Origin of the sequence: Marinomonas arctica, from assembly GCF_003259225.1 — a bacterium.
GTDB lineage: Bacteria > Pseudomonadota > Gammaproteobacteria > Pseudomonadales > Marinomonadaceae > Marinomonas > Marinomonas arctica.
In genome coordinates this window covers 1-115,343 of the sequence record NZ_QHJF01000003.1, presented here as the reverse complement: position 1 = coordinate 115,343, position 115,343 = coordinate 1, and the positions used below count along the sequence as shown (strand labels likewise).

Sequence of the window (115,343 nt, the reverse complement as noted above, 5' to 3'; positions counted from 1 at the left end):
CAAGGTATCACGCAGTTGATGGCGTGGGACTTTGGTGGCGAAGACGGAGACTATAAGCGGTGCGCCTATTAAAGAGGTGCCGCTGACGTAACCGCCGAGCATGAGGAAAACCGTATCGAGGAATTTGTTGTTGGTGTAAAAGGGTTTATTGAGAATATAAGACACGGCAAATACCGCGACGATGACGAAAATCACCCCAGTGACTATGTTGCCCGGTAAGGTTAATAAGCCAAATACGCCGATCAATTTCGGCACTATCATGATGCCAAGCGCTTTCTTTAAATAACCCCACGCGATGTTGCCCTGGGCTTCTTGCGGTGCTTCGCCTCGCTCTGCGGCGAGTTGAGCTTGTTGCTTGGTGGTTTTCGCCCCTTGCCATGCAATCCAGCTGGAAAATACCAAAAGGTGAATGGAAATAATCGGCAAAAATAACAGAGGGTCGTTTTTTACTAATAATAGAAAAGGTAACGCAAGGACTGCACCGCCGAATCCTAGGCCACTGCGAACAAAGCCGCTCCATATAAAAATGGCACCGATTAAGGCATATTGCCACCAGAATAAGTTTTCCATATTAATCCTTATTGATAAGTCGTCGGTCGTTATTCGTGCGTCAGTGTAACCAAATTTTGCTTTTTAGACTCTTGCTTTTGAGGTTAAGAACTTGGATGAAACCAGCTTTGTTGATGAAGGTATTGTGTGAGTTCGTCGCGTAATAGTTTCGCTCTAGCAGATAGGCTTCGACGATAGGGCCAGACTAAAAATATTTCTCTATTTTGGCCGCGCCATTCAGGCAAAACCCGAATAAGTTCGCCTGTCGCCAGCGCGCCGTGCACCATGCTCATGGGCATTAATGCTATGCCTGCGCCTGCTTTGGCAAGGTTGAGCGTAATGTTCATGTCGTTACTAATATGTTGGTGTTCTTTATTCATTGGATAGTATTCGCCTTGATGATTCATCAGTAACCAATCAGAAAACATGTTGGAGGCGATGCTTGGGGATTGCTGTAAGGCGTCTATCGAGCTAGGCAGCAAAAAGGATACTTTGGGCGATGCAACTAAAATGGGCTCGATATGACCGATGCGCTTCTGAATAAGAGACGAGCTGGGTTGTTGCCCAGAGCGTAATGCGATGTCGGCGCGCGTGTCTCTTATGTCTTGCACTGTGTTGCTCAGTTCGATGTTTAATTCAATCTCTGGGTGTTGTTGCACAAAGTCTCGCCAAAATTCATCCAGTGGTCCACTGCCTAAATTGACTGGTGCTAATATTTTTAAGTCGCCTTTTAAGCTGTTCAAGGTTTGATCGAGATTGGAAATACGTTGATCCAATGCATCGATGAATTCGGCGCATTCTTGGTAGTAGCTTTCCCCTATTGGCGTCAGTGTGAGGCCTTTTGTTGAGCGATGTAATAGCTCGCAGCCAAGTTTTTGTTCAAGCGCACTGATACGACGCGACACGGTAGCGATGGTCATATCAAGATGCTGAGCCGCAGCGGTCAGGCTATTTTTGTTGGCCGCGGTGATAAAAATCTTTAGATCATCAAGCATTTTGCATTTTCGTAAATTTGATTTTAAAAAATCAGTATATTTACAAATAAAGATGCTTGCTAGTATGTATCTAAGGTTTGAGTCGTTTACTTACTTTTCGTCTGGAGCACTCTTTGTTTAAGAGAAGACGATAAGTTCATCAGGAGAGAAAAATGAAACACAGAATTATTTTTGCAGTGCTTATGTCCTTTACCTTGTCGTTGATGATGTCGGCGTGGATTACCTACGTGAACATTGGATTACACCCTGATTTTGTGTCCTTTTGGATGCATGCTTGGGTATTAGCATGGCCCGCAGCAGGCATTATTTCTTTTATTGCTGGGCCGTTTTTGCATGGTTTAGCACATAAGATTGCCGCGAAAATGTAGTGCATTTACATCATGCTTTGTAGTGCTTGAATAGTAGAAATGAAAAACCCGCTGTACAGCGGGTTTTGTTTTTTTTAACCTTACTAAAGTCGTATTCGTTGTTTATTTACCGGGTTTTTCATCCCAAACACTGAGATCAATATCGTCACGAATTTCTGGATAGTCATCTGAGTTAAACACGGGAGTCTTTGTTTTCAACTGAGTGAAATAGTCTTTAGTGAGTTTTACCACCAATCCTGAGAGCATCATAATAGCGATTAGGTTAATGGTCGCCATGAGGCCCATTGCCGCGTCGGCGGCGTTAAATACCATAGCCACACTTTCATAAGCGCCCCATGGGATCATACCCAGAGCGAGGATACGTAAAATAAAAATCCCTGGTTTGTTTGCCCACTTTAGGTACGTCAGCGCATTTTCTGCATAGGTGTAGTTACCAATGATGGAAGTAAACGCGAAGAAGAAAATGGCGATTGCCACAAAGTAATGGCCTGCGCTACCAATGTGAGTGGTCAAGGCGGTTTGTGTCAACATGATGCCCGTTTCACCGTTACCCAACGCGCCGGATAGCAGAATCATTAAGGCGGTTGCCGTACAAATCAGCAATGTATCAATAAAAACACCTAAGGATTGCACCATGCCTTGAGACGCAGGGTGATGAGGGTTTGGTGTGGCTACCGCTGCGATATTGGGCGCAGAACCCATACCTGCTTCGTTAGAAAACAAGCCACGTTTTACACCGTTAAGCATGGCACCTAGTACACCGCCTGCCGCTTGCTCAATACCAAAGGCGCTTTTGACGATTAACGCGAATGCCGCTGGCACATCAGAAAGATTGGTAAAGATTACATATAGGGCGAGTAGCAGGTATAAAACCGCCATGAATGGCACCACAATTTCCGCAAAGCGCGCAATTTTCTTGATACCGCCAAAGATAACCACGGCTGCTAATAGCATGATGACGATGCCAGTGACGCTGGTGTCGATACCAAATGCGCCTTCCATGGCACCTGCAATTGAGTTGGCTTGAACGGCATTAAAGACCAAACCAAAGGCTAAGATAAGCGCCAGAGAAAAAATCGCGCCAGCCCAAGGGGCTTTTAAACCTTTGCTGATATAAAACGCTGGACCACCACGTAGTTGTCCATTTTGATCGCGCATTTTGTAGAGCTGAGCCAAGGTACTTTCCGCGTAGGCGGTTGCCATACCGATAATGGCCACCACCCACATCCAAAAAATGGCCCCAGGGCCACCTAAATATAACGCGACAGCCACACCTGTCATGTTGCCTGTTCCAACACGAGAAGCGAGACTAGTACAAAGGGCTTGGAAAGGAGAGATACCGCCACGATCAGATTGTGGGGCTTTAAGAACAGTACGGATGAATTCTGGAAAGCGTCGGACCTGAATGAAACCAAGGCGTAAGGTGAAATACACGCCGACGGCTAGTAGTCCATAGATGAGGATATACCCCCAGAAAATCGTGTTTAAAAAGTCTATGATTGCTGCCATGTAGGGCACTCCCGTTATTCGATAATATCGATTGTGTTATTGTTCGTGGGTTGAATGCTAGGAGTGCTTTTTTGTAAAAAGACACCCTAAGAAACGCGTAGAATCGTAAAAAAGGGTGCAAGATTAGCGATTTTATGGAAAACCGCAAGATAAAAGCTGCATAAATGTGCATTAATGGTGCATAAAAGATGGGTTTGTAGCATTTTTGAGCTAAAACTTAGCAATTCTCTCCCCGTACTATAATGCTTCGCATGTTTTTGATGCGTTAATACGCATTGGGTGGTGTTGGTTCAGGGTAAGGCTTGGTTTGTATTGGATCTTGTTCCATCTCTCCCCAAGATACGTTGGCCGGTATGACGCCTGCCCATATTGGCCAATCGTTATCGGCTGGATCATCGACTGGCGGTTCGGCACGCATTTTGACTGACGCTTCGTCGATTTTGATCCGCACAACGCCAGTGGCTTTGATTTCTTGATCGTTGACTGGGCGTAACGCCTCCCAGCGGCCTGGGCTGACTTTATCTAAGAAAATCTTAAATTGACGGATTTTCTCTTCTTTCTCTTCGACCCGCTCTGGCACGCCAAATAAGGTCACCGAGCGATAGTTTACTGAATGGTGGAAGGCGGAGCGTGCCATCACTAAACCATCGAGCTGGGAGATATTGATACAGACTTTCTCCTGTGCATCAATGGGCCCTTTGACATTTCGAGCCTTCGAGTGGCCGTGCCAATACAAATAGTCACCATCGCGCCAGTGACAAGTGGGAGTGACAAATACCTGTCCATCTTTGCTTTGTCCGACATGGCACATGAGTGATGAATCAATAATATTGAGTGCAATATCTTTGTCGTAGATTGCTCTGTTTGGCCCGCGTTTGACTTGATTTAATGCGGTTTCTTCTAGTGACTGGCTCATGCATTCTCTCCTTGTTTCTCAATGGGGGTTTGGCTATAACCAGACTGTAGAGAAAACTGGCTTCTATAAGAATAGCCAGAATGAAGATAAAAAAGCAGGCCAGATATGAAACACACCATGACGAGTTTACGTTTCTCTTTAGAGGACGGCGCGCCCTATTACCAACAATTAATGGATCAAATTCATCAGGGCATTGTGTCGGGTGAATTATCGGTTGGCGATAAGCTGCCCTCCTCACGATTTTTAGCCGCTTCCTTAGGGGTTTCCCGCAGTACCACATCGCGGGCCTACGACCAGTTAATTGCAGAAGGCATTTTAACCAGTGAAGAAAAACGCGGCGTTTTTGTGGCGGCTTTGCCTATGGTGGGTCATCGTATGGAGAAACGCCCTGCTTCTCTATCATCGGACAATAAAACGCAGCCGACACGAGCATTTGACGCAGGGGCTGATATGTCTGTTTTTCCTACCAAGAAATGGGCCGCAAGCATGCGACGTAGCTGGCTTCGACCTGACTTAATGGTATTGCAAGGAGGATATGCAACTGGCTATCCCGAGTTAAAAACCGCAATAGTCGATTATTTGTACCGTGTTCGTGGTCTTGACTGTTTGGCGGAGCAAATTGTTGTCACCGCAGGGAGCCGTGATTCGTTTCTTCTTTTGCAGCATGCTCTGATGTCGATCGACGGCTCTCATCATTCGTCAATCAAATGGTGGGTAGAAGAACCGACGTATCCACCCATTCGCGAGGCTGTCCCTTCCCACACAAACAGAGGCACACTGCTTGTCGATGAAGATGGCCCTTGTTTACCTGACAGTGAATGTGCTTCGAATGTGGCCATTGTGACGCCAAATCGACAATATCCGCTTGGTATGAGCCTCAGTGCGACGCGTCGACAACAATGGTTACAAGTGTTACAGAATGATTCACCAAGCTGGTGGCTAATAGAGGACGATTACGATAATGAATTTGTCTATCAGGGGCGAAGCAATGTGCCTTTTATGCAGACGGCGAATATTCATGATCAAGTTGGTGATCGTGTGTTCTTTGTGGGGAGCTTTTCTAAAGTGCTGTTTCGTGGTTTGCGGCTTGGTTTTATTGTGGCGCCCATGAAACACGTTGCGACGTTGCACCATAGTCAGCATGTGTTGGGGTCTTCGGTGTCTTTGCCTATTCAACCTGTGGTCGCCGATTTTATGCAACAAGGTCATTTTGATCGCCATGTGAACCGGATGCGTCGACATTACCGTTTTAAGCGTGATGCATTATTGCGTCTTTTGGAGGCGCATCTTACGCCTTGGTTTGACTGGAAAGCGCCTCGGGGAGGCATGCACATATTAATACACATAAAGGCAAATCTTGCGTCCTCAATAAGGGGCGAAGCGACGTTGGAACAGCGTATGGCACAAGATTTATCTTATGAAGGTATTGTGCTGTCCTCTTTATCGCGGCACTACGGTGATAAAAACAACCAAAAACAGGGTTTTTTATTGGGCTTTAGTGGTCCAAAAGAAGACGACATGGCGTATATGATAATAAGGATGCAATCTTGGATGGAAGCTGAAATGAGGACAAAATAAGACTTACATTTTGTAAGGAAATTGTATGGGAAGAATGTTAATCTTGGTGCCTTAGAAAGAAATGGGATTCGTTGGCTCAAGACAAGAATGTGAATTTTTATAAAAAGGCCGTGAAGCAAAGATGAACAAAGGCTAAACTACACTTTGTATGGTCGTATAAATTTTGCTATATTTCGCACTCTTAAATTCGTATGAAGCGGGTAAAAACGGCATTTTCACTTTTGTTTTTATGAATCGGATGGACAAATTGAAAAAATTTCAAGACATTCTGCATCATTATGTGAATTCGGTATCCAGCGTTTTGGCGAATTTTTTGCGCCCCGTTTTTGCCGTCCATTGCCTTGCGTTATTATTACTGCTGGTTACTATCTCCTCTTTGACTGATGGCCACATGGCTATCACGACCGACCCTATTTTTAATACGATGCCACTCTTTAGCATCGTGTTTATCTCCTTGTTATTGGTTAGTTATTGGTCCATTACGACCAATAACAACCTTGCTCGCCAAAAAATGGCCTTCTCTTTACTTCGTACTGACGTTCCGAAAGAACGCCTAAATCGTGCCGAGGCACGATGTGCGATGAGATGTAGAGCTCCCTTTTTCAGATTTAGGTGATCCAGAAGGATTATTACTGCGTTAATATTGTTGACACAGTAATGGTTCTTACACTGTTTTTACAGTGAGGTGATCTTACTGAAATACCCGGCTTTGCCGGATTTTCGTTCTGTTACCTGATCTTAGGTAGCAGTTTTGTGAACATAAGGGTTAGAGGATGATTCTCTTGTTAACTCGTATCCTAAATAAAGTCGCTTTGGCGCTAATGGTGGGCTTGCTCGCCGGTTGTCAGGGTGGTGTGCTCGATCCTAAAGGGCAAGTTGGTATTGAAGAGAAGCAACTAATTATTGTTGCGACTTTGCTGATGCTGCTTGTTGTGATTCCTGTCATTTTCATGACACTGTATTTCGCTTGGAAATACCGTGAAGGTCGTGACGAAATCTACGAACCTAAGTGGTCTCACTCCACAAAAATTGAAACTATCGTTTGGTCTGTGCCAATTATTATTGTCATTATTTTGGCTGTAATTACTTGGAAATCGACTCATGCTTTAGACCCTTATAAGCCTTTAGAACATGAGAAAGAGCACATCAACGTTCAGGTCATTTCGATGAACTGGAAGTGGTTGTTCGTCTATCCAGACCTTGGTATTGCGTCTGTGAACGAGCTGAGATTCCCAGCAAACGTTCCTGTTGCTTTCAATATTTCTTCTGAAGGCACAATGAACTCGTTCTTCATTCCTCAATTGGGTAGTCAAATTTACTCAATGGCAGGTATGGTGACTAAGCTACACTTGATTGCGAATGAGCCAGGTACATTTGATGGTATTTCGGCAAACTACAGTGGTGCTGGTTTCACTGGTATGAAGTTCAAAGCCATTGCGACAGAAACTGAAGCAGATTTTGACGCTTGGGTTGAAGGCGTGAAAGCACAATCCATAGAAGGTGCCATTAACAATGGCGTACTGGATCAGGCTTCCTATGAAGCGCTTGCTGAATTTGATCTAGATGCTCATCACGTTGAACCTACGCCAGTTCAATATTACAACTCTATTAAATCAAGCATTTTCATGGACAATGTTATGAAGTTTATGAAAGATCACGGCAAGGTTGAGTTGTTAGAGGGGACTGTTTTTGATTCTAAAATGATTCATGGCAATTCAGGCCATGGTGAAATGAGTCATGGTGACATGAACCACAGTGGCATGAATCATGAGGAGTCTCAACACTCATCGCATGATATGCATACGGAGGCTGAAAAATAATGTCTGCACTCTTAGGCAAACTATCCTGGGATGCGCTTCCATACGACCCGATTGTTATCACGACTTTGTGCGTGGTAGCGGTTGCGGCGTTTGTTGTTGCCTTCCTAGTGATAAAAAACAACTTACTTGGTGTACTCTGGAATGACTGGTTAACGTCTGTTGACCATAAACGTCTGGGTGTAATGTACATCGTATTGGCATTCGTAATGCTTATTCGTGGCTTCGCTGATGCCATCATGATGCGTTTGCAACTTGCGCTCGCCACGAACGGTGATCCTGGCTATTTGCCTCCAAGTCACTACGACCAAATCTTTACCGCTCACGGTGTGATCATGATCATCTTCATGGCTATGCCATTTATGATCGGTTTGATGAATATCGTGGTGCCTTTACAGATTGGTGCTCGTGACGTTGCCTTCCCGTTCTTGAACAACTTAAGCTTCTGGCTTGCTGTTTCTGGTGCGGTATTAGTCAACATTTCCCTAGGCCTTGGTGAATTTGCCATGACCGGTTGGGTAGCGTATCCACCATTGTCTGGTTTGGAATACAGTCCAGGCGTTGGGGTCGACTATTACATATGGGCATTGCAGATATCGGGTATCGGTACCACTTTAACCGCAGTTAACTTCTTGGTAACTGTATTTAAAATGCGTGCTCCTGGCATGAAATTGATGGATATGCCGATCTTTACTTGGACCTGTACTTGGGCCAACATTTTGATCGCTGCATCATTCCCAATTTTGACGGCTGTACTGGCTATGTTAACGCTTGACCGTTACCTAGACTTCCACTTCTTTACGAATGATGGCGGCGGTAACTCAATGATGTATATCAACTTGTTCTGGGCATGGGGTCACCCTGAGGTGTACATCCTTGTACTTCCAGCATTTGGTATCTTCTCTGAGATCGTGTCTACCTTTACTGGTAAGCGTTTGTTCGGCTACAAGTCTATGGTGTGGGCCACTGCGTCGATTTCCATTCTTGGTTTCATCGTGTGGTTGCATCACTTCTTTACCATGGGCTCCAGCGCGAACGTCAATGCCTTCTTCGGTATCATGACGATGATTATCGCAGTCCCAACGGGTGTGAAATTGTTTAACTGGTTGTTCACTATGTACCGCGGTCGTCTTCGTGTGACTGTGCCGGTTCTATGGACACTTGGTTTTATGGTGACCTTCACTATCGGTGGTATGACAGGTGTACTACTTGCCGTACCTGGTGCGGACTATGTATTGCATAACAGTTTATTCTTGATTGCCCATTTCCATAACACCATCATCGGTGGTGCGGTATTTGGTTATCTAGCTGGTTTTGCTTTCTGGTTCCCGAAAGTGATGGGCTTCCACCTTAACGTGAAGTTGGGTAAAGCGGCTTTCTGGTGCTGGTTAGTCGGCTTCTTCTTAGCCTTTATGCCTCTTTACGTATTGGGCTTCTTGGGTATGACTCGTCGTCTTAACCATACGGATAACCCAGACTGGAATATCTGGCTGTACATAGCTGTGGTTGGTGCATTTGTTATCCTTGCGGGTATCATCTGTCAATTCCTACAATTGTACGTTAGCTTCCGCGATCGTAAGCAGAACTTGGATACAACAGGTGATCCATGGAACGGCCATACGCTTGAGTGGGCGACGTCGTCTCCACCACAGTTCTATAACTTTGCCGAGCTTCCTGTTGTTTCTGATATCGATGCGTTTACTGATATGAAAGAAAAAGGCACAGCGTACGTTCGTAAAGAGAGCTATGCGCCAATTCATATGCCGAGAAACACCATGGCAGGTATTGTTATTGGTGGTCTTATCACAGCCTTTGGTTTCGCTATGATTTGGCATATTTGGTGGTTAGCTATTGTTGGTTTGGTTGGCTCGATTGTCACTTTTGTGGTGCGCGCTTATACCAAAGATGTGGATTACTATGTTCAGCCAGATGAAGTGGCTCGCATTGAGAATGCACATTTAGATAACGTGGCTAAGGGGTAATCATGAGCACAACACATATGAATACACACGGCGCTCACGACGCCGCTCATGACGAGCACCACGATACTGGTGGCAACACCGTATTTGGGTTCTGGTTGTACCTGATGACAGACTGTTTGCTTTTTGCATCAGTCTTCGCTACCTACGCTGTGCTCTTTATGAACACAGCCGGTGGCGTGTCCGGAAAAGAGATTTTTGAGCTTGAGTTGATTCTTGCTGGTACCGCCGCGCTACTTATTTCAAGTATCACGTTCGGTTTCGCCATGATCTGTGCTCATAGAAAGAATCGTGCCGGTACATTGATGTGGTTGGTGGCGACTTTCATTTTTGGTGGGATATTCATCGCGCTAGAATTGTATGAGTTTAACCATTTAATCCACAACGGTAATGGTCCTCAGGCCAGCGCCTTTTTATCTGCCTTTTTCAGCTTAGTTGGCTTGCATGGTTTGCATGTTACCGCTGGCTTAATTTGGATGATAATTTTGTTTGTTGAAATTGTGATGACAGGATTAACAGGCCGAGCGTTGACTCGTTTGGCTTGCCTAAGCTTGTTCTGGCACTTTTTGGATATTATCTGGATCTGTGTTTTCACCGTTGTTTATCTGATGGGGGCGATCTAATGAGCGATCATTCTTCTGAAGCGCATTCACACGGTAGCGTTAAATCATACGTAGTGGGCTTTATTTGGTCGGTTATTCTGACCGCTATCCCATTTTGGATGGTTATGACGGAAGCGTTTGATAAAGGACCAACTTACATAACAATCGTTGTGTTGGCCATTGTTCAGATTTTTGTACATTTGAAGTACTTCCTTCATTTGAACTTTTCTCAACAAGGTAAGTTGGATACTTATTCATTTATTTTTTCTGCTGTTATCATTGTTATGGTGGTGGGATTGTCCGTATGGATTATCTACGCTTCCAACGCGATGATGATGTAAGCAGAGTAATTTGATGATTATGCGGACTTTTTTCATGTTATGTGATACCTGTCCGGTGGGAGCCTATAAAGATGTTTAAGCGTTATCTTCAGGTGACTAAGCCTGGCATCATTATGGGCAACCTCATCTCTGTTGCGGGGGGCTTCTTTCTAGCCTCCCGTGGCGAGATTGATTGGATTCTTATGCTAGCGACGGTTATTGGCTTGTCGTTAGTGGTTGCTTCTGGCTGTGCCATTAACAACTATGTCGATAGAGATATTGATGCAAAAATGCAACGTACACGTAACCGCGTTACGGTCAATGGTGAAATGTCCGGTAAAGCGGCGTTTTTTCATGGTGTTGTGTTAGGTGTTATTGGCTTTGCTTTATTGGCGTATTTTACTAACTGGGTAGCGGTTGCTTTTGCCGCCTTTGGTTATGTTGTCTACGTTGGCTTGTATACCATGTATTTCAAGCGCAATTCCGTTTATGGAACCTTTGTTGGTAGTTTATCGGGTGCGGTTCCTCCAGTGGTGGGATATTGTGCCGCTGCAGGTCAGTTTGACGCTGGTGCTGCTATTCTTCTGACGATGTTTTGTATTTGGCAGATGCCACATTCTTATGCGATTGCTATTTTTCGCTATAAAGATTACGAAGCGGCAGGTATTCCTGTTTTGCCTGTGTCACAAGGTATTGCAAAAGCCAAGCGCCATATAGTCCTCCACATTGCTGCTTTTGCAGTGGTTGCAGCACTTTTACCACTGACTGGCTATGTTGGAATTGGCTTTATGGTTGTTGCTCTCGCGACGAGTCTGTGGTGGTTAGCCATGGCGTTGCGAGGTTACCGTTTAGGTATTGATGTGAATAAGTGGGCACGACAAGTGTTCTTCTTTTCCATTATTACGGTCACGGCGCTTAGTGTGACCATGGCATTGGATTTTAATGAAGTGTCGCCAAATTTATTGGTGTTTGCTGCTCATTAATTCAAGCTTTATAAAACGGGCTGTTTAGCCCGTTTTATATTTCCTTTCTGTGTACTTCTATCACTTTCTATTTCTATTAATATTCGTTATTTTGCATACTGCCTGTTGTCTATTATTCCGACAAGGAGCCTGTTTGTTTTCTCATTACAATAGGGTGGGAAAATGCTTCTTTCATGTGGCGCTTAGAAATCAGAAAGGACGATGTAATGAAAATGCTTTTAGCCCTGTTATCACTGATTTTGCCTTTCCTTGGTTTGGTTAGCAGTAACGCTTATGCTGACATCCTTCGTTGTCAGGCGCTAGTGACAAAGGCACCTCAAAATGTCGATATTAAAACCATGATGGTAGGGCGTGATAAAGACGTTCGAAGTCCATATTGTCTTGTTTCCGGTGTGATGGCTCAACGCATGGGCGTCAATAGCAAACTGTATGCAATCCAGTTTGAGTTGCGATTACCCAATTATTGGCAGGGCCGTTTTGCATATCAGTTCAACGGTGGTGTAGATGGGGAAGTGAAGCCAGCATTGGGTAAAATGACAGGGCTGACTGTGTCTCAATACGCCATTAATCAGGGTTTTGCGGTGGTTTCAAGCAATGGCGGTCACGATGCGAGGGCTTATCCTGAAGCGGGTCTTGCTGGTGTGGCAGCGTTTGGGCATGATCCAGAAGCACGTCGTGATTATGGTTATGATGCGGTACAAAAGCTCAATCCTGTCGCTCGTGCTTTGGTTGAAAGCTATTACGAATCACCCATTAAATATGCTTATGGCCTTGGCCAATCTAATGGCGGACGTATGGCGATGGTGGCGGCAACTCGCTTTCCTACTATGTTTGATGGCTTGTTGGTTGGTTATCCTGGTTTTAATTTACCAAAAGCCGCTTTGCAACAAGCTTGGGACACTCAGGCGTTACATCAAGTTAACGAAAACATTAGCCGAGCCTTGACGCGACGCGACTTGGTGGTGTTTGCAAAAAAAATCTTAGATCAGTGTGATGGGTTAGACGGGATTAATGACGACATGGTGTTTGCAACAGACGCCTGTCAAAACGCGTTTGATCCCAAAGCGCTGGTGTGTAAAAGCGATTTTGATAAGCACTGCTTACCTATGCTTAAAGTCGCGGCGTTAATGAAGATGCACGCAGGACCTCATAACTCGAAGGATCAGGCTTTATACGCGGATTGGGTGTATGACACAGGCATTCGGTCTAATAACTGGCGCATGTGGAAAGTTGAAAGCACGATTGCAGATTGGAGCCATAAGCCAATTAGTGTGGTAATGGGCGCGTCCGCCTTAGCCCATATTTTTACAACGCCTTATACGGATGTCGCGGGGGATATTTATTCATTAGAGAATTATTTGCTCAAGTTTGATTTTGATAAAGATGCGCCCAAAATCTACGCCACGAATAATCAATTTAAAGAATCCGCCATGGCGATGATGACGCCACCTGACGCAGCTAAGCCAAAGCTGACAGCCTTTCATCAAAATGGCGGGAAAATGATGATTTTCCATGGCAACAGTGACCCGGTTTTTTCTGTAAAAGACACGATGCGGTGGTATGATTTTCTCGATTTTGGTTTAGCAGGGCGAGCATCCGAGTTTGTGCGTTTTTACCGTGTGCCTGGTATGCCTCATGGAGAAGGTGGGCCATCGGCTGATCAATTTGATATGTTGCAACCTTTGATTGCTTGGGTTGAAAGGAAACAAGCGCCTCAAGAAATTGTGGCAGCCACGCGAGCGAAAAATCCAGAAATCACGGCTCGTATGGCGGGTATGACGCGTCCTCTTTGTCCATATCCTGCGTATGCTAAGTACAACAAAGGTGACTTTCTTAAAGCGAGCTCCTTTCAATGTGTCGTCGCTAAATAATGGGCTTAGCGACCACCGCCTACATCAATAAAGCCGCCTGTTGAGTAGCTGGATTTATCACTGAGTAGCCAAATAATCGCTTCCGCGACTTCTTCTGGCCGTCCGCCTCGTTGTAACGGCAAGTTGGGGCCAATGCGGTCAACGCGTCCAGCTTCGCCGCCATCGGCATGCATATCGGTATAGATCAAACCGGGGCGAACCACATTAACCCGAATACCCTCACTTGCCACCTCTAGTGCGAATCCTTTAGAAAAAGAGTCTACGGCGCCTTTGCTTGCCGCATAGTCTACGTACTCATTGGGTGAACCATAGACGGAGGCTAGGGAAGAAACATTAACGATGGCGCCGCCATTGCCGCCACGACTTTTCGCCATGTCTTGAAAGGCTTCTTGGCAGCAATGCATGGTGCCAAAAACATTGGTTTGAAAGATACGTTGCCAACGTTCTGGTGTGGTGTCCACAAACCGTGCCTGTTGATCTAAGACCCCAGCATTATTAACCAACGCCATGATTGGCCCCCACTGACGTCTAATCGTGGCAAACATATGAGAGACTTGATCAGTGTCGCTTATGTCAGCTTGTAAACAATGAGCTAGGCCACCTGACGAGACAATATCTGCGACGAGGTTTTCAGCGGAAGTCGCGTCTTTTTGATAGTTAATAATGACTCGATAACCTTGTTGAGCAGCAAGCTTAGCTGTTGCCGCGCCGATGCCTCTTCCGCCACCTGTAATTAACAGTATTGGTGCTTTCACGCGACTCTCCTTATTTTTAAAAGGGATTAACAATACCGTGCTTAATAGGGCAAAACCAGTGTTTCAATCATGTGATTTAAGGATTTTTAGTCGGCTATTTTATGGAAATTTAGGAAGTATTAGGCATATTTATTCGGTCATGTTGAATATAGTAAGCAATGTATATAATAATTGTAGTATATAAAAAATGAGTGGCTTACATGCAGACAAATAATATTGGCTTTCTTCTAACAGACATCATCCGTCTGATGCGCAGGGAGTACTCAAAAAGTGATTTATGTATGACCCCAATGCAAGCTCGGGCGTTGGTGTACGTGTCTCGCTATGAAGGGGTAAAACAGGTGCAATTGGCGGAAATGCTTGATATTCAACCCATCACATTAGCTCGATTGATAGATCAATTAGCGGAAGATCGTCTGATTGAGCGCCGTCCTGATCCAAAAGATCGTCGTGCCTATGGATTGTATCTCATGGAGAAATCGACACCTTTACTGGAAAAGATTGATATTGAAGTGACGCGTGTTCATGAAAAAGCACTGCAAGGTTTATCTGAAGAGCAAGTGGCTGTCCTTCGAGATGCGCTTGCTGTCATGCATACAAATTTATCAGCGGATTCGTCATTATAGAATTGACTTGGGGAAAGACCGGAAATGAGTGAACAAGAAACGATTTCATCTAGACCAAAGCAAGTGGAAAAGCGTACCACTCGCCGTATTTTTTTAATCGCATTGCCTGTGATCGTCGTATTAGCATCTGTTTTTGTTTATATGAAAGGCGGTCGTTATGTTGAAACCGACAATGCCTATATCCAGTCTGATATCACGGCAATTAATGCCGAAGTGTCTGGGGCGATCCAGTCTATTGCGGTGAGAGAAAACGAGAAAGTCGCAAAAGGTCAGTTGTTATTTCGCATTGATGCGACCCCATTTAAAGTGGCGGAAGCGAAAGCACAAGCACAATTACAGCAAGTTAGATTGAATATTTTGGAACAGAAAGCCGCTTATGAAGAGAAAAAAGCGGAGATCACACTCGCGGAAAATCAGTTTGCCTTTAATCAGCGTGAAGAAAAACGCCAAGCGAATTTATTAAAGCAGAAATTCATTTCCGACACGCAATTTGACCAAGCCAAACAAGCCGCTGAAGTGAGTGAACTGAATGTTGTGGCATTAAAAAAGGATTTGTTTCGTCTGAAAGAGGCGTTGGGCGGCGATCCAAGTGCCGCATTGGAAACGCATCCTAGTTATCAAGCCGCGCAGGCGGCGCTTGATCAAGCGCGTATTGATCTTGGCCATGTCGACGTGACAGCACCTGCGTCGGGTGTGGTGGCAAAAGTTCCTAATAGTGGCGAATACATCAGTGCCGGCGCAACCGCTATGGTATTGGTATCAGACGAAAAACAATGGATTGAAGCCAATTTCACGGAAAAAGATTTGACCTATGTGCAACCAGGTCAAGAGGTCGAGATCGACGTTGACGCTTATCCTGGCGTCACCTTACATGGCAAAGTAGAAAGCATCAGTCCTGCTACGGGGTCTGAGTTTTCTGTGATTCCCGCTGAAAACGCCACCGGTAATTGGGTAAAAATCGCGCAACGTCTTTCTGTCAAAATTCTTGTCGATACGGACCAAAATACACCGATTTTGCGTACTGGCTTTAGTTCAAATGTAACCATAGATACAGAGCATCAGCGCCGTTTATTCGGTCTAGCGTTGTGAGGCGATAGTTATGGCTACAACACAAGGCCTGCAGACGAAAGAAACTAACGTCGCGATGACTCGCATCATGATTACCATATCCGTGATGCTGGCAACCATCATGCAAGCGTTAGACACCACGATTGCCAACGTCGCCTTGCCACATATGAAAGGGGCGATGGGAACAACGCAAGATCAAATTTCTTGGGTGTTAACGTCTTACATTGTCGCGGCGGCGATTTGTATGCCTCTCACCGGTGTATTAGCCGCAAAAATTGGCCGTAAGCGTTTGTTTATGTGGTCAATTGTGGGCTTTACTGTCTCGTCTATTTTATGTGGTGCGGCACAATCGTTAGATCAGATTGTGCTGTTTCGTTTACTTCAAGGTGTCTTCGGCGCGAGCTTGGTGCCCTTGTCCCAGTCGGTATTATTGGACACTTACCCGAAAGAAAAGCATGGCTCTGCGATGGCTATGTGGGGTGTTGGCGTCATGGTTGGGCCAATTTTAGGGCCGTATTTAGGTGGCTTGCTGACGGAATATTACAGCTGGCGCTGGGTATTTTATATCAATGTGCCTTTTGGCATTCTTGCCTGGTTTGGCTTGGCGGGTTTTTTAGACGAATCCAAGCTGGATAAAAAACGCAGCTTTGATTTGTATGGTTTCGTTTTACTTGGTGTTGCTATCGGTAGCTTACAGATGATGCTGGATCGTGGCGAGTCGCAAAATTGGTTTGCGAGCTTAGAGGTGACGATTGAAGGTCTACTGACCATTGTGTGCGGAACCATGTTTTTGGCGCATATTTTTACCCACAGCCATCCGTTTATCGATCCAAAAATGTTTCGCGATAGAAATTTTAGTGTCGGCATGGTGTTCATTTTCATTGTCGGTATTATTTTGTTGTCCTCAATGGCGCTGTTACCGCCTTTTATGAGTTCATTAATGGGGTATCCTGTGGTTGATATTGGTGCCATTCTCGCGCCGAGGGGCTTTGGTACCATGGCGGCGATGATCATCGTTGGCCGCTTTGCAAATAGGATAGACGCGCGTTTATTTATTACATTGGGTTTGGTATTGATTACTTATTCGATGTGGGAAATGACCTTGTTTACCACCGAAGTGACAGCGTGGGACATTATCCGCACGGGGTTGGTTCAGGGAACGGGTTTAGGGTTTATCTTTGTGCCGTTATCCACCATTAGTTTTGCCACCTTGGATCCTAAATACCGTAATGAAGGCACGTCTATGTTTAGCTTATTAAGAAACATTGGCAGCAGCATCGGCATTTCAGTCGTGACGACGTATTTGGCGCAACGAACGCAGATCAATCACGCTGCCTTTGCGGATTACATTAATCCTTTTAATCTTGGCTTACAGATAGCACAAGAGCAGGGCGCGTATAATACAACAACGGCAGCGGGGCTTGCAGCACTGAACCAAGTTGTCACTGGGCAAGCGGCTACGTTGGCGTATTTACAAGATTTTCGTCTGATGATGTGGGTGACTGTCGCAGCACTGCCATTAGTATTTTTATTGAAGGGGAAGTCGAAACAAGCCACGGCATAGTAAATAGGCGTCGTTCTCGTTACGTCAAATAACTAGCTAAAAGCTCTGATTTTCAGGGCTTTTTTTGTTTCACTGAGCCTCTTTCTCTTTCTTCCGTCATCGATCAATGCAGACATAAGCTAGTACTGTCTAAAGCCACACGTTATCATGCAGGTTATCTGGGGGTTGATTTGATTAATTTTGTTGGGAGGCCGTTATGAGCGCAGTAGATCGACACTTTATTTTGGGCTATGGCAGCCTAATGAATGGCGAAAGCCGTGCTAAAACGGGCGAAACCGGTAGAGTGTGGCCGGTTAAACTGCATGGTTTCGAACGCCATTGGTCTGTGATGTCGGTTGAGTACGGCATGAGCTCCGTCGCGGTCGTCCTTGCCCCTGAGAAAGCCTGTAATGGGGTGTTGGTGGAAGTCCCTCACGATCAGTTCCCTTTGTTTGATGAACGGGAGCGGGGTTATCGACGATCCATGATTAAGTCGGAGCAACTCACACCTTATCAGCAGGATGCTCTGCCTGAAGGCACGTATTGGGTTTATCATACGGACGAAGTCACACAGCCTGATCATGATTGCCCTATTGCACTCAGTTACTTGGATGTGATCTTGTCTGGATGTTTAGAGCACGGTGATGAGTTCGCACAAGATTTTTTAACCCTAACCAAAGGATGGTCGTCGCCTTTACTGAATGACCGAAAAACACCGCGTTACCCAAGAGTGCAACCAGAACTGTCTACTGAGCGTTTGAATATTTTATTGGCGCCGGTAACCACCCTTTCTATTAAAGAGCTATCTGTTACTTATGAATCTTAATTTAACGAGCCAACTATTGGTACGCAACAATACGGAATTGTCGGGTAAAATTTTATTCGCAAACCCAGAAGACACTTATCCACTGGAGGTAAGTCGACAAGCGGATGTGTATGCTTGGTGCCAATCTAAAACGTCGTATGACGCTTTATTGCGCGTTGGCTTTGCGGATGAAAAACTGTTTTTATCCGAGCAATGGGTGCCAGAGAATGGTCGTGAGTTTGATTTGGTGGTTATTTATCAACCCAAAGCCAAAGAGCTACTGGATTATTTATTAGCGTCGGTTCTGCCTCTTTTAAAAGATGGCGGCCAAATCTGGCTGGTGGGCGATAACAAAAGCGGCGTCAAATCCTCTATGAAGCGACTGGAAGCAGGATTGGATGAAGTTGGTAAGAAGGATGGCGCTAAGCATTGTTTGTTGTATGCAGGTTACAAGCGTCGTCCAGCCAAGCCATTTGTATTTGAAGATTGGATCGTGACCTGGAAACAAGAAGTCGCAGGGCAAACATTGACGTTGTGCAGTCTCCCTGGTGTGTTTGGTCATGGGAAACTCGATAAAGGCACGGAGATTTTATTAAATCAACTGAATCAGCATCGCTTTATGAGTGATATTGGCAGCGCTCGCATACTCGACTTTGGTTGTGGCGACGGCATTATTGCCTTGTGGCTACACAATAAAACAGGCGCAAAAATTACCGCCTTGGATGACAGCGTGTTAGCTCTGAAAGCAACAGAGTTAACCTTCGCTGCGAACCAAATTAGTGACGCGGTGACTTTGGTCGCTTCTAATGGTTTAGATCAGGTAAAAGGTCGCTTTAACTACGTTGTCACCAATCCGCCTTTCCACAGCGGCGTGAATACGGATTACAGCATTGCTGAAAACTTTTTCATGACGGTGAAACAACACCTGACGTTGAACGGTGAGCTGTTTGTGGTCGCCAACGACTTCTTACGTTATCCGCCAATTCTAGACGCGGCACTGGGGTCTCATACTCGTTTGTATCGAGACAAAGGCTTCGCCATTTATCATGGCCGCCAGCCGAAGAAAAAATAACGTTATACGCTTTCGCATAACAAAAAACGCCCCTTTGTGAAATGGGCGTTTTTTGTTTTATCTATTGCTGTTTATTTTTTAGTGAAATTAATCTGCTGTGACTGACAGACGTATTTTCATTTTACGAAGGGTATAATAAAAGCCAAAGCGAGACTTATTAAGGAAGGATCATATGGAGGCAATTGAGTTGTTGATGACGCGTCGCTCTTATCCTAGGGGGAGTTTGATTCAGCCCGCACCGAATCGCACTGAATTAGAAAATATCTTACAAGCCGCGATGTCAGTACCAGACCATGGAAACTTAAAGCCTTGGCGCTTTGTGGTGATTCAGGGGCAAGGGATGAAAGATTTAGACGGTGTCCTGCGTGCTATGTATGAAGGGCAAGTTGAAGATGAAACCTACTTCAATCGATTTATTCAAGAAATCATTAATACACCTATGATGATCTGTGTGTACACCGCACTAAACACAGATCATAAAGTGTCTATATTAGATCAACAGCTAGCGGGCGGGGCCGCCTGTGAGCATATATTGCTGGCCGCCCAAGCGATGGGTTTTGGGGGGATTTGGCACACTCAAGACACAGAAGGCGCACTACGCCAAATGTTAAAAATGGGTGAAGAAGACCAGATATTGGGTGTCATTTCACTGGGTACGCCAAAACGAACGTCTGCCGCAAAGCGAAAATCTTTTGTTGATTATACCTTTGAATGGAGCCAAGAAAGTGGCCTACAGCCTTGGGCGTGATGAGAGTGGCATGGTTTCAGTCTCTAGATGTGTCTGATTTGGTATTTGATGGTTGGCGTACTGGTCAGCCCTCTAGTATCGAGTATGTCACTAAAGAAAAAACACCCTGATGACTCTCATTAGGGTGTTTTTTTGTGCTTTTCATTACGTTTTCTACCACTATACTTTTTACCACTAAAGAAGCGGTTTAAGCACTCATTTTCTCTGTACTGAGTAGTGCCTTATGCTCCAGTAGAGCATCCACTATCTCTTTTGAACGCACTGCTAATACGGACAAAAGTGTATCGCTCAAACCATGAGAGGATTCACAGCAGCCCTGAAGGAAAATGTTAACATGGCATTTATTTTTCATCGGCAAGCGATAACGGCGTTCGACAGAGGATTCTGACATCAGAGGTCTCATATTATTGAGCATTTGATTGAATTCATCATAGCGGTAGCCAGTAGCTAGGATGACCGCATCATAATCTTGCCAGCTCTGTTGGTTATTTATCCGATCGTTAAAGCGCAGTGAGACTTGTTGGCCTTTCTCACCAGCTTCTTGAATCTCATGACAACGAAGGTACTTATGACGACCTTTTCTAGTCACTTGTTGCAGATATAGTCTTCCGTAGATAGCATTTAGTTCTTCCATATCAACGACTGAATAGTTTGTTGCGCTGAAGTGGTTAAGTATCTCTTGGCGTTCGGGTTGTTCGCGAGAGTAAACGTGATCTGTAAATTCAGGATCAAAGATTTCATTAACAAAGGGGCTGTCATCGGCGGGATGAAGAGCAAAGCGACGATTTATCATGTGTACTTCGCCTTCTTCGTAGCGGTTACACATATCAACGAAAATTTCCGCCGCGCTTTGCCCTGCACCAATAACCGCAATTTTAGGTTTCACGGGTAGGTTGTTCGTGGATTCTTTCCATTGTTTATATTGTGAAGAATGTAAAACGTTTGTGTTAGTTAAACCTTCGAATTGCTTGGGTAGCTTAGGCATACCGCCCATTCCTAATATAAGGCTTTTAGCAATACGAACCGTCTTATCACCGTTGGCATTTGACGACGTGACTTTTACTTTAGTTACTTCGCCATCTTCTTCTATCGGCTGAATATCAATGACTCGTTGGTTATAATGAATGACGGAGTCAAATTGCTTAGCCACCCAAGTAAGATAATCATTGAACTCAATGCGTGACGGATGTTGGCTGCCTAAATTAATAAAAGTGTTTAGGCGATTGTGTGCGTGGAGATAATTAACAAAAGTGTACTGGCTCATGGGGTTTCGTAGCGTTACTAAATCTTTCAAACAGGATATTTGCATACGAGTTCCATCAAGCAACATACCTCCATGCCACTCAAATTGTGGTTTTTGTTCTAAAAAACAGTAGCTTAACGAATGCGTTTGAGCTTGCTCTTCTAAAGCGATGGCGATGGATAAGTTAGCAGGCCCTAAACCTATGCCAAGCACATCATATTCCCTGATTTTGTTTGTCATATACACCTCATTGTTTTGAGTGGAACGTTAGTTGTGTGTGCTGAAATATTTAGAAGCAGTCTGTAAAAAAGCTTTCTCGGAGTTGGCTCATTAAAGCGGATCTTTTGTGTGGAAAATCGAATTCTTTCAGTTTGGCAAACCCATGCTTTTGTAAGTAGTCGATCATTTTTTGGTTATCGGCTCTTGGCTCACTGACGACCTTGTCGGTTCTTGGGTCTGCTAAATACAAGTAGTGACACACCGATGGCAACCACGCGGCCACTTTGTGAGCGCCTCTGTGGTGTTCTTCTCCCACCAGCATATGAATACCGCGATCATAATCACCGACAGAATAGTAAGGCGCGATCCTATCTTCTTTTGCCCAATAAGCTTCAATGTAGGCAAAAGGCTCATCATCAAGACAGACAATGAGCAGCTGATTTTTGTTATCAGCTAGTTGTTCTTTTAAATAGGCCGTATGCTCTTCTAGGCTGCCTTTTTGATCCCAAAAAGCGGCAACACGATCGCTGTTCTGCCATTTGCTGAAGAGGTCGGCATGCTGCTCAATATCTAGCCCTACTAAGCTAATCTCTTGCCTAAGTGCTGGAATATGGCGTCGATATAGCTCGCCGCTTTGCGGCTGAGGGCGCATTGGATGATAGCCTGACTTGCTAAGCACAGCTTTGTGTGGAAGTAATGGGCGAGTGTGAGTGAGCCAAAACTGAGGGTATTGCATCAATGTTTCACGCCATACAATTTTTCGACCGTCTTCGTTCGCATAAACAATGTCATTAAGACTTTCATCAAACAAATCGTTTAGCGCAATGCTCCGAAGTTGAGGGCTGCTTTCGAACAGTAGTGCTAAACCCCTTAGTAGCTCGTCGCCTTTAAGGTCGCATATGTTTAAAATGCCTTGGCCATTAGGCTCTTTTTGAACACTCAGACTGCCAGATGAAAGCGTGACATGGTAAGTGTTTTCTTTAAGAGAAACACACTGCCCAACGGGCAGTGTGTGGTCTAGGCTGGTTGGATTACCAGTCATAAGAGACACTCGCCATAATGTTACGGCTGTCTCCGTAGTAACAGAAACCATAGCAAGTCGCTATATACTCCTTATCGAATAGGTTTTTGGCGACTAATTGGAATTTATAATTGTCGACTTGGTAGCTCGCCATGGCATCGACAAGGGCATAAGACGGCACTGTATTGGTTTCGGTATCATCAGCGTAGGTTTCACCGATATAACGTACACCAGCGCCGACTTTCACTCCGTCTAGTATGCCATCAATAAAGCTGTAGTTACCCCAGACAGAAGCCAGCTTACTGGCGATTTGAGCCGGTGTATTTCCGACATTTGCGCTATTGTTTTTATCTTCGATAATTTCTGAGTCAACATAGCTCAACGTGCCAACGACTGTGAAGGCTCTATTTAGATTAGCAACGGCTTCAAATTCAATGCCTCGATTACGTACTTCTCCTAGTTGACGGAAGTTGGCTGTACCACTGGATCCGCTGGTTAGGTTTTCTTTGGTGACTTGATAGGCGGCGATACCAAATTGTCCATCAAAGCTTTGTGGTTTGAATTTTACACCCACTTCGTAACTGTCTGCTTCTTCTGGTTTAGCCGGATTATTGTTCGCATCTAGAGCAAGAATAGGGGTGAAGGATTGAGCGTAATTAGCATAAGGCACCAAGCCGTTATCTAATTGATAGGAAGCGCCTAAGTTCCCTGTCCACTGCTGGAGGTCTATGTCTGTTTTGCTATTGGTCGACGTGTTGTTGGTTTCGTTGCTGGTATCATCATAACGTGCGCCAGCCATCACGGTGAATTTGTCTGTGATATTGGCTTTATCTTGAAGGTAGAAACCTAACTGGCGGTTTTTGGTCTTTGTGGTTTGCAGATCGGCATCTGTAAGGATTGCATTTGTGTCTGGGTTTAGCAGAGTAATGTTATTGCTATAGCTTGGGTTGTAAATATTGAAGTTTGGATTCGAACTATTTGCCACTATTGGATCTATCAAGCGATTGAAGCTAGGGTAGTCTTTGTTATTGATATCTATACTTTGATAATCGATGCCAGTTAGTAACGTGTGTTTGGTATTACCTGTGTTGAATTTATAGATAAAACGGTTATCAATATTGAACGCATCAGAATCGCCATCAGCTGTAGTTGCTCCACGTATTATACTATCTCTGGTCGTACTAAGGCCTAAATCTTGAGCATAAGCGGCAAAATACATCTGACGTAAATTAATATCCATATGACTAAAACGCGCTGACTGTTGGAAGCTTAAACTGTCATTGAACGCATGTTCTAACTCGTAGCCTACAGAGGTTTGTTCACGTTGGAAGGTTTCCCAATCAGCATTGCCTAAAGCAGTATCGTAGCCGATTTTGCCATTTGGGTTGGATGTGAGAGTGCCTTCCACAGGTAAGAATTGTAGATAAGGATCAGAGTCGTCTTTTTGGTAGCTTGCTAGCACAGTCAGTTTGGTATTGTCGCTTATTTTCCATGCTAAAGAGGGAGCAAGTAGTGTTCGGTTTGCTTCAATTTCATCGACCTTGGTACCATTTTCACGGGATAGTGCCACCATGCGAAAGGCCAACTTGTCATTGATGACCTTGTTCACATCAAGATTGATTTCTTTGCGATCATAAGATCCTATTGTGCCAGTAACTGAACCAAAATCTTCTTCGAGTTGAGCGCGTTTACTGATGACATTCACTACGCCACCTGGCGGTGTCTGGCCGTTCAGGGCTGAGGCGGGGCCGCGCAACACTTCAATACGTTCTAGCATGAAAGGGTCAATTTGCCAGCTATAAAAACCAGATGAATAAAGGCGCGTGCCGTCTTGGTATAAGCCGTTGTTAGCTTGTTTAAAGCCGCGAATAACAAACCAGTCTTGTTTGTTATCTTCACCATAGAAGTTGGTTTGAATGCTTGGAGTATATTGCAAAGCGTCAGAAATACTAATGGGAGCACGGTCATCCATTTGCTCTCGTGTTACCACAGAAACAGCGCGAGGAATCTTGGTGATCTGTTCGTCTGTTTTTGTCGCCGTTTGAGCCACTTTACTAACATAGTTGAAGTTATTAGAGGTAGAGCTTTGTTCTGTATCTCCTTCTACTACAAGAGTTCCCATTTCTTCAGCATGAGCAACATTTGTTGATAATGCCAAAGCGATTGCAAATGATAAAGGCGTCAAGTTGAAAGTGTGTTTCATGTGTTACCTATAATTTTAATGTTAGTGTTGATGATAATGGTTATCGATTATATCTAATACTAACTCTATCTTCATGAAATGAAAATACCTAGTTAATAGGCATTCTCATTTATATTTGTAAGCTAGTAAAAAACTACTTTTATTTCCGTTTTAAAGGGTTGCCAATAATGTGTGATCCGCCTTGATACCAAGCACGGTTATCAAGTTTTTAATGACTTGTGTATTTTGAACGATGCCTAAATGATCTGTGTTGTATACGTGACTCTCAGCAAGGGGATTGGTGTTAGCAAATTCAGCCGTCAGCCACACATGACGACCTTCTGGTAATCCTGCCCAGAATGAATGCGCAGATGTTTTGATTTTTGGTAGTTGATAGTCATGGCACAGTGCTCTCATGTGTTGTTCTACCGCCCAGCTGTAGAGCATTTGTCTTGCATTTTCAGCTTCGTGAAGTGAAAACTGATGCTTGGTTAACCAATTATCAAATACCTCTGGCCATTGATTTGGTGTGGCAGCGTCAAAACCCGCTAAACAGGAATGTCGTTGTGTGTCAGATAGATCGCCGAGTAACAGTTCTAGATGAGAAATGAGTTTGTGTTTTGCATTAGGAGATTGCCATTGGTCCTCGGCGACTTCCGTTCCAGGTACATAGCAATCTAATAAGCCTATAAAATCTATCTGTTCACCTGCCTGTTCAAGTCGAGCGGCAACTTCTTGGCATAACGCCCCACCTAACGACCATCCCACTAAGCTGTAAGGGCCATGAGGTTGAACGTCTCGTATGGTAGCAAGATACAAATCGGCCATGTCTGAGAACGAGGTATCGAACCGATTAGGATAGGCAAAGCTTTGAGACTTAATGCCATACACGCTTCGTTGACCTTCTAGGGCTTGAGCCAGTTTTTGATAGCCGACAACACGTCCTGTGACGGGATGAATACAAAAGACTGGATGTTGCTTGGTCTGTTCGCTATTAAGCCTTTCGACAAGGTTCAGATCGCCGCAAACTGGCTTTTGCTTGAGTTTGGCTAGGAATTGACAAAGTGCTTGCTGCCATTGATTTGCCAGTGTTTTGATGGCTGATTCGCTATAGTGCGTGGCAGCAAACTCCCAGCTGGACGACAGTTTACCCGCAACAACTTGCGTATTAATGGTCAAGGGTGTCAACATACTGTTGAGCCTAGATTGCGCGCTACCGCCACTTTCAAGCGGCTGGCACCAATGAGCAAAGCTGTTGTTTGAGTATTGCCCTAAATAGTTAAACGTGAGCACGGCTCGGGCTTGTTGGACATCTGGCTCTAAATACCGAGTGGCGAAGCTGATGCCGCCATCTTCTCGAATGATATTGAGCTGCTGTTGAATCTCATCACAGCTTTGACCTGAGTTAAGAATGACAGGGTATAAACTCGTCATCCAACCGACGAGCCTGCTTAAATCCATATCTCCAAATACAGATTCTTCTCGTCCATGGCCTTCTAAGAACAAGGTGATGGCTTGTTTGTTGTCGGCAAGAGAGTCTATGGGGAGAGCGGCTAGCATGATGCTGGTAATGTCTTTATTAGCCGTTAACAAGGCATTAGTGTCTTGCTCACTCAGCTCTATAGTGACGCTTTGCCTGTCAGCATATAAAGCGGGAGTTGTCGCTTTATGAAGCGTGTTTGACTGGTTCACAATGTCTTGCCAATAGGTTTGTTTTTGGCAGAAATAGTCAGACTCTCGCCAGTCATTGAGTTGCTCTACGGCAATGTCTAGGCTGGTGTAGTTGGTAGGCAAATTGATTTTTTGATCGCTGATAACTTGTTGATAGGCGGTCCATAAATCGTCGAGCAGCACCCGCCAAGAGACGCCATCGATTGCCATATGGTGAATGACCAATAAGAGACGGTTGGCTTGCCCAGATATCGTCGCCAATCCTGCTTGCAGGAGTTTTCCGTCGTGTAGATTTAGGCTGGTTTGTATGGAATGGGCGAACGAATCGAATTCGGCTTCATCTTGCGCTTGTATTTGCCATAGTAACTCGCTTTGCTCAAACGGCTGATAGGCTTGCTGCCAATGCTCTGCGTTTTTCGAAAACGCCAAACGAAGGCTAGGATGGTGCTCAACGAGTCCATTTAACGCCGTATTAAGCGCCGTAGCATCCATCTCTTGTTTTAACGTGACGCATACGTGCTGGTTCCAGTGATTAGGCTCGGCAAAATGCTGCGCCATGAAATGCGCTTGAATAGGCATTAAGCCAAAGGCATGGCTTGGTAGGGCTCTCTCTTTTGCTTGCTGGGCGCGTTTTAGATTGTTAGCAAGGTCACACAGCACAGGGTTCGCGAAAATGTCTTTAGGCGTGACGCTGAACCCCGTCAGCTTGAGTTTGCTGACCAGTTGTAAACAAAGAATCGAGTCGCCGCCAAGGGCAAAAAAATGGCTATTTCTGCTGATGTTATCGATGCCAAGTAAGTCTTGCCAAATGTCGGCGAGTAGCACTTCTTGCGGCGTTTGGGGGGCTTGATATGCGTCCGTTATTGTTGTGTTATCAGGAACTGGAAGTGCACTACGATCGATTTTTCCCGCAGGGGTGAGCGCCAGTGTATCGAGCACCATAAGTTGGGCGGGCACCATATAATCAGGCACTTGTTGAGCAAGAGCCTTTAATACAGAATTTTTGTCACATTGTGTTGAATTGCGACCATGAAGATAGCCAATTAGCTGGTTTTGATTGTTGTGTTTATGGAGTGCTACAAGACAGGTTTCGACACCGGATAATTGTTGTAGACGGTTTTCTATTTCACCTAATTCCACTCGGAAACCACGGATTTTCACTTGCTGGTCGATGCGGCCGAGGTATTCCATGACGCCATCTTCGCGCCATCGAACTAAATCGCCAGTGCGATACATGCGTTCCCCATTGGCTGTGTAGGGGTCGGGTAAAAAGCGTTCGCTGGTCTGCTCTGGTTTGTGCAAGTAGCCACGGGCGAGGCCTGATTCGTCGCCGATATATAGCTCACCCATGTCGCCAAACGGCACGCGATTCAGTTGTTCGTCCAAAATGTATAAACGACGGGACCCAACGGGCTGGCCAATAGGTGCATAGGCACTGTTTAGCTTATCCTCAGGGTAGGCTCGCCATATCATCGGCGTTACTACGGTTTCTGTAGGGCCATAGCCGTTGATGATTCTCGGCGGCTGTACCAAGGTTTGTAGCCTGTCGTAGGTCTCACGGGTAAAGGCTTCACCACCCAATGTCCAAGATCGAACGGCTAATGTCGGCTGAGTTTCTTCTATCCAGTCTAAGAGAGGTGCCACATAGCTAGGCGGAAAGCAGGCAATGGTGATGCCTTCTTTTTGTAAAACATGACAGGTGGTTTCAGCACTCCACAAGGCTTGATCACGGATGATTAACCGAGAGCCAAAGGCGAGCGGCACTGTCCAGCGCTCCACAGCGCCATCAAAACTGATAGACGCAAAGTGAAGCTCAATGTCATCTGGCGTCATACCGTACTGCTTGCCAATGGTTTGTACATGCATGCTCAAACCATCATGAGGGATAGCAACGCCTTTCGGTTTCCCCGTTGAGCCTGATGTATAAATAATATAGGCCAACTGTTTTGGAAGAATGGTCTGTGTAATCGGTGTTCGCTTTTGTGCCTCTACATTAAGGGAGGATAAAGGCAAGAATGCCACGTTATGACTTGTGATACGGCTTTCTATCTCTTGCCAACGAGGGGCTAAATTGTCACTAGAAAGCAGACGTTTCGCACCAGAATCTTCGATCATGTAAGCCAAGCGTTCAGTTGGGTAATCTGGGTCCAACGGCAGAAATGCGCCTCCTGCTTTCATGATGGCTATCATGGCGATAATCATGTCACAGCCACGTTCAAACAAGACGCCGATAGGTTCGTCAGTGTTGACCTTTTGCTTAATAAGATAGTGAGCCAACTGATTGGATTTTGCTTCTAACTCGGCAAAGGTGTATTGGCTTTGTGCGTGCTTAATAGCGATGGCATCAGGGCGCTCTTGTGCCTGTTTGGCGATCATCTTGGTGATCGGTGTAAAATGCCATGAGCCTTCCGGTCTAGAGAGTGTCGTTAATCGCTTTAGGTCGGCATCCGATAGGGTATTTATGCTCGCTAGCGGAAGCGACAGCGAATCTTCTAACGTGTCCGTTATATGTTGTAGTATTTGTGCTAGACGAGACATTGCCTGACGTTCAATTCGATCCTGAGCAAACGTCAGTACGATGCTCGTGCTGTCAGATTGTTCGCGAACATCCAAGGCAACATCAAACAAAGCCAAGCTACCTTGCTGCTTGACTGGTTTGATGGTCACGCCTTTGGCTAACTCCCCAAATGCTTGAGACGTTATTTGATGATTAAACAAGACTTGGAAATAAGGCGTTTCCCCAGCGACGCGCTCTTGAAGTAAAGACGCGACGATCTGGTCGAACGGCAACAGCTGGTGGTCTTGTGCTTGCAGTACTTTTTGGTGGGCCGTTTGTATTGTGTCGATAATAGTATGAGTTGCCGATACTTGTTGATTGATGACCAAGGTATTAACAAAAAAACCAATAACGTCAGCCACTTCCGCACGTTGGCGGTTGGCCAATGGAATGCCAATAGAGAGTGAATCCTGTTTGCTGCTCTTCGCTAGGGCGCTTTGCCACAGGCCTAACCATAGGCTGGAGGTGGTGACGGACAGTTGACGAGCCAATTGTTTCAGCTTCTGGTGCTGTTGTGGTGTAAGGGTAAATTGAAATGTGTCTGCAATACGTCGTTGGTTTGGGATCACCTCAGAGTGCCAAGGAAACAGTTTATTGGGTTGTTGAGTGCCTATTTCATTGCGCCAGAAATCCAAATGCGCTTGGTCTTTACCTGCTTTTAACAAGGCATTTTGCCAAATGGCATAGTCGACGTATTGAATTTCAAGAGGCTCAAGCTCAATAGACTGATAGGCCCTCACGAGGTCTCGCATAAAAACATCTACAGACCAGCCATCCGAAACAAGGTGATGCATGACCATGAGCAAACGATAACGATTTTTTTCTATAAGAATACTTTGTACTCGGATGGGAAGGTGGCGATAAAGGTCAAACGGCTTGCAGATAAAGTCCGCATTGGCTTGATTTAAGGCGTCCTTATCGTCAAAGAGTCGCTCTTGTTTGTCGATAGAAAAGCTTGGGTTTTCTTCGATAAACTGGAAAGTATGGCCAGACTCATCCTGAACAAAACGTGTTCGTAGCGCTTGATGTTTTTCAATCACTTTGAGCAGAGCCTGCTCAAGCTGATTCAGATCCAGTGGTCCAGATACCTCAAAGCAACCACTCATATGATAAGCACTGTTTCCTTCATCTAATTGATAGATATTCCACATTCTTTTTTGCGCTGGAGATAAAGGGATCAACTTGGGTTTCGTGCCCGCAACGATGGGGAGCTTTTCAAAATTTAACCCTTTGCTATCAATCAGCTTAATGAACGTAATTTGTTCTTGTTCACCAAGTTGTAGAAAACGTTTTGCTAAGGCGATTTTGTCATTTTTTGCGGTCATAACATCTCCAAGTCGTCCATCAATGCGGCCATCGCATCGAGTTCATCTTGCTCCGATTCATGTTGGTTTTGGTAATGGGACTCAAGGTTGTCCGTCAAAGCTTGCAAAGACGGTACTGTAAAGAAGTCTTTTAATTTAATTTCTATCCCGAGCTCTTTTTGCGCGAGTGAGACGATTTTCGTGGCCAATAGAGAATGTCCGCCTAAGGCAAAGAAGTTGTCATCCAACCCGATTTTGTCGACCCCTAAAACACGCTGCCAGGTATCAGCAAACCATTGTTCCAGTTCCGACTCTGGAGCTCGGTAGTGCACTTGATTCCACTCTGGTGATGGCAACGCTTTGCGGTCACGTTTACCACTAGGCGATAACGGCATCGACTCAAGATCGATAAAAATAGTGGGGACCATGTAATCGGGTAAATGCTCAGCAAGATGGTTTTTTACTTGTGCCTCTGTCTCAGTTGTCCATTGGCTGGACACCACATAGGCGACAAGTTGCGTACTGGTTTTCTCGTTCTGTGTGCCTATTTGGTAGTCGTAAGCAATCACCGCCGATTCATCGACGAACGCATGTTGATTGAGCACATTTTCAATTTCTTCCAGTTCAATGCGCAGGCCACGAATTTTGACTTGGTGGTCAAGCCGATCAAGATATTCAAGGCGTCCATCTGGCATTCGTAATACCTTGTCACCGGTACGATACATGCGAGAACCAGGTTGTCCCCAAGGGTTGGGGACAAATCGATCTGCTGTTAGGTCAGCACGGGATAAGTATTCCCGTGCTAGGCCGTCGCCAGCCAAATACAGTTCCCCTGGAATGCCAATAGGTAATGGGTTCCAGTATTCATCAAGAACATGCAGCTGTATGTTGTTAATAGGATGACCAATTGGCGTGCGTCTACCGACTGGCTGCTGGCATTGCCAGTAGCTCACATCAATAGCCGCTTCTGTTGGACCATATAAATTGTGAAGCTGGCAAGATGTCATGGTGGAAAGCACTTTATCGACCAGCTCCGCAGGCAGGGCTTCACCACTACAAATAATGCGTTTTAGGCTAGTGCAACGTGCCATATCGGTGTCGCTTTCAAACGCATGCAGCATAGATGGCACAAAATGTATGGTGGTGACGTTTTGTTCGACGATGGTTTTATGCAGCAGCTCTGGCTGACGATGATGTTCAGGCGGTGCGATAGCAAGTCGAGCACCAAACATTAAGGGCCAGAAGAACTCCCAGACAGAGACATCGAAGCTAAAGGGCGTTTTTTGTAAAACACAGTCATTGGTTGTGAGTTGATATTCGCTTTGCATCCACTGTAGGCGGTTTTGTAGCGCCGCTTGGGTATTAACGACACCTTTAGGTAGACCGGTGGAGCCAGAGGTGAAAATCACGTAGAGGGCCAGATCTTTTTGCCAATTGACTGTTGGCGGTACAAGGCTTTCGTGGCTGGTATCCAGTGTATCTATGGCAATATAACGACAGTGAGTACTCTCAGGCCAACTGTTCAGTGTTTGCTCGTCCGTGATGAGCAAAGAGACATCAGCCGATTCGAGAATATAGCTCAGGCGATCTTTTGGATAACTTGGGTCCAATGGCACATAAGCGCCACCCGCACGGGTGATGGCATGTAAACCTATCACCAGGCCGATAGAGCGAGGTAAGCCAAGCCCAACGCGGGTTTCCTCTTTCACCCCTTGTTTACGTAGCCAGTTAGCCAGTTGCGTTACTTTACGGTCAAAATCTCGGTAGCTTATGGTCTCTTGACCCATGGACAAAGCCGTTGACTCTGGGGTTAACGTCGCTTGCTGCATGATGCTCACCGGAGGCGGTAATAGTCCTCCCCAGTCTTTGTCTGTTGCGTTAAATGCGGCAATAGACTTATCCAATAAGGTAAGCGACGCGATGGTGTGCTGGTGGTTCTTTGAGACCCTGTCTAAAAGCTGGAACCAATGTTCAATGAGGGATGTGGCAAATGCTTCATCAAAGACGGGGGAAGCGTAGTTAACAAAGCCTGCCCATTTCTCGTTTGTTTCTGTTGAATCAGTGAACTGTTGGATATCGAGACTTAACTCTAGCTGAGCGCCCACAACGCCAGGGTCAAACAGTTCAATGTCCAGATCATCTATCGTTGGAAGCGCATTCAAATCCATTTGCTGGAAATTGAAGCTCGTTTGATAAAGAGGGTGGTGCTGCAAATTCCCCGTAATGCTCAATGCTTCTACAATGGACTCAAACGGCACCTCCTGACGGCTAATAGCTTGCTTAACAAAGGTTTTTACTTGGTTAAGTAGATCAGAGAAGGTGTCCGTAGCCGACAAGGTGGCTGGAACGGTGACACTGTTAATGAAGCAGCCTTGCATATGGAGTGTATCGGGTTGGTGTCGCCCTGCGACGGGAACGCCCACGCGGATCTCATTTTGGCTTGTGTATTTGTGCATTAACACATGCCAAAGGCTGAGCATCACATTAAATGCGGTTGTTTGGTGAGTGGAAGCAAGCGCTTGGATCTGTGTAACTTGTCGTTCAGTTAATTCAAAGTGATAACGTCTGCCGTGCATTTGCTGCGGATCTCTGGGCACTTCGCTGTGTAAGATAAGTGGTTCAATGTCTGTTTTAAGCGCCTGTTTCCACCAAATAAGGTCTTGTTTTGCTTGAGGTGTTTGTAGCCAATCCTGCTGCCAGTAGGCATAGTCGGCGTAATCTAACATCGCCTGATAGGCAAGGTCTGATTCAATTCCTTTTGCTTGATGCTGATAAAGAGTGAACCATTCTTTAAGGAGCAACTGCATAGAGAGACCATCGCTAATAATATGATGGATAACCAAGAGCAGTTCGTGTTCGCTCGGGCTATGCTCGACCATATAAGCCCGTAAGAGGGGCGCTTGGGTAAAGTCAAACGGTTCACTTATCCAGTGTTCTCTTTGTTGTTCAAGCGCGGCAAAGTCACCGGCTTGATGGCAAGGAATCTGGATAGGCACATCTTGGTGGATCGTCTGCATCAGCTCGCCTTCTACTTGGGCAAAGGTGGTGCGGAAAATTTCATGTTTATTTACTAAGGTTTGCAATGCGTTTTCTAAGCGAGAGTGGTCTATTTGGCCGCTTAGTTTTATACCCAAAGGCATGTGATAAGCCGAGCTTTCTGGCATGAGTTCTTGAACAAACCAGAGACGTTTTTGTGCCGTACTGACTGGCATATGTGTTAAGCGTGGCATGGCTTTTATTGGTGTGCTGTCGTTTGCATTTGCTTGACAGCGTACTGCCATGTCGCAGAGCGTCGGTGCATCGAATACCGCCTGAAGCGGCAATCGTACTTGATGCTTCTGCTGCAAACGACCGACCAACTGAGTGGCAAGGAGAGACTGGCCGCCAAGGGCGAAGAAGTCGTCATATCGGCTGATTGTCTCAAGCTTAAATAAATGTTGCCATTCGCTAGCCAGAAGCATTTCTAGCTCACTTTGAGGTGCTACAAATTCTGTTTGAGTCGCCTGTAAGTTTGGCTCTGGCAAGCGCTTTTTATCGACTTTGCTGGCTGGCGTCAGAGGCAACGAGTCTAATGCTATGAGTTGAGCGGGCACCATGTAGTCGGGCAGCTCTTGTCTCATTTGTTGTAAAATGGCGCTACTATCAATGGCTGTTTTGGTATTCTCTATGTAACCAATAAGTGTTTTTCCTGCTGGGCCATCAAAGGCGACAACGGCACTTTGACGACTACCGCTAAGCTGTTGCAAGCGCGATTCAATTTCGCCTAACTCAATACGAAAACCACGGATTTTGATCTGATCATCTGCTCGGCCTAGGTATTCCATCACGCCATCTTCTCGCCAGCGCACAAGGTCACCGGTTCGATACATGCGCTCGCCATGTTGGCTAAAGGGATTAGGGATAAAACGCTCTGCGGTTAAATCGGGGCGAGCAAGGTAGCCACGCGCTAAGCCCGTTTCGTCGCCAATATACAGCTCGCCAGAGACGCCAGAGGGAACAGGGTATAAATGTTTATCGAGCACGTATAAATCGCGCGCGCCAACCGCTGTTCCGATTGGGGCGTAGGCGCTGTTAAGCGGTGTATCGGCATACGCTTGCCAAATTAGTGGCGTCACCACGGTTTCGGTTGGGCCATAGCCATTGATAATGCGTTGGGGCTGTAAGGTGTTTTGCAGTTTAAAGTAGGTGTCGCGGGTAAAGGCTTCGCCCCCCAATGTCCATGAGCGAACGGTAAGTATTGGTTTCGGTGCAGCAGATTCTATCCATTCTAACAATGGTCCCACATAGCTTGGCGGGAAGCAGGCAATGGTAATCTTTTCTCTTTCTAGCACATCACAGGTTTCTTGAGCGCTCCAGAGTAATTGATCGCGGATGACCAAGGTTGAGCCAAAGGCCAATGGCGTTGTCCACCGTTCAATGGCACCGTCAAAACTGATGGAGGCAAAATGCAGCTCTCTATCCTCTGGCTTCATGCCATAGCGTTGCCCGATGGTTTGTACGTGCATGCTCAAACCGAGCTGTGAAATACACACGCCTTTTGGTTTGCCCGTGGAGCCAGAGGTGTAAATCACATAAGCCAATTGGTCTGCTAAAATCGCTGGCGACGTATTGAGTGTTTGTTGCAAGTTAATGCGATCAAAGTCAACGATATGGCCGCTTGTATCGATTTTTTGGGCCAATGTGAGAGACGCTTGATCGCAGATAACGCAGCAAGCTCCGCTGTCTTCTAACATGTAGCGCAAGCGATCTTCTGGGTACGATGGATCCAACGGAAGAAAAGCCGCCCCCGCTTTTAGAATGCCTATCATGGTCACTAGCATGTCGTTGCCACGCTGGAACAGGGCACCCACAATGTGCTCTCGTTGGATGCCTTGCGACAGCAATTCTGCTGCCAATGCATCACTTTGTTGATCCAATTCTTGATAGGTCAACATCACTGCCTGTTTGCCATTATTCACTAATGGATTAGCGACTAAGGCTTGGTGGTTTGGTCGTTTTTTCGCTTGTTCTTTAAACAGTTCAGTAAAAGGTGAATAACCCCAGGGTTCAGAGGCTTTACTGTGTTGCTTAAGCGTGTTTTCTTGGGTTGAATCTAGCAGGTTAATCGCACTAAGAGGTCGCTCTAGGTGAGTGATCAACTGCTCAAGATAATGTTGGGTTGTGGCTTGCAGTGCTTGGATTTGGTGCTCACTAAAACGCGCTGAATCATAAGCAAAGACAATACGTAATTGTTCGCTAGGCAGCACGGCCAACGTCAGGGGATAATGAGTGAATTCATAGCTATCGGGTTCGCCAATCGTCAGGCTGTCTTGATTAAACAGTGCTTCATCAAGTGGATAGTTTTCGAAAACGACGAGTGTATCAAATAGATTTTCCCCGTTAAGAGGCGAGTGGTTTTGTACCACGGATAAGGAGGTATGGCTGAATTCTCGTTGGCTGCTGGCTTGATCTTGTAGCTCTTTCAGCCAGTCGTTCACATTGCGCTGCCACTGAATATCACTCGTTACGGGCAAAGTGTTGATAAATAATCCGACCATGGCATCGCTATTGGCTAATGCGGTGGGTCTGCCCGCCACAGTATTACCAAAGACAGGATTATCTTGTCCTGTATAGCGCTGTAGCGTCAGCAGCCATGCGGATTGAATTAAGGTATTCAGGGTTAAACCAGAATGGTTAAGCTTGCTCTGCCAAGTTGCTAATGTAGTGACATCAATATCCACATTGCTACGAAGATAACCTTGGCTAGATTGCGCTTGACCGTACAAATCTGCCAGTAAAGTTGGAGCATCGACCTTATTTAACGACTCACGCCAATATTGCTCGGCTTGTGTGCCTTGTTGTCGACTAACCCAATCAAGGTAATCGGAAAAGTCCTGTTGTACATGAGGTAGCTGGTGACCTTGGTAAAGCGTAAACAACTCACTAAGTAAGATTCCCGTGCTCCAACCATCTATTAATAAATGGTGGATAGTGAAGATGCATTCTATTTCTTGCTCAGTGGTTTGGATCAAATCGACGCGCCATAAAGGCTCAGGTGTGTCAGTGGTTAGAGGTTGCTCTAAATGAAAGCCCTGCTCAATGAATTGACGCTTGGTGTGTTGTAAATCAAACGCTTGGTTTTGTCGTTCATCTTGATAGGTGCTATTGAGCGTTAGCTCAGGCCAAACAAACAAATGTGCCTGACCATCGATTTGGCTAATGGTCGAACGCAACATGGCGTGGCGTTTCATCAGCGTTTGCCAACAGGCTAATAGCTTGCTTGGCTCAGCCCCTCGAATGGGTAAGGTGATTTGGTTCACATAAGTGTGTTGTTGGTTAGATAGCTGGGCGTGGAAATAGAGCCCTTGCTGTAAGGTCGATAAGGGTAATATTTTCTCAGGTAGCCTTGTGTCATCTCCCACCGATAGCGATTGGCTAATGGCAGTTAACGTCGTTTGATTAAGTTCGGTGCCCTTGGCGTCGTGGGTTGTCAAAATAGGCGCATGTTGCTGGCAGTATTGAGTGATGGTCGCCACAGACTGGTCAAGGTGTTGGATAAGCTGGTTTGCTTCTTGCTCTGAGAAAAGCTGGCTATCTAGTTCAATGGCAAACTCAAGGCCTTGGTCTGTTTCTGCAATATTGACGACGATGGCAGCGTCACTTGGTGAATCATCAGGACGCCATAGACCAAATTCGCTTAGTTGAATGTCGGCGATAGTGGTCTTAGTTGCGCTGCCAAGATAGTTAAATAACACATCGATGCTGTCGGCATAATGCCAAGCACCTTGTAGTACGCCAGCCGAATAACCAATACCACCTGACGGAACCCCCCATCCCACATCTTTGGCATGAGCTAGCGTCTTACTTAAGTCGTCACTGATGGTGATTTTTTGCGGAAATAACGCCGTATGCCAATTGATACTGCGCGAAAGATCTAGATGGAATGCATCGGCAAAGCGACCATGGCTTTCTTTATGAATGAGTAAGGTCGTTTGCTGCTGCTGAGCGGCAATAGCGCAAGCCACAAGGCTTAATAAGCTCGCTTCTTTGTCGAGTTTGGCAAAGAGTTGAGTACTGCTGAACAGGGCTTGTGCTGCCTTCTGATTTAACTGCCAGTGTACTTTTCTGACTGAGCCTCGGGGCTTAGGAAATAAAAGGGGCGCTTGTTGTGCGGCCCAAAAAGTACGTTCTTGGTTGGATATTGAATAGGATTGTAGTGCTTGGTGCCAATCGCCTTGATGGTGTGTTTTGGGTGCAAGGGAATAAGGCTGTTTTTTTCTAAGGCCTTGGTATGAGTTCACAAGGTCGTTAAGCAGTATGGGCCAAGATAGCGCATCGATCACGAGATGGTGAACGGCAAGTAATACCTCGCCGGTGTCTACCTGAACACCAAGGGAGAGCATGCATCCTATTTTTGGATCAATCGCCTGCTGCACCGCGTTACTGTCGAGTGAATCGTCATATAGTTGAAAGGCGAAATCGGCTGCCTTTATATAGGTTGCTTGCTGATTACTATCAAAGGCGAGTCGTAATGCGTCGTGGTGTTCTATTAGAGCAGTTAGTGCGCTTTTGAGGGCGTTTTGATTAATCGGAGCAGGCAGCTGAAAACGCGCGAACTGATTGCATAAACTCAATGAATAATGATCTATAAAGCGAGACTGCATAGGCAATAATGGAACGTCGCCCGTCAGTGGCGTTTGTTGCGCTGCTTTGGTTTGATTGTCTACAAGACACTCTGCCATATCCGATAAAATGGGATGGTCGAATACTTGTTTTGGCGTCAGCATTAGGTTGTGTTGACGTAGCTTACCAACGAGTTGCAACGCGGCAATGGAATCGCCACCAGAAGAGAAAAAGTGACTGTTTGCACCAACCATCGATAACTTGAGAAGGTCTCGCCATAGTGTCGCAAGCAATTCCTGCTTAGCATTTTGTAGCGGTTGTTGGTCGTCGTTATTGTCTTGCCATTGTGGTGCCTTAAGATTTTTGCGATCAATCTTGCCAGCGGGTGTGATGGGAAGACTATCCGATACGACAATCTGAGACGGCACCATGTAATCAGGCAGCTGTTGTGCTAAGGCGGCAAGCCAAGACTCAATTTCTTGCTGAGAAGCCTCTGTTTGAACATAGCCAACCAGTCTTTTTCCTGTTGGGGACTCGTGTGCGATCACAGCACAAAATCGTGCCTTGGATAAGGTTTGTAGGCGAGATTCGATTTCGCCTAATTCAATACGAAAGCCACGAATTTTGATTTGCTGATCGGCTCGTCCAAAATATTCGACAACGCCATTCTCCGTAAAACGAACTAGATCCCCTGTGCGATACATGCGTTCGCCATTACTGGCAAAAGGGTCGGGAAGAAAACGTTCGGCGGTTAAATCAGGGCGTTTAAAATAGCCCCGTGCAAGACCTTCCTCCATGCCTATGTATAACTCGCCGATAGCGCCAGCGGGTAAACGTCGTAGCTCTTCATTTAAAACATAGAGCTTGCGTGCACCCACAGCCGTGCCGATCGGTGCATAGGCACTTTTTAGCGAATCGTTCGGATAGGCACTCCAAATCAATGGCGTCACTACGGTTTCAGTTGGCCCATAGCCGTTAATGATTCTAGGTGGCGCGATAACTCGCTGAATTCTCTCAAATGTCTCTCTAGTAAAGGCTTCACCGCCTAAGGTGATAGATCGCAATACTAGTGATGGTTTTGTCTCTTCAATCCAATCTAAGAGTGGGCCGACATAGCTTGGTGGAAAACAAGCAATGGTTACCTTTTCGTCACATAACACCTGCGTTGTTTGCTCTGGCGTCCAAAGTGCTTGATCACGAATGATCAGCCGAGAACCAAAGGCAAGTGGCACAGTCCAGCGTTCTAATGCGCCATCAAAGCTGATGGAGGCAAAGTGCAGTTCGGTGTCGTCTGGCGTCATACCATAGCGTTGCCCAATGGTTTGCACATGCATGCTTAAGCCACGATGGTCGACAGCGACCCCTTTTGGTGTGCCTGTCGAGCCTGAGGTATAGATTAAATAAGCGAGGTTTAGAGGCTGTAAATGAGTTGTTGGGGCGAGTTCAGGAAAATGCTCAAGATCGAGAGATTCCAGTGTAATCAACGAGCGCTGAGTCAGAGCCTTACCTTTTTCTAGCAGAGACGATTGGGTTATTAGGAACAAGGCATCACTGTCGTCTAGCATAAAGCGTAAGCGTTGTTCTGGGTAATCAGGGTCTAATGGTAAAAAAGCACCGCCCGCTTTTAGAATACCTATCATGGCGACAAGCATGCTAATACCGCGTTCCATCATGACGCCAACGACCGTGTCTGGTTGAACGCCATGGTCCATTAAATAATAGGCTAGCTGGTTTGTTTGACTATCCAGTTGACGATAGCTCAGTGTCTGGTTGCCATGTTGTAGGGCGATGTGGTCGGGCTGTGATTGCGCTTGTTGCTTGAATAGGTCACAGAATAACGTGTTCTGCCATTTTTCATTAGGCCCTGACATCTGGTCTAGCCAGGTACTTTCTTGCTCGCTAAGTAGGTTGAGAGTCGCTTTCTTACGGCTTGGAGCGAGACAGATTTCCTGTAGCGTTTTTTTGTAGCTGGCAATGAAGCGCTTAATAAAATCTGCTGAGAATTTCTCTTTGGCATAGACAAAACGTAAGGTTAGGTTGTTGCTGCTTATTGCATCTAAAACCAGTTCAAAGGGGGTTTCTACAACGGGAAACTCTTCAAATACAAGCCGATAATTGTTTTCTGTTAATGCCAACCCTTCACCATGGGTTCGGTAGTTAAAGGCATAGCTTGGTAGCGATTGCTGGCCGCAAAGCTGTTCGGCTGAAAGGTGTGAAAAAGCCACAGACTGAGCCAGTTTTGTTTTTACCGTTTGGGTTATCTCTTGCAGCGTCGTAGAGGCGTTTAATGGAAGACCAAGCAATGAGTTGCTAACAAAAAAACCAGCGGTGCGTCGGTTTTTACTGTTCCTATTTAGTGTCGGAACCACAACCGAGGGGTGAGAGTGATTTCCATACTGAGATAAGGTCAGCAGCAGAGCGCTCGACAGCAGTTCGAAGCGCGTTATGCCAAGGGATTTTGCCGCTTGGCTAAGAACGATTGTCTCTTCTTGGTTTAAGCTGTTTTCGACGTGTCCAGCGGTATAGCTAACATCCGTTGACGTGGTTAAGCTAGGTAGTTGTAGAGGCTCGTCAGACATCAACTCTAATGATTGCCATTGGGTACGTGACGTTGCAATTTCTACATCTGATGGGGTATCCGCTGTGAAAGCGAGATAGTCTGTCCCTTTGAATGTGTTATTTGGTTTGTTTGTCAGATGAGACAAAATAGATTTACAGCATAGCTGTAAGGTCCAAGCATCAATAATAAGATGGTGAGCAGCGAGTAACACAGCAAAGCGGCCTTCATCTATTTGGTATAGATGTACTCGAATCAGTCTGGAATGAGTAAGCTGATAGGGCTGAATGTATATCTGTTTGGCTTCTTTCTTAAGCCAGTCAACTGGATCTTCATAGCGAGAGACATCGCTTACTTCAATTGGATAGTGCGAATCGTCGTATTTTTGTAGTGGCGTTCCAGTGCCGTCATCAAAGGTGATAGTGAGCGCTGGATGCTCAGTTAGCATGTTCTGTAGTGCATCGAGCAGACGATCAACATCAAGGCGAGCATCGTCAAACCACAGTAGACCGCCAGTATTGTAGGCGACGCTGTTTGGTTTTAATTGATGGAACATCCATAAGCGTTGTTGAGAGGCGGAAAGAGGGTGGTATTGACCTGATGCCGGAGCTTTATAGAGATCGTCAACTGACATAATAACTACCTGTAATGTATGAGAAACAAAAATGGCGCCATGGGGCTAGTAAGTTGGCGCTTTCTATTCGCTAAGTAAGGCGTCTTTTAGGCTTTTTGGTCTCATGTCTGTCCATGTTGTTTTGATGTGAGCAAGACAATGCTCTTTATTGCCAGTCACTCCGACTTCTTGCCAGCCTGCTGGTACTGAGTGGTAAGTTGGCCAAATGCTGTATTGTTCTTGATCATTGATGACGACAGTGAACTCTGTGTTTGGGTTATCAATACTCATAAAATCCTCAACTGGTCCTGATGTTGCTGCTTTGGTTTAAAAACAGTTAATTAAAAACAACTAAAAAACGATGCTTGAAAGCGCATCTTGCGCGTGGCTCTGGTCGTCTGTATTGAGCTCGGTGAGTTGCCCAAGATCCATTTTGAAAACACGATCTGCCGCATCGAAATACTTATCATCGTGAGTAATGGCGATAATGGTGACGCCGCGCTCCTTTAATAGCGGTAATAGCTCTCGGTAGAAGGTTTTGCGAAATTTTGGATCTTGATCGGCAGCCCATTCATCTAGCAATATACAACCGCGTTTTTCCATGACGGCCATAAGCAAAGCGAGTCGCTTTCGCTGCCCTTGGGAGTAACGAGTATCGGATAAATGTCCCGCTTGATGAGAGACCTTGTGTGCCATTTCTAAGCGCGTCATCCATTCATCTATCTCGGCATCATTTACATTGTCACCATGTCCATCGGTGATCTGATGAAATAGGTAAAAATCACTGAAAACGGCGGAAAACTGCAATCGATATTCGTGCCATTTCTCTAACGAAACAGGCTGGTTATTAAGGAAGACTTGCCCTGAATGTGGACGGTATAGGCCTGTTAATAAGTTGGCGAAAGTGGATTTACCACTGCCGTTACCGCCAATAATGAAGACGGTTTCACCTTGTTTAATGGAAAAGTCGATAGGGCCCACTTGGAAAGGTTTGTCATCGCCATCGGGTCGGTATTGGTAAACTACTTGCTGTAGGTTTAGCTTTTCAAAGGGCAAAGACACTTCTTGCTGCTCAATGAGAGATTCATTTTGACTCAATGACAGCGCTTCTAGTTTTTGCATTGAGATATTGGCGGTCACCAAGGTGGGTAGAGAGCCAACCGCCGACATAAGTGGGGTACGCATAAACAAAATGATCAAAGCAAACGACGAAGCGACGCCAAAGCTGGCCCAACCAAGACCAAGGGCGAGATAATAATTTAGGCCGATGAGGGCGAGCACAATGGTGTTGGCCATGTTTCCTGCAAAGCCATTTAGGATATCAGCACGTGTGACTTGGTCTCGGTAGTGTTTGGCGTTTTGATTGAACTCGTCATTGAAATAGCGTTTAGCGCGACCAGGATTTAACGAGATTTCTTTACGTCCTTCGATAAAGGATTGGTAATCTTGATAGAGTTTGTCGTCATACTCTCGTACTTGCTTAATGTGATGAGTGATCTTGCTGACTAAACCAAAGCCAAATAGGCCTGTTAGAGAGAGTAGTAAGATGCTGACACCAAATAAAGGCAGAGACAAAAAAGCAAGGTAGCAAAGCGCAATAATGCAAAGTACCACACCATAAATAAGCTCAGGTAAGTGAACAAAAGCAAAGGTCACGTTACGGATATCGGTGCTTAAGGAGGCCAGTAAGCGAGCACTGCCGATACTTTCGACTTGTTCAATATCGGTATTAATGAGTTTTTTGATTAGCTGACAGCGTTTTTTATAAACAAACTGATGGCCTAGTTTATGTAAGGCGATTTGAGCCACGCTGGCTGTCACTAACAGCACGATAAGTAGCGTGACAAACTGCCATAATACGCTGCTGGTTAGATCCTGTTGATTGAGTAATTTGTATTGAATAAAAGCAATGACACCAACGGTAAGTAATGCGCTTGCCATGCTCAGCAAGATCACCAGAATAAGAGATTTGCCTTGTTTATCAGCGAGTTGAATCAGTAAATTCATTCTATATCCGTTTAATAAATAGTTTTGATTTCGATTATCATTATCATTTGATTCATAGCATACCCCTTATTTTTCCTTTTCATAAGGGGGATTCACATAAGTTTGATAAAAATTAGAGGCCTTTGCACCGCAGTCGTGTAAAGGTTTTGACTAAAGTCTGCGTAAGCCCCACATCAGATACAGACCACCGATAATAGACGCCACCATGCCAGCAGGGATTTCTTGAGGATAGAGCCATTGTCGGCCTAACCAATCAGAGAGCAGCATCAAGAGCCCGCCCACGAGCGCTGAGGCAATAAGATGTTCTCGGGCTTTGCTAAAGCCGAATAAGCGAGCTAGGTGTGGTGCCATCAGACCAATAAAGCTTAGAGGTCCAACGACGAGTGTGGCAGCAACTGTTAAGCAGGCGGCAAGAAGGAGTAGTAAAAGCCTAGCGCGAGATACTCTCATACCCAGTGATTGAGCTGTGGATTGACCAAGCGGCAAGATGTCTAGCCATTTACTGAGTAAAAAGCCAAGGCTAACAAAGACTATCGTGGCAATCGCGAGAGGTAATAGCGTGTTTGTCGTCACATAATAGGTTGAGCCTGATAGCCACGCGAGGAAAGCGTAACTGCGAGGATCACCGCCCGCCAAAATAAGCGTCTGCACCGCATTCATTAGGGCTGTGATGGCAACGCCAGTGAGAAGTACGCGCTCCGGTTGAAAGCCGGATTTCTGATTCAGTAAGATAATCAGCCCCATGGTCACCAGTGCACCAATCAAACCGCCTAGATACAGCCCCATGGTGCTGGTAGCAAGTCCAGTATAAATGGTGACAATCAAGCCAATGGCGATACCTGAGCTGATGCCGATGACTTCAGGGCTGGCCATTGGATTACCACTTAACCGCTGAATGATAGTGCCAGCAACGGCGAGCATCACACCAGCTAATAACGCGGCAACTAATCGTGGGATACGCCACTCAAGCATCGACCAATTGCCATTCAACACTAGCCATTGCCAGCCATCTGTCTGTATTGAAAGGGTTGCAAACACACAAAAACCGATCACTAGAGCACTACAGGTCCATAAGATGGAAGACTTGTTGAGCCGGCTAATGTGGTTATTGTGTCGTGTTAATACCGTTTCTGTTTGTGTTTGATGGCGAATCGCTAATTTAGGCAGTAACCAAAGCATTAACGGCGCCCCGAGCGCGGCGGTTGCTGCGCCAGTTTGGATCACCATCGCCATCATGTCGGGAAGCCGTTGAATCAATAAATCCGTCAGAGTCAGTAACAGTGCCCCGATTATCATCGAGGTGATGAGCTTTGGTACGAGGCGATGCACGCCCATCAAGCGGGTGATGGCTGGAGCGGCAAGGCCAATAAAGCCAATAACACCGACACTGGCGACTACCCACGAGGTGAGCAGAACCGCTAAGCCAAGGCAGATGAAACGCAACTTGGTAAGTGACACACCTAAGCTTTTCGCTCCAGACTCAGAGAGCTCTAATAAACTCAAAGGCTTGAGAAAAATACAGGCAATGAAAACCGCCGCTAAAATACGTGGCCACAGATAATTGACGTTACCCCAACCTGTCTGTACTAAAGAACCAGCGCCCCAGATCATTAAGCCAGAGAGTTTTTCTTGGTTGAGCATAAGCAAAACGGTGCTGAAGGCGCTGAAATACAGATTGATCACCAGTCCCGCAATTACCACGATAGTGGGAGATAGGGCTCGTCGCCATGACAAAGTAAACACCAAACCCATGGAAATAAGGCCGCCTGCTAAGGCGACTAAACTGTGAGAAAAGCTAATTAACCAAGGTGCGTAGAGTGTTGCTAACATTAAGCCGAAGCTTGCACCACTGGCGACGCCAAGAGTAGAAGGAGAGGCGATTGGGTTACGTAGCACTTGTTGCATAAGTACCCCCGCAACGGCTAAGGCCGCACCGCAAAGTAGCGTGCTAAATAGCCGAGGCCACCAAGTTAGCGTCAGTTCAACTGAATAACTTGAATGCCAATCGGTATGGAATGGGTTAATAAAATACCCATTTAAAGCGCCAACGCTGGACAAGTGTGAACCCATCAACAAGGCAACCAGCGTAGCTAGAATAACTATCAGTGTTAGAGGGAGAATGCGCATTATTTTGCTTCCTTATTAAGTGCCGCGGTTAATAAGGTCGCAAAGCGTACCGTGGAAGGAATGGCGCCAAAGCTCCACACCGGCGCAATGGTCAACATAGGGTGTCCTGTTTGCGTGACCAGATATTGCCAAAATGCGTCTTGCTGTAAATTAGTCATCACCCCAGCAGGTAAAGGTTCTATCACCACAATTTGCCCTTTTATGCCAAGCAGCTTATCGATACCCACTAAAGAAAACCCCCAGCTGTTAGTGTCGCCTTGCCACGCATTTTTTAAACCGATCTGATTGGCGGCAATTTTATACATGCTGTTATTACCAAATACGCGAACGTGGCGAGCATCCATAAATTGCACCATCAGTAATGGTGCCGCATTGGCTGGTACTTGTGTCGTCAATTCGGCTAATTTGTTCTGAGCGGATTGGATGAGTGCTTCTGCAGCATCTTCTTTGTTTGTGTCTTTGGCAATGGTGCGTGTATAGGTTTTTAGGGCTTGCCAAGACACATTGTCTTTTTTATATAGAGCAATACTGGTGACGGGGGCGATTCGAGACAGTTGCGGTGCAAGCGACTGAAACATTGGAGAAATAAAAATACGCTCAGGCTTTAATTCGGACAACCGCTCTAAGTTAGGTTGCGTGCGCAGGCCCAAATCTGCCGTGATGGCGGGAATAGTCGGGGATTTTACCCAAGCGTTGTAATCGGCTACTTGCGCTGCACCAATGGGCTGAATACCTAATGCCAACAATGTTTCGATCTGCGTCCAGTCGATGACAGCGACTTTCATGTCTTGCTCTTGTGCGCTGACAAAAGGTGTCGTTAACGTGGCAAACACGATGAGTAAATAAGAAAAGGTATTTTTCATGTCTTCCTACTTAGCTAATAAGGCATGGCAACGGGATACCCAGCGGGGTGATCCGTGATGTGCATGTTGACGCCGTAAATGTCTTCTAATGTCTGCGGTGTAAATAGCTCATCAACTGAGCCCGAGGCAATCATCTTACCACTGTGGAGCGCGACGATATGATCACAGAAGCGTGCGGCCATATTGATATCGTGGATAACGATAATCACACCGAGATTGAGCTCTTGGCTGAGCTTTTTGATCAGGTTGAGCATGTCTACTTGATGAGCAATGTCTAAAGCAGAGAGAGGCTCGTCGAGCAGTACGTATTGAGAGCGCTGAGCCAGTAACATGGCAAGCCAGAGACGCTGGCGCTCGCCACCGGATAAGGTATCCACTAAACGATCTGCGTAATCCTTGGTATTGGTTAGCGCCATGGCGTCGTCTATGTATTGATGATCCTGCTTGTTTAAACGACCAAGCAAACCATGCCAAGGATAACGACCAAAGCTGACTAAATCTCTGCCCGATAAACTGTCTGTTGCGGGCGTTTGCTGAGGAAGATAGGCCACTTGTTGGGCGAATTTTTTAGGTGACCATGATTCAATGGCTTGATCATTTAGAAGAATCCGGCCTTGGGTTGGCTTTTGTTGCTGAGCGAGTAGCTTAAGAAGCGTGGATTTACCTGACCCATTGTGACCAATTAATGCGTAGATTTTTCCTGGCTCAAAGGTCATTGAAAAGTTGGCTAGTAGAGCTCGGCCATCAACATTTAATCCTAGTTCTTTCGACTCTATCATTCACCAACCCACCATGTTTTTGCATTGTATGTCGTCTTTTTTAGCTGGGGTATTTTATATATAGCAGTAACAATAATGCAAATCATTTATATTTGGGTTGCTGTTTTGTCCTTTCTTTCTAGTGTTTTTGAAGAGAGTAAGTGTTAGCAATGGGCCCAGGGTGTTGCGTGTTAATAAGCCTTTCATTATCCAGATAAGGCAAAAAATGCCTCGACCGACCTCTTTTTGCTTACAGTATGTCTTTTATCAAGCTCCAATTAGTAATCGGCTTTTTGTACCTAATAAAGGTTTTAATTTGCCTATTAACCATACTGATCCATAGAACTGAAAAACAAATAATGCCAATGATGAAACGAGGCTATATAGCAAGGTTGTATTGGGTTCAAGATATCCCGCATTGAGTAGTAAATAGGTGGCGTTTCCCCAGATCATGCTAATAAGAGGATGTAAGAAAAAAATAGCAAAGCTAATGGAAGCCAACATGGTTAAGTGCTTACCAAGAGCGGGCCTGACAAGGTGTGAGCAAAAGCCGATAAATAAAATACATAGGCCCATTTTTTGAATGAATTGTAAATCGATGCCGCCCCATTCAAACGCGGCTTTATGATAGCCTCCAACATGAAGCAAAAGGCCAGATTGTAACCAAACGGTGGAAATGACGGTGAGGATGGCGGCGACGAAAAAATAGCGATAATGCTTTTTCATCCAGTCACGGTGAAGAGAATACAGCATACCCGCTAGGTAAAAGGGCGTGAAATACACCACGGATTGCAGCACATTAGCGTTACCATGCGGTCGATGAATGACAACAGAGAGAATGGTAAACATCGCTAAAATAGACAGCTGAGTTAATAGCGGCAGTGTTAAATAGCGCAAATGCAGTCCAGAGCATAAAAAAGTCACGATGATGAAGGGAATATACCAATGGGGAAACAGAATATAGCCCTGTTTTACCAATTGCCAGCACATCACGGCGGCTTCCGCGGCGCTGACCTGATCTACTAGCATAAAGACAGCAAAGTTCATGACAATAGCAAACGCGGATACAACCAAAAATGGCACAAACACGTTGAGTACTTTCTTCGCCATAAAGCGCCGATAATCAAAACGTTGTGCAAAAACATGATGGAAGAAAAAGCCAGAGATAAACACAAAAACTCCAGTGCCACCGCGCACTATATTTTCTAACCATAGCGGGAAGCCATCATTGGTATTGATCACAGAGTGCCCCAGTACGATCAATATAATGGCTAAGCCTCGCATGTATTCGAATTCTGTCAGCCGCGTTGTAGAATGGGCTGTCGGAGTGAAGGGTTGCTTGGCAGCTTGTTCGGTGATGTCGATAAGCGTCGGTTTTTGGGTTAGGTTCACTGGTTTACCATCCATGAATATGGGCAATGCAATCTATTAAGTGGTCAGCTGTCTAGAGAATCAATTTCTTTTACCTAATGCGGGCAATATTTTACGCCAATCATGCAGTTTCGACGATACTCTTACGGAATTAAAGGGCGAAGATAGGTTAAAATCCGCCAATCTGCTAGAGTCTCTGTCTATCATCACTTATTTCCCTAACACTAGGACATTATTTTGAACAACAACGACATTTTACGCCGCCTTCGTTATACCTTTGATCTAAAAGAGTTGGAGATCGTTGATATCTTCGCGGCAGCGGATGGTATTGCCGCACAAGAGCAAGTCACCAGTTGGCTAAAAAAAGAAGACGATACAGGCTATATCGAAATGCTGGATGTGGAAATGGCGACCTTTCTTAATGGTTTTATCAATACGAAGCGTGGCAAGCGTGAAGGCCCACAACCTGAGCCAGAAAAGCGCCTGACAAACAATATTGTCTTTATGAAATTACGCATCGCTTTAAACCTACAAGCCGAAGACATTCTAGACATCATGTCGCTTGCGGAATTTAACTTAAGCAAGCATGAGCTAAGCTCTTTCTTCCGTAAACCAGACAACCGTCACTATTGCGAATGCAAAGATCAGATCTTGCGTAACTTCCTGATGGGATTGCAAAAGCGGTTTCGTGCGTAGAGCCACAAAATATCCCTTCTACCGATAAAGGGACATAATTTCTTTATCTGCATCTCAGTATTTTTTCCTATATATGCCACATAGTGTACAAAGATTGCACTATGTGGATATACCATTCAGCCCACCTTTGCGATATTGACTCCCTAATTATAAATATAACGGTTAATAAACAGGGTGGTATCCATATGTTGATGAAAAATAAGGTGGCGCAAGCTGTTATCGTGGCGAGTCTCTCTTCGCAAGGATTTGCTCTGGAGTTGGGTGATTTTAATGGTACTCAATTCAGCATTGGCGGCTATTTAAAAGCAGAGGGTGTATTCAATAACCCAGATGAAGGAAGTAGCACGTTTGATGGCAGTGCCCGTCAATCACGTATTAACTTCACCGCAAGCCGCATGGAAGAAGGTCATAAAATCACTGGATTTATTGAAGGGGATTTTTGGGATAACAATACAACAGCCTCAGACACTACTTACGCCTATCGGTTACGCCATGCGACCATTACGGTTGATAACTTGACCGTGGGTCAGACGTGGAACGGTCAATTTTTTGCTAACGCGCCATTTGATACCGAAATGATTAACTTATGGGGACTAGGGATCGGTACTGTGGCTGGGAACGGCGCGGTTGTTCGTCCTGATTTGGTTGTGCACTATGCAGACAAAGGCATGCGTTTAACCTTCCAAGACCCTGTTTATGCTGACGCGAGTTATCCAGATATGGTGGCGGCTTATACGCATCGCACACCAGAAGGTCATGCTTTTAACGTTGCGGTGACAGGCCGTGATGTGGACATGACGCCTTCCAATAGCACAGACAGCGACTCTAAATTCGGTGCGGCTTTGTCTCTAGCAGCGAAATTGAAGTTTGGCGACACCAGTTTATCGCTCAGTGGCTTCTCTGGTAAGGGGGCGGGTGTTTACGCTGGTTGGGGTTACCAAGGTGCGTCAGGTGCTTCTGGTGTCGCTGAAATAGACGGTCAGGGTGACATGGTCACTTTAACCGGCTTCTCAGCAGGCATTGGGCATAAAGTCAGTGACAAAGTAAGAGTTAACCTACGTTATGGTCAAGTGACGTCTGACGAAATCGCTTCAACGTTGGCGGATGATACCCTTAAATTGACCCTAGCGAACGTTATTTACACGCATTTGCCAGGCTTAGAATTCGGTTTAGAGGTGCGTGATCAGAATATGGCAAACCGTCCATCTGTCGCTGTTGGTACGTCAGCTCGTCCTGCTGGACAACAAGTCGAAGTGATGGCGATGTACAAGTTCTAATAACGAGTCACCACAAGAACAGACTGGGCTTTTCCCCTTTTGCCCAGTCTGTTTTTTTTATGGTTTGTTTAACAAGAAAAATCTCGTAACGTTTTCGACGGCAATTCCCCTATTTGCTCGCGGTATTGTGCTGAAAATCGTCCTAAGTTCGTAAAGCCATACTTCAATGCCACCTGAGTCACATTTTTTATCCGCTCGTTGTTTTTTAATTCGGCATGAACTCGTTCTAATTTCAGGCGGCGAACATACGTTGAGGGAGTTAGGCCCGTTTCGCGTTCAAATAAATTATACAGTGACTTACGACTGATCTGGCATAAGCTGGCCAACTCATCGATCGTAATATCTCGTGTAATATTGTCCAACACGTAATGACGAATACGCGCAATATAACGATGCAGTGAATTTTTAGAAACCGAGCCGAGTCGGACATTGTTATCAAAGACATTGAGAATGGCGCTGTTTAGTAGCTTGCAATAATACAGCAAGGGCCGCTCACCAAGAACGGATTTGTCTTGTTGTAACATGTCGTTGAGTAGATTAAACAAAGGGCCAGCCATGGGGAGTTGATTCGGGACTGAGCTAAAAATAATGCCGCTAGTCGATGATAAATAACCGAATTCTTGCGCCGCTTGATGTAAAAAATCCGTCGGGATTCTGACGATAAGCTTTTTACAGTCAGCATAGTCATGCGCCTCAATAGGCGTATTGGGCATAATGATCATCGAGTCTCCTGCTTTGAGTGCTCGTTCAGCATTATGGCTATGCTCGAGACGGCGCCCTGTCAGAATGACTTGTAAAAAATACGCGTCTGGCACCGTTGTGCTGCTTATTTGAACAGGCACACTAAGGCTGTATTCGATAATCGAAAGAGCGCCAAACGTTTTGAATTTCAACGTTGTGAGTGTTGGTTGAAGTGTCCCTTCAATAAAATCATGCTTTCCAAAGCCTTTTTCTAATAAAACATCAGCAAGAGACTGAATAGGAGCGTCTACAAGCTGAAGGTCGTAGTTTGAAAAATCAAATCTCATCGCGATACACCAATGCATTCATTATTTTTATAAGCGGGCTGTCTAGGTAGTCCCTTTACAGCCGTATAAAGTGCTTACTTAGTGTAGTGCGCAGCGCTTTCACTTAGTCATCCATTTTTGAGGTTACGCCATCAATTATTGGTATAGTAAACAGTCATGTTTAAAACAATGTTGTATAAAGCATTAGAGCGCGTGACTTAACAATCTGAGTAGATTGGACACAGAGCCGTGTTAGAAATCAGTTTTTGGCTGAATGTTGAGTTTATGTTGCCATCGTTTTCTTAGCCGAATGTATACCATGACTAATGTGATTAATGGTATGCCGTGAAAAAGCATAATGACCAGATAGAGAGGCAGCCAATTGTAAAAAGGCGCCACTATTATCATTCCAGCGGCAAACCCAGTCATCTTGAGCAGAGCAAGAGTGCTGAACACGGGCAGACGCAGCGTGTCAGATTCTGCTTGTACTCTTGATACCAAGCTTACCTCAGCAATGCCTTCGCCTATGCCGGCGCAGATAACGAATAACATTGCCCATACTGGCTGATGTTGCTGAAAAGTAAGCATGAAACCCATAGACAGGATGGAAAAGCCAACAAAAAATAGCCTTTCCAGTGAGAGATTGGGGTATTTCTTTAACAAATGGCCTAAAAGACGGGCACCGACAAACTTACCGACAGCCCAAGATGCCATCAAGACACCCATAGCTTGGCTTATGTTTTCGGGGGTGAGCACTTTTGCTATGATTGGAAAACCTACTTGGTGGGCAGCATTGCCTAAACTTCCAACAAGCGTAACCAACAACATGCCCGCCAGTATTGGTGCTTGTCTGAGTTCGACCTTAAGCTGCCGCCACTCTTGTCTAAAAGGGACAGACTGATAGCTTGGTTGTGCCCCATCAGTGAGTTTTTTCAGTGGCAACAGCATAACCGCGACAAAGGCATAGACGACAATATTGAGAATAAAAACGTTCTCGTACCCTGTCCCTGCAATGAGTACCCCTACCAGCAAGCCTCCTGTTACCGCACTCACCGAAGACAAAGAGGTTAACCAAGTATTAACCGATAACCGTTTGGGTTGAATGATCCAATTAGGCAGTTGGCTGTTGATTCCTATGGTAAACAAGGTGTTGCAAAGGCCACTAATAAAAGCAATACAAGGGACCACATATAAAAGGTAGGATGCTGGCAGAATAAGCAACAAGAGCATGACGAAAAATCGTACTAGGTTTAGACATATAAGTGCTAATTTCCCTGGCATTTTTCGAAAAAAAGGTAGACTAATCACGCTAGAGAAAAGACTGCCACAGACACTACAGACCATAAAAATGCTGAACTGATAGACATTATTGCTGATAAGAAAGACATAGCTTGATAGGGCAATCATGCTGAGAACACTGCCAAAGTCGGCGATGCATCGGGCGCATATAATAAAAAAAGCATTGATTGCAGAAGTGCGAAGGCACTTTTCTAGGTGATTCATGATCGAGTTTTCCCTACTCTGTATTCGAATAAATCCTTATTCGAAAGAAAACGCATCTTGATAGACGCGATGGATGCGTTTCAAAAAACAGCATCAACTTAGACTTTCATATACTAATAGCAAGACCGCATTCTTGACTACTGTTCTTTATTATTTGATAAAAAAAACGCCCTTTCGGGCGTTCGAAAACTCACTGGGAGGTGAGTGTGGTTTCAGTCTGAATCGTTTAGGCCGCACCCACCGCGACGGTTTCGATGCGATTTTCTTCCACCGCGTGACATGCAATCATGTGGCCTTTTTCTTGCTCTGCCTGATCGTCTAATCTCAACAATGGCGTTTCGGTTTTACAGCGGTCGTTGGCGTAACTGCAACGTCCGTGGAACGCACAGCCAGAAGGCGGATTCAACGGTGACGGTAATTCGCCTTGTAGCTTAATGCGAACACGACGTTTATCTGGAGAAAGCTGCGGCGTACTAGACAGCAAAGCCAAGGTGTAAGGGTGTTTCGGGTTCTCGAATAACTGTTCGCGAGTCCCTTGTTCTACGACTTTGCCGAGATACATCACCATTACGTCGTCAGCGATGTGTTCCACCACAGACAAATCATGGGAAATGAACACATAGCTCAAGCCAAACTCTTTCTGCAAATCCATCATCAAGTTCAATACTTGTGCCTGAACGGACACGTCCAAGGCAGACACGGGTTCGTCGGCCACGATGACATTTGGGTCAAGCATCAAACCACGAGCGATAGCAATACGCTGGCGCTGACCGCCGGAAAACATGTGCGGATAACGTTCATAATGCTCCGCTTTTAAGCCAACTTTCGCCATGATCGCGAGGGCTTTTTCTTTGCGTTCTGCTTTGGAAAGCTTGGTATTGATCACCAAAGGTTCTTCCAAAATCGCACCTATCTTCTTACGAGGATTCAAGGAGCCATAAGGGTTTTGGAAGATGATCTGAATCTTTTGACGCAACTTCGCCTGAGCGTCCGCGCTCAAGGTGAGTAAGTCTTCACCTAGGTGAGCCAAACTGCCCCCCGTCGGTGTTTCAATCATGGTCAGCATGCGGCCAAGGGTAGATTTTCCACAACCGGATTCGCCGACGACCGCAAGGGTTTTGCCTTTTTCAAGATTGAAACTAATGCCATCTACAGCTTTCACCACGGCATCAGGTTTAAACAAACCTTGTTTGACGTGGTAATGCTGTTTTAGGTTGTCGGCCTTTAAAATTAATTGCTTATCTAATGAAAGGTCGGATTGGTTCATGCGGTTGGTCTCCCTTCGCTGTCCAATGGCGTATGGCATTTTACTTGGCGATTAAGATCGCCTTGGTTCGCAGGTTCAACTTGACGACAATGGTCGGTCGCATAAGGGCAGCGTGGGCTGAGCAAACAACCCAAAGGACGATCATATTGACCCGGAACCACACCGGGTAACGCTTCAAGGCGTGCTTTACCGGCAGCCGATTCTGGCAAAGAGGCCAGCAAGGCTTGCGTGTATGGATGTCTTGGTGTGCTAAAAACTTCCGACGCTGGACCAGACTCAACGATTTGACCTGCGTACATGACGATAACGCGATGGGCGACTTCAGCGACCAACGCCAAATCGTGCGTAATTAGCACCAAGCCCATTTGCTTCTTGCGTTGCAGCTCGATCAATAGATCAATGATCTGCGCTTGAATCGTCACGTCTAACGCGGTGGTTGGCTCGTCAGCGATTAATAAGCGTGGATCACAGGCAATCGACATAGCAATCATCACACGCTGGCTCATACCGCCTGACAGTTGATGAGGGTAGTTGTCCAAACGGGACTCTGGCGCTGGAATGCCGACTTGCTTTAAGAGCTCAATAGCGCGTGCTTTGAGCTCTTTCTTGCTGCCGCCTTGGTGCGTTTTTAACGCTTCAATGATCTGATAACCCACTGTAAAACAGGGGTTAAGGCTGGTCATCGGATCTTGGAAGATCATTGCAATGTCGGAGCCAGTCAGCTTGCGACGTTGTTTTTCTGGCATGGCCAGCAAATCTTGATTATCAAACGTCAGTTGATCTGCGCTGACTTTGCCGGGAAAATCGATCAAGCCCATAATGGACAATGAACTGACACTCTTGCCTGAGCCAGATTCCCCAACGATGCCGAGAACTTCCCCTTCTTCGACCTTGTAACTGATGTTATCCACGGCGCGAAAATTGCCGAAGGTAACGCTTAAATTTTCCAACTGTAACAGTGACATAACAACCTCTCTTACTGTTTCAACTTGGGATCAAGGGCATCACGTAAGCCATCGCCCATGAGGTTAAACGCCAGTACTGTGATCAAAATCATCAAACCGGGGAAAGTAACGACCCACCACGCACGTTGCACGAACTGCAAGGCATCGGCCAACATAGAACCCCATTCCGGGGTCGGTGGTTGTGCGCCAAGGCCAAGAAAGCCAAGGGCCGCCATATCAAGAATGGCGCTAGAGAAGCCTAAGGTAGCCTGCACAATTAACGGTGCTAGACAGTTTGGCAAGATGCAGATAAACATCAGACGTAACGGCCCCGCTCCAATCACTTTAGAAGAGGTGACATAATCACGGGACATTTCCGCCATGGTGGCGGCACGGGTTAAACGTACGTAATGTGGCAACGAAACAATGGAAATGGCCAACGCCGCATTAACAATGCTTGGCCCCAATATTGCCACGATTGCGATTGCTAACAACAAGCTTGGCATCGCTAACATGATGTCGACAATGCGCATGATAGCGGTGTCGATTAGGCCTTTAAAGTAGCCTGCAATGAGGCCCAGTAAAATCCCCATGACTAAAGACGCCGTCACCGCAACAATGCCCACCGCAATTGAGAGACGTGAGCCATAAATCAAGCGAGACAAGATATCTCGGCCCACATCGTCGGTACCCAAGACAAAAGACCAGTTTCCGCCTTCTAACCATGCTGGTGGCAATAACAGCGCATCGCGGTATTGATCCGATGGCGAGTGTGGTGCAACAAGGTTAGCAAATACCGCCATAAAACAAATAATTAAGATAACAACCAGACCGGCTACAGCGCCTTTGTTGCTGCTGAAATAATGCCAAAACTCTTGCATAGGCGTCATTGGTGCGGGAGCAGCCAATGGCGTATTCGTCGTGGACGTTTTTGTAGATGTTGTCATAAACGCCTCCTTATCGGCTGTGTCGAATTCGTGGGTTAACAATGCCGTAAGTGATGTCTACCAAGAGATTCACGACAATGATGATACATGCGACGATCAAGATACCGCCTTGCACAACAGGGTAATCACGGCGTCCAATGGATTCGATTAACCATTTGCCAATGCCAGGCCAAGCAAAGACGGTTTCGGTCAGAATGGCACCGGACAACAAAATACCCACCTGCAAACCGATCACGGTAATCACGGGAATCAAGGCGTTACGCAAAGCGTGAATCACAATCACTCGCCAAGGGGCAATACCTTTCGCGCGAGCGGTACGAATGTAATCTTCGCTTAATACTTCCAACATGGAAGAACGTGTCATACGGGCAATCACCGCCATAGGTATCGTACCAAGAACAATACTGGGCAAAATCAAATGGGCCACAGCAGAAGAAAAGGCACCCGCTTCGTCAGATAAGAGAGAGTCAATCAGCATAAAACCAGTCACATCTTCAATCCAATAGACGACATCGATCCGCCCCGACACGGGCGTCCATCCCAGATTGACGGAAAAGACCAACATCAATAACAGCGCCCACCAAAAAATAGGCATGGAATAACCTGTGAGTGAAAAGGTCATTACCGAATGGTCTATCACGGTGCCCCGTTTAACTGCTGCCAAAATGCCGGCTGGCAAGCCGATGAAAATAGCGAAAATAGCCGCACAAAACGCCAACTCAATGGTGGCTGGGAAAAGTGTGAGGAATTCTTTCATCACGGGTTCTCGCGTGATTAGGGAGTTGCCTAAATCACCCTGTAGAACGCCTGTGACGTAATGGAAATACTGGACGTATAGTGGCTTATCAAAGCCCAGTTGAGCACTTAGCTCGGCGTGACGTTCTGCGCTCACACCGCGTTCACCGGCCATCACTTCGATTGGATCGCCGGGGATTAAACGAATAAGGGTAAAGGTCAGCAAGGTGATTCCGATAAAGGTCGGAATGACGAGGCTTAAGCGACGGAAAATAAATTGGAACATAAAGGACTGGCTCTCTTGAGGTGTTATGTGATCGAGCAATGCGCTCGGTCAGCAAAACACTTACTCACGTCCCAGCGAGTAAGTGTTTTGTTGTCCGAAGGACGTTGTATCCAAAGGACGTATTTCTTAACGTCGATTACTTGCTAACGTTGTAGAAGTAATGACCGCCAAGTGGATCGATTTTGTAACCTTTTACTTCTTTACGAATGGGCTCATACACGACGGAGTGAGCAATGGTTACCCATGGTGCTTCACGTTTGAAAACCACCTGAGCTTCTTCGTAATCCTTTGTGCGTTCTGCTTTGTCAGAGGTCTGTTTGGCTTGTAGAAGCAAGTTGTTGAACTCTTCGTTACACCACTGGGCACGGTTAGCGCCACCAACAGCATCACAGCCTAGCAATACGTATAGGAAGTTATCTGGGTCACCATTATCACCAGTCCAACCTAGCAATACCGTATCGTGCTCACCGTTCTTAGAGCGGTTTAGGTATTCACCCCATTCGTAAGAAACGATTTCGGCTTTCACACCAATTTTAGACCAGTCTTCTTGCATGATCTCAGCCATACGACGGGCATTTGGGTTGTATGGACGTTGTACTGGCATTGCCCAGATGTTGGTAGAGAAACCATCAGGGTAACCCGCTTCCGCCAATAATTTTTTCGCTTTTACTGGATCGTATGGGTAATCCACTACGTTGTTGTTGTAAGACCACATAGTCGGTGGAATCGGGTTTTTCGCATCTTTACCTGCGCCTTGGAACACCGCATCAATGATCGCACTCTTGTCTGTGGCTAAACTAAGAGCTTGACGAACACGTACATCGGTAAAAGGTGCTTTCTGCGTGTTAAACGCCAAGTAACCTACGTTTAAGCCTTCTTGGCTCATCAAGTTGATGTTTGGATCTGCTTCCATTTGCTTAAGGTCAGCAGGATTTGGGTAAGGCATCACATCACATTCACCCGCTTTCAATTTTGCGTAACGAACAGAAGCGTCAGGTGTGATAGAGAAGACAAGACGATCGATTTTTGCTTTGCCTTTCCAGTAGTCTTCAAATGCAGTGTAGCGAATCAAAGAGTCTTTTTGATATTGAACTTTTTGGAAAGGACCCGTAGCAACAGGATCAATATCTAGCTTCTCAGGCGTGCCCTTTTTCATGTAAAAATCGGCTTGTTCTTTAGAGAAGATAGACGCAAAGTCCATGGCAAGGTTGGCAATGAACGGCGCTTCTGGTTTCGTTAAAATGAATTTAACCGTGTAGTCGTCGACTTTTACCATCTCTTTGATCAGAGTATCCATACCCATACCAGTGAAGTACTCATATGAGCCACCAGACACGGTGTGGTAAGGGTTTTCTTTGTTGCCTTGGCGGTCAAAGGTAAAAATGACATCGTCGGCATTAAAATCACGTGTTGGTGTGAAGTCTTTTGAGGTGTGGAACTTCACGCCTTTGCGCAAATGAAAGGTGTACTCAAGGCCATCTGCGGAAACATCATAGCTTTCTGCAAGGCCTGGTTCTGTTTCTGTCGTTCCCAGTTTGAATTCGACTAGGCGATTGAACATGTTTTTTGATGTCGCGTCAAAAGTCGTACCGGCTGTATAGAATGCTGGGTTAAAGCCCTCTGGGCTGCCTTCTGAGCAATAAACCAATGTGGTTGCTGCGTGAGCAGAGGTGCTGATTGCTCCGGCGGCCATAAGTGCGAGCGTTAGTTTTGCTAGCCCTGTTTTCATTGTCACTCTCCATTAACATAATTATTTTCGTGCTGAGCACGTGGGAAGTCGAATCAAGGTGTTCGTTACTTTTGTGATGTTTTTGAGGGTAAAAGCGGCCCTTAGCGTTTCTATCTTTACCGTTTTAAAAAAACAAACCCCATCCAAACTCCTAGTTCGAATGGGGTTGTTCTGCCTCGTCCCTGAGCCCCCTTTAGCCATAAGCAATGCATCCGAATAAACAGACGCATTAAAAATAGCGTCCCTGAAGATTACTCAAGCCAATTTAAATAACCAATTGAAATAACGATATGGCCTATACGTGTAATGAATACAGAATCTGAATAAAGGCCTGTACGCCTTGAAAACAAAGGGGTTAGAGGAAAAAGCATGAGTAAGGAATGTGAAAGGAAAAGGATAAAATTTTATAAAAAGTTTAAAAAAGAAGTATTAGATGGGGGTTTTTAGCGGCTTTTTTTGGTCTTTAGGACGGCCGTTTAATGCTCCATCATAGAAACATTAAACGGCCTAACACATTAACATTAGGCTTTTTTATCGAGTGCTTTCACTAGAACAGAGGTGTCTTGGCGACCACGACCTTCGGCGATCAGTGCCTGATAATCTAGATCAACGGCTTGAGTTAATGGAATCTTGATGCCCATTTTTTCGGCTTGCGCAAGGCACAGGCCTAAATCCTTATGCATCCACTCAATAGCGAAGCCAAAGTCAAACGTATTTTTCGCCATGGTTTCACCGCGGTTCTCTAATTGCCAAGAGCCCGCCGCGCCGTGTTTTAATGTATCCACCAGTGTTGGGATGTCTAAACCGGCTTTTTGCGCAAAGCGTATGCCTTCTGAGAGCCCAGATAACACACCGCCAATCAGAATTTGATTGACCATCTTGGCGATTTGACCATTGCCGACAGAGCCCATCAAGCGGGTGGCTTTTGCGTAGCAAGTTAATATGGGCTGAGCCGTATCTAGATCGCTTTGTGAACCGCCAATCATGATGGTTAATACACCATTTATCGCACCAGCTTGGCCACCAGAAACGGGGGCGTCCATAAAGCGAAAACCACGCTCTTGAGCAACTTGATGCAGCTCTTTTGCCACTTCCGCAGAGGCCGTGGTGTGATCAATAAAAAGCGTGCCGGTTTTCGCTTGCTGGAAGGCGCCGTCGGGGCCTAAATACACCGCGCGCAAATCGTCATCATTGCCGACGCAGGTTAGCACGATGTCGGCATCTTGTGCGGCAAGTGCAGGTGTGCTGGCAAATGCGCCTTGGTATTCCTTGCACCAGTTTTGGGCTTTTTGCGTGGAACGATTATAGACCACGACAGAATGACCTGCCTTACTGACGTGTCCTGCCATGGGGTAACCCATTGTACCAAGTCCAATGAAGCTGACTTTCATTGCTTTTCTCCTTACTGCGTTGTCCAGATACGGATTTGAGAGACAAATTTAATGCCCTGATCATACGGATTTGATGATGAATTACGAGGTACAAAAAATCGTGAAATGAAGCATACAGAAGCGTATTTTCATTATTTGGGTCATTTTTTCAGTAGACGCCTTATTGTTCTCTTACGGAAAATAAGCTGTGGATAACTTTGTGCAAGAAAATTTTTCTGAGCGAATATTTCGTCAAAAAGGGGATTATTGTCAATAATCGTGCGTATTTTATACGATTTTTATATTTTCCTTTTGTGTGAGAAGATCTTCCTCATCTTGTCAACAGTTGCAGATGAGAAAAATCAATACACGTCTTGTTTTACGCTCGGCTGATGGTTATTTGTCCGCTTTTGCCACGCCTATAACATTTTTAGATAAAATAAAAAACATTACAAAACAATAATATATCTATAATTTATCTTTGATCAGAGTCAGGATCGCCTGAGCCAATTGTGCATTTGCTTGCGTATCCAAATGTACACCGTCTATGGTGCTGGGTTGTAAAATCCCCGCGGCGTTGAGAAAAAGACATTTGTTATGAACCGCAATATCTTGGTAGTAATGATGAAAATGTTGAGACTTTTCAATGGCTCCGTCAAAGTTCTCGGCCATTGCACCCGTTGGGGATAAGATATTTGGCGGTGCTATGACCACGCATCTCGGATGCGGGAATCCGTGGTTGTTTGGCATTTTTGACTTTTCGATCAACTTCTCTACGCCTTTAGCGGCTTCATAGGCGCCGACATTAAAGTATCGCTTTAAATCGTTCGTCCCCAACATGATGATTAAAATATCGACGGGGCCGAAGGTTTCCAGCGCGGCTTGTAAATACGACAAGCCGTTTCTGCCTTCTAAAAAAGGATCATTCCAAATAGTGGTTCGGCCAGGTAAACCAAAATTGATCACTTGATGGTGTTTACCCAAGAGTTCATTGAGTATGGTTGGCCAGCGTAGATGTTTAGGATAACGTCCGCCATTTGGCACACTGCCCCAAGTGAGAGAATCGCCGTAACATAGAATGGTTGCCATCATTTGCTCCTTGCTTTTTTATTTGCCACTAGAAAGTGCCTTTATCATTATATAGTGTAGCTAATTTGGTCGAGTTTAGAGTAAAACGTTTTGTAAACATGGCAGCATATTGATGGGTATTATGGGAGGCAAAATGGCGCTTGAACGGTCTTATCATCAAGACGACATGTTGGCGGCGTTTACACGCCTAAAAGCCATCGCTCAACGAGCGTCTTTTCCGACCGCTGACGAGCGCCGACAGTGTCTCAAGCGTTTGGAGGCGGCACTATTACGTTCGGAAGCATCACTATTAAGCGCACTTCAGAAAGACTTTGGGCATCGAGCTCATGAAGAATCTCGACTATTAGAACTGATACCTGTATTGGGTGAAATAAAACACGCCAAGCGCCACCTGAAAACATGGATGCGGCCATCCAAACGTCGTTTACACATTAGCACCTTACCTGCCAAAGCCAAGGTCATCTATCAACCCAAAGGGGTTGTTGGCGTGATTTCACCTTGGAATTATCCTGTTTTACTTTGTCTTGGTCCCTTAATCGGAGCGTTGGCAGCGGGTAATCGAGTGATGCTCAAGGTGTCGGAATATTGTCCAGAAACCAATAAAGTACTGCGCGAAATATTGGATCGCGCGTTGGGTGAAAACTGGATTGAGATGGTGGAAGGCGAAGCAGACCTTGCTAATCGCTTTAGTTTGTTACCATTCGATCATTTATTGTTTACAGGCTCTACATCGGTCGGACGTATTGTGATGCGCAATGCCGCAGAAAACTTAACACCTGTGACACTTGAATTAGGGGGAAAGTCTCCACTGCTGGTGGCACCGTCAGCGGATTTGAGCGATACCGCGAAAAAATTGGTGTTTGGTAAAATGCTCAACGCCGGTCAAACCTGTGTGGCGCCCGATTACATCATGTGCCATGCCGATCAAAAACAGACCTTAATCGAGTACATAAAGCAGGAGCTTTTAGCTTATTACCCTGAGGGCGTTCTGAGCCCTGATTACACGAGTTTGATTAACCCCCGTCAACTGGATCGCCTACAAGGCTATTTAGAGGAAGCAGGGGCCGCTGGGATCGAATGCGACAACCTGATGTCGCAAGGGCCAGCACAAAGTGATGGCAAATTAGCCTTGCACGTTATACATCAACCAACCGATGACCTGCGTGTCATGCAAGATGAGCTCTTTGGGCCCTTGTTACCCATTTTATTGTATAGCGACTTGGAAGAAGCGCTGTCTTACATTCATCAGCGGCCACGACCTTTGGCCCTGTATTTATTTACCCAGCAGACAGAAGACCAACGACTTTGTGAGGCTCGCATAGTAAGTGGCAGTTTGGTGATCAATCACACGTTGGTGCAAGTGGCACAGGCTGACTTGCCGTTTGGTGGTATTGGTGCATCGGGAATGGGCGCTTACCATGCCGAAGAAGGTTTTCGAACGTTTTCCCACGGTAAGTCGGTGTTAAGCAAACGCGGCAAGAATATTCTCGCTTTACTGCGGCCGCCTTATCGACGTCCCATCCATCGTTTCATGGCCAAATTTTGGCGCTTTTTATGATAAAAAACCATGATGATGGTGACATCATCATGGTTTTCAGTGCAGATTAGACGTTTATTTTAACGCGTTTAATCGTTTAGCGATGGCGTCTATTTCTTGGCTCATACGACTAAGCTGGCTGGAGTCGCTGGCATTACTGCCAGTCAGCTCCTGCAAACGTGACACGAACATGCTGAGGTCCTGTGACACTTTTTGTTGTTCGCCCGCTGCCACAGAAATCTGTGTTGCTTGATCGGTAATTTGCGAGAACGCATCGACGACCTGCTGCAAATGAGCCGCGGTAGATTCTGCCGTTGCTACCGCTCGTTCGGTTTCGCTGTGACCCAATTCCATGGAGCTGACAGACTCTTTTGATGCCACTTGTAGGCGTCCTAGAACCTGCTCTATTTCCACGGCAGAGCTCTCACTTTTCGCCGCAAGATTACGCACTTCGTCGGCGACCACAGCAAAGCCTCGGCCTGTTTCACCCGCTCGTGCGGCTTCGATAGCGGCATTAAGTGCCAATAAGTTGGTTTGTTCTGCAATGTCACGGATCACACTTAACATGCCGTTCGCGCGGCGGCTGTCTTCGTCTAATTGCAGGATATTTGTTTGTGCTTGCGTCATGGCGCTGGTTAAAGAGCGCATTGTCTCAATCACTGTGTTCATTTCTTTGCCGCTATTGCGCACGTCTTTGTGGATACGCTCAACGGTTTCTTTGGTTTCGTTGGCGTACATGGCAACGTCGTGAGAGGTGGCACCGAGTTCTTCCGTCGCCGCGGCTAAGGTCGTATTTTCATCACTTAGACTGTTGGCTTTATTGAGGAAATCGTTACTGAATTTACTGAGACGCCCGGCGTCAGCAACCAGATTGGCTGACTCGGTGTGAATTTGCTCTAATAAATTTTTCAGTTTATCGCCATACGCATTTACCGCTTGGCGAAGATCCCCTAATTCATTCAATTTACCCACGTTAAGAGCTTGAATGCTGCCACCATCAGCAAGTTCTTGGATCTGTTTGGTGGTTTGAGTAATCTGTCCAAGTAGACTGCGGAAAAAGGACGCAGCAATAATACTGACAATGATTAACAAGGCGCCAATCACCATCATGAGGAATAATCCCATGCTTTCTGCAATTTCCGTCATTCGCGCCTTGGGAACAACCAAACCAATTGTCCAGCCCGTTTGTGGGTGCTTAACCAGATCCACGTAAGCAGCACCGTCTAAAATTTCATCATGTTCAATCGTGATCACTTGCTCTACGTTGCCCATTTTTACTAAAGCGGGTTTTAACCATGGTAGCTGATTGCCAAGCTCGGTGGCCGTTAACATGCTGCCATCGCTTTTTACCAAATTAATCTTGTCTTTCGGAAAGCTAAGTACCTGTCCTGTTTGGTCAATGGCGAAGACATAACCCTGATTTTCGGCACCATAAAGCTCAAGTGCTTTGGTAATGCCATCCAACATCATATCGACCGTTGTGACACCGGTAAACGTGTTGTTTTCCTTCATTGGGATCGTACAAGTCACCATAGGAATATTGGTAACAGGGTCTATATAGGCCTCAGACCAAGCACAACGATTGACTGGCGAGGTTCTGCCAACGGTGTACCAACCTTCGTTGTGATAGCCAGATCCCGCTGGATCATTGTAATCGTCTAGAAAGCTCATCTTAGAGCCATCACGTCCCCAGAAGAAACTACGGCGTTCCGTTCCCGGTGTAAACGCAGAAGGCTCCGGCCAGATACCACCCCCGGCGATACTTTTGTCATCGTGGTTATTAATGATGTTGGGAAAGACTTGTTTGAATAGCGCGTCGTCTTTGGGGAGTTCAGTGCTGGCTAAAGCGAGGGTGCTGGTGAGTAATTGGATTTTTTCTAACTTGGCGCTGAGTAACTCGGTCAGTGCCTTTTGGTTTACCGAGATTTGTCTTTGTCGTTCGGCGGTGAGGTCGGGTTTTACTTTCGTTTCTATTACAAGGTAAATGCTAGCAAGTGCGAGTAAGAGTATGGCGATTAAGCCAATATTTATTTGTTGTCGAATTCTCATCGGTGACGTCATAACAACCTCAATTTTTGCAACTTGGGTAGGGGTATATAAGACAATAGTCTTATATAAACAAAGAGATCAAGCGCATTTTTTGCACAAATTGTAACAATCGTGCTTGGTAGCTCTGCATTCATGCACTTAAATCCATTTTTAGTGTCTCTTTATTTCAATGGGATTCGCTTAATACAATATCTCTACCCCCTGATAATGCAGCATGCTTAATAGGGATGACGATGGTTTTTGATCAGTAATGACACAGTCATAATCACTCATTTTCCCCCATAAACAGCGTGATTCTTTTTCAAATTTTGTGCTGTCGATAACCAAAATGCGATAATGGCAATGCTCAACGAGGGCTTGTCTTGCCATCACCTCATCATCAGTGAAATCAAATAAATTTCCGTGTTTATTGACGGTTGCGACGGAAAATATCCCTATATCTGCCCGGTAGCGTTGGAAAAACATCATGGCATCGCCCCCGATAACATCTTGATCTCGCATTCGTACTCGTCCGCCTGAAATGGTCAGTTCACAGTCTGGGTGTTCGCATAAATTGCGGGCAGCATGCAAATTCGTGGTCATCACCTGCAGGCCTTGAAAGGCGTTTAACTGACTGGCGACGTCGGCGACGCTAGAACCACTGCCTAGAAAAATAGATTGGTAGTCCGCTATTTTGCTAATGCATAAATTAGCGATATGTTTTTTACCAATGGCATTACGAATTCGCCGTTGATCAAAGCTGACATTTTCACGATGAGGAAAAGGAATCACTTCTCCGTGACTGCGAAGCACTAAGCCTTTTTCGGCCAATATCCTAATATCTGAGCGGATAGTTTGGACCGAGACGCCAAATTCATCTGCAGTGGATTGTAGGGTTTGTCGTCCATGTTTGTTTACCCATTGAACAATGTCATAGTGACGTTTATTCATATAATACGGCTCTTAACCTCAGCTCTCGAAACGAAAGCAAACCATTACTAAACGAAAGTATTTCGTCACTATAATGTCAAAGTATGTCGGTATTGTTGCAACTCCCTTATCGAACAGAGAGTTTTCACATGACCGTTAAGAAAACATTATTACTGTGTGCTGCGTCACTGATCTTTCCCTTATCAGCTCTAGCTCAAGATGTTTTGACCTTGTATACCAGTCAGCCAAACAAAGATGCGCAAATGACGGTGGATGCGTTTGAAGCCGCTAATCCAAATATCAAGGTAGAATGGGTTCGTGATGGCACGACCCAATTGATGACTAAACTGCGTGCAGAGCTGTCTTCTGGTGTGGTGAAACCCGATGTATTGCTTATTGCCGATAGTGTCACTATGGAATCCATGGTGAATGAGGGTTATTTGCTTCCATATGTGAGTCCTGAGCGAGATCAGTACGAAAATAGCTTGTACAGTGAAGAGGGCTATTATTACGGCACGAAACTGATCACCACGGGTATTGTTCGTCATAAACAAGCGCCACAACATCCAACGGATTGGGCCGATTTCGTCAAGCCTGAATACAAAAATCAAGTGTCGATGCCAAGCCCATTGTATTCCGGTGCCGCACTGATTCACCTTGCGACGTTAACAGATGATAAATCATTAGGCTGGGATTATTTCGAGCAATTACATGCCAATGGAGCGATGGCGCAAGGCGGCAATGGCGGTGTACTAAAAGCGGTGGCATCAGGGACTAAGCCTTATGGCGTGATTGTGGATTTCTTGGCGATTCGTGAAGCGGCGAAAGGTTCTCCGATTGAATTTATCTTTCCTAAAACGGGCGTCACCATGGTTACTGAGCCCGTGGCGATCATGAAAGAAGCCAAAAACAAAGCCGCAGCGAAGCGCTTTGTCGACTTCCTCTTATCGAAAGAAGGCCAAGCTTTGGTGCTAGAGCAGGGTTATTTGCCAGCTCGACGTGATATTGGCGTACCCGAAGGTTTTCCTAAGCGAGAAAATATTCAGTTAATGCCATTTGATGCGGCAAAAACTCTCGAAAATAGTGAAGCGAATAAAGAGCGCTTTAGCAAGATCTTTGAAGGTTAAGAAAGATGACACCTTCGTTATTAAAAAGACGTTTTATGGATGGAGCCTCCATGGATAGCCAGCTACGCTGGTTGTCCATTGGACTCTTTGTATTGATCGCAACGTTAAGCCTATTACCTAGCCTGCGTTTATTGGTAGAAGCCTTAAGTCATACGACTTTTTCTACGTCTTCCCCTATGGCAGAAGTACTTAAAAGTGAGCGGACTTGGACGGCATTACGCCATAGTTTTTACACCTCAGGGTTAGGGACGCTCATCGCGGTGATTTTAGGTTGCGGCTTTGGCTTTGTGGTGACGTTAACGAATATTCGTGGTCGCGCCATTTGGGTATTTTGTTTTATGTTGCCGATGATGATTCCGCCACAAGTGACGGCGTTGAGTTGGTTGCAACTGTTTGGCCCAGCGAGCCCAATTTTAAACACGCTAGGCATAGCGCCTGCGTTGGGCAGCCCACAGCCAATGTATTCGGCGGAAGGCATTGCTTTACTGCTTGGTATACAAAGTGCGCCCTTGGTGTTTTTGGCACTGCGTACTCAGCTTATTTCATTGCCACAGGATTTATTCGAAGCGGCTCAACTATCTCGTGCTTCTCAGTTTCGAATTTGGGTCGATATCATCCTGCCTTTGTGTCGCAGTGCGATTATCGCTGGTGCCGCGTTAGCCTTTGTTTCTTCTTTGGGTAATTTTGGTATTCCGGCGATGTTAGGAATTCCGGCAGGTTACATCGTTTTACCCACCTTGATTTATCAGCAAATGGCAGGATTTGGACACGATATGCTGAGCCAAGTGGCGGGCTTGTCGATGATGATTGCCTTGTTGGTGCTAGCAGGCATGTTGTTACAGCAATGGCTACAGCAACGCAGTCGTTATGCCTTGTTAGGTCACACCGCGCAGTCGCTGTCTTTTCGTCTTAAGCAATGGCGTTTGCCCCTCGAAATTCTGTTGGCATTGGTATTGTGTTTTATCTTGGTTGCCCCGCTATTTGCTTTGATTGTCAGCTCACTGGTGCCAGCTCTCGGCATGCCATTGAACGCGGATACCCTTACTTTTGCTGCATTTTACGAAATGATTGGGCGGCAAGGCGTTACTTCCAGAGCTTTCGAAAACAGCGCGTTTTTGGCTTTTTTCAGTGCATTAGTCTTGATGCTGGTGTCTTTGCCATTAGGCTATTTGTTGATGCGTTTGCCAATGCGCACCAGAGCGGTGATCGCCAGTTTGATCGAAGTGCCTTATGCCATCCCCGGCATCGTCTTAGCCATTGCTTTTATTTTGTTGTTCGCCAAGCCTTTGCCTTTTATAGAGGTTAGCTTGTACGGCACGTTGGGCATTATTTTCTTGGCGTATCTTTCGTGTTTTTTGAGTGTCTGTTTGAAGCCAGTATTAAGCGCTATGTCGCAGCTTGATCCGGCTTTAGAAGAAGCCGCTCAATTGGCAGGCGCAAGGCCGATACAGCGCCTGATTGACATCATTTTACCGCTCACTGCACCGGCCTTTTTTGCCGGCGGCTTATTCGTGTTTTTGATTTCCATTAACGAGCTGACGGTATCGGCTTTGTTGTGGAGCGCAGGCAATGAAACCCTCGGTGTGTTGATTTTTAATCTTGATGAAAGTGGCGACAGTGTGTTGGCCTCGGCCATTGCTGTGCTGGTGGTGTTACTGGTCGCAGGGCTAATGAGTTTATTGAGTCTGTTTGCCCCTCGTCTGCCCAAAGGAGTGATTCCATGGCACGGTTAATATTGGATGGCGTTGAAAAATCTTTTCATGGTGCGCCGGTTGTAAAAGGTTTGAATTTAACCATTGAGCCAGGTGAGTTTGTCGCCTTACTCGGGCCAAGCGGCTGTGGTAAATCGACCATTTTAAGAATGCTGGCAGGATTTGAAAACGTTTCAGGTGGTCAAATCATTCATGGTGATGACTGTCTTTCCAGTTCGACACGTCATGTGCCAACAGAAGAAAGAAACTTCGGCATGGTGTTTCAGTCCTATGCACTTTGGCCGCACATGACAGTGAAAGAAAACGTCGGCTACCCGCTTAAAGTGCAGAAGACGCCAACAGCTGAGCGTAACAAACGCATTAACGATGCGTTAGATATTGTTCAGTTGAAAGAATACGCCGATCGTTTGCCAGCGCAACTCAGCGGCGGTCAGCGTCAGCGTGTGGCGTTGGCGCGTAGTTTGGTCACCGAGCCTGATGTGGTGCTGTTTGACGAGCCACTTGCTAACTTAGATAGACATTTGCGAGCGACGATGGAAGAAACCTTTCGCGCCTTTCACAAACGTACTGGCGCGACTATGGTGTATGTCACCCACGATCAATCCGAAGCCATGTCATTGGCCGATAAAATTGCTGTGCTGAATAAAGGGCAATTGGTGCAATGGGGAACACCTCAGGAACTGTATGCAAGACCAAGAAACACTTGGCTAGCAAATTTTATCGGTCGAGGTTCTGTGTTGTCGGTCGCTGCAGTTGCGCCTGCGCAATATGTGAGCGGTACCAATTTGCACGCGTTGATTCGTCAACATTCGCCGGACAAAGCGGCCAGTTCTGTGCTCGTGCGTCCACAAGATATTCATTTCGTCAACGCGGACGAGTCGGCACTGACGGGTAGCGTTCACAGCTGTATTTTTCGTGGCGAGCGTTACGATATTGAATTGACGCTAAAGGATGGTCAGCGCTTACTCGCGTACAGCGATGTGCCGATGACGCTAGGCAGCCAGCATCAGGTTCGTCTTGGGCAAGCTTGGTCGCTTGAGAGTGAGTCATGAAGGTTAGCATTGATATTCTAAGTGGCGCAGGAAGAAAAACCGCCGCCGCAATTTTAGTCACTTATGAAGCCGATCCTCAATCAAAACTGATTCGTTTTCTACTCGATGCGGGCGGCGCGTTAGAGGTAGGTGAAGACAAAGGCTGGACGCAACCAGATCACTTAGACGCGATTTTTATTTCCCATGATCATCAAGATCATATGGGCGGTTTGATCGATATTGATAGTAAGGTTCCGGTCTACGCCACTTCACCCGTTCAGCAGCAATTGCCATCGCATTTGAACCTTCATACCTTGCCGATTTGTGGTATGACAAATGTGTCTGGCATTAAGGTGACAACCGGTTCGGCTGGTCATTCTTTCGGCGGTGTGTGGTTGCATCTTGATATGGGCGATGGCGTATTTTACAGCGGCGATTTCAGTCTCGAATCGTGCTTGTATCCTTTTACCATGCCTCCACAAGCGGATGTGGCTTTGCTCGATGCGTCTTACGGCTTGTACGATAATTCACTGGAGCAATGCAAAAACGCCTTGTTGCATTATCTGAAGGACGAGCGCGCCTTACTGATGCCCGTTCCGCAAACAGGACGAGCCTTAGAAATGGCCTGTTGGCTAGCTTCCCTAGGCTTCCATGATTGGACTCTAGGGGAAGATTGCATCGCACCTGAGACGGTGTTGGCTGGGCCTGAAGACAGTGTGTGCGGCGAGATTCGACCTATCTTGAAAAACATGAAAAGCCAACCGTTCAATCCCAATGCCAAAGTGGTTTTATGTGGTGATCCTGATGGATTGAGTGGCGAAGCGGCTGTGTTATTGCAACAACCAGAGCGATATTTGCCCGTTTATACTGGACATTTGCCGGAACACGCTCGTCAGGCCGTGAGTGAAGACAGAGCGTATTTCGAACGCTGGAATGTGCACCCGCGTAAGCAAGACCTAAAACGGCTGGTGGATCATCTTGGCTGCCGTATTTGTGTTCCGCTTTTCCACACCATGAAAGACCTAAATGAGTGGCGACAGGCCCTTGGCCCAAGCGTTACGGCAGATTCTTATATTGAGTTAGAGTGTATCGAGTTAGATTATGACCTTAATACCTAAACCTTTTGTCTTTGCGCGTCATGCGCAGAGTGAGTTTAACGCCGCGTTTCGTATTGGTGGTTTTACCGACAGTCCGTTAAGCGCAACGGGAATTCAACAAGCCAAAGACGCGGCGCCAATATTAAGCGCCATTGATTGGAGTCTTGTGGCAACCAGTACGTTACAACGCACCCAAGAGACCGCATTACATGCGGTACCAAAACAAACCATTATGGCTTATGAGCAACTTAAAGAGCGCAATTGGGGCGACCTTGAAGGTTGCCCAATAGAACAACAATTACCTTATGACGTGACGCCACCTAATGGTGAATCTTGGCAAGACTTTGAAGCCCGTGTACTTAGCGCATTGAATGAGATTCTCAGCGAGCATTCGTGGCCTCTGATTATTGCCCATTCTGGTGTTTATCGAGTGTTAAACAATATTATCAATGGCACGCCGTATTGTCCAAGAATCGGCAATGTGACGCCCATTTCTTTTGTACCCAGCCAAGACGAAAACGGCTGGGAAATCACCCCGTTTAAAGGAAGCTTTATATGATACCAAATGCCGTAATTGTTGATTTAGATGGCACGCTTGCCGAGTTCGATCACACCAAGGTTGCCCATTGGGTGCTTGGCGCAGAAAAACATTGGGACCCGTTTTTTGAGCACATGAAACATGCGCCTGTGATTGAAAATGTGCTGCGTTTGGTGAATATTCTCAAGCAGCAAGGGCAACACATTTTGATTTGTAGCGGACGTCCTGAATCCCATAAACAGCATTCTATTGAATGGATTCAAAAGCACAGCATTCCCTGTGATGGTATCTATTTACGACCTGACAATGCTGATGCTCTGCCAGATGAAGAAGTCAAAAAAGCCCTATTAGAAAAAATTCAGGCGGATGGATTCACACCTTGGTTAGTATTGGACGACCGCGACGCGGTGGTAAAAGGCTGGCGTAACCTAGGATTGACTTGCCTACAGTGCGCGCCGGGGGATTTTTAAGCTGCAGATTTTATCCTCATAGCTGGCCTTGTCATCTGGCTCGCGTTAGCATGAGGAAATTTTTCTTGGAGCCTAGTTCATGTTTCAACTTGTTCTTCTTAGTCATCAACAGCACATTAATGTGGGTAATTTGTCACTTAACGCTGAGTTAATGGGATTGCCGAAGGATGTGCCTATTCATGTTCAGCAAACCTGTTTGATGGGCGGTAAGCAAACCGGTTCGCGTTTGATCACGTTAACCGTGGGTGGTTCTGTGGTTCGTGTCGTGCCGACTCGTGGCATGGCGGTGCTTGATGTGGTCAGAAACGGTGTGCGCTTTGGTTGGGATTCTCCTGTGAAAGAGGTGGTTCATCCTAGTTTCGTGAATCAAGAAGCGTCTGGTGGCTTAGGCTGGTTAGACGGTTTTAACGAGATGATTGTGCGTTGTGGTTATCAGTGGGCAGGGCATCCAGGACAAGATGGCGATGAGTTTTTGACATTGCATGGTCGTATCCAAAATACACCTGCCGACGAGGTGATTTTAGAGGTCGAGCAAGTGCCGCCTTATCGGGTGACTTTACGTGGTCGAGTCGATGAAAAGCGTTTTAAGTTCACCAACTTTGAATTGCAAACGGCGTTATCATTAACGCCAGATGCGCCGTATTTGTTGGTAGAAGATACCCTGACCAACAAAGGCAGTTATCCGCGCGAATACCAAGCTATCTATCACAATAATTTCGCTCAGCCGATTCTTGAAAAAGGCGCGCAACTGCATGTTCCTATGGCGGAATTATCGCCGTTTAACGACTACGCTGCGGGTGGCTTGAACGATTGGAATCAGATGCCTGCGCCAACGAAAGATTTTGATGAAATGGTGTTTAATATTCGTCCGTTGAGTGACGAAAATGGCTTTTCTCATGCCTTGTTACATAACGCCAACGGGAGTTGTGGCATAGAAGTCAGTTATCAAACCGATACCTTGCCAGTGTTAACCATATGGAAAAATACGGACACATTGGAACAAGGTTATGTGGTAGGAATCGAACCCGGTACTAGCTTTGCTTACAACCGTGCTTATCAGCGCGACTTAGGTTTGGTGCCAACAATCGGTGCGGGTGAGTCAAAACACTTTGTGGTGCGTTTCGGCTTGTTAACGGATGGCGATCAAGTGCAAGCCAGTGTGGCGAATATCGACCAATTACAAGGTACCCAAACACCTCAAATCTTATCTACGCCGCTTGTGCGTCTAGCCTAATTGACTGACGCGTTGGGCCGTTTACTGAGGACGCTCCAACGCTTTGTTTATCTTGGCAGGCTTATTTTTGAACTAAGGTTTGCGCTCCCATTATCGCTGTAGACTCCGTGCGATAGGCTTTTTTTAGCCCTTTTAAGCTAATCAGCAACATGGGGAGAACAATACAAGTGAACGCAACATTTGACAAAGGCACGGCCAGCCATACCCCCTCAACGCCTAAGAATCTTGGTAGGGTGAATAAAAATGGCAGCTGCACCAACATATTTCCCATCGATACAAAGAATGCCTGACCACTTTTGCCGATGGCGACAAAGTAAATCGAGGTCATGAATAGGAAGCCATCCAAAAACAGCGCCATTAAATGCAGGCGAATGCCGACCTTAGCCGCCTCAATTAACGCCGTATCTGAGCCAGCAAAAAAGCCCGCAAACCGTTCTGGGAAAAGGTTAAGTAAAACCACCACGGCAATACCGGAACCCAGTGTCACAGAAAACGCCAACTTTACGGTTTGGATAATGCGTTTGTATTGTTTTGCGCCCAAGTAATAGCTGACCGGTGGTTGCAAACCACTGACCAAACCTTCGGCAAAAAAGTAATAACAACTTGCTAAATAGCCAACAATCGCAAACGCGGCTAATTGGGTCGTATCGCCATAAGCCATGAACAATCGATTGTGAACCGCCATCACAAAGCTAAAATAAATAAACATCACCAAGTTAGAAGAACCTAACTGCACAATCCGCTTAGCGATGGCTTTATCAAACTGGTTTAGAGTGAGTTTGGTTTTGGCTTTCGATGACATAAAATAACGTAAGCACAATACACAGCTGGTGAATTGAGCCATCAGGGTGGCTATTGCCGCGCCTTTCAAGCCCATATTCAAGTGGGCTAAAAACACATAGTCCAACAGGATATTGATGAGTGCCCCGACGATAATAAATACCGTCGCCATGTTTGGGCTGTCATCGTTTCTCACCAACATCGGCATAGCGCTGGCACCAATCGAAATTAAGGCACCATAAGACATCACCTGAATATATTGCCAACTCATTGCCATGGTGACGCCAGTCGCGCCTTGTAAATTCAGTAAACTCTTACCAAAAACAGTAAAGATCAGCGTGGCAAATAAACCGATGAAAATGACCAAAAATAAAGCCGTCATCAAGGTTGCTTGGGTAGCAGGGGGATTATTTTCTCCCCGATATTTGGACAACAGGCTGCCGCCGCCCATACCGATCAGCATACCAAACCCCATAATGAGACCCAGTAACGGAATAGCCATATTGATGCCCGCCAATCCTTCGCTGCCGACAAAATGGCCAACAAAAAAACCGTCAATGATTTGATACAGTCCATTGACCAACATGGCCACAATGGAAGGAATTGCAAATCGCCAGAAAGCGCCCGCCACGGATTTTTGGATGGGAATGGGATTGACCGCGTGCATGACTGTATTGCTCCATGGATTAAGAATGGATGAATCATAGGTAAAATTGAGATATAAGAAAGTTGGTTTCTATCCGTATATAGGATGGATGAGGTGTTGAGTGGGAGGAATGATGAATTGGACTTTGGATCAACTTCTGGCGTTTGTGACAGCGGCAGAGTCAGGCTCTTTTTCAGCGGCAGCGAGAAAACTGAACAAAGCGCAATCACGTATCAGTAGTGCGATTGCCAACTTAGAGCTCGATTTGGGCTTTGAGTTGTTTGATCGAAGTGCAAAATTTCCAGTACTAACGTCATTAGGGCAAGAAATGTTGCCGGAAGCGCAGGCCATTCTAAACCAATGTTTGCGTTTAGAGTCCAGAGCATTAACCGCCGCGGGACAAGAGCCTATACTGTTACGCATTGCGATTGATGAAGCGTTGCCGTTAGAAGCCATACACTCGATTTTTACGCAAATCGGTGACTTGTTTCCGGCAACACATCTGGTGATTACCAGCGGCTCTCAAGATGATATTTCCAGTGTCATCTCGGCCCAAAAAGCCGACATAGGTTTGATGATTAGCAACAGTGTGTTACCTGAAAAGCTACAAATGCAATCCTTAGGCTATTTTAAAAAAATACTGATCACTGGCCGTCGGCACCCTCTTGCTAACGCTGGCACACTGACATTGTCAAAGTTACAGCAATATCGTCAATTGGTATTGTGTAATCGTTCAGGTGAAAACAGAGAAAATGCCCTGAGTGCTGACCATTGGGATATAGACAGTTATTATCTCATTTGTGAATTGGTCGCCCAGAATCAAGGTTGGGCGATCGTACCGGAACACATTGCCATCACTCCGTGGTTTGTGGACAAAATCCACACGGCAAAAAGTGATTTTTTGTCTGATATGCTCATTGAGGTCGGTATTGTGAAGCGCATCGACACGCCAGCCAGTAAATTAACTGACTGGATTACAGAGAAAATGCGCCAATTAATGGACGATCGTATGCATTAAAGCGACGGCTATAGCGTCGTGTTATAAAAATGTTTGTCGCCCGCAATAGGGTGACTAAGCAAGGCATTAAGCCAATTGTGTAGTTTGGTCTTGGTCTTGGTCTTGTTGATGCTCTGTATTTTTCGGCTGTCTATTTGTGCGGGTGTATCGCTCCCAATCACCTGCTTCCATATAGTCTGCATTGCTTAAGGATCGGTTGTATAGGTAAATCCAACCGCGTCCATAGGGCGAGAAGATGGTTTTTCTAATGTGTTCTGAGTTCTCTGGTAGCTTGGGATCATAGCCTTCCCGTTCGTCTAAAGAGGTGAGTATCTCATCGGTGACTTTGTACCATTCCACTCGAATTCGACCACTGTCGTCGCGTGTAGAGATAATGCCGGGAGCATCTCCTAAGTTGTACATGCGGTAACCCGTTAACCAACCCAGTCCAATACGTTTGCACTCTGCTAGAAGCGCGTGATTTTCAAGCCCCTCGCGAAGCGTCCCATATACAGCAACAATGTGTGTCGGCATGTTGAATTCCATCTAATAACAATCAAAGTGCACAAGATGGACTTGTGTAGAAGGCATTTCAAGCCCTGTAGCGGGAAATTACGTTGCCATGACACAACCTTGATGCATTCATGAAACTACGGACATTTGGGGGCTGAGTTTCCGTCTTTCTCGAGGTTTAACGATGTGCTTTTTCATGGTCAAGCAGCCAGCGTTTGCGCTCTAGTCCTCCGGCATAACCGGTTAAGCTGCCGTCTTTGCCAATCACTCGATGACAGGGAATGACAATGGCAATTCGGTTCATACCATTGGCTCTAGCAACCGCTCGAACGGCTTTGGGGTTATTGAGCCGAGTGGCCTGTTCTTGATAACTGGCGGTTTCTCCATAGGGAATCGTCCCAAGCGCTTGCCAGACCGCGTTTTGGAAATCTGTCCCCGGAGTATGCAGTGGCACAGAGAAGGTGTGCCTGCGACCAGCAAAGTATTCCTCTAGCTCGATCTTAATTTGCTTAATGTGAGCGTTTTCACCCGTTATGATAGGGGATTTTAGGCGTCGCTGCAGATCCTCAAATTCGGTTTCCAACATGCGTCGGTCGACAAACTCTAACAGACAAATTCCCTCGTCCGTCGCGCAGACAAACATTGGGCCAATGGGCGTGGTTAGCCTATCGATTAAAATCACAGCATTCTCCATATTTAGGGTTGGTGCATGACCGAGTAATTTTTTAAAAGTGTAACCGAAACCACTTAAAGAGTCGTAGCCTGAATCTAACGCAGTATTAGTGGCACTTTTGCCTGTCTTTAATTCTTGAAAGGCATAATTAATTCGATACATACGTTGAAAGGTTTGAAACGTCATACCGTAATGTTGATTAAACCAACGGCGTACGAAAATAGGTCGAATGTTTGCTTCTCTCAATTGTTGGTCGGTAATTTTTGCCTTAGTGCAATCTCGTACCAGATTCATCGCGGCTTGTACTTCATAAGGTGCTTCATGAGCGTTTTCAGTTGGGCGGCAGACTTTACAGGGACGAAAGCCTGCGTCCATGGCATCTTTGAAATGCGTATAAAACGCAACGTTCTCGCGCTTTGGCTTGCGCGCCCGACAGGTGGCAATACAGAAAATCATTGTGGTTTTTACGCCGACAAAAAACACACCTACATAGCTGGGTTCACGGTTGAGTAAGGCTTGATAATAACCATCGGCTTGTTTTTCATTTGTTATTAACATGCGCTTGTCCGTTGTTTGAATGACTGAAAGAGTACCTATCAGTTAGGTTAGCTTGATTCACAATCCAGCGACAACCGAAAACTGGACGAGTATTTTTTATTGTTTTTAATTGAGCTATCGATTATTACCAAATACGAAATAGAAGCTTAAGGAATAGCTTGTATATCTTGTTTTAGTTGAGAAATAGAGTATTCATTCTATTTTTAACTCGTTACTCTGGAAGTTGATACATGCCCAATACTCTCATAATACAAGAACCCAATTCGCCGACGCGTTTGTTTTTATTATTTCATGGTGTTGGCGCAACGTCCCAGAGTTTGGCACCTTTGGGACAGATTGTGGCTGAAGCCTTACCGAATGCGTTCATCGTGTCGGTACAAGCTCCTGATGCGTCTGATTTTGGACAAGGTTACCAATGGTTTTCTGTGCAAGGCGTCACAGAAGAAAATCGTGTTGAACGTATTAAAACTGCCATGCCAGCCTTTGTCGAAACGGTAAAATATTGGCAGCAAAAAAGCGGGCTAACCCCAGAGAAAACGACTTTGATTGGTTTTTCTCAAGGGGCGATTATGGCCTTATCTTCGACGCAAATGGTCGAGGAAAAATTAGCTGAAAAAATTGTTTCCTTATCAGGTCGCTTTGCCATGTTCCCCTATAAAAAATCAATCAATAACACAGAAGTCCATTTTATCCATGGGAATCAAGATAACGTGATTGACTATCGCTTATCTAAATCAGGGTACGATGCCCTGATCAGTGAAGGCATCATGACCACTTATGACCTTATTCCCGACCTTGCTCACACAGTGAATCAAGCGGTGGTAGATTGCTTGTTAGAGCGTGTATAACGGTATGGTTTTGCAGAATAAAAATTGAAAACATGGCATAGCAAATGCTTATATATTCGTTTCATTCTTATGTTAGGTACACTGTTATGAAGTTCACCGCGTCGTTTTTATTGCTCGTGTCCACCATGGCTTACAGTGCTATTGCACAAGCCGATCGTTTAGAAGATATCAAAAAACAAGGCTACATCACGGTGGGAACCACGGGGGATTACAAGCCTTTTTCATACTACGATGGCAGCACTTTCTCTGGCTATGATATTGATGTTGCAAAGTATTTCGCCTCAGAAATGGGCGTGGAAGTGAAATTTGTACAAACCACTTGGAAAAACCTTATAACGGATTTGAAGGACGATAAGTACGACATTGCAATGGGTGGCATTACGCGTCGGACTTCGCGTCAAATGGAAGCGGATCAATCGCAAGGCTATATGACTTTTGGCAAATGTTTCCTTGTGGCGACGGGCAACGTGGCTCGCTTTGATTCGTTAGAAGAAGTCAATCGCCCTGAAGTAAAGGTTGGTGTGAACATCGGAGGAACCAATGAAAAATTTGCGGATCAATACCTGAGCAAAGCCACCATTATTCGTTATGAAAATAACCTAGATGTCCCTAAAGCGGTGGAAGCAGGAGACGTTGATGTGATGGTGACAGAAACCCCAGAAGCACTGTATTACCAAGTGGTCAACAAGCAGCTAGAAGCCTCACGAGCGAATGATCCCTTCACTAAAAGCCAATTTGGTTATTTGATTCCTGCGGGTGAGCAGCGTTTATTGAATACGGTGAATTTCATGATGGAGGAAATGACATTAAAAGGCGTTGATGAAGCTTTGATGGCGAATAACTCGCTTAAATAAATCATGTATTCTTGGCCTAGCTTATTCTTAAACGATTCAGCTGGGCCATTGTCAATTTCTTCGCCTAAATTATCTTTTGTCAGTTCGTCTAATTCTCCTTATCATTCGCTCCTCTTTTTATTCTCTTCTGACTCGCTCAAGAGTCATTTAAGGACGATGTTATGGATTACAGTTTATTCACAGTGTCGCTGTTGATCGGTACAGGGTTTGTTGCTGGCATTATTAATACGCTGGCTGGCGGTGGTTCCAATCTGACCTTGCCTGCTTTGATGGTCATGGGCATGCCAGCTGACATCGCCAACGCAACCAATCGTGTCGGCGTATTTTTACAGAATGTGGCAGCGACCTTTGGCTTTTGTAAAGCCAAAAAACTGGATAACGCTGATATCCTACCGGTGATGATTCCCTCCTTACTTGGCGGCGTTGTCGGAGCATTTGCGGCCAGTTACGCGCCAGAGACTTGGTTAAAACCGCTTTTGCTCAGTGCCATGATTGGCATGACAATTATTATGATTGTGCGTCCGACTATGATTGCGCCGCCAGAAGGCACGGTGCCCTTTAAAGTGTCGGAAAAACCCAGCGCTTGGATTGCCTTATTTATCGCCGGTGTTTATGGCGGTTTTGTGCAAGCGGGCGTGGGTTTTATCCTGATTGCGGCCTTGGCTGGTACATTACGGTATGACTTAGTACGGACCAACGCGCTGAAAATGGTCTGTACACTCGGTTTTACTGCCTTAGCATTAGGGGTGTTTATTTGGAACGATCAAATCCTGTGGGTTCCAGGGCTGATACTCGCCTCCGGCACCATGCTTGGTTCTTTTCTTGCCGTGAAAATGGCCATTAAAGCCAATCCAAGTCATCTGAAATGGTTTCTTTTTATCATGACGGTTTGTGGCAGTGCGGCTGCATTGTTGAGTGATTAAGTACGCTTTTGTGATAAAAAAATCAAACAAAGTAAGTGCCAAAGTGTTGCAGCTTTAGCACCTAAATGAGACCTAGTTAGATTTAAAAATGGGTGTTTCTTCTCAAAATTAACTTTGCCATAGACAGTTCGATAATAAGTGAATGTACGAGGTGTTAACGAAATTAATTCTTCATTTTATCAACCATTTCGACGAATCTTGCTACACCGGATGTAATTTCCATTAGGCCTCGCGACACTTCGTTAATACTTTCTTGGCCGTGCAAGGCGATGCCTGTTACGGAGTTCAGCATCACGTCCATTTCATTGATTAAATTATGGTTTTTTTCGACAACCTGACCTATTTCTGCCGTAGCGATAGCGGTATTACTGGCTAACTTTCGGACTTCATCTGCAACAACAGAGAAACCTCGTCCCGCATCGCCCGCGCGTGCTGCTTCAATGGCGGCATTGAGCGCGAGTAAATTCGTCTGGTCAGCAATAGCGCGAATGGTAACAACAATGTCGGAAATACTTTTAGATTGTGTTTTTAGTAAATTGCCGATATCGGCGGCATGTTTTACTTTTTCCGCAATCTCTTTTGATGTTTGTACGGATGCGTTTAATATTTCGACGGCATTGGATGAAACTTGGCTCGTTTCTTCCGATGTCGCAGCAGCCAGTTCAATCGCATTCATGGCATTATTGACTCGTTCCGTAATGTCAGACGCAAACTTGATAACCTTATAAACGCGACCTTTTTCATCAAATATGGGGTTATAGGTGGCTTCTAGCCAGATCGTTTTGCCTGTGCCATCAAAACGCTGGAAACGTCCAGAGAAGTGTTTGCCACGTGCTAAATCAGACCAGAAACTGGGGGTTTCTCGGTAAAATTTTTCATCACAAAAGATCTTATGATGTTTGCCTTTAATGTCTTGTTCATCGTATTTCATAGCGCGTAAAAAATTGCTGTTGGCATGAAGTATATTGCCTTTAGTGTCAAACTCTATGACGGCAAGTGATCGGTCTAACGCTGTCAAAACGGCATTTTTGTTTGCCAAGGATGCTTGTATTTCGGTGATGTCATTGGCTATTTTAAGCACTTTAGTGACCTGACCATTTTCATCACACACTGGAAAATAGCTGGCTTCTAAAAAAATAGGTTGTTTGTTTTGCTTGAAACGTAAAAAAGTACCCTTGAAGGATTTTCCTGCCTTTAGCCCATGCCAGAATTGCTTGTAGTCAACGGACTGTGTGTACTCGGTATCGCAAAAAATACGGTGATGCTGCCCAATGATTTGCTCTAGTTTATAACCTACCGCATCTAAGAACAGTGGGTTAGCATCCAATATCACACCCTCAGGACTAAAGCTGATACTCGCGGTATTTTGCTTAATGGCGTTTAACTCATCTTGGCATTGTTTTAACTGTTGAAGTTTGATTTCAATGTCAGATTGTTTATCTATTTTTTTACCGAAAATCATGTTGGCTATCCTTGATAATGAGCAGTCATTGTTAAACATCGAGCGTTTTATGCGAACAATTCAAAACTCTTGTGGTATTAAAAATACTATCTCTAGAGTGTGGCTTAACTCATGAGAATTTGCGTACTGATGTGGTAAGTTTTTATGCAATTGTGTAATGATTTATCACCGTTTAATTTTTCTTCTGACTTAATCGATGTTTCCCCACACAACACTGTTTTTCGCATGGCCGTTGATGAGTTCCATGGATTGCATGAGGGTGAAAAGACATTTGTATTATTTGACGTTCATAGATATAGTTTGTTCATGAATCATGAACGAATATGAAGAGTGAACAACAGTGTCAACGATGACAAAACAATCTGCATTGGCTGTGAATGCGTTGGCGATACTGCCTGCCCATATTAAAGCGGACTTCGTCCAAAATGAGGGCATTAACGGTGAGTGCTTTACCGATGGTGAATTGTGTTTAACCATGAGTGGTGATGAATATCATTTCTATGTTGCAGTAAAAACTATTCATCGCAAGGAAAGTTTAACCACATTACTGGTTGATGCTGCCCCTAATACGTTACTGATTTGTAATCGCCTGACGCCTTATTTAGCTGACATTTGCATGGAAAATGAGGTTAACTTCATTGATACTGCTGGCAATGTGAGGATTAACAACGGTGCTCTGCATATTTGGATTGAATCCAAAAAACCTAATCCATCACAGAACGATATAAACCTTACCAACAAAAACAACAAGTTAGGTGAAGGCGCTGCCAAGTTACTGTTTTTGCTGTTATCTAAACCCGAAGTGCTTAATTTGTCATACCGAGAGATTGCTGAATACGCCAATATTTCATTGGGCATGGTGAGCAAAGGCTTGGGAATTCTTCAAGCTGAGTCGTTAATTAGCCTTGGGGATACGAGACGAATACTGGACACAGAGCGAATGTTAAGCCTTTGGATCGAATCTTATCGTTTATCGATTAGAGCAAAGTTAGGGGGAATTCGTTTGCAGTTAGAAGGCGAATGGAAAGATGTACCAATGGAAGAGAACGACTTTTGGGGCGGAGAAGTTGCAGCAGAACAGTTAACCCAGTACCTTCATTCTCAGGAGTTACAGCTGTTTACCCGCCAGCCGTTACAAAAGAAACTTGCCCAACTTAAATGCCGCCCGAATCCAGAAGGCAATTTATGGTTAGTGCCAGCCTTTTGGGGCGACAAATTAGCATGGTCAGAAACAAGCCAAGCACTATTGGCCGTTGCAGAATTAGCCGCGAGCAAGGACAGCCGCAATATAGAAGTCGCAAGGATGATACATGAGCAATATTTATGAACTAAAGAACCCACTGAACCCTGCATTTGAGCCAGTGTTTTTATCGTGGAAAACTCTATGGCTCGATCAGCTTCTCTATGTCTTGAACGCCTTTATCAAGGAACCAATACTGAGCAGCAAGCACTCTATCAATGAATTCCTCGTCATCGCTAAGATCGGCTTCTTGAAGAAGTGATTTCAAGGTGGAGAGTAATGGTTCTTTTTGTGAAAAATGTACAGGCTCGGCTTCATCACTAAAGCGTTCGATTACTTTTTCTAAAGTGTTTAGAACTTCATTTGGCATATGTAACACATTCTTTTCTAGCCAGTAAAAAACTCCATCTATCTCCCTAGGTTTGGCTGATGTAGAGTATTCAATGAATAAATTTATTGTTTCTAAGCTAACGCTGTGTAGGGCGTTTTTGTTACTTAATGATCGTTCAAACTTAAAGTAAATAGATTCGGAATCTTGATTCACAAAAAGTCTTTTTAGTCCTTCTAAGCATTTACTTGCATGTTTTTTATTCGCATAGTTGGCTATCAGTACTTGCCCTAGACCCTCTTTAGCCGCTTCATTTTGATGAGGTAAGTCATGCCAAAGATCTTCCTCAGAAATATAGTCTGACAAGTAACAAAGCGTCGCCAACCTGCCCCAAGCTTCAGCACTTTTTTTATCGTTAATGAGCTTAAGTTTATTAAGGTATGGTTCTACTAAATCGAAGTTCTCATGATATTGATAGTACAGAATCTGTTCGAGGTGTTTTAACAACCTTGATGAATCATTTTTCGTAATAATATCAATCAGCTGCCAACCGAACTCTGAGTTCTTACTTAGAAAGTAAGGAAACCGTCTCAAAAATGTTGCTCTGACTACCATTGAGGCATCTTTGGCAAAGCGCGTTAGAAGTTGCTTTAAACTGGAGGTGATTTCTCTGTGTTTTTCTAAGCGATCATTGCATATTATTAATACTGTTTCTGCTGCAACCCCTCTTACTGAGTTAATTCCTTTTCCGACAAGGGATTCAGTTTCATTGTCTTCATTAGGGTTAGGGTTAGGGTTTGTACTAAGTTGCCATAGTTGAAAGCACAAGCGTTCAACTGACTGGTCGTCTTTTAAAATATGACTACATGCTTGAATTGCTCTTGCGTGAGAGTATTTACGAAAATCATGTTTACCGTAACGCTCAACGAGACTTAATAACTCCAAAGCTAATGATTGTCCGTCAGGGAGAGGTTGAACCTCTTTCCAATTAGATGTTTGTACATTGCCAAATCGATGACTTAAATGGGACGCTATTCCGTCAATAATTGATAGTATGCTGCTGATCGGAGAACTTGATTGGTAGAGTAAGTGCGCTACAGGAATAAACTTAAGAGGTGTTTGGGTCGCTGCTGAAGTTAATGCACTCTCTACACTATTAAGGCCGCCAAGAAGATGGTCAGAGAAACCATTTTCATTAGTGTAATGTTTCAAAACATTCACAAGACCATCACTAGAGAAGTTTAAAATTTGATCTATTGATATGGGAGATGTAACAGTTCCTGACCATCCAGTAATATTTGGCTGTCTAAGAAGGTTAGGCGTGCCATACTGCCTTTCACATAAGACAAAAGTGTCAAACAGCTCTGGTAGACGATATGAGGCAGGAACCCATATTAAGTCTCCATACATTCCCTTTAGAGTCCAGTAATCCTGACGTTCTTTATCCTCATAGTGATTAAGTATATTTCGCTGATGCTCTTCGCGTGTTTTATTAGAGATATAAGGATAAGCAGCAAGAGCTAGAGTACCTAATTCAAACTCTAAGTTACCGTATTTGAATAGGTTTTTATTTGTAAGGAGCGCAGAAATACCTAAGACATTTCCAATGATGTTTTCGTGGTAGGATTCAATCAGTAAATAAATTAGACCGAGATCATCGCATACTCTTAGTTTAGGTTCGAAACTCTTCCAACAACCATCGTTTTTATTACATCGTTTTTTCATAGCTTCTCCAACAGCATTTAAAAAATTGCTGGTAGAGCTACCAAAATATATATCTCTGTGTGTATGCCGTTTTTCATAAGATGTATTTTTTAAAAAATCTACATAAAAATCTGAATTATTACTTTGTGTAACGCTAAGCAGGTAGTCCAAAGCACTATTAAATAGTTCATCAGAAACTTTGAGTCTTTCTTCAAAATAGTTTGCTGTTAGAAAGTCGTGAGGATTGCAGTTGAATTCTAGCTCGCTACTAGCATCAAGTTCACTAATCGGCTTAGTATTTAAAGTGATATACATCCATAATAGGTGATCACCTTTTCCTGTAGCCTCTATATACTGACAAATGCTTTTGCCAAGGCTAGGGTGATCTTCCTCACTATGTTCTAATAGCTTTTTCAATAGACTATCTAAATCAAGATTGTTCCAGACTTTGTTTTTTTCTAATTCAGATGATATTAACCAACTCAAATTTCTAATATTTAACCATTCGTCATCAATTGCTATATGCCATATTTTTATAATTTCATTTTCATTTCCTTTAAAAAATTTTGATAGGAAATATATGATTGCATAGGAATGATTATGTGGATTTTTTACATCGATATTCGAAATTAGCTGATTATAAATAAGTAGAAACCAACTTTCACTGCTGGCTCTTTCTAACAGGCGGCGGAATAATTGAGGGTGCTGATTTGATAGTGTAATGACTAATGCAATATCGTGTCCGCTCGCTTCCATTTCAGCTAATGTCTCTACGGCGAGACGTTTTAAATGCATTGATACTTTATCTGATAATAAGAATTCGCGTAATTGTCTAATGCATTGCTTCGGGGATCTATTTTTCAATGTTTGAATTAATGATCTGACAGCAGGGCGAATGAAAGGGAGTTGAGGTTGCGATGTAGAAAACGCTAATAGTGTTGTACCATTCTGAAATGCTTGTCTGATTCGAAGCGCATCAGCTAATGTTTGATGGCTAAACATTAGCTGATTAGGTCCTACCTCCATAATAATCTGTTTGCTTAATAGGTATTGCAATTGATCAGGGGAAACATCTAATGATCTTTTTTGGAACTCATAACTACGCAGCTTTAATAAACCAAGAGACGTTTCCTGTAACGTATTCAGAACAACTTGCCCAAGATTGGCGTCTTTTTCAACAAGCTCTTGAAGATATATGTCATAAAGGTCATGCTCTCCAATCTCATCTATCGTCATTCCTTTGTGTAATAGCTCATAAAAGAGTCTTAAGTTTTGAGGAATTACTAATACGTTTTTCAGTTTGTCGCTGAGTTGACTAACGGTATAGCCCCATTTATAAAATAATGGAGCAATGCTATCATTGAACGAAAGAGGCGAAATTGAAATAACTTCACCCCATTTCATTTCTCTTAATAAAGGGTCATATTTGGCATCAAAGGAACGGCTAGCAGCAACAACAGTAATGTTCGGGATTTTGGATAAGCCTGCAATCATACCTAAGAAACATCTAAGGCTATTGTGGCTTCTGCCCACGGCCAAAACATCAAGAGAATCTATTGCTATGACGATATGTCTTCTATTGGCCAAATAGGCGCATTGAGATATGAAGTCTTTAGGCAAGCCATATTGTTCTAAGTCTTTTAATGTATTGATGGATGCAAAAATATCGCCTTTGATAAATAAAGAGACAGTTTCTTTTTGCTCATCCAGATCGTCCATGAGATCAAGCAGAAGGCATGTTTTTCCGCCACCCGCTATATCTTCTAATAGAATTGAGGGTACTTTCTGCTCGATTGCTTGTTTGAGTAAAGTCAGATCTTCTCTGAGTATTTTTTCTCCACCAATGCTTCTTACCCATTGCCTACCTTGGGTTGAAAAGTCGCGAAATGACTGTATCAATTTGCTTTCATTAAAGGTGACAGCTTGATGAATCCCACGTTCACGCAGCATATCCAGAATGTCTTGCCGCTCTAAAACAACTTTATGATCTGCAAGGTGCAGATGTTGATGATCTACATAGTTATAGATTAGTTCAAGCGCTGTATTTGCTCTTGGAAATGTCGGCTTCAATAACTCATGACTTAGGTCTTGCCATTCGTATAAGCCATTTTGAGGGCCAATTTGAATCCTTTTTATCAATGATAATGCTGTGGCTGCATCAATGTCCCAAATTTTTTTGATGTCATCGAAAGTATCTCTCTGTCCTTGAGGTGCATCTCTTAAAAAAGCTGTTAAATCTGGATGTATTGAGCTTTCTTCGATGAGACGCTGAAAGCTACCAAACGGTGTACGAGAATAGAAATGAACTGCGTAGTTTGGTTTTGAGAGTAACTGAAGTTTGCAGGATTTAAGCTCTTTAATGAAAGTGGTATCTGTTAGCTTCCATGCTTCGTGCTTGGCTTGATTGATTTTTGCTTGAATAAATGTTCTATCGCCATTTTTATATAAGATAATTATATCATCTTGGTATACAGGCTTTGTGTCGTCAGGAGTAGATACCGCATCGACTTGTATTCCAGATATATTTTCATCTAGAAGCATCTTTACCGTCCAATAGAGAGCGACAGACCTTTGATATGCGTCTCCACGGTTGGATCGGATTCCTGCTAGACTCATTTTGGACTTCCCTTTTGATAATCAGATAAAGACATCGACCAAATGCGGCCTTTTATTATTAATGAACAATAATGGCTGTGAACGTTTATTTTGTATATACCAAAGAAAACCTATGTGTCGTTTTCTTACTGGTCTATTACTCTCCTTCCCTCGCCCGATTAATTTCTTCCTGCATCAAACAGTGTTCTACATGGTCGTTAATGAATTACATGGGCTGCATGATGGTGGAAAAAAAACGTTGAGGTTAGGCTAAAAAATAACCATGCCGTATCTAAGTGAATACGAATTGTTTTATGTATGATAAAACAGCGGACTACAAAACTGGGTGAGACAAGATGACTTCAATAAAAGAACTGACCAACTTTGATATGGCTGAGCAGCTTCGTACCGACGAAGACATTGCCGCCTACTTATCTATGGTGCTTGAGGATGGGGATACCGACGAGCTGATTCACGCGCTTGGTCATATTGCCAAAGCACGAGGCATGACGCAGATAGCCAAAGACAGTGGGCTTGGGCGTGAGAGTCTTTATAAAGCCCTTCGATCCGGTTCTCGGCCGCAATTTGACACAATAGTAAAAGTGCTTAAATCCCTTAATTTTGATTTGAAAGCCGTGATTCATTCGCAAAAATGAGCACATCGACTTCGATAGGATGTGCTTTTACGGCCTCTCAAACCCCTTCCTCGCCTGATCAATTTCTTCCCGCATAAAACAGTTTTCCGCATGGTCGTTGATGAGTCCCATGGATTGCATGAAGGCGTACATGGTGGTTGGGCCGACGAATTGCCAGCCGCGTTTTTTGAGTTCTTTAGAAAGGGCAATGGATTCCACGCAGGTGGTTTGGGTCTCGGGCGGTGGTAGGGTGTTTTCATCAGGTTCGTAGCGCCAGATGAAGGTGGCTAACGATCCTTCTTGTTCGACCATTTCTAGGGCGCGTTTGGCGTTGTTAATCACGGCGAGGATTTTGCGTTTATTCCGCACTATGCCTTTGTTATCCAGTAATTTAGCTACATCTTCTTCACCAAATTGAGCCACTTTATGAAAATCAAAGTGGTGAAAAGCGAGACGAAAATGGTCACGTTTGCTTAAAATGGTGCGCCAGCTTAGTCCAGACTGAAAAGTCTCTAGACACAGCTTTTCAAATAATCGCTGGTCGTTACTAACCGGAAAGCCCCATTCGTGATCATGGTATTCAGGAAAGTCTGGCGCAGAACTGGCCCACGCGCAGCGGGTTTGATGCTGTTTGGATGTTTTTAACGTCATAATTGGTACTAATCACAGGCGAGAGTGCCAACGTCTGATAATACAGCATAATAAGTAAGGCCAGGCTTAAAGGTGTCTTGGTTAGATGGAATAATATTGTCATATTTGGTAAGGGTGATAACCGGTGCGGTCAAATACCCTTTCGAAGCGATGGAACTGCTGGTGTTGATGGTGGTTTGAATGTCTAATTTTAGGTCTTTTGGGTCTTGGTTTAATACTGCTTTAAGCATTTTTAGGCCGTCGTCGGTGAAAGAAAAGGCCGCATTTAAAGATAGGCTAGTTTCTTCGTTCGCATTGTAATACAGCTCTTCTGCGGCAAGTGTCATGGTGACGATTTTTAGTCGTTTGGCATCCTCACGTTCTTTAAGAGTTTGCAGTTCAGAGCAAGACATTTGATAGCGTTCTAGTACCAAACCATTTACGACGGTATAGCCGGAAGCGTTTTTCTTAGAACTCATATTGGCTGAGTTTGTTTCGGATTGAATGACGACGCCATTTTCCCATTCCGTATTTTCCGCCCAGTTATAAACCATGCGATTCGGAGCGATAGCCAATGTATCGACTTTAAGTCTGGCTTCATTCAGTGCTGTAAGCGCTTGATCTTTTAGTGTGTTTTCAGCAGCGCAAGCCGCCAAGGCGTTTTGTTTATCCACCGCTGATAAGCTGCCAGCATCCATTCCCTTGCTGTGCTCTATAAGACAGGATAAATAGTTTATATTGGCTTTTACAAAGCTCGCAGAAAGTAATTTCTCATCGCTCACTGCTTTAATAAACCTATAAAGAGGATTCGTGTCTGTGCTTTTATTTGCGTTATCAAAATCAGTCATGTGGGCAGAATAGTATTCTCGGTAGAGCTTGCCCTTGCGTTCTAGGATAGTGTCTTTTTTTGTGGACGGTGAGTAACCAAGTTCATTTAAACAATTTGTTTTAAATGGGGATCGATAACTGCTCGCGACACACACTTGGCCTGCTTTTAGTCCAAGTTGCCCATTTAAAGACACATAAGTGGTTTGCAACGGGTGGCCTTTCACAAACCATCTGCTGGGGTTCATCCCCACACCATCGTTTTGGGCTGATGAGGTGAGGCTATCGACAACATTGAGCTGATTACTGGAGCAAGCGCTTAAGAGCGAAGTAAAAACGAGTAATAGTAGAAAACGCATGGTAGCGCCTCCTTTTTATTTGCTAATTTATTACAAGGTAGGTCAATTTATGACCATTCACAAGGTGAAATTGCAGCGAGTGTTATTTGTCCAATCGTGTTTGTTTCTCCAGTTTGTTGATCAGGGTATCGTAAAATTCTTTGGCGAGGCCTGAGAGTGGGCTTAAGTTAGAGGTCAGCACTTCGAGCGGTTCAACAATATTGGGGGCGAAGGGTTTTAAGACGACGTTGGGCAATTGGAAGACTTTGTCAAAGTAGCGGAAATTTAAAATGTCGACAAGAGTGGCGCCCATGCCTAGGTTCACAAAAGAGAGTCCGTGAATGGTGGTATGCACTTCGAGTGTGCGGTTAAAAGGCAGCCCATTTTCTGCATAAAGGCGTTTTAGCGCTTTGGTGGTGGCGTTTTCAGAATCGAGTGTGATCCAGTTTAATCCTTGTAAATCATGAGGATGGATAATGTCTAACTGGGCTGCTGGATGGTCTTTGGGAACGGCGCAATAACAGGCGAGATCAAAGGCGACGGAATCGTGTTTCGAGGAGCTTTGGGCTTTATCGACTAAGCCAATTTGATATTGCCCCGAGGCAATACCTTGTCGAATCGCCGAACAACCAGAAAGGTGTAAGCTCACGTCTACGCCGGGATTCGCTCTCATGTATTCGGCAATCAGTTCGGGTAAAAACTGATAGGATGGGCCAAAAATAGTGGCAATGCGCAAGCGGCCGGTTTTGCTGTTTTTCGCGCTCTTGATACTGTCTTCTAAGTGGTTCACTCCTTGTAATAAACCGTACACTTCTTCGTGTAAGTAAAGAGCTTCGTCGGTTGGGATCAGTTTACCGTTATTGCGCACAAAGAGTTTGTAACCTATTTCATCCTCAAAATTGGCCAGCATTTTGCTCGCAGCCGGTTGGCTGACATAGCTGCGCTCTGCGGCTCGAGTGATGCTGCCAGTGACAAAGACTTCGTGAAAGATACGCAATTTATTGATGTTCATCGGCATAACCTAAAGTTATTAGACTATTAAAAATATTCAGTGTGATTATAAAAAATCTTCACATAAGATCGTAACGGTTAGTTGTTTGATCTGCATCAAAAGATTTAATAAAACGATGGGGTCGCGGACTCGATTCATAATAAAAATGAGTTCGAATAAAAAGAAATCACAAAATCAACAGCATTATAAAAGGAACGAACAATGAAAAAATTTTCTCTAGCATTAGCTGCAACGACCACGCTTCTAGCCGCAAACAGCTATGCCGATGAAAGCGCGTCAACGTTAAGTGCGGTCAAAGACCGCGGTTATGTGAACTGTGTCATCGGTAACTCTTTCCCCGGTTTTTATAGCCTAAACAAAGCGGGCGAATGGCAAGGCATGGACATTGATATGTGTCGTGGCGTGGCTTCTGCTGTGTTTGGTGATGCCTCTAAAGTGACATTTCTGCCCGTGCAATGGGCGCAAAGTTTTACCTCTATCAAGAGTGGTCAAGGTGATATTTTATCAAAAGGTATGACGTGGACCTTGTCCCGTGATACGCAGCAAGGCTTGGATTTCTTAGATACGTATTTTTATGACGGCCAAGGCTTTATGGTGCGCAAAGATTTGGGCGTGAAATCCGTCAAAGAATTAAAAGGCGCGACGGTGTGTGTACTGACCGGAACGTCGAGTGAACTCAACATCGCCGATTACAGCCGTGCGAACGATTTAGACATCAAAACCGTCGTGTTTGATGACTCTTCTGTGCGCAACACGGCTTTTTTTAACAACAACTGCGACGCTTTGACCAATGACAAATCCGGTTTGGCGGCGCAGCGTTCTGCCGCACCTAACCCAAGCGATTATGTCATTTTACCTGAAACCATTTCCAAAGAAGCCCTGTCTTTCGCGGTGAAGCAAAATGACAGTGAATGGGCGAATGTAGTGAAGTGGACCTTTGCTGCCATGGTGGCGGCAGAAGAGTTTGGTGTGAACTCACAAAACGTTGAACAGATGCGTGCGGACAGTCAAAGCCCTGTGGTTCGTCGCTTGCTTGGCGTTGAAGGCGACCTGCATGTTGGTCTAGGTTTGCCGCAAGATTGGGCTTATCAAGTGATTAAAAACGTCGGTAATTACGGTGAAGTCTACGAACGTAACGTGGGGGTAAACAGTGTGTTGGGTCTGGACCGTGACGGTACTCTGAACGCATTGTGGACTGACGGCGGAATGATGTACGCAAAATCTTTCCGTTAACACCTGATGGCGACACGTTATTGGGTGTAAGGGTTTCTAAATATCGTAATAGCTAGGCGTTTGCCTATCTATTGCGGTTTTGGTTTTCTTTCTTCGTTCGGTATATCGATATGATTCAGTCTTCTACGAGCAAGTCACAAAAAAGTCCCGTGAAGGGCGCTGGCTTGCCTTCGTCTGCGACACAAAAAAGACGGTCTCTGCTTAATAGTGATGCAAGCAGAGCGGTCATCCTACAAGCATTTGTCTTGATGTTAGCGTTATTCGGCCTATGGTTTTTATTTGCCAATGCCAGTGAAAATTTAAACCGTTTGGGCATGACGTTTGGCTTTGACTTTTTACAAGTGACCGCAGGATTCAACATTAGTTGGAGCCTCATTCCTTACGATCCCAGTATGAGTTATTGGCGCGTGTTTTTCGTCGGTATTGTGAATACCTTGATATTGTCTTTTTGCGTGATTGTTGTCGGTACTCTGATTGGCACCTTGGTGGGCATTTTACGTTTGTCTGAGAATCCCTTGGTGTCTCAATTGGCTCGTTGGTACGTGGAAATCGTACGTAATGTGCCCTTGTTAATCCAAATTATTTTTTGGTTTACCGTGGTGTTTTCTACCTTGCCTGCGCCGCGAGAAAGTTATCACCTAGGCGAATGGTTTTTTTTGAATAACCGTGGCTTGTATGTGACGACCTTACAAAGTGCCGTGTCATGGGGATGGGTTCTTGCCCTTGTTGCTGGCTTGATCCTGTTGCTTTATGGGTTGTTGCGTTGGTCTAAGCCGTACTACGCTTTGTCTGGTTCTCGTTCCAGTGGGTTCTATATTGGCCTAGTCGTTTGGGCATTGCTGGCTGGCTGGGTACTCTGGTTCTTTGTGAATGCAATGACTCTGTCTGTGCCGAGTCTGCAAGGTTTTAATTTCAGCGGGGGAGCTTATCTTCCGGCGTCATTTGGGGCGGCGTTTGTGGCCATGACGGTGTATCGATCTGCGGCGATTGCTGAAACCGTGCGTGCCGGTATGCAATCTATCGACAGAGGACAACACGAAGCCGCTTTTACCATTGGTTTCTCTCGTGTTCAGTCATTGCGTCTGATTTTAATTCCGCAGGCCATTCGATCCATTATTCCGCCGATGACCAATTCTTGGTTGACCAGTGTGAAAGATTCTTCGCTTGCGGTGGCGATTGGCTTTCCTGAATTGGTGTCGGTGTTTATGCAAACGTCGATGAACCAAACCGGCCGTGCCATCGAGATCATCTTTATGGTCATGGGGTTCTATATCTTCATCAGTTTGCTGATCTCTTACTTGCTCAACAAGTACAACGACAGCGTGCAGTATAAGGTGCGATAAATGGACGATCTAAACGTGAAAAATCCACCCGCTTTAAAGCAATTTATTCCGACGCCACCGCGTCCGCCACGTCAAAGTAAAAGTGGCATTTTCGGTACCATTCGTCAGCGTTGTTTTAACAGTATCGGCAACAGTGTGTTGACCTTGTGTGTGGTCGCTGTGCTGTTTTATTTAGTGAAACACGTGTTGGATTGGGCCGTGTTTAACGCCGTATTTATTGCGGATAATCGTCGTCAATGTATGGATATCAGTCCAGACGGTGCCTGTTGGGCGGGGGTTATTAGCTGGTTTAATGGCTTAATTTATGGGCGTTTTCCGGTGGACGAGCAATGGCGGGTCAATGTTGGCGTATTGCTTGGTTTGGTGTGGTTATTGCCGCTGATGTCTAAGCGTATACCTTTGCGTAACGTCATCTTATTGTCTTGGATCGGCCTGTATCCTTTTGTTGGGGCGTATCTTTTCTTAGGTGGTCGTTTTGGCGCGGAGTTGGGCTGGATACATGGCGTGATGACCTGCCTTGCCTTGGCTTTTCTAACCATTATCTACGTCAACTGGATCTTGTCAGCATTGGGTAAAAAAGGGCTAAACGAACTGTTCGTACCGCTGGTATCACGCTTCGTAGAGCGAAGAATTCATCTATTGAGCTTTGTGGCTGTGTGGTTGCTTATCGCGCTGGTGATGGCTTTGGTACTGAATCAAGTATCGCTGGAGCCGGTGGCCATTGAACGTTGGGGCGGTTTGTTTTTGACGTTTATTATCGCCAGTTTTGCTATCACCATGGCGATTCCTATTGGCGTGGTATTAGCGCTTGGCCGTCGTTCTAAGTTGCCCGTGATTCATTGGTTGTCGATGACGGTGATTGAATTAGTGCGCTCTGTGCCCTTGATCACTGTCTTGTTTATGGCCGTGACTCTGTTGCCTATCTTTTTACCCGCGGATGTGGAATTCAACAAGCTTGCGCAGGTGCTGGTGGCGGTGTGTATCTTTGCTGGTGCGTATATGGCGGAAAACATCCGTGGTGGTTTGCAGGCCATTCCCAAAGGTCAGTACGAAGCCGCCGCAACGCTTGGCTTAGGTTATCTGCATACCATGGCGCTGATTATTCTGCCGCAGGCGCTTCGAATGATGATTCCAAACATCATGACGTCGTTTATCAGTTTGTTGAAAGACACGACCTTGGTTTCCATCATTGGTTTGTTCGACATTATGTTGATGGCGCGCAACATTGCCAATGACAAAGACTGGGTGGGCATGCACACCGAACCTTTGGTGATGATTTCCGTACTCTTCTTTCTTTTTTGCTACAGCATGTCTCAATACAGTTTGACCCTAGAAAAACGTTTAAAGGTGGATCGCTAATGATGACGTCATCAGGCCATTTGGCTACAAAAAATACCACAAACACAGCGATTAAAATCGACAAGCTAAATAAATGGTACGGAGACCATCATGTCTTAAAAGACGTTTCTCTGGATATTAGTGAAGGCGAAATTATGGTGGTGTGTGGGCCGTCTGGCTCAGGTAAATCGACCCTGATTCGCTCCTTGAATCATTTAGAAGATTACCAAGAAGGCGTGGTTTCCGTGTTTGGTCAGCCGCTTTCTCGGGATCGTCAAAGCCATAAAATCATTCACCAAACCATGGGTATGGTGTTTCAGAACTTTAACTTATTTCCTCACCTTACTGTTTTGCAGAACTGTACTTTAGGTCTCACTTGGCTGCGCAAGATGTCAGAGCGTGACGCTGACAAAATGGCAATGCGTTTATTGGATCGGGTGGGTATTGCGCAATTGGCGACCCGTTATCCGGGGCAATTATCCGGTGGCCAACAACAGCGTGTGGCGATTTCTCGATCTCTCGCCATGGAGCCCAAAATCATGTTGTTCGACGAGCCAACCTCTGCGTTAGATCCAGAAATGGTCAAGGAAGTCTTGGACGTGATGATTGACCTTGCTAAAACCGGCATGACCATGGTGTGCGTTACTCATGAAATGCAGTTTGCCAAACAAGTAGCCGATCGTGTGGTGTTCATGGCCGATGGTGAAATCATCGAAGTTGGGCCACCGGAGCAGGTGTTAGTCAATCCCCAGTGGGATAGGACGAAAGAGTTTTTACAACACGTTCTCTGAAATCTTTGAACGATGGCAGCGCTCGCGACATCGTTCAAAGATTGAGCTTGGCGGTTAAAGAAAAAATACGAACTTACCCTTATTTTATGGAATGAAATCGATATGTTGGCAAAAAACAGATCGACGTACACCAACATGCCTTTTTGGTTGGCCGATACGTCTTTGGCAAGCAAGATTCACTCAAATGCTCGCTTTGAACTCCCACAAAAAGCCGACGTGGTGATTGTCGGTGGTGGCTTTACGGGTATCTCTGCGGCCATTACCTTGGCACGAGCGGGACTCAACGTGGTTTTGCTGGAAGCGGGGCGTTTAGGTGAAGGCGCAAGTTGTCGAAATGGTGGTTTGCTTGGGCCGAGTTTTAGTAAATTAGGCGTCGACGGTCTGGAGCGACAATACGGTCGAGACAATGTGCATTCGACCATTCGAGAGAGTCTGGTGGCGTTTAATTGGCTGGTGGACTTTATCAAAGAAGAGCAGATTGATTGTGATTTGTCCTTGTGTGGTCGTTTTCGTGGGGCCAGTCATCCGAGTCACTACGCAGGTTTGATCGAACAAGCGGAAGAATTGGCGAAAGTCGTGGATTTTCCAGCGATTGCGGTGAGTCGTCAGGATCAATTTGACGAGGTAGGCTCTAATGCCTATTACGGTGGGGTAATCTACCCGACCGACGGTACCTTACAGCCCGCTAAGTTACACCGCGGATTGTGTCATATCGCTCAGCAAGCGGGTGTATTCATGCTAGAACACACCAAGGTTCGAGGCATCAATAAACAAGGTAATCGCCACACAGTGACATACGATGGGGGCAAGATCGATGCCGATCAAGTCATTATTGCGACAAATGGTTACACTGGCGGCGAGTTTGATAAATTCAAACGTCGTGTGATTCCGATTCGTTCCGCGATGATTGCCACCGAGGAGTTGCCTGAATCTGTGATTCGTTCTGTGAGCCCGAAATTACGTGCTCATGGCGGTACTGAGCGTTTGGTGGCCTATTATCGACCCTCACCAGACGGCAAACGCATCTTGTTCGGTGGTCGTGCCTTTGGCCGTGGCGATCAGCCACAGCTGTATTCAAAATACCTGCAAGACTTTATGATTCGCACTTTTCCTCAGTTGGAAGATGCGAAAATTGATTACGCTTGGTCAGGTTATGTGGCGTATACTTTTGACCATGTGCCACACATTGGCAAGATGGACGACATGCACTATGCCATGGGATATTGCGGTTCGGGTGTGGGCCGTGCGAATTATTTTGGTCGTAAAATCGCCCAACAGGTGTTGAATCAAGCGGAAGGAAAAACGTCTTTCGACCAGTTTCCGTTCAATACACGTCCGCTTTACACCGGGAAACCTTGGTTTTTGCCAATGATCATGAAATGGCACGACTTCGCCGACCGTCGCGGTTGGTAGTCGCATTCGTTAGAAACGCCTGATTTTAACCTCTCAAAACCTCAGTTAACCGCTGGGGTTTTGTTTTTTACGCCAAAGGTTTCAGCAAACACACCACGCGTTTTATTTCGTTAAAGCTAAGTTTTTTGTGAGGGTTGGCGCTTTTTTCGTTGGTAATCCGGTAACACAAACCAAGCTTCGATGTGAGGTTTGCTGTTTACTGTAGAAGGCTTAGTCTGTCGTTTGTTTTTTCAGTCCTCATAAACAGAAGCCGTCTTAAATAGACATTTGAAACGGCTTTTATGAACTCTAATATAGGAGACGTTAGCTTATTGCAGGCTACTTTTTGCTTGCTGAGGTGTTTCAATGGCACTGAAACCTTGTTTAAGCAAGGCTAGACGCTCAATTTGATAAAGAGAAGTAAGGTGGGAATAAAGCGGGGCTAAATAACCCTTTTCTTTAATTTCAAGGAATTTTTTATCAGAAAGGTTGTTTAGACGCTCTTCATTGATCACGTAGCAACCGGTAACGTTTTTGATCTGATCGGCGGCTTTAACACGCATGTTTAGTGACGTGAACAAGTTGTTCTCAGTCAAAAAGTGGCAAAAGGCTTTAGTAAACTCTTCCATTTGTTGTAGTTCGCCTAAATAGCGTTTTACATTTTCAATAACTTCCGTTGGTTCCCCTTGATCATTGAACAGTGGTTGACCGTCTTCTGTGCCCACATACTTACTGTCTTCATCAATGCATACCGTAAAGTTGTCTTGATCGGGATTTTTAGCCAAAGCGAATGGGTAGCGACGAATGATCGCAGGAATGTAAGATGCTTGCCATTTGCCATCTTCACCAATGAACAGGTTTTCGCCTTCATCTAGGCCAAGTAAAGCAACAGGTTTAAATTCATCCTGAGACTTGTCTTCTAAAAAAACAATCGGATATACCGATGCCGCCTTAACAAACTCATGCACCATTACCGACGCGATATGAAATTTGCTGGCAAAATCGAAACTTTCAATGGTCTTCACTTTTAAGTTAGCGTGCTGTTCTTTATTTATTGGTGTCAATTTAGTGAACATTGCATTAAGTCCTTAAGTATTCCTTTTTAAAATTAGTAAGAGGAATTGGCATCAGTGTATTTTTATTAGGTTAATCTAACTTTATTTGAAAAGCGATAGAATAGATAATTTGTCTAACGGCGTATGCAATTACGTTCAGTAGTTTTGCCATTTTTTCACTACGAAACAATATGATGGCGTCTTATTTAGTGGTATCCAGCCAGCTTATTTTCTTGCAATTCGTCCCATCTGATTGATTCAACATAAAACTCAGCTATCACAGTAAGATATTACTTATTTGGCGTGTGTCTCGTTAAGCGTTTTTAGGATGTGATTTTTCAAGTCAGTGGTTGACACGTTTGCAGTGCGTGGGGCGTATACGACGTGAATATGGTCTTGGCCTAAGCGTTCGCTAAGGGCGTTCCAACGCTCACTACCTTGCCATTCTTCGCCACAAATCACCTTGTTGATCTTGAGAGAGGCGATCCATCGGGCGGCGGCTTCGGTTTGAGACATAGGCGCACCAACCAGATGTACTTCGCTGACAACAGATAAGGCACTGAGTATGGCCATGCGGTCTTGTTCTGGCATGACGGGAGCGTAGCCTTTACTTTGTTTGCCAAAGGCATCGGGAGCCACCCCGACCACAAGAATATCGCCTTGTTGTTTGGCGTAATTCAGATAGTTGAGATGCCCTTGATGGAATAGATCGAAGTAGCCTAATGCGAGTACGCGCTCTTGCTGACTTTTCTGGATTGGCGGCTGGTTCTTCTGGATTGTCTGAAGGTGTTTCTCGATGGCGGACAGTAATGGATCGTCTGCCTGATGCCGCCGCAAGGTAGAAAGGATGCTCAGCGCTTTTTGTGTGTTGCCTTTGCTCCATTCACTGTAAAGATGTGAGTAGCCATAACACAGCGCGAGCCAAGAAAAATGCCGTAAGTTGGCGGCGGATACTATGGTGTCGAAATACGGATCTGGAATACGCCAATGTTCGCCATAAAGGGCGGTTAAAAACGCATCGGGTGCTGTTAAATGCCATATTTCACCGGCAGGAGACATTTTGGCGTTAAGCTGAATCGGGGGGAAATAAGTGATGCGGTTCCAATCAAAGGGAACCTGATCCATCCAAAGTCCTGATATGGTGTCACCTGAAGGAAGCTCGGTGCCATACCCGCATACATCCATGGTGATGCCAGAAGCTAGGTGTTTAAAACAGCGAGGGTTGATCAAACCATACGAGCGCGATGTTTCCTGCCAACCTAGTGCCGTCAATGCCTTAATGGTGTCGGGCATTTGCTGCCAATCGATACCAATATCTATGTCTTTGTCGTTTTCTAGTAATTGCCCTGTGCGCTCAAGGCCGAGTAAGGTACCAGCGGTAGCAAAGGCATAAATATTGTGTTGTTTCAATGCAACGAGTGTCGACCAAAGTAAGGACTCCGCCGCAGCGCGATCAAACCCTGGGGGTGTTTTTCGTGGCTGAGGCGACACAGCGGTAAAGGCGGAAGGCTGAAGGTAAAAAGTCCCAAGCGCCTGATGAAAGGCTTGGGAAGCTTGGGGCAATAAGCGATTTTGTTGATAACAATGCCCTAAAATATGATACGCCTCATGGATGTAAGGTTTTTCAAGTAACAGAGCTTCAAGCCTTTCAATCCATGTACTTCCTATACCTTCTAAGACCGCCAACTGAGCGAGATAGATTTGCGGAATAATAAACTCAGGAGCTTGTTCATAAACACCTTGAAAAAGCTTTTTAGCGTCTTGATATTGCTCCGCTCGAAAATGCTGCATGGCGAGCTGTATTTTGTCATCAATCGTCATCTTCTTCCTGCAAGGCATTATGTGATAGGGATCAGTATTTTTCTTACTATGAAGGCAGGCAGGGGAAGTGCCTCTTGATATCTTAATCTAATACCTTGAGCAAGCACACCACACGTTCTATTTCATTAAAGCCAAGTTGTTTGTGAAGGTTCACGCTTTTCTCATTAGTAATCGGGGCGTCGCTGCCAAGTTCCTGAAAACCTTGTTGTTTGGCCCATTCTTCAGCGGCATGAATTAGAGCTTTGCCAATGCCTTGTCCTTGGCAATCTGGTGAGACAAACCAAGCTTCAATATAGGGCGTGGTTTGCTGACTGCTACCAGGTACATTGTTGCGAAGGTTTAGCTCGATAAATCCGACCATCTTTTGTGAGTCATCAAGCGCCACCAAGACCTCTTTCACGTTGGAAATATTTTCTTGATTTGAGTCGTTTCCTTGAAAAAAAGCATCAACTTCCCCTTGGCTAATGTCTTTTATGGCAGGCAGAAAGTCGACTCTTAACGTTGACCATGACATTGCCTCACAGGCTTTTATTCTCCTGATTTCCATCCTCATTCTCTTGGTAAGTTTCAACTGTTTACAAGCTAAAGATTGCATCCTATTAGTTAGGGCTTCATGGTTTCAACCATTTCTAAAAAGCGAGAGACGCCTTTGGTGATTTCATCAAGACCATTGGATACTTCGATAATACTCTCTCTGCCGTGCAAAGCGGTGCCACTCACTTCTCTTAGCATGATATCTATTTCATTGATCAACTTGTGGTTTTGTTCAACCACGTTGGTAATTTCCGCGGTAGCAACGGCCGTGTTACTGGCCAGTTTTCGAACTTCGTCTGCTACCACAGAGAAGCCTCTGCCTGCGTCGCCAGCACGTGCGGCTTCAATCGCGGCGTTTAATGCGAGTAAGTTGGTTTGATCCGCAATAGAGCGTATGGTGACGACAATATCGGCGATGCTTTTCGATTGCAGTTTGAGTTGTTCACCCGTTGCTGAGGCCTTTTTAATATTTTCAACAATTTCTTTTGAGGTTCTGACCGAGGCTTTAAGAATACTCACCGCATTAGAGGACACATGGCTGGTTTGTTCTGAAGTAGCGGCGGCCAAATTGACGGCATTAAAAGCCGCGTTAACGCGATCCGTTATGTCCGAAGCGAACTTTATGACCTTGTAGACTTTGCCATCTTCATCATAAATAGGGTTATAAGTCGCTTCTAGCCAGATAATATTTCCATTACCGTCAAAACGTTGGAAACGGCCTGATGAATGCTTGCCTTTTGCTAAGTCTGACCAAAAATTTGGGTTGTCTTTATAGAACTTATCATCGCAAAACACTTTATGGTGTTTGTTTTGAATGTCTTCAAACTTGTATTTCATGGTTTTAAGAAAGTTTTGGTTGGCGGTTAATATGTTGCCTTTGGGATCGAATTCAATCACCGCCAAGGAAGTATCTAAGGCTTTTAAAACCGCAATTTTATCATCAAGCGATTTTTGTTTTTCACTAATATCGTTGGCAATTTTCAGTATTTTGACCACATTACCGCTGTCGTCAACGATTGGAAAATAACTGGCTTCTAAATGGATAGAAGAATGGTCTGCTTTGAAACGTAAAAACGTACCATGTAAAGACTGCCCTGAGGATAGATCCGACCAAAATTTTTTATACTCTGGTGAGCGAGTATATTTCTCATCACAGAAGAGTTTGTGATGTTTGCCGACAATTTGTTCTAGTCTGTAGCCTACAGCCTTAAGAAACAGCTCATTGGCATCAAGAATGATGCCTTCTTTGGTAAAGCTGATAGCCGCCGTGTTCTTTTTGATGGCTGTTAATTCGTTTTCACAATCAATTGTATATTCTGTTTTGTGCTGTGGTGTTTTTTCTTTATGTCCTTTAAGAAAAAGCATTTTACGATCCTCAAGCTGATAAATAACGAGACGCCGCTCTAAATATGGCAGAAGTTTTAGGTTATTTCAGGGCTATTAAATGTTTATTTATGTAAATTATTGAACCTTTATCGCGATACTTTGCCGTTTTTTGTAAGTATAGGCAAAAAGATATGAAGAGCTCCTCTCTATTCAAGGAAAATAGAGCGAAATGAGATAAAAGTGGGTTTAAAGGCTTTTATTAAATGTAACCCCTTGTAATGTTTCGCTTACAGTCGTGTGACAAAACATAACATGAATCATGCGGTGTTTTTTACCGCATGCTCTATTGTTCAGATGGTATTTTATAGGAGATTTTTTATCATGCTCAGTTTTTCGCGGAAATTGTATTTGGGTTTTTTTGTGGTGCTTGTACTACTTAGTTTTGTAGGCGTTGCTGCTTATTTTGCTTTGAATACGGCATCGTCAGGTTTTGAACAGTATCGCTCGCTTGCAAGATCCACCAATGCAGTCAGTCAAGTTGAAGAGCGCATGCTGATGGTTCGTCTTAAAGTAAAAGATTTTTTACTGACGTCTGATGAAGAAGACAAACGTACGTTTGATCAGTATTTGCAAGAAACTCAGCAACATGTAGATCAGGCGATAGCGAACATAAAGAACCCTGAACGGGTCAAAATCATTAATAATATTGCAGTCAGCTTAAAGGAGTATAATCAAGGCTTTATTGCGGTTACTACTCTGCAAAAGCAAAGAAATGAACTGGTCAATAATGTGTTAAATCTTTATGGCCCTATTGTGGAGAGAGACTTAACCAAAATATTGGTTTCAGCGAAAGACGATGGTGATATGTTTGCGGCTTATCACGCGTCGTTAGCCATGCGAAGCATGCTACTGGCCCGAGTAAATGCTTTAAAGTTCTTAGACTACAGTACACAAGAAGCCGTTGACAATGTGCACAAAGAATTTGCAGAAATGAATGCACAGTTTCAAATTTTGAAGAAAGAACTTGAAAACCCTCAGCGTATCAACTTACTAGATGAAGCAATAAGCAGTGCAGTGCTCTACGAACAGGGCTTTGATGCTGTGGTAAAAACGCAATTTGAACGTAATGTGCTGGTAGACGAGAAATTAAATCAAACGGGTCCTTTAGTGGCCAAAATGGCGGAAGAGCTAAAAGCATCCTTCCAACAAGAGCAAGATATTCTTGGGCCTGAATTACAACAAAGTAATTCGACCGCGATTATTGTCATTGAAGTGATGGTCGTTTTAGCCATCGTATTTGGCATAGCGACCGCTCTCTTTATTACTCGTTCTACTCTACAAAGCTTGGGTGGCGATCCTATGATGGTCACTAATATTGCAAGACGTGTCTCGGAGGGCGATCTAGATATCGATTTACCCAATAATAATGAAGACAATGCCAGTTTGTATGCCGCTGTGAAAGTGATGGTAGGGAGTTTGCGAGACAAAGCGCGCCTTGCACAAAGCATTGCCGATGGGGATTTATCGTCCAAAGTAGTATTAGCGTCTGATAAAGACGTATTGGGCAAGGCATTGAGAGACATGGTCAAAAACCTTAACAATGTCTTGTCAGAAATCCAAAGTTCTGGGGATCAAATTGCCGCTGGCAGCTCACAAGTATCCAGCTTTAGTCAATCGCTTGCCGAAGGTGCGAATCAGCAAAAAGACAATTTACAGACCATTTCTGCTGCCCTCGAAGAGTTGTCAGTACAGACCAATGAGAACGCAACAGGGGCAAAACAAGCCAGTCAATTGGCCCTTACGGCACAAAAAGCGGTTGCACAAGGCCAGTCGCACATGCAAGACATGGTAACGGCAATGAACGAAATAAAAGACGCAGGACAAAGCATTGCAGGTTTTATTAAAACCATCGATGAAATCGCCGAACAGACCAATTTATTAGCGCTAAACGCTGCGATTGAAGCCGCGAGAGCGGGTGAGCAGGGTCGTGGCTTTGCGGTGGTGGCTGACGAAGTGCGTGGCTTGGCATCAAGAAGTACCGCGGCAGCCATGGAAACCGCTAAGTTGATCCAGCTTTCTTCTGCTAAAACTGAAAGCGGTGTTGCCATCGCACAAAATACGGCTCAAGCGCTTCAAGCGGTGTTTGACGGCATTAACGAAACCACGGATTTGGTGACGAAAATTGCCTCTGCCAGTGGCGAGCAAGCACTGGCAGTCGATGAAGTAACACGTGCAATTGTATCCGTTGGCGATGTCGTCGAGCTCAATGCCGCCGCTTCCGTTGAAGGCGCGGCAGCGGCCGAACAGTTAAGCAGTCAAAGTGCGGTAATGAGAGACACCATGGCGCATTTCACTTTAGCAAAGAGCTAAGCGTACTTTTAAATAATAATGCTAAAAAAACCGTTAGTACCTGCAAGGTGCTAGCGGTTTTTGTTTTAAATGGGTCAAACCGTAGCAATGTTTGCTTGTAATATGTTTCTGTTCCAATCTTCCTTCGTTTGCTGAAATGGCGTATTGTCATTTAGTTGATTGTTTTTTATTCAAAATGGAAAATAATAAAAAGGAGAAGAGCTTTGAAAAACTATAATAATCTATTCTTTATCCTTGTTTTACTTTGCTCGCCACTATTTGCGGCGAGCAAAGCGTCGATTAACGAACTGAATGCTTGCCGTGCTTTGGTGGAATTTGTGGATTTGAAATTAGATGAGTTTGCCAGTCATTACACCGTGGAAGACATGGATTTGGTTCACAAAGGTTTATCGGCTTACCGCGATTTTCTACAAAATGATGTGATAACGCCCATGTTATTAAACATGTACGGCGGGAATACGGATCAGGCAAAGTTAATGCAAAATTTGTTTGATCGACAAAAAGTGACGTTTTTTCGTCATCTTAACGAGCGATATTCCGAAAGAAAACTGTTCACTGAATACGCGGCGGCGATAAACGACTGTACCGCCAAAGCTCGTGTTCGGGCAGATGTTGCCAAAGCCTTAAACACGTCTTTGAACGTGATGATAAAGCTAGCTCGGCAGAGCTAGCTTTGGTGTCGTGATTATTAAAATCCGCTTGGCTGATCGATCAACATGGCGGTTGATAATAAATACTGTTCGTTTAGATAACTGAGCAGTTCTGTGTTCACATCTTGCTGAATATTTGGCAGCCCTTGGTTACCAAAAATGCGATTTATTTCAATCACGTAGGGCACAGATCCGACCATGGCGATGTCGAAGCCAGCGTGGTTAATGTCGAGAGATTGCGCCAAAAAGGTCACTAAGTCTTGGGCTTCTTTGGGAATCAATGCCACTTCCACTTGTCCGCCTTGGCTGATGTTGTTGTGGAAACCATTGTCTGACTGTAGACGCCAGTAACCACTGACAATCTTATTGCCTACCCAAATAACGCGCATGTCTCTGTCTATTGGTAGATATTCTTGCGCGTACAAGACATCTGTTTTCGCCACATAATCGCGCCACTGGCTCGGTGTTTCGATTAAAAACACACCATTTCCCATACTGCTACGAGGAATCTTGGCAACAAAAGGCGACGGCATTTCGTCCCAAATTTTATCCGCCTCGTAAGGTGTATTGGCGGCTATGATCGTATAAGGATGCTGATGCGGCACGACCGTTCGAAATGTGCGTGTCATTTCGACTTTATCGTGTCCTATCATGTATGACGCAAGGCTTGGAAAAATACGCTTTTTTAGCCCATGAACCAACGCGGTAAGCTGCCAGTATTGTGGGAATAGTAGCCAATCTGCCTCTTTGATTTCCTCCAAATGATCGTACATAGACTCGGGTTTAATGTATTTAACCTGAGGTAAATGGAGGGTTCTTAGTGCGTCAAACGAGATGATATTCATTATCTATAATCAATAGCCAAACATGGCGCGATTGTGGGGCTTAGCCCCTTAAAAATAAACAAAAAACAGCGTTTTTAAATACCTAATAGTTATAATAGATGTCTTTTTTTGTTATTTTCATTCTAACGCACTTAGTGTCCACGAGGGGCGTACTTTAGAAAAACACCCAAAGAAATGAGCAGGAAACCTGCGCTTATAACGATGGCGACAGGGTAGTATAAATTGCCTGCCATATCGAGCTGGCTGTATTTAATCACCATGATTAGGCCTTCTAATGCCATCGCCACGCAAACGGTGCCAATAAAGCGCGGTAAAGTGCGTCTGAGTAAGACAATAACGTCATGTTCATTGTCACTGCCGTATTCTTTATTGATCACCATCGCCAGTTCAAACACCGCGATTGCGATAATATTTGAATTAATGATTTTGATAATCACCTGAGTAAGGCTTTCACCATGGCGATATTCATTGATGGCACCGCCAAAACTGGCAAGAACCACGAAGCCTGCAAGAGTGAAAAAAATCGTTGCAAAGGTTTTAGCAAAGATTTTTTGGACATTAAAGTGCATGTTAAGAATCCTCTGTGTCTAACGATGTTCCTAACAATAGAGATTTAAGGGTAAATAAATAGGCCAAGCAATGCGTTACTGCAAAGCTTCCTTGTTGATGACAAAAACAGTTCATTTTTTACGGTGAGGAATAAAAAAAGGGCGAATGGCTGTTCTGCCTTTCGCCCTTTGAGTTATGTTTCGTTACGTCTATTCCGTTACGAGGAGATCTACTCCGTCGTTATTGTACTCAACCTTGGCTTTAAAGCCTTTTGTGAGTACTTGTTCAAATTTTCCACGCCAGTATTTAGCCTTAATGAGAGGGATACGATCACCGACCTGTGGTTTGGCGAGTGCATCAACGACCAAGCTACCCTCTTGAATCATGGCGGTATTTTTTACTGTGAGAGCAGGCTCGTTAGCTTGGTCTAGATGGATCGTGAGCATGCCGCCTTGCTGTTGCAAGTTGTTCACATTCAGCCCGCTATCGATTAACAAAACCCCGTTCTCTATAAACACATTGCCAGAACCAAGCGCAGTACGGGATTGCGCCTCTAGTACCCCTGCTTTTAAATGCGTTCCACCGCTGTAGCTATTGTTGCCTGTTAGGGTCAACCAGCCCGTGCCTTGCTTGGTTAATAAGCCTTTGCCACTGATGTCGTTACGCCACCAGTCATGGGCATTAAATCGACCTTTATCAGCGTCCATGGTCACCGTGACATCGCCAAGGAACGCGCCGTATCCATCCGCTGCGGTGATATAATCCAATCGCCCCCACCCGTTTGATTCGTCTAACACTGGGTAGCCGGAATCAATGGAAGTGGTATACAACACAGCACGGCGTTGTTCAGCTGTTAAATAAGGCTGGCGTGTTTCCAGTAGTACTTCAGCACCTTTTGGAACGATAGGCGCTTGTCCTGCTTTACTCTTGTCTTGAGTAAAGCCATAAGTCATACGGAAGCGATACAGTGCTTTATTGTGGTCATGGTCTGCCCAGCGATCTGAAGAATCTTGCTGGTGCGCAAGATCGTAAAGTGATTGGTTACTAGAGAGTTTAGAGAAATACTCTGCAGAGTTCTCATAAGCGGCTTTTTTGAGCTCAGCATTTTGGCTATTTGCCAAGGCAGCTGCCGCGACGACTTGAGATTGGATACGTCCGCCGATGACATCGAATGGTGAGTGCATACTCGCTACAATGCGGCTTTCACCTAGTTCGGATCCACGAGTGATCATTTCGGCAAAGCGTTCTGGAAAAGCGTATGCGTATGCCCAAGAGGCTAGATACCCCGCGTTAGTGTGACCACTTGGGAAAGCGCCATCTTTACGTCGGCCATCTTCTGCTTTACGGCGTTGGTATTTAAGAGAGGGAACGATGGCGACGTTGGTATCATAAAGCTCGAATGTTTTATCGCCTAGAATTTCTGTATCCGCTATTCCGTCATTATTATTATCCAAAGGAACCACTTGTCCTTTGTCATTCATGCGCCATGGACGAGGGGAAGAAAATACATATTTTGCTGGTGAGGTGGAAGCTGAACTTTCACGAAGCAAATGTACCAAGTCAACGACCTTGCCTAATTCAGAAGAAGACAAACCTTTTGCTTTATCATCATCTCCACCTTCGGAATAATTCAGTGTCGCGTTGGCGTCAAAATAAGCGGGATCGGACGATGCTCTAGTAACATCGTTAACGGTATGCAGCGGCACATTCGAATGTGCTTGAGCGCCTTTTATATAGGCGTTAGTCAGTGGTCCGAAGCCATCAATCACACTAACATTCTTGTCTCGACGATCATCCAAATAAGCATCCAGTGTTTGTTGATACGTCCGATTATGAGTGACTTCTACTACATAGGCGATGTTTTCTTGCCATGCTATTGGGTCAAGAATTTTGACGTTACTAAAATCTGCAGGGCCTTTACTGTTTGCACTGCCGTTTGCCCATTGTTCGTCTCCTAGCGTCCATACTTGGTTAAATCCAGAAAGCAGTGTAAGAATGGGGTTATAGTCGGGGTCGTATTTATGTTCGTTACTGTTGTTTTCAATATTGTCCACAGCAGGTAGAGGATACGACACAATTGGCGAGGGAACGGTCAGCTCGTAACCTATACCTATTGGCGGGGTTATGGATTCAGTGCTTAGTTGATTTGCACAGGCGCTCAGAAAAATGATAGTGCCGATGGTCGTTACGAGCGGTTTAAGTGTTGTTGTCTGAACTTTTAATAGCCTTGTCTTCATGATGTCGAATGTCCATTCGTTTAATTAATAATCATTATTATTAGTTTGCATCATGGTTGTTAAGATTAGATGACGAGCGATACGTCATCTAATCATGAGGGCTTAAAGCGCTTTTTTATCAATAAGTGTGGTTGTTTTGGCTTTACGCATACGACGAATAGAGTCGAAAATTAGCATCGCAAGGGCTGACCAAATCAACACAAAAGTGGTGAGTTTTTCTGGGCTTAATGGCTCGTCGTATAAAAATACCGCCAGAAAAAACATGCCAGTTGGGCATAGGTATTTTGAGCAATATTTTATTTGTCGACTTTGAGCTTGTCCTGAATGCTAAGTAGTTGTTTTAGCAATGTCGGTAGTGCTGTCTGAACGGTATCCCATACTACATCAAGGTTGATATCAAAATAACCATGAGCTATGCGATTTCGCATTCCGCGCATACTACGCCATGGGACTTCAGCGTGTGCTTGTGAAAATTCGGGATAGGTATCCATTATTTTTGTCGCAGCTTCACCAAGAATGATTAGACTCATGATAACGGCTTGCTGAGTACGCTTATCCTCCTGAAAGTCATCTTTATTTAAACCTTCAACGAAACTACAAGCATCCGTTGCGGCCTGCTGCATGTGCTCTAGGTAATCGGGTAGCCGATTTTCGTTCATACAGGTAATGCCTCGGCAAGCACCTGAGCGCGAAATTTAATGGGTAAGTCTTTTGGTGTGAGCAAATCAACATGAATTCCGAGTAATAGCTCTAGTTCTGCTTGCAAGCCACCTAGGTCGAACAATGTTGTACCAGGTAACGCATCGACAAGCAGGTCAAGGTCACTGCCATCCTTATCTGTTCCATATAACACTGACCCAAAAACGCGTGGATTCGCCGTGTGAAAACGATTTGCAGCTTGGCGAATAGCATTGCGTTTTTGGTTAAGAGCAATGGAAGGACGCATAAGTATCTCCAGTTATCACAATTTTTTAAAATGGTAGTCTGTTGATAATGATGCTTCAAGGATTGTTTTCATGTGGATCACGGAGCATAAAACTTTTCCTCAAATAATGGCGGACGTTTTGACTTTACGCATACGACGAATAGAGTCGAAAATGAGCATCGCAAGGGCTGACCAAATCAACACAAAGGTGGTGAGTTTTTCTGGGCTTAATGGTTCGTCGTATAAAAATACCGCCAGAAAAAACATGCCAGTTGGGCCGATATACTGGAAGAATCCTAGCGTTACCATGCTGACTCGGTTTGCCGCGGCGGCGAAACACATCAGTGGAATCATAGTCACAGGGCCGGCTGCAAACAGTAGCCAATTTAATGTGGCACTGTTTTCAAACATGTTGGCACTTGGCGATGGGCTCAGCATTAAATAGGTTAGAGCGAAAGGCAGCAGCAGCGCCGTTTCGATGGCCATACCGGTAAAACTATCAACGGCGACTTTTTTGCGCACTAGGCCATAAAAGCCAAATGTCACCGCCAGTACCAGCGCAATCCAAGGTAATGAACCAAACTGAATCACTTCAAAGGCAACCGCACAAAAGCATAACACCACGGCCGCTTTGCGCACCCGATCCAGCTTGTCTTTGAAGAAAACCACGCCCAATAAAATGCTAATCAGCGGGTTAATATAATAGCCCAAGCTGGCGCTGAGCATCTTGTTATTCTGAATGGCCCAAATAAACGTTCCCCAATTGACGGCGATCAGCACCGTTGACACCAACATGGCCAATAGCATTTTACGTGATTGCAGAACGGTTTTGATCGCATCGGTATAACGAAGCAAAAGGATCAATACCAGTACGATGACGCAAGACCAAATGACGCGATGAGCGAGAATTTCCGTCGCAGGCACAAACGACATTTCTTTAAAATAGATAGGCGCAATCGCCCACAGAGTAAACGCTGTTAACGCGTAGAAAATGCCGCTTTTTGATGAGGTTTGCATTGAAATAATCCTATTCAATGAATGTTGTTTTTAGGCATAAGAGTGTATAGCAATACTGGTTAAATGGTCAGATTTTTGTTGTGTTAGAAAATATTCCATCCTTTATACGCTCAGTTACAGCATATAAAAGGCTTTTCTTTAAACCCCGAGAGCATGAATAAGGTGGTTAGGACCAATAGCAGCTTAATCTTAATACGGTGAATCTGGGAGTGGGGTGGGCGACATTTCGCCTTTACCATTAAATAGAACAACAACATCTGTAGAATCGGAAGGAGAACGACCCAATGATTGGGTTCTGATTGTATTGAACAACAAACGGATAACCACCGCCAACGTCGGTATGAGCGCCGGGGAAGACCTCTTCATAAAAATTAGGTGGTAATTTACCTTTGGTTTTTAAGGAGGTCAGTGGAAAGTTGATTCTGTATTCATGGTGAGCACAAATCTGAAAGGCTCGGCCAACGTCTTTGGAGTTCAAATGCAGTTTAAAAGGCGCATTGCGGTTATCACCGGGCAAGTAAAACGAGCCCACTGTGTCAAACAACCCAACAAAACGCACACAGCTTAATCTGCATACGGCGAATCAGGGAACGGGGTGGGTGACATCTCACCTTTGCCATCAAATAGAACAACGACATCTAAACCTTTTATCGGGGAATCAATCACCCAACCATTCGGGTCGGCACCTTCTTTACCGCTACAATCCCTACGATGAGAAGGGCAGTATAAAGAGTATAAAATTTGTACTCTCTCTCTCTCTACCAGTACTTGCATTGAGCCATTTTCTTCATCGAAGTTTTTGTAGTAATTCAGTAGAGTACGAATCTTTTTTTCCGCTAACTCGCTGTCTATATCGGCGGAAATTCGGTAGAAGGCAACATATCCCTTAGCATTTGGTTTTTGTTTTGCCCAATAGCCTTCAATGTGTTTGGGGACTCCCATACGACCAATGTCGGCACTGGCTCCCGGGTAGCCATTGACTGCACCATAACCAAAGCCGCCACCGCCGCCTAACACATCGGCGACACTAATAGGCCCTATAACATAAGGGCCACCTAGGCTGCCGCCATTACCGATACTAGCCACGTAAAAGGGCTTTTCCTCGCATCCCGAGAGAAAGAATAAGGTTGTTAGGATTAATAGGACTTTATTCATTGTCGTACACTTCCCTGTTTGGGGTTTTGATTGGTTCGTCAGGCTGATAGCGCTTAGATGCTTTCAGATTGGCGATAGCGTCCACTAGCTCATCTTGTGTCGTAGCGCAGCCAGGATTGATAACTTTATCGTGAGAACGATGCACTGCATCGATTGGAAGTAAACGTTGCCAATGCTCAGGAGTAATACTACCGAGTTTTTGATTCGCTAACATTGGCCAAACATCATTTTGCGCAAAGCTATCATGGTAATCATGTTCATCGAAAGCTTTTACATAGGCATCATCATTCCACTCAACCCCAAACCTTTGTGCTTGTTGTTTCATGCGCTCTTGTGCGAGTCCGGCTAAACTAGCATCAATAGGTTGTAGGCGGTAAAAGTACAAGACAGCGTCTTCTTGTTCTACTTTGCCATGTTGTTCGTAAGTTGCTTTGCATTCTGCTTCCCACTCTGTTTGGTGGCGTTGCTGTTCCTGATAAAACAGCTTATCGAAGTCCACGAGCCTGCCTTTATAAGCGTATTCCTCTTTTTGATCTTGATAAGATAGTGTTTTGATAAGCTCTCGATTATAGGTATTGTTCGTGGGGATTCCATAATGCTCTGGTAAATCGGTTTTCTTGTATTGCTTAATAAAGGGATAACCGCCCCCCACGTCGGTATGGGCACCGGGGAAGACCTCTTCATAAAAATTAGGCGGTAATTTGCCTTTGGTTTTTAACGAGGACAGTGGAAAGTTGATTCTGTATTCATGATGAGCACAAATCTGAAAGGCTCTGCCAACGTCTTTGGAGTTCAAATGCAGTTGAAAAGGCCCATTGCGGTTATCACCGGGCAAGTAAAATGACCCCACTGTGTCAAATAATCCCAAAAAGCGCACACTGGCAGAGCGTTGCTTGTCTACTTGGTAACCCGATAGGCTGTTATAGGTGCCGCCTTGTGTTGTGCTCAGTAAATTTGGCATCACTGAACTGAGGTCTTTGCTGTTTCTGGTCTTGGTGTAGTCAGGTAAGCCCATTTTTAACGCGTTCACAAAGTGTCGTGCTAAGGCAGCGCCACGACTAAAGCCAAACACATCAAAAGTGATATGGGTTATGTATTCATATTGTCCATTTAATTGTAGTGCAGTATTTATCCGTTCTAATTCTTTTAGGAGAGTCTGCCATTTCTGAAATGCACCGTTGTCATCATAGACGCCCATGGCGCTGGACGGTTTGCTTTCATCTTCACCGCGATCAATCACCTCTGGCGTTTGCCACGCTCCATCTAGAGTACCAACACCCGAGACATAGATCTTAGCGGATTCCCCTGTCTTTTCTGGGTACGCCTCAAACAGTCGCGCGATGTTGGAGCGGGACTTATCGCCATTGTCTTCTTTGTAAGTGTCATTTCTATTGTTTTGTCCTGTGCCATCAAAAAACACACCGATGCGTAAGATGCGTTCGGGTTTGACGTTGACCAGCGGCAGGCCTTTTTTTACTTTGCGTTTTTCCAGTGTCAGAATGGGCGCGCTGTTGGTGACGGTGATGCTGGATTCATCACTCACATAGTGGCTGTTGTGTGGGTTGTTGTATTTGCTGGGCGCTTCTGGCGGGCATTCAAATCGATCAAAGACCACGGGCTTTTCCGTTTCACTAAGCTGAATGGTTAATGTATCGCCGATTTTTAATGCCAGTGGGTTGTCGTGGTAACTGTGGTTTTGGTTCAGCAGTTCTTTGGCTGATAAACCGTATTGTTTGGCAATGTCTGCCCAGGTTTCCCGTTGTTGTGTGTTTGGGTCTTCTATGACGGTATGGGTCGTGGTGTCGGCTTTAATGTTTGCTTTTTCGTAGTTGTCTCTTTCCAGTAGCGGTGTTTGGGTGACTTTTAATAAGGCGTCGATGTCTAAATGCACACCGTGTTGTTCTAGCCATTCTGGTGAGACTTGGTTTAATTCAGTATTGCTCAGAGACTCAGCTCGGTAGACTAGATATTGGTCTTTCACCACTTTGCCGGCGACTTTCCAATACACTAACAATGACATACTGGCGTGATGGAAGGTGTAATCGGCCATGTTATCAGGCATTGGACTGAAGGTTTCGTCACCTTGCCATTGGTATTTTTGGACGAGGGTATTGCCTTTGAAATGGTAAAGATAACCTGTGGTGGCAAAACCTAAACGCTCGCCGAATTGCACGGTGGGCATAATGGGGATAAAGGCATCATTCACCTTGCCAGACCCTAATGGCACCATGGTGACATTTTTTAGAGAAAGCCCCATGGTGTTTCGAGTGGCACGGAAGTTCAAGTTGTGCGGCGCATTGGAGTCGGTTTTTAGGGTGTATTTTGTGCCATGGGGGGGCGGGCTTGCGGTCCAATTACCTTTTGCTATTTTATTTTTTGTATCGAATAATTCGGTACTCAGATTCACGGGGAGGCTCGGTTTCTTGGCGGAAAAAGCGATTTCAATATTGTATTCGTAAGCAAGCGGCGCTGGATGCGGTCGGGAACTTCGATCAGGCACGACAGGTTCTGGTGTGTAATCTGGTTCTTTAGCGGGGTGAAGATTGCCCCGGTTATGATTGTCGAAGGCGGCCGATGAGGAACCTTGCCCCATCATATTAAGACGTTGTGTCAGGGCGGTTAACGCGGAGGGCTGAAAGCCAGCTTCGGCATCCGGGTTGATTTCCCATCTGCTGGCACCCAGATTTTTACTTGGACGAATAAGTAAGGGCGTTGTGGGGAAGTCGGTAGAGAGAACGTATTCTCCGGCAGACACCTGCTCCAGTAACGCCGCAGCATTCATGCCTTTAGGGAGAATAGAATGTAAGTCACGCTCGTTTATTTGCTCCAAGCGGCCTTCCACAGAAGAGAATTCCATCTCCATTAAGCTCTCCAGCTTAATCAGGCGGTATGTCATAAACAAATCCTTGTCATTGTTTGTGATTTATATGGTCCACAATTTTACTGCCCTGTGAATATGTGTGCAAATAATAAGTTAGTTGGGCTGTTTATAGCATCCGGTTTCGTTACTTAAGAAACAGACCATTTCATTTGCGTACTGATTGAACGTATTGCCTAAGCTGGGGGATGGGTTTAAAGTTAAACCATAAATTTTACATTAATCGAACTTCGGGGCGGGGCGAAATTCCCCACCGGCGGTGATTTGATGGGATTGAAAAATCTATCAACAGCCCGCGAGCGCCTTGTTTCTTACGTTAAGAAAGGCATCTTAAGACATGTTGTCTAAGAAGCAAGGGTCAGCAGATTTGGTGAGACTCCAGAGCCGACGGTCATAGTCCGGATGATAGAAGATCGACCAAGCAGCACAAAAGTCATTGCTCTCTATGGAGTGATGATGCTTTGCGTTGGCGTTGCTTATGCGTTTTATCTTGCGTGTTTTGCCATGCAAGAGGCTTGGTATATTCCTCATCACCCCTGTGCATCTTACTGATTGGAGAAACCAAAGATGGCAGGCACATTCTTTATCATGATCGCGTGCTTCACGTGGGCGCTTGATACGTTAATTCGTTACCCTTTACTGGGTGAGGGTTATTCTACTCTGCAAATTGTTTTAATCGAACACCTTACCTTGGTGTTGTTTGTCGCGCCTATGTTGTGGCGTTATCGTCATGTGTATCGCCATATGTCGATTAGTGGCTTTTCCTGTTTGTTCTTTATTGGTGGTATTGGTTCTGCCATGGGCACCTTGGCGTTTACCGAAGCTTTTCACTATTTGAATCCTACCGTGGTGATTTTGCTGCAAAAGCTGCAACCCATCGTGGCAATTTTGTTGGCGTATTGGTTACTGAAAGAACGTATTGAAGGGCAGTTTGTCCGCTGGGCCGCGGTCATTTTGCTGGGCAGTTTTGTGATGATGTGGCCGGATTTACGTCAACTCGGCGACGCGCAATGGCATTATTCAAGTGACACAACAAGCATTATGAAAGGCTATGGTTACACCCTAATAGCGGTGATCGCCTGGGGCGCAGCAACGGTTTGTGGCAAATACTTATCCCATCAACACATGCCAGCCAACGCCATTATGTCGGGGCGTTTTGTGGCGGGTTTATTGGTGTTATTGCCCATGGCACTGGCGCAGTCGGAAAGTTTAACCCCCATGACCTCGATCGATCTGAGCTTAGCGATTGTTATGGCTTTGCTTAGCGGCTTCATCGGCATGTGGTTTTACTACCAAGGGCTCAAAACCGTACCCGCACAACTTGCCACCTTAGCCGAGTTATCGTTCCCTGTCTTTGCTGCGGTGATCAACTGGTACTTCCTCGACATGGGACTAACCGCCTACCAAATCATCGGCGGCTTGATGCTCATCCTCGGCAACATCGGTTTGCGCATGAAAGAACTGAAAAAAGCGTAAGCGATCTTATATTAGCCCTCTAAAACGATACAGTCAGTTCTGCTAATCTAGCTTGCTTTCGGCATGTTCCAGGGCAACAGCGCTTCGATTTTTT

General features: G+C 45.1%; 88 protein-coding genes and 1 riboswitch (1 of these 89 running past the window's edge). Of the genes, 38 read left to right on the top strand and 50 right to left on the bottom strand.

The genetic code is table 11. The features are described from left to right. Both DK187_RS02270 and DK187_RS02265 read right to left on the bottom strand, forming a co-directional pair. Positions 1-570 carry the 5' portion of a sulfite exporter TauE/SafE family protein gene (locus DK187_RS02270; protein ID WP_111605719.1) on the bottom strand. 237 nt of this gene lie to the left of the window's left edge, so only the first 570 of its 807 coding nucleotides appear in the window; its start codon is at positions 568-570; its stop codon lies beyond the left edge, outside the window. Between the two features lie 83 nt (positions 571-653). Then, the gene (locus DK187_RS02265; RefSeq protein WP_111605718.1) at positions 654-1,544 is read right to left on the bottom strand and encodes a LysR family transcriptional regulator; all 891 of its coding nucleotides are present in this window, start codon (positions 1,542-1,544) and stop codon (positions 654-656) included. A gap of 152 nt (positions 1,545-1,696) precedes the next feature. Between DK187_RS02265 and DK187_RS02260 the strand changes: the two genes are divergently transcribed. Beyond that, entirely contained in the window at positions 1,697-1,912 is a 216-nt protein-coding gene (locus tag DK187_RS02260) for a DUF2798 domain-containing protein (RefSeq protein ID WP_111605717.1), read from the top strand. Between the two features lie 102 nt (positions 1,913-2,014). Here DK187_RS02260 and DK187_RS02255 read toward each other — a convergent pair whose 3' ends face one another. Together DK187_RS02255 and DK187_RS02250 are read right to left on the bottom strand one after the other, a co-directional pair. Beyond that, the gene (locus tag DK187_RS02255) at positions 2,015-3,421 is read right to left on the bottom strand and encodes an alanine/glycine:cation symporter family protein (RefSeq protein WP_111605716.1); all 1,407 of its coding nucleotides are present in this window, start codon (positions 3,419-3,421) and stop codon (positions 2,015-2,017) included. 265 nt (positions 3,422-3,686) lie between these two features. Continuing rightward, positions 3,687-4,337 carry a pyridoxamine 5'-phosphate oxidase family protein gene (locus DK187_RS02250; protein ID WP_111605715.1) on the bottom strand — a complete coding sequence of 217 codons (651 nt, stop codon included), beginning with the start codon at positions 4,335-4,337 and terminating at the stop codon, positions 3,687-3,689. Positions 4,338-4,454: 117 nt separating this feature from the next. Here DK187_RS02250 and pdxR point away from each other — a divergent pair, with 117 nt between their 5' ends. Then, positions 4,455-5,915: a MocR-like pyridoxine biosynthesis transcription factor PdxR gene (gene pdxR / locus DK187_RS02245; protein ID WP_223232271.1), complete on the top strand. Its 1,461-nt coding sequence runs from the start codon at positions 4,455-4,457 to the stop codon at positions 5,913-5,915. A 276-nt stretch (positions 5,916-6,191) separates the two neighbouring features. Here pdxR and DK187_RS21080 read toward each other — a convergent pair whose 3' ends face one another. After that, on the bottom strand, positions 6,192-6,356 hold the full coding sequence (locus DK187_RS21080; protein ID WP_162623471.1) for a hypothetical protein: 165 nt from the start codon (positions 6,354-6,356) through the stop codon (positions 6,192-6,194). A gap of 332 nt (positions 6,357-6,688) precedes the next feature. On the opposite strand from DK187_RS21080, the gene cyoA reads away from it, so the two are divergent. From cyoA to DK187_RS02215, 6 genes are all read left to right on the top strand, one after another. Beyond that, on the top strand, positions 6,689-7,735 hold the full coding sequence (gene cyoA / locus DK187_RS02240; protein ID WP_204355567.1) for a ubiquinol oxidase subunit II: 1,047 nt from the start codon (positions 6,689-6,691) through the stop codon (positions 7,733-7,735). Next, positions 7,735-9,714, top strand: coding sequence for a cytochrome o ubiquinol oxidase subunit I (gene cyoB, locus DK187_RS02235; protein WP_111605713.1), 1,980 nt, complete (start codon positions 7,735-7,737; stop codon positions 9,712-9,714). The genes cyoA and cyoB overlap by 1 nt, the downstream gene beginning before the upstream one ends. 2 nt (positions 9,715-9,716) lie before the next feature. Continuing rightward, positions 9,717-10,334 carry a cytochrome o ubiquinol oxidase subunit III gene (gene cyoC / locus DK187_RS02230; protein ID WP_111605712.1) on the top strand — a complete coding sequence of 206 codons (618 nt, stop codon included), beginning with the start codon at positions 9,717-9,719 and terminating at the stop codon, positions 10,332-10,334. Further along, positions 10,334-10,654 (top strand): cytochrome o ubiquinol oxidase subunit IV, encoded by a 321-nt coding sequence (gene cyoD, locus DK187_RS02225; RefSeq protein WP_111605711.1) that lies wholly within the window; start codon positions 10,334-10,336, stop codon positions 10,652-10,654. The genes cyoC and cyoD overlap by 1 nt, the downstream gene beginning before the upstream one ends. A 71-nt stretch (positions 10,655-10,725) precedes the next feature. Further along, a complete protein-coding gene (gene cyoE / locus DK187_RS02220) occupies positions 10,726-11,616 on the top strand; it encodes a heme o synthase (RefSeq protein ID WP_111605710.1) in 891 nt (296 codons plus the stop codon). 206 nt (positions 11,617-11,822) lie between these two features. Further along, positions 11,823-13,487 (top strand): tannase/feruloyl esterase family alpha/beta hydrolase, encoded by a 1,665-nt coding sequence (locus DK187_RS02215; protein ID WP_223232272.1) that lies wholly within the window; start codon positions 11,823-11,825, stop codon positions 13,485-13,487. A gap of 5 nt (positions 13,488-13,492) precedes the next feature. Here DK187_RS02215 and DK187_RS02210 read toward each other — a convergent pair whose 3' ends face one another. Continuing rightward, the gene (locus DK187_RS02210; RefSeq protein ID WP_111605709.1) at positions 13,493-14,242 is read right to left on the bottom strand and encodes an SDR family oxidoreductase; all 750 of its coding nucleotides are present in this window, start codon (positions 14,240-14,242) and stop codon (positions 13,493-13,495) included. Between the two features lie 200 nt (positions 14,243-14,442). Between DK187_RS02210 and DK187_RS02205 the strand changes: the two genes are divergently transcribed. The 6 genes from DK187_RS02205 (at position 14,443) to DK187_RS02180 (ending at position 20,104) form a co-directional block, all read left to right on the top strand. After that, on the top strand, positions 14,443-14,868 hold the full coding sequence (locus tag DK187_RS02205; RefSeq protein ID WP_111605708.1) for a MarR family winged helix-turn-helix transcriptional regulator: 426 nt from the start codon (positions 14,443-14,445) through the stop codon (positions 14,866-14,868). Positions 14,869-14,892: 24 nt separating this feature from the next. Continuing rightward, positions 14,893-15,957 (top strand): HlyD family secretion protein, encoded by a 1,065-nt coding sequence (locus tag DK187_RS02200; protein ID WP_111605707.1) that lies wholly within the window; start codon positions 14,893-14,895, stop codon positions 15,955-15,957. Between the two features lie 10 nt (positions 15,958-15,967). After that, positions 15,968-17,500 (top strand): DHA2 family efflux MFS transporter permease subunit, encoded by a 1,533-nt coding sequence (locus tag DK187_RS02195; RefSeq protein WP_111605706.1) that lies wholly within the window; start codon positions 15,968-15,970, stop codon positions 17,498-17,500. 196 nt (positions 17,501-17,696) lie between these two features. After that, a complete protein-coding gene (locus DK187_RS02190) occupies positions 17,697-18,305 on the top strand; it encodes a gamma-glutamylcyclotransferase family protein (protein WP_111605705.1) in 609 nt (202 codons plus the stop codon). After that, positions 18,295-19,356 (top strand): class I SAM-dependent methyltransferase, encoded by a 1,062-nt coding sequence (locus tag DK187_RS02185; RefSeq protein ID WP_111605704.1) that lies wholly within the window; start codon positions 18,295-18,297, stop codon positions 19,354-19,356. The genes DK187_RS02190 and DK187_RS02185 overlap by 11 nt, the downstream gene beginning before the upstream one ends. 172 nt (positions 19,357-19,528) lie before the next feature. Next, on the top strand, positions 19,529-20,104 hold the full coding sequence (locus tag DK187_RS02180; protein ID WP_111605703.1) for a nitroreductase family protein: 576 nt from the start codon (positions 19,529-19,531) through the stop codon (positions 20,102-20,104). A 187-nt stretch (positions 20,105-20,291) separates the two neighbouring features. Here the strand turns inward: DK187_RS02180 and DK187_RS02175 are convergent, their stop codons facing one another. From DK187_RS02175 to DK187_RS02125, 11 genes are all read right to left on the bottom strand, one after another. Then, complete coding sequence (locus DK187_RS02175; protein ID WP_111605702.1) at positions 20,292-21,587, bottom strand: lysine N(6)-hydroxylase/L-ornithine N(5)-oxygenase family protein; 1,296 nt, start codon at positions 21,585-21,587, stop codon at positions 20,292-20,294. A gap of 49 nt (positions 21,588-21,636) precedes the next feature. Continuing rightward, complete coding sequence (locus tag DK187_RS02170; protein ID WP_111605701.1) at positions 21,637-22,608, bottom strand: GNAT family N-acetyltransferase; 972 nt, start codon at positions 22,606-22,608, stop codon at positions 21,637-21,639. Then, positions 22,598-24,790: a TonB-dependent siderophore receptor gene (locus DK187_RS02165; protein WP_111605700.1), complete on the bottom strand. Its 2,193-nt coding sequence runs from the start codon at positions 24,788-24,790 to the stop codon at positions 22,598-22,600. Before DK187_RS02165 ends, DK187_RS02170 begins: the two co-directional genes overlap by 11 nt. Before the next feature lie 150 nt (positions 24,791-24,940). Further along, positions 24,941-30,322: a non-ribosomal peptide synthetase gene (locus DK187_RS02160; protein ID WP_111605699.1), complete on the bottom strand. Its 5,382-nt coding sequence runs from the start codon at positions 30,320-30,322 to the stop codon at positions 24,941-24,943. After that, the gene (locus DK187_RS02155) at positions 30,319-41,094 is read right to left on the bottom strand and encodes a non-ribosomal peptide synthetase (protein ID WP_111605698.1); all 10,776 of its coding nucleotides are present in this window, start codon (positions 41,092-41,094) and stop codon (positions 30,319-30,321) included. The genes DK187_RS02160 and DK187_RS02155 overlap by 4 nt, the downstream gene beginning before the upstream one ends. A 63-nt stretch (positions 41,095-41,157) precedes the next feature. After that, a complete protein-coding gene (locus DK187_RS02150) occupies positions 41,158-41,364 on the bottom strand; it encodes an MbtH family protein (RefSeq protein ID WP_111605697.1) in 207 nt (68 codons plus the stop codon). A gap of 60 nt (positions 41,365-41,424) precedes the next feature. After that, positions 41,425-43,080, bottom strand: coding sequence for a multidrug ABC transporter permease/ATP-binding protein (locus tag DK187_RS02145; protein ID WP_111605696.1), 1,656 nt, complete (start codon positions 43,078-43,080; stop codon positions 41,425-41,427). Between the two features lie 150 nt (positions 43,081-43,230). Beyond that, a complete protein-coding gene (fhuB, locus tag DK187_RS02140) occupies positions 43,231-45,207 on the bottom strand; it encodes a Fe(3+)-hydroxamate ABC transporter permease FhuB (RefSeq protein ID WP_111605695.1) in 1,977 nt (658 codons plus the stop codon). Next, the gene (locus DK187_RS02135) at positions 45,207-46,070 is read right to left on the bottom strand and encodes an ABC transporter substrate-binding protein (RefSeq protein WP_111605694.1); all 864 of its coding nucleotides are present in this window, start codon (positions 46,068-46,070) and stop codon (positions 45,207-45,209) included. Before DK187_RS02135 ends, fhuB begins: the two co-directional genes overlap by 1 nt. A 14-nt stretch (positions 46,071-46,084) precedes the next feature. Continuing rightward, positions 46,085-46,849, bottom strand: a complete 765-nt coding sequence (locus tag DK187_RS02130) for an ABC transporter ATP-binding protein (RefSeq protein WP_111605693.1) — start codon at positions 46,847-46,849, stop codon at positions 46,085-46,087. A gap of 246 nt (positions 46,850-47,095) precedes the next feature. Next, positions 47,096-48,220: an acyltransferase family protein gene (locus tag DK187_RS02125; RefSeq protein ID WP_162623470.1), complete on the bottom strand. Its 1,125-nt coding sequence runs from the start codon at positions 48,218-48,220 to the stop codon at positions 47,096-47,098. Between the two features lie 216 nt (positions 48,221-48,436). Here DK187_RS02125 and DK187_RS02120 point away from each other — a divergent pair, with 216 nt between their 5' ends. After that, positions 48,437-48,895 carry a YehS family protein gene (locus tag DK187_RS02120; protein WP_111605691.1) on the top strand — a complete coding sequence of 153 codons (459 nt, stop codon included), beginning with the start codon at positions 48,437-48,439 and terminating at the stop codon, positions 48,893-48,895. A 185-nt stretch (positions 48,896-49,080) separates the two neighbouring features. Beyond that, the gene (locus DK187_RS02115; protein WP_111605690.1) at positions 49,081-50,172 is read left to right on the top strand and encodes a hypothetical protein; all 1,092 of its coding nucleotides are present in this window, start codon (positions 49,081-49,083) and stop codon (positions 50,170-50,172) included. A gap of 68 nt (positions 50,173-50,240) precedes the next feature. Here the strand turns inward: DK187_RS02115 and DK187_RS02110 are convergent, their stop codons facing one another. The 9 genes from DK187_RS02110 to DK187_RS02070 all read right to left on the bottom strand — a co-directional run bounded on the left by DK187_RS02110 (position 50,241) and on the right by DK187_RS02070 (position 61,049). After that, positions 50,241-51,200, bottom strand: a complete 960-nt coding sequence (locus DK187_RS02110; protein ID WP_162623469.1) for an AraC family transcriptional regulator — start codon at positions 51,198-51,200, stop codon at positions 50,241-50,243. A gap of 231 nt (positions 51,201-51,431) precedes the next feature. Next, on the bottom strand, positions 51,432-52,682 hold the full coding sequence (locus DK187_RS02105) for an MFS transporter (protein ID WP_111605688.1): 1,251 nt from the start codon (positions 52,680-52,682) through the stop codon (positions 51,432-51,434). A gap of 226 nt (positions 52,683-52,908) precedes the next feature. Then, positions 52,909-53,949, bottom strand: a complete 1,041-nt coding sequence (locus DK187_RS02100) for a peptide ABC transporter ATP-binding protein (protein WP_111605687.1) — start codon at positions 53,947-53,949, stop codon at positions 52,909-52,911. After that, positions 53,946-54,914: a dipeptide ABC transporter ATP-binding protein gene (gene dppD / locus DK187_RS02095; RefSeq protein ID WP_111605686.1), complete on the bottom strand. Its 969-nt coding sequence runs from the start codon at positions 54,912-54,914 to the stop codon at positions 53,946-53,948. Before dppD ends, DK187_RS02100 begins: the two co-directional genes overlap by 4 nt. A gap of 11 nt (positions 54,915-54,925) precedes the next feature. Beyond that, positions 54,926-55,840, bottom strand: a complete 915-nt coding sequence (gene dppC / locus DK187_RS02090; protein WP_111605685.1) for a dipeptide ABC transporter permease DppC — start codon at positions 55,838-55,840, stop codon at positions 54,926-54,928. Positions 55,841-55,850: 10 nt separating this feature from the next. Beyond that, positions 55,851-56,861, bottom strand: a complete 1,011-nt coding sequence (locus DK187_RS02085) for an ABC transporter permease subunit (protein ID WP_111605684.1) — start codon at positions 56,859-56,861, stop codon at positions 55,851-55,853. A 136-nt stretch (positions 56,862-56,997) separates the two neighbouring features. Then, the gene (locus tag DK187_RS02080) at positions 56,998-58,590 is read right to left on the bottom strand and encodes an ABC transporter substrate-binding protein (protein ID WP_111605683.1); all 1,593 of its coding nucleotides are present in this window, start codon (positions 58,588-58,590) and stop codon (positions 56,998-57,000) included. Positions 58,591-59,111: 521 nt separating this feature from the next. Then, positions 59,112-59,981, bottom strand: a complete 870-nt coding sequence (locus DK187_RS02075; protein ID WP_111605682.1) for an NAD(P)-dependent oxidoreductase — start codon at positions 59,979-59,981, stop codon at positions 59,112-59,114. A gap of 447 nt (positions 59,982-60,428) precedes the next feature. After that, a complete protein-coding gene (locus tag DK187_RS02070; RefSeq protein WP_111605681.1) occupies positions 60,429-61,049 on the bottom strand; it encodes an SGNH/GDSL hydrolase family protein in 621 nt (206 codons plus the stop codon). A gap of 133 nt (positions 61,050-61,182) precedes the next feature. On the opposite strand from DK187_RS02070, the gene DK187_RS02065 reads away from it, so the two are divergent. Continuing rightward, on the top strand, positions 61,183-62,607 hold the full coding sequence (locus tag DK187_RS02065) for a coniferyl aldehyde dehydrogenase (protein ID WP_111605800.1): 1,425 nt from the start codon (positions 61,183-61,185) through the stop codon (positions 62,605-62,607). Positions 62,608-62,661: 54 nt separating this feature from the next. Here DK187_RS02065 and DK187_RS02060 read toward each other — a convergent pair whose 3' ends face one another. Further along, positions 62,662-64,647: a methyl-accepting chemotaxis protein gene (locus tag DK187_RS02060; RefSeq protein ID WP_111605680.1), complete on the bottom strand. Its 1,986-nt coding sequence runs from the start codon at positions 64,645-64,647 to the stop codon at positions 62,662-62,664. A 168-nt stretch (positions 64,648-64,815) separates the two neighbouring features. Further along, positions 64,816-65,565, bottom strand: coding sequence for a DeoR/GlpR family DNA-binding transcription regulator (locus tag DK187_RS02055; protein WP_111605679.1), 750 nt, complete (start codon positions 65,563-65,565; stop codon positions 64,816-64,818). 128 nt (positions 65,566-65,693) lie between these two features. On the opposite strand from DK187_RS02055, the gene DK187_RS02050 reads away from it, so the two are divergent. The 7 genes from DK187_RS02050 (at position 65,694) to DK187_RS02020 (ending at position 72,753) form a co-directional block, all read left to right on the top strand. Further along, the gene (locus DK187_RS02050) at positions 65,694-66,671 is read left to right on the top strand and encodes an ABC transporter substrate-binding protein (protein ID WP_111605678.1); all 978 of its coding nucleotides are present in this window, start codon (positions 65,694-65,696) and stop codon (positions 66,669-66,671) included. Between the two features lie 50 nt (positions 66,672-66,721). Continuing rightward, entirely contained in the window at positions 66,722-68,404 is a 1,683-nt protein-coding gene (locus DK187_RS02045; protein WP_111605677.1) for an ABC transporter permease, read from the top strand. Then, a complete protein-coding gene (locus DK187_RS02040; protein ID WP_111605676.1) occupies positions 68,392-69,435 on the top strand; it encodes an ABC transporter ATP-binding protein in 1,044 nt (347 codons plus the stop codon). Before DK187_RS02045 ends, DK187_RS02040 begins: the two co-directional genes overlap by 13 nt. After that, the gene (locus tag DK187_RS02035) at positions 69,432-70,532 is read left to right on the top strand and encodes an MBL fold metallo-hydrolase (protein ID WP_111605675.1); all 1,101 of its coding nucleotides are present in this window, start codon (positions 69,432-69,434) and stop codon (positions 70,530-70,532) included. The genes DK187_RS02040 and DK187_RS02035 overlap by 4 nt, the downstream gene beginning before the upstream one ends. After that, positions 70,516-71,070 carry a histidine phosphatase family protein gene (locus DK187_RS02030; protein ID WP_111605674.1) on the top strand — a complete coding sequence of 185 codons (555 nt, stop codon included), beginning with the start codon at positions 70,516-70,518 and terminating at the stop codon, positions 71,068-71,070. The genes DK187_RS02035 and DK187_RS02030 overlap by 17 nt, the downstream gene beginning before the upstream one ends. Continuing rightward, the gene (locus tag DK187_RS02025; protein WP_111605673.1) at positions 71,067-71,519 is read left to right on the top strand and encodes a phosphatase domain-containing protein; all 453 of its coding nucleotides are present in this window, start codon (positions 71,067-71,069) and stop codon (positions 71,517-71,519) included. The genes DK187_RS02030 and DK187_RS02025 overlap by 4 nt, the downstream gene beginning before the upstream one ends. Before the next feature lie 79 nt (positions 71,520-71,598). Beyond that, on the top strand, positions 71,599-72,753 hold the full coding sequence (locus DK187_RS02020; protein WP_111605672.1) for an aldose 1-epimerase family protein: 1,155 nt from the start codon (positions 71,599-71,601) through the stop codon (positions 72,751-72,753). A 61-nt stretch (positions 72,754-72,814) separates the two neighbouring features. Here DK187_RS02020 and DK187_RS02015 read toward each other — a convergent pair whose 3' ends face one another. After that, entirely contained in the window at positions 72,815-74,200 is a 1,386-nt protein-coding gene (locus DK187_RS02015) for an MATE family efflux transporter (RefSeq protein WP_111605671.1), read from the bottom strand. A gap of 109 nt (positions 74,201-74,309) precedes the next feature. On the opposite strand from DK187_RS02015, the gene DK187_RS02010 reads away from it, so the two are divergent. After that, positions 74,310-75,197 (top strand): LysR family transcriptional regulator, encoded by an 888-nt coding sequence (locus tag DK187_RS02010; RefSeq protein ID WP_204355566.1) that lies wholly within the window; start codon positions 74,310-74,312, stop codon positions 75,195-75,197. A 66-nt stretch (positions 75,198-75,263) separates the two neighbouring features. Here the strand turns inward: DK187_RS02010 and DK187_RS02005 are convergent, their stop codons facing one another. Together DK187_RS02005 and DK187_RS02000 are read right to left on the bottom strand one after the other, a co-directional pair. Next, complete coding sequence (locus DK187_RS02005) at positions 75,264-75,710, bottom strand: gamma-glutamylcyclotransferase family protein (protein WP_223232273.1); 447 nt, start codon at positions 75,708-75,710, stop codon at positions 75,264-75,266. Between the two features lie 157 nt (positions 75,711-75,867). Beyond that, on the bottom strand, positions 75,868-76,920 hold the full coding sequence (locus tag DK187_RS02000) for a bifunctional transcriptional activator/DNA repair enzyme AdaA (RefSeq protein WP_111605668.1): 1,053 nt from the start codon (positions 76,918-76,920) through the stop codon (positions 75,868-75,870). Positions 76,921-77,150: 230 nt separating this feature from the next. Between DK187_RS02000 and ypfH the strand changes: the two genes are divergently transcribed. The 3 genes from ypfH to DK187_RS01985 all read left to right on the top strand — a co-directional run bounded on the left by ypfH (position 77,151) and on the right by DK187_RS01985 (position 79,545). Then, positions 77,151-77,768: an esterase gene (ypfH, locus tag DK187_RS01995; RefSeq protein WP_111605667.1), complete on the top strand. Its 618-nt coding sequence runs from the start codon at positions 77,151-77,153 to the stop codon at positions 77,766-77,768. 86 nt (positions 77,769-77,854) lie between these two features. Further along, the gene (locus tag DK187_RS01990) at positions 77,855-78,622 is read left to right on the top strand and encodes a transporter substrate-binding domain-containing protein (RefSeq protein WP_111605666.1); all 768 of its coding nucleotides are present in this window, start codon (positions 77,855-77,857) and stop codon (positions 78,620-78,622) included. A gap of 161 nt (positions 78,623-78,783) precedes the next feature. Beyond that, positions 78,784-79,545 carry a sulfite exporter TauE/SafE family protein gene (locus DK187_RS01985; RefSeq protein WP_111605665.1) on the top strand — a complete coding sequence of 254 codons (762 nt, stop codon included), beginning with the start codon at positions 78,784-78,786 and terminating at the stop codon, positions 79,543-79,545. 163 nt (positions 79,546-79,708) lie between these two features. Here the strand turns inward: DK187_RS01985 and DK187_RS21470 are convergent, their stop codons facing one another. Continuing rightward, on the bottom strand, positions 79,709-81,007 hold the full coding sequence (locus DK187_RS21470) for a methyl-accepting chemotaxis protein (RefSeq protein WP_111605664.1): 1,299 nt from the start codon (positions 81,005-81,007) through the stop codon (positions 79,709-79,711). A gap of 349 nt (positions 81,008-81,356) precedes the next feature. On the opposite strand from DK187_RS21470, the gene DK187_RS01975 reads away from it, so the two are divergent. Beyond that, positions 81,357-82,334 (top strand): type IV toxin-antitoxin system AbiEi family antitoxin, encoded by a 978-nt coding sequence (locus DK187_RS01975; RefSeq protein WP_111605663.1) that lies wholly within the window; start codon positions 81,357-81,359, stop codon positions 82,332-82,334. A gap of 55 nt (positions 82,335-82,389) precedes the next feature. Here the strand turns inward: DK187_RS01975 and DK187_RS01970 are convergent, their stop codons facing one another. After that, positions 82,390-86,820 carry a hypothetical protein gene (locus tag DK187_RS01970; protein ID WP_162623468.1) on the bottom strand — a complete coding sequence of 1,477 codons (4,431 nt, stop codon included), beginning with the start codon at positions 86,818-86,820 and terminating at the stop codon, positions 82,390-82,392. A 410-nt stretch (positions 86,821-87,230) separates the two neighbouring features. Between DK187_RS01970 and DK187_RS01965 the strand changes: the two genes are divergently transcribed. Then, a complete protein-coding gene (locus tag DK187_RS01965) occupies positions 87,231-87,530 on the top strand; it encodes an addiction module antidote protein (protein WP_111605661.1) in 300 nt (99 codons plus the stop codon). A 27-nt stretch (positions 87,531-87,557) separates the two neighbouring features. Here DK187_RS01965 and DK187_RS01960 read toward each other — a convergent pair whose 3' ends face one another. The 3 genes from DK187_RS01960 to DK187_RS01950 all read right to left on the bottom strand — a co-directional run bounded on the left by DK187_RS01960 (position 87,558) and on the right by DK187_RS01950 (position 90,314). Continuing rightward, complete coding sequence (locus DK187_RS01960; protein ID WP_111605660.1) at positions 87,558-88,160, bottom strand: DNA-3-methyladenine glycosylase I; 603 nt, start codon at positions 88,158-88,160, stop codon at positions 87,558-87,560. A gap of 8 nt (positions 88,161-88,168) precedes the next feature. Then, complete coding sequence (locus tag DK187_RS01955; protein WP_111605659.1) at positions 88,169-89,323, bottom strand: hypothetical protein; 1,155 nt, start codon at positions 89,321-89,323, stop codon at positions 88,169-88,171. Positions 89,324-89,405: 82 nt separating this feature from the next. Then, positions 89,406-90,314 (bottom strand): LysR family transcriptional regulator, encoded by a 909-nt coding sequence (locus DK187_RS01950; RefSeq protein ID WP_111605658.1) that lies wholly within the window; start codon positions 90,312-90,314, stop codon positions 89,406-89,408. Positions 90,315-90,515: 201 nt separating this feature from the next. Between DK187_RS01950 and DK187_RS01945 the strand changes: the two genes are divergently transcribed. The 5 genes from DK187_RS01945 (at position 90,516) to DK187_RS01925 (ending at position 96,432) form a co-directional block, all read left to right on the top strand. After that, entirely contained in the window at positions 90,516-91,547 is a 1,032-nt protein-coding gene (locus tag DK187_RS01945) for an amino acid ABC transporter substrate-binding protein (protein WP_111605657.1), read from the top strand. A 110-nt stretch (positions 91,548-91,657) separates the two neighbouring features. Beyond that, positions 91,658-92,890: an amino acid ABC transporter permease gene (locus DK187_RS01940; RefSeq protein WP_111605656.1), complete on the top strand. Its 1,233-nt coding sequence runs from the start codon at positions 91,658-91,660 to the stop codon at positions 92,888-92,890. Next, positions 92,891-94,249, top strand: a complete 1,359-nt coding sequence (locus tag DK187_RS01935; RefSeq protein WP_111605655.1) for an amino acid ABC transporter permease — start codon at positions 92,891-92,893, stop codon at positions 94,247-94,249. Continuing rightward, a complete protein-coding gene (locus DK187_RS01930) occupies positions 94,249-95,019 on the top strand; it encodes an amino acid ABC transporter ATP-binding protein (RefSeq protein WP_111605654.1) in 771 nt (256 codons plus the stop codon). The genes DK187_RS01935 and DK187_RS01930 overlap by 1 nt, the downstream gene beginning before the upstream one ends. Before the next feature lie 102 nt (positions 95,020-95,121). Further along, on the top strand, positions 95,122-96,432 hold the full coding sequence (locus DK187_RS01925) for an NAD(P)/FAD-dependent oxidoreductase (RefSeq protein WP_111605653.1): 1,311 nt from the start codon (positions 95,122-95,124) through the stop codon (positions 96,430-96,432). Between the two features lie 308 nt (positions 96,433-96,740). On the opposite strand, the gene DK187_RS01915 is transcribed toward DK187_RS01925, so the two are convergent. From DK187_RS01915 to DK187_RS21465, 4 genes are all read right to left on the bottom strand, one after another. Then, entirely contained in the window at positions 96,741-97,487 is a 747-nt protein-coding gene (locus tag DK187_RS01915) for a SapC family protein (protein WP_111605652.1), read from the bottom strand. Between the two features lie 273 nt (positions 97,488-97,760). Then, positions 97,761-99,287 carry an adenylyltransferase/cytidyltransferase family protein gene (locus DK187_RS01910; RefSeq protein ID WP_204355565.1) on the bottom strand — a complete coding sequence of 509 codons (1,527 nt, stop codon included), beginning with the start codon at positions 99,285-99,287 and terminating at the stop codon, positions 97,761-97,763. An 82-nt stretch (positions 99,288-99,369) separates the two neighbouring features. Beyond that, complete coding sequence (locus DK187_RS01905) at positions 99,370-99,834, bottom strand: GNAT family N-acetyltransferase (RefSeq protein ID WP_223232274.1); 465 nt, start codon at positions 99,832-99,834, stop codon at positions 99,370-99,372. Positions 99,835-99,890: 56 nt separating this feature from the next. Then, positions 99,891-101,186, bottom strand: coding sequence for a methyl-accepting chemotaxis protein (locus DK187_RS21465; protein ID WP_111605649.1), 1,296 nt, complete (start codon positions 101,184-101,186; stop codon positions 99,891-99,893). 342 nt (positions 101,187-101,528) lie between these two features. On the opposite strand from DK187_RS21465, the gene DK187_RS01895 reads away from it, so the two are divergent. Both DK187_RS01895 and DK187_RS01890 read left to right on the top strand, forming a co-directional pair. Next, positions 101,529-103,517 carry a HAMP domain-containing methyl-accepting chemotaxis protein gene (locus DK187_RS01895; RefSeq protein ID WP_162623467.1) on the top strand — a complete coding sequence of 663 codons (1,989 nt, stop codon included), beginning with the start codon at positions 101,529-101,531 and terminating at the stop codon, positions 103,515-103,517. 203 nt (positions 103,518-103,720) lie between these two features. Beyond that, the gene (locus DK187_RS01890) at positions 103,721-104,188 is read left to right on the top strand and encodes a hypothetical protein (RefSeq protein WP_111605647.1); all 468 of its coding nucleotides are present in this window, start codon (positions 103,721-103,723) and stop codon (positions 104,186-104,188) included. A gap of 17 nt (positions 104,189-104,205) precedes the next feature. Here DK187_RS01890 and DK187_RS01885 read toward each other — a convergent pair whose 3' ends face one another. The 10 genes from DK187_RS01885 to DK187_RS01840 all read right to left on the bottom strand — a co-directional run bounded on the left by DK187_RS01885 (position 104,206) and on the right by DK187_RS01840 (position 113,791). Further along, positions 104,206-105,012, bottom strand: coding sequence for an ATP-grasp domain-containing protein (locus tag DK187_RS01885; protein WP_111605646.1), 807 nt, complete (start codon positions 105,010-105,012; stop codon positions 104,206-104,208). A gap of 131 nt (positions 105,013-105,143) precedes the next feature. Continuing rightward, complete coding sequence (locus tag DK187_RS01880; protein WP_111605645.1) at positions 105,144-105,581, bottom strand: hypothetical protein; 438 nt, start codon at positions 105,579-105,581, stop codon at positions 105,144-105,146. Positions 105,582-105,770: 189 nt separating this feature from the next. Continuing rightward, the gene (locus tag DK187_RS01875; RefSeq protein ID WP_111605644.1) at positions 105,771-107,798 is read right to left on the bottom strand and encodes a phosphatase PAP2 family protein; all 2,028 of its coding nucleotides are present in this window, start codon (positions 107,796-107,798) and stop codon (positions 105,771-105,773) included. Positions 107,799-107,900: 102 nt separating this feature from the next. Further along, positions 107,901-108,062 (bottom strand): hypothetical protein, encoded by a 162-nt coding sequence (locus tag DK187_RS01870; protein WP_223232275.1) that lies wholly within the window; start codon positions 108,060-108,062, stop codon positions 107,901-107,903. Between the two features lie 32 nt (positions 108,063-108,094). Beyond that, positions 108,095-108,457 (bottom strand): HepT-like ribonuclease domain-containing protein, encoded by a 363-nt coding sequence (locus DK187_RS01865; protein ID WP_111605643.1) that lies wholly within the window; start codon positions 108,455-108,457, stop codon positions 108,095-108,097. Continuing rightward, positions 108,454-108,744, bottom strand: coding sequence for a nucleotidyltransferase family protein (locus tag DK187_RS01860; RefSeq protein ID WP_111605642.1), 291 nt, complete (start codon positions 108,742-108,744; stop codon positions 108,454-108,456). The genes DK187_RS01865 and DK187_RS01860 overlap by 4 nt, the downstream gene beginning before the upstream one ends. 99 nt (positions 108,745-108,843) lie before the next feature. Further along, positions 108,844-109,740, bottom strand: a complete 897-nt coding sequence (gene rarD, locus DK187_RS01855; protein WP_111605641.1) for an EamA family transporter RarD — start codon at positions 109,738-109,740, stop codon at positions 108,844-108,846. 238 nt (positions 109,741-109,978) lie between these two features. Then, on the bottom strand, positions 109,979-110,299 hold the full coding sequence (locus tag DK187_RS01850) for a phospholipase effector Tle1 domain-containing protein (RefSeq protein ID WP_111605640.1): 321 nt from the start codon (positions 110,297-110,299) through the stop codon (positions 109,979-109,981). 5 nt (positions 110,300-110,304) lie between these two features. Beyond that, positions 110,305-110,895 (bottom strand): hypothetical protein, encoded by a 591-nt coding sequence (locus DK187_RS01845; protein ID WP_111605639.1) that lies wholly within the window; start codon positions 110,893-110,895, stop codon positions 110,305-110,307. Then, positions 110,888-113,791: a phospholipase effector Tle1 domain-containing protein gene (locus DK187_RS01840; protein ID WP_111605638.1), complete on the bottom strand. Its 2,904-nt coding sequence runs from the start codon at positions 113,789-113,791 to the stop codon at positions 110,888-110,890. Before DK187_RS01840 ends, DK187_RS01845 begins: the two co-directional genes overlap by 8 nt. Before the next feature lie 204 nt (positions 113,792-113,995). Then, a riboswitch (FMN riboswitch) is annotated at positions 113,996-114,191 on the top strand. Positions 114,192-114,340: 149 nt separating this feature from the next. Here DK187_RS01840 and DK187_RS01835 point away from each other — a divergent pair. Further along, the gene (locus DK187_RS01835) at positions 114,341-115,249 is read left to right on the top strand and encodes a DMT family transporter (RefSeq protein ID WP_111605637.1); all 909 of its coding nucleotides are present in this window, start codon (positions 114,341-114,343) and stop codon (positions 115,247-115,249) included. Positions 115,250-115,343: the final 94 nt, after the last annotated feature.

Bases quoted from the DNA above. Each gene is read 5' to 3' on its own strand.
- DK187_RS02265 (WP_111605718.1), bottom strand. From the start codon at position 1,544: ATGCTTGATGATCTAAAGATTTTTATCACCGCGGCCAACAAAAATAGC.
- DK187_RS02260 (WP_111605717.1), top strand. From the start codon at position 1,697: ATGAAACACAGAATTATTTTTGCAGTGCTTATGTCCTTTACCTTGTCG.
- DK187_RS02255 (WP_111605716.1), bottom strand. From the start codon at position 3,421: ATGGCAGCAATCATAGACTTTTTAAACACGATTTTCTGGGGGTATATC.
- DK187_RS02250 (WP_111605715.1), bottom strand. From the start codon at position 4,337: ATGAGCCAGTCACTAGAAGAAACCGCATTAAATCAAGTCAAACGCGGG.
- pdxR (WP_223232271.1), top strand. From the start codon at position 4,455: ATGACGAGTTTACGTTTCTCTTTAGAGGACGGCGCGCCCTATTACCAA.
- DK187_RS21080 (WP_162623471.1), bottom strand. From the start codon at position 6,356: ATGCTAAAGAGTGGCATCGTATTAAAAATAGGGTCGGTCGTGATAGCC.
- cyoA (WP_204355567.1), top strand. From the start codon at position 6,689: ATGATTCTCTTGTTAACTCGTATCCTAAATAAAGTCGCTTTGGCGCTA.
- cyoB (WP_111605713.1), top strand. From the start codon at position 7,735: ATGTCTGCACTCTTAGGCAAACTATCCTGGGATGCGCTTCCATACGAC.
- cyoC (WP_111605712.1), top strand. From the start codon at position 9,717: ATGAGCACAACACATATGAATACACACGGCGCTCACGACGCCGCTCAT.
- cyoD (WP_111605711.1), top strand. From the start codon at position 10,334: ATGAGCGATCATTCTTCTGAAGCGCATTCACACGGTAGCGTTAAATCA.
- cyoE (WP_111605710.1), top strand. From the start codon at position 10,726: ATGTTTAAGCGTTATCTTCAGGTGACTAAGCCTGGCATCATTATGGGC.
- DK187_RS02215 (WP_223232272.1), top strand. From the start codon at position 11,823: ATGAAAATGCTTTTAGCCCTGTTATCACTGATTTTGCCTTTCCTTGGT.
- DK187_RS02205 (WP_111605708.1), top strand. From the start codon at position 14,443: ATGCAGACAAATAATATTGGCTTTCTTCTAACAGACATCATCCGTCTG.
- DK187_RS02200 (WP_111605707.1), top strand. From the start codon at position 14,893: ATGAGTGAACAAGAAACGATTTCATCTAGACCAAAGCAAGTGGAAAAG.
- DK187_RS02195 (WP_111605706.1), top strand. From the start codon at position 15,968: ATGGCTACAACACAAGGCCTGCAGACGAAAGAAACTAACGTCGCGATG.
- DK187_RS02190 (WP_111605705.1), top strand. From the start codon at position 17,697: ATGAGCGCAGTAGATCGACACTTTATTTTGGGCTATGGCAGCCTAATG.
- DK187_RS02185 (WP_111605704.1), top strand. From the start codon at position 18,295: ATGAATCTTAATTTAACGAGCCAACTATTGGTACGCAACAATACGGAA.
- DK187_RS02180 (WP_111605703.1), top strand. From the start codon at position 19,529: ATGGAGGCAATTGAGTTGTTGATGACGCGTCGCTCTTATCCTAGGGGG.
- DK187_RS02175 (WP_111605702.1), bottom strand. From the start codon at position 21,587: ATGACAAACAAAATCAGGGAATATGATGTGCTTGGCATAGGTTTAGGG.
- DK187_RS02170 (WP_111605701.1), bottom strand. From the start codon at position 22,608: ATGACTGGTAATCCAACCAGCCTAGACCACACACTGCCCGTTGGGCAG.
- DK187_RS02165 (WP_111605700.1), bottom strand. From the start codon at position 24,790: ATGAAACACACTTTCAACTTGACGCCTTTATCATTTGCAATCGCTTTG.
- DK187_RS02160 (WP_111605699.1), bottom strand. From the start codon at position 30,322: ATGACCGCAAAAAATGACAAAATCGCCTTAGCAAAACGTTTTCTACAA.
- DK187_RS02155 (WP_111605698.1), bottom strand. From the start codon at position 41,094: ATGTCAGTTGACGATCTCTATAAAGCTCCGGCATCAGGTCAATACCAC.
- DK187_RS02150 (WP_111605697.1), bottom strand. From the start codon at position 41,364: ATGAGTATTGATAACCCAAACACAGAGTTCACTGTCGTCATCAATGAT.
- DK187_RS02145 (WP_111605696.1), bottom strand. From the start codon at position 43,080: ATGAATTTACTGATTCAACTCGCTGATAAACAAGGCAAATCTCTTATT.
- fhuB (WP_111605695.1), bottom strand. From the start codon at position 45,207: ATGCGCATTCTCCCTCTAACACTGATAGTTATTCTAGCTACGCTGGTT.
- DK187_RS02135 (WP_111605694.1), bottom strand. From the start codon at position 46,070: ATGAAAAATACCTTTTCTTATTTACTCATCGTGTTTGCCACGTTAACG.
- DK187_RS02130 (WP_111605693.1), bottom strand. From the start codon at position 46,849: ATGATAGAGTCGAAAGAACTAGGATTAAATGTTGATGGCCGAGCTCTA.
- DK187_RS02115 (WP_111605690.1), top strand. From the start codon at position 49,081: ATGTTGATGAAAAATAAGGTGGCGCAAGCTGTTATCGTGGCGAGTCTC.
- DK187_RS02110 (WP_162623469.1), bottom strand. From the start codon at position 51,200: ATGAGATTTGATTTTTCAAACTACGACCTTCAGCTTGTAGACGCTCCT.
- DK187_RS02105 (WP_111605688.1), bottom strand. From the start codon at position 52,682: ATGAATCACCTAGAAAAGTGCCTTCGCACTTCTGCAATCAATGCTTTT.
- DK187_RS02100 (WP_111605687.1), bottom strand. From the start codon at position 53,949: ATGAACCAATCCGACCTTTCATTAGATAAGCAATTAATTTTAAAGGCC.
- dppD (WP_111605686.1), bottom strand. From the start codon at position 54,914: ATGTCACTGTTACAGTTGGAAAATTTAAGCGTTACCTTCGGCAATTTT.
- dppC (WP_111605685.1), bottom strand. From the start codon at position 55,840: ATGACAACATCTACAAAAACGTCCACGACGAATACGCCATTGGCTGCT.
- DK187_RS02085 (WP_111605684.1), bottom strand. From the start codon at position 56,861: ATGTTCCAATTTATTTTCCGTCGCTTAAGCCTCGTCATTCCGACCTTT.
- DK187_RS02080 (WP_111605683.1), bottom strand. From the start codon at position 58,590: ATGAAAACAGGGCTAGCAAAACTAACGCTCGCACTTATGGCCGCCGGA.
- DK187_RS02075 (WP_111605682.1), bottom strand. From the start codon at position 59,981: ATGAAAGTCAGCTTCATTGGACTTGGTACAATGGGTTACCCCATGGCA.
- DK187_RS02070 (WP_111605681.1), bottom strand. From the start codon at position 61,049: ATGGCAACCATTCTATGTTACGGCGATTCTCTCACTTGGGGCAGTGTG.
- DK187_RS02065 (WP_111605800.1), top strand. From the start codon at position 61,183: ATGGCGCTTGAACGGTCTTATCATCAAGACGACATGTTGGCGGCGTTT.
- DK187_RS02060 (WP_111605680.1), bottom strand. From the start codon at position 64,647: ATGACGTCACCGATGAGAATTCGACAACAAATAAATATTGGCTTAATC.
- DK187_RS02055 (WP_111605679.1), bottom strand. From the start codon at position 65,565: ATGAATAAACGTCACTATGACATTGTTCAATGGGTAAACAAACATGGA.
- DK187_RS02050 (WP_111605678.1), top strand. From the start codon at position 65,694: ATGACCGTTAAGAAAACATTATTACTGTGTGCTGCGTCACTGATCTTT.
- DK187_RS02045 (WP_111605677.1), top strand. From the start codon at position 66,722: ATGGATAGCCAGCTACGCTGGTTGTCCATTGGACTCTTTGTATTGATC.
- DK187_RS02040 (WP_111605676.1), top strand. From the start codon at position 68,392: ATGGCACGGTTAATATTGGATGGCGTTGAAAAATCTTTTCATGGTGCG.
- DK187_RS02035 (WP_111605675.1), top strand. From the start codon at position 69,432: ATGAAGGTTAGCATTGATATTCTAAGTGGCGCAGGAAGAAAAACCGCC.
- DK187_RS02030 (WP_111605674.1), top strand. From the start codon at position 70,516: ATGACCTTAATACCTAAACCTTTTGTCTTTGCGCGTCATGCGCAGAGT.
- DK187_RS02025 (WP_111605673.1), top strand. From the start codon at position 71,067: ATGATACCAAATGCCGTAATTGTTGATTTAGATGGCACGCTTGCCGAG.
- DK187_RS02020 (WP_111605672.1), top strand. From the start codon at position 71,599: ATGTTTCAACTTGTTCTTCTTAGTCATCAACAGCACATTAATGTGGGT.
- DK187_RS02015 (WP_111605671.1), bottom strand. From the start codon at position 74,200: ATGCACGCGGTCAATCCCATTCCCATCCAAAAATCCGTGGCGGGCGCT.
- DK187_RS02010 (WP_204355566.1), top strand. From the start codon at position 74,310: ATGATGAATTGGACTTTGGATCAACTTCTGGCGTTTGTGACAGCGGCA.
- DK187_RS02005 (WP_223232273.1), bottom strand. From the start codon at position 75,710: ATGCCGACACACATTGTTGCTGTATATGGGACGCTTCGCGAGGGGCTT.
- DK187_RS02000 (WP_111605668.1), bottom strand. From the start codon at position 76,920: ATGTTAATAACAAATGAAAAACAAGCCGATGGTTATTATCAAGCCTTA.
- ypfH (WP_111605667.1), top strand. From the start codon at position 77,151: ATGCCCAATACTCTCATAATACAAGAACCCAATTCGCCGACGCGTTTG.
- DK187_RS01990 (WP_111605666.1), top strand. From the start codon at position 77,855: ATGAAGTTCACCGCGTCGTTTTTATTGCTCGTGTCCACCATGGCTTAC.
- DK187_RS01985 (WP_111605665.1), top strand. From the start codon at position 78,784: ATGGATTACAGTTTATTCACAGTGTCGCTGTTGATCGGTACAGGGTTT.
- DK187_RS21470 (WP_111605664.1), bottom strand. From the start codon at position 81,007: ATGATTTTCGGTAAAAAAATAGATAAACAATCTGACATTGAAATCAAA.
- DK187_RS01975 (WP_111605663.1), top strand. From the start codon at position 81,357: ATGACAAAACAATCTGCATTGGCTGTGAATGCGTTGGCGATACTGCCT.
- DK187_RS01970 (WP_162623468.1), bottom strand. From the start codon at position 86,820: ATGCTTCTAGATGAAAATATATCTGGAATACAAGTCGATGCGGTATCT.
- DK187_RS01965 (WP_111605661.1), top strand. From the start codon at position 87,231: ATGACTTCAATAAAAGAACTGACCAACTTTGATATGGCTGAGCAGCTT.
- DK187_RS01960 (WP_111605660.1), bottom strand. From the start codon at position 88,160: ATGACGTTAAAAACATCCAAACAGCATCAAACCCGCTGCGCGTGGGCC.
- DK187_RS01955 (WP_111605659.1), bottom strand. From the start codon at position 89,323: ATGCGTTTTCTACTATTACTCGTTTTTACTTCGCTCTTAAGCGCTTGC.
- DK187_RS01950 (WP_111605658.1), bottom strand. From the start codon at position 90,314: ATGAACATCAATAAATTGCGTATCTTTCACGAAGTCTTTGTCACTGGC.
- DK187_RS01945 (WP_111605657.1), top strand. From the start codon at position 90,516: ATGAAAAAATTTTCTCTAGCATTAGCTGCAACGACCACGCTTCTAGCC.
- DK187_RS01940 (WP_111605656.1), top strand. From the start codon at position 91,658: ATGATTCAGTCTTCTACGAGCAAGTCACAAAAAAGTCCCGTGAAGGGC.
- DK187_RS01935 (WP_111605655.1), top strand. From the start codon at position 92,891: ATGGACGATCTAAACGTGAAAAATCCACCCGCTTTAAAGCAATTTATT.
- DK187_RS01930 (WP_111605654.1), top strand. From the start codon at position 94,249: ATGATGACGTCATCAGGCCATTTGGCTACAAAAAATACCACAAACACA.
- DK187_RS01925 (WP_111605653.1), top strand. From the start codon at position 95,122: ATGTTGGCAAAAAACAGATCGACGTACACCAACATGCCTTTTTGGTTG.
- DK187_RS01915 (WP_111605652.1), bottom strand. From the start codon at position 97,487: ATGTTCACTAAATTGACACCAATAAATAAAGAACAGCACGCTAACTTA.
- DK187_RS01910 (WP_204355565.1), bottom strand. From the start codon at position 99,287: ATGACGATTGATGACAAAATACAGCTCGCCATGCAGCATTTTCGAGCG.
- DK187_RS01905 (WP_223232274.1), bottom strand. From the start codon at position 99,834: ATGGAAATCAGGAGAATAAAAGCCTGTGAGGCAATGTCATGGTCAACG.
- DK187_RS21465 (WP_111605649.1), bottom strand. From the start codon at position 101,186: ATGCTTTTTCTTAAAGGACATAAAGAAAAAACACCACAGCACAAAACA.
- DK187_RS01895 (WP_162623467.1), top strand. From the start codon at position 101,529: ATGCTCAGTTTTTCGCGGAAATTGTATTTGGGTTTTTTTGTGGTGCTT.
- DK187_RS01885 (WP_111605646.1), bottom strand. From the start codon at position 105,012: ATGAATATCATCTCGTTTGACGCACTAAGAACCCTCCATTTACCTCAG.
- DK187_RS01880 (WP_111605645.1), bottom strand. From the start codon at position 105,581: ATGCACTTTAATGTCCAAAAAATCTTTGCTAAAACCTTTGCAACGATT.
- DK187_RS01875 (WP_111605644.1), bottom strand. From the start codon at position 107,798: ATGAAGACAAGGCTATTAAAAGTTCAGACAACAACACTTAAACCGCTC.
- DK187_RS01870 (WP_223232275.1), bottom strand. From the start codon at position 108,062: ATGTTTTTTCTGGCGGTATTTTTATACGACGAGCCATTAAGCCCAGAA.
- DK187_RS01865 (WP_111605643.1), bottom strand. From the start codon at position 108,457: ATGAACGAAAATCGGCTACCCGATTACCTAGAGCACATGCAGCAGGCC.
- DK187_RS01860 (WP_111605642.1), bottom strand. From the start codon at position 108,744: ATGCGTCCTTCCATTGCTCTTAACCAAAAACGCAATGCTATTCGCCAA.
- rarD (WP_111605641.1), bottom strand. From the start codon at position 109,740: ATGCAAACCTCATCAAAAAGCGGCATTTTCTACGCGTTAACAGCGTTT.
- DK187_RS01845 (WP_111605639.1), bottom strand. From the start codon at position 110,895: ATGAATAAAGTCCTATTAATCCTAACAACCTTATTCTTTCTCTCGGGA.
- DK187_RS01840 (WP_111605638.1), bottom strand. From the start codon at position 113,791: ATGACATACCGCCTGATTAAGCTGGAGAGCTTAATGGAGATGGAATTC.
- DK187_RS01835 (WP_111605637.1), top strand. From the start codon at position 114,341: ATGGCAGGCACATTCTTTATCATGATCGCGTGCTTCACGTGGGCGCTT.